Below are 84,481 nucleotides of genomic sequence, written 5' to 3' on the forward strand. Positions count from 1 at the left end.
CGCAGGGATTCCCCGCCCTTGCGAGGCGGGGGTGGCCTTCTGGCCGGGGCGGGGAGTAAAACCCATTTGCAGGGAACTTAGCTGTGCAATCTTGTCCCCCCTCTCCGCCCGTTGGGCACCTCTCCCCTCTAGGGAGAGGAATTGCCATGCGGTTTCTTTGTTGTATCGTAAATTCATCTAATTTTTAATTCTCAATTCTTAATCCCTAACTTATCCACTTCTTGCAAATTATGCGCAGCCTCTTGTACCCCCGCTACTTTGGCTTGATTCAGCATTTCGATAGCTTTATCCAGTTCGCCACGCATCATATACACTACACCTTTGTTGTTCCAGGCAGCTGGTAGTGTAGGTACTTTTTCTAATAAGCGAAGGGCGGTTGATAATTCGTTATTTTCAATTAACAAGGCAGCGGCATTGTTCAAGGCAACGGGATCGTTATCGTGATATTTAGGTATCACTTCAATAACTATTCGTTTATATTCATTACTTCCTTTTCCATACTCCATAGCCACACGGTAAAGTTCGGCTTGTGACAGGTTTTCGGGGTTGCTGTTTGCTAGTATACGGGCTTCGGCTGTAGTATAGTTACGTACAGCGTAATTTATTTGATATTCTACACGGCGTAACTCCGGAAAAACATCTTTCAACAACCGATAGTATACCGGCAGGTCTTTTAAACGGGCCTCCTTACGATCATAATCGTCGGCACTGTCGATAATGTTCAGTATCTGCTTTTTCTGAGAAAAATCACTACCATCAACCACAGCACGCAGTCCGTCCCAGTCTTCGGCTACCGAGCGCACAGTAAAAATCTTTTCAGACAACATATAACTGCTGCGGATATACTCTTTCAGGGCCATCGAACGCTCGCGGGCCAGCTTTTCGTTGCTGGCATACTTACCCTCGGGCGATGCATAACCTTCGATAAACAGTTCGGTTATCTGGCTATCCTCATCGCTCATCACTTCCAGAAGAGCATCATCAATTTTGCTTAACTCAACAGGATTGCGACGAAAATCGGGAAGTATTACCGAACTGCCCACCTGAAAATCCAGATAAGCACTACCTTGGCGGTTACGGGTTTTAAATTCTTCGGCAGGAGTAACCAAAGACACTAACGGTTGAGCTACATAAGGCTCGCGAGGTGCCAGCTTCAGCTGGTCATTGAGTTTATAGGTATACATATTTACTTGTGCACGACACCCCACAACTTCCTGACGAATGTATAGACTACCTTCGTTCATCCACGATTCGAAAGGAAGTTTAAGGGTATAAAAAAACTGGTCGTTGATATATTTGTTTGTATTTACCAATAAATAGGGAGCCTCATAATTGGCCAGCCATCCTTTACTGGTTACAGCAAACCAGCGGCGGTTGGCCTTTGAGCGGGCTGCACCGTTAACTTGAATATATGGAAGTTCAAATATTCTACCTTTTTGCCGTATTTCGGGGATAAACAAAACACTGCCACAAGAGGGAACAACATTTGATTCAATTTGTATGCTGAAACGAATCAACAGGCTATCGTTGCGCTCGCAAAAATCAAGAGATTCAACAAGGGCAGAACCGTGATATTGCTGGGCGGCAACAAAGGTCGAAAAGCTTATAAAGGTAATAAAGGCGATAAAGTAATGAGTTTTGAGTAATGAGTTTTGAGTTACGATGCCGTAGCCTCTTAGTTTATTCTTTTTCATTTTCTTTCTTTTTTTATTTTTGAGACGCGGATTAACGCTGATTAACGCGGATTAACGCTGATTATTTAAGTAGAGATTAATCTGCGTTAATCCGCGTTAATCTGCGTTTCAAAAAAACCAATAGCTTCATTTAATCACATAAATTAAACTCAATCCAACCTTTGTTGGCCCCACATAATGCCTATTGTCGCTTTTTACCAACTTACCACACTTGGGAGAGTCGTATTTATCGTAATCCAGATACGCATACCCCAAACCAACAGTGAACTCCAACGACCAGCGGGGTGACAACAACCAGTGGTAGCCCCACGAAACACCTGCTCCACCCAGCCAACCTTGGTAACGATGCTCTTTTGTGGCACGAAAAAGATTGATATTACCTACATTGTAATAAGCATAGTGGGCGTGAATGCCCAGAAAATGCCCCATGAACGATTCGCAAAGCCAATGGCGAAACTCGGGTTGAACCAACAGATGTTTCCTTTTGGAGTTATTGGCAAATTCAAAAGGGTTGTAGTTTACTGGCAGGCTGAGAGTGTGCCGACGACTCAGTTTGAACTCCAGTTCAAGATTAATACTGGCTGTTGCGTTGTAAAACAAGTTACTTTTTACTAACAAACGGGGTGAACCGTTGTATAAACGATAACTATTTACTGCTTCCTGAGCCAGACAGCTACTCCCAACTACCAGCGTGAAAACAAGGATGAATATGAATTGAATACGTATATGTTGCATAAAATTAATTGATTTGAGAATGAATGAGCCAATGATTACACAAACGGCTAAACTGAGGAAGCGTGCGCGGAAAACCAGATTTCAAATTGCGAGGGATGCGCACAGCATCAATTACACGACGTATGCAAAGAAGAAGGTCGAGCAACGCCTCATCGTCAAGATTATTCTTGATTTCGCTACGCAAATAGCTACGTATACGAACCATATCCAAATAAACTGGATTCGCTAAATCGGATTTACCACGGAAAGGGTTGCCTGCATTCAAACATAACTCATTCGCCTTGTGAAGCAGATAAATTACATAAAGAGTTTTTTTGTTAAGCATCGCGTCTATTAATTCGTTAGTCGTTAGTTGTCCCTCTCTATGTAGGAGAGAGACAAATAAGTTGTTAGACTACGAAACCGGATATAATAAACGACGCCTATTTGTTAGTATTTGATACTAAATAGCATTTATTATTGACTCAAGAGGAAGAATAAAAAGGAAAAAGACTCGTGGGTAGGGGAAATTATGGAAAATAGGAAATACAGAAGAAGCAAAATGGTTAATTGTAGTTAAATAACAAGATAAAGGAAACTTTTTATTGTACATTTTTTTGAAGACAAAATACAAAAGGCTACTATAATAATAAGCTAGGGGTATGATCTTATTACCAAAGTGATATTTACAAAAAATAAAGAGTTTAAGAAGGTTTTTTGGAGGTTTCAATGAAATCGCTTACATTTGCAACGAATTCAATGTCTCTCTCCTACATAGAGATAGACAAATAATCTGTAATCAATATTAACCGTTCGGTTTTCTGCACACCCACTTTGTTTTTCTGCTTTGTTTTCTCTTTTTCATTTCTTTTTGATGCACGTTCAGTACTGTTTGAATTACCACCTGGTTGGCATTTGAAAGTACAGACTGATCGAAAGATTGCAAATAAATATGGGTTACTTCTTCGCTTTGATGCCCCATGGCTTGACTGATTACGGGGGTAGGAACACCTTCGTTGTGGGCTATAGTGGCCCAACTGTGCCGGGCCGTATACGTAGTGACATGATCGGTAATACCCAACATCTGTACAATTTTTTCAAGACATCTGTTTTGTTTCCGAAGAGCATTTTTATACAACTGCCGTTCTTCTTTGGGGCTACCACTACGAATTATAGGTAACAGGTAGGGCGATTCCGGATCAACATTCTTGTATTTGTTGATGATTTTTCGAGCCTCGGCATCAATTACTACAGGAACTGTGCTACGGGTTTTACGCCGTTGATAAGTAAAATTTTCTCCATCAACATCGCTTTTACGCAGATGGGCAAGGTCGATATAGGCAATGCCTTGCAGGTAAAAGCTGAGTACAAACATGTCGCGACTGAACTCAAGGGCCGGGTATTTGGAAAGGTCGGCCTCGCAGAGCTGGCTGATTACTTCGGGAGACACGGCACGTTTCTGGGTTGGCACCGGTTTGGTGCACAGGTGGTCGAAAAGCCCTGCCCGGGCAGTTACATCACCACTACTAACAGCTTTGTGGTAGAGGGAGTTGATACGCGAAATGTAAAAAACAATGGAATTACTGCGAAGCCCTCGTTTCAAAAGGTTGGCGTGGTAGGCATGAAGCCAGCTGGCAGTAAAGCAATCACACAAACGAAGGTCGCCTCCATGAAAAGCAATCATACTACGGTAGGCACTCAGGTAACCTTCGGCAGTTTGATAACGGCCGCAACAATGGTAATCGGCCACTAAATGGTTAACAAAATGAGATAAGTGCATATTATTTCTAATTTTATGGTTAATCGGGTACAAGATAGGAAAACGCTGAAAACATGGTGTTTTCACATACAGGAAAAACAAGTAGTTTCATTTAGTTTTCTACCAATGAAACAACTAGTTTTCTATATAGGAAACTACTAGTTTCCTATATAGAAAACTGTTGGTTTCCTACTGTGAAACTGTTGGTTTCCTACCGTGAAACTGTTGGTTTCCTACTGTGAAACAAAAAGCATCCTACAGAGAAACAAAAAACTTTCTCGGACCCCTCCGCCCTTTGGGCACCTCCCCTTTGCAGCTTAACTATTCTTTTTTTAACCGCAGAGTACGCAGAGTTTCGCAGAGTTTAAGATTCAATGCTGCATAGAAATTAAAAACTCCGCGTTAATCTGCGAAACTCTGTGGTTAAAATATGCCGCATTGCGGCTACCTGTTCATAGCCACTACGTGGCCTTCCGCGAATCATTTTATGGAAAGATATATTACCATTTTCGAAAATTTGCGTGTGACACTTCGGTGGTACTTATTTTTCTTAAAAACACGAAGTGTCACACTGTAATTAACTGTATTATAGTTAGTTATAGTATGTGTGACACTTATGACACTTTTTTCGTCGAAAATCTTCTGAGGGGGAATAGTATAATTTATGTAATTTATGATATTTATGATTTCACCACAGAGTTCTCAGAGTTTCACAGAGTTTTTTATTGTGATGCCGCATGGAAATAAAAAACTCTGTGTAACTCTGCAAACTCTGTGGTGAAAAACAAAAAAATCACTTTTCTTTTAGCGGATTTTCTTTTGTGGTTCGTCTACTTAATATAGATTATAAAAAATGGACGAATACATACTGAAATATATGCAGGAAGAACTCACTCAAACAGAAAGAGTAGAGTTATTACGAAAATTTGATGCAGACGAATCATTAAAAAAGGAATTCATGGATTTACAAAACATGAAAGCCTTACTCAATATTGCTCCGCAAGTACAAAACAAAGAAGAAGCTAAAGAAGCCTATGCCGGATTTACCCGAAAGGTAAAACGAAGAAAAATACGAAGAATAATCCAACTGGCTTCCGGATACGCAGCAACAGTGGCACTAATTGTGTTTGCTACTTGGTGGATCACCAATCATCTTTCTGCTCCATCACCAATACCTGTTGCCAACACCAACACACTGTTTGTTCCTGCCGGACAACGGGCACAGATAACTCTACAAGATGGAACAACGGTTTGGCTCAATGCTCAATCAACACTAACGTATCCTTCACATTTCTTTACTAACGAACGAAAAGTATCTATTAGTGGGGAAGCGTATTTTGAAGTTGCCAAAGACAAAAGTAAACCCTTTATTGTTGATGCAGGAGGTAACCAGATCAAAGTACTGGGTACACAGTTTAATGTATATTGTTATCCCAATGCCGAAGTTGTTCAAACCAGTTTGCTGGAAGGATCGATTGAAATGTACCCACAAAATTCAACCGAGGGTATAACGTTAAAGCCGAACCAACAAATTACCATCAGTGATAATAAAGCTGTAGTAAGCACCATTAAGAACTTTGAAGCATTTTTGTGGAAAGAAGGCGTTTATAGCTTTGAGAACGAGCGACTGGATAATATAATTAAAAAACTGGAATTGTATTACGATGTAAATATCATCATCCGCAAACAATCATTGAAAGATATCAGATTTACCTGTAAATTCCGTCAACGCGAAGGAATCAACGAAATACTTCAGATACTGAGTAAAATACATCACTTTAAAATATCAGTAAACGAAGAAACAAACACTATAACCCTAAGCTGAAATTAGAATGAGAAGATACTTGAAAATATATGTTTAACCATTAATTATTACTGCCTATGGATACACTATAAACCTGAATTATTCATGTTCAAGAATGGAAGGAGTTAAAGGGAGTTATCAGGAGTTTTACTCCTTAGGAGTTATAGCTCTAAGATACTTCAGAGCATCTAAAGCTTTAACTCCTAGCGAAGCGATAACTCCTGCTATTCTTGAATAATGTTGTAAAAACAAAGCGGCAAATGCACCACCATCTGCCGCCAAGTAAAGCAAATACCAATAATCAACACCAGTATTTACCTAATTGTAAAGCAAAGATATGAAAAAAAGACCTTTGTTATTAAACATTATTGCTCAAAATGAACAATATAAAGTTTTTTTCAGATTTATGAAGATCACGCATTTCCTACTATTTATCACTGTATTGCCATTAATGGCGGTTAATACAGCTGCACAAAATGCAATTGTTACACTGAATAACAACAACCTGTCTGTTGGTCAATTTATTAACGAAATAGAAAAGCAAACAGAATATCTGGTTGTATTCAGCAACCAGGAAATAGACACACGCCAGGAGATTAAAGTAAAAAACAAATCGGATAAAGTTGGTAACTATCTTCGGGAAATATTTGCAGGAACAACCATTCGTTATGAGTTCCTTAAAGATTACATCTTGCTTTCTACTAAAGAAAGTTTATTAGAAAGAAACAACGCTAACCAACAAATTCCGGTTGTTAAAGGAACGGTGGTCGACGATGCTAAAGAACCCCTACCCGGAATGAGTATCAGCATTAAAGGTACAACTACGGGAACAATTACAGATATGAATGGTAATTATTCTCTTTCAGCCTCTCCCAATCAAATCTTGGTTTTTTCGTTTATTGGTTATAAAACACAAGAAATTGTTTACACTGGTCAATCAATACTTAATATAACAATGCTTCCGGACACAGAAGTGCTGGACGAGATAGTTGTTGTTGGATACGGTGCACAAAAAAAAGTGAGTATTACTGGTGCCGTAGGTAGTATTAAGAACGAAAGCATTAACCGCATGGCCAACAGTACCACTGCTGCATTACAAGGTACTACTCCGGGGCTTACCATTCTTGATAAAGGAGGAGCACCGGGACGTGCAAGCACCACCCTACGTGTACGTGGTATAACAACCATCAACAACAGTGATGCCTTGTTACTGGTAGATGGCATTGAACAACGTATTGAGGATGTTAATCCGGATGAGATTGAAAGTATTTCTATTCTAAAAGATGCATCGACTACTGCTATTTATGGTTCGCGCGCCGCAAATGGAGTTGTATTGGTAACAACTAAACGTGGAAAAGAGGGACAGGTAAAAGTAGATTTCAACAGTTACTGGGGTGTTCAGAATGTTACAGACAACCCTGAACACATGGAAACCATAACTTATATGCGTCAACAAAATTATGCATTTCAAAATGCCGGACAAAACCCGCGTTACTCCGATACATTTATTCAAGAATGGATTGATAACCATAAAAAAGACCCTATTACATACCGGGCTGCAAATCAATGGCAGGATGCTGTATATAAAAGTGCCTTACAACAAAACTACAGTTTAACCGTAAGTGGCGGTACCGAAAAAGCAAAAGGATTGTTGGGATTACGGTATTATGATCAGGATGGTATTGTTGATAACTTTAATTCGGATATAAAAGAAATTCGTGTTAATACCGATTTCAAACCTTTTGAACGACTGAAAATATCGGCCGATGCTAACTTCAGGTCGCGCTACTCAAAATCTCCGGTAGATGCTTACGACTATGATGTAAATGGTGGAGGTATATTTTATGCTATGTATCATGCCACACAATTTGTTGTACCTCAATACCAAGATGGTAGTTACGGGTTGGGTAATAAAAATGCCAATCCATTGATGCTTGCCCGGTTGGGAGGTAGCGATAAACAAACAAGAAATCTTTTTATAGGAAACATAAAAGCCGAATTGGGTATTATTGACGGACTTAAATTCACGCTACAATACGCACAACGTTATGCCTTTAATAAAACGGTTTTATTCAGAAATAAATATAGCGCAACCGATAATAACTTTCTGGATTGGGGAGCCACCGCCCGTAATGAAGCATACTCGCCCAATGTAAACCGCAAACGCACAAGGAATGTATCGCGTAATGAAATGGACGACAAACGTGAAGATTTAAATGAGTATACATTGAACATGTTGTTGAACTATGAAAAACAATTGGGCAAACATAACATTCAAGCACTGGCAGGTTTTTCACAAATAAAGAACAAGTGGTCGCACAACCAGTCCATACGTCAGGACTTTTACAATAACGATGTTCCATCTATGAATATGGGTTCCGAAAGCACATGGAAAGCTTATGGGTATAACAATGAATATGCATTGCAATCCTATTTTGGACGTTTAAATTACAATTATGCCGATCGTTATTTATTTGAAGCCAACCTACGCTACGATGGTACTTCACGCTTTACCGGCGATAACCAGTTTGGTGTATTCCCTTCATTCTCTGCCGGATGGCGTATATCTAACGAGACTTTTTGGAACGATAAACTCCGTAATATTATATCCGACCTTAAATTAAGAGGTTCGTGGGGTAAAACCGGTAACCAAACAGCAGGCTTGTATGCTTTTTACGAATCGTACACCTCAACTACCTATAATTTCAATAATGAAGTAGAGCAGGGATATATGCAAACCGCACTGGCAAATGCAAACCTGAAATGGGAAACAAGTACACAAACCGATATTGGTATTGATGCTGGTTTTCTGAACAATCGTTTAACACTAAGTGCCGATTATTATTACAAACGTACAGATGGTATTTTGGTTAGCCTGCCCATTTCCGGAACCATTGGTTTGGATGCCCCTGTTCAGAATGCTGCTACTGTTGATAATAAAGGTTTTGAATTATCACTGGGATGGAGAGATCAGGTTGGTGATTTTTCTTATGGAATAAACTTCAACATATCGAACAATTGGAACAAGGTTATCAGTTTGGGAGGAGCAAACCCAACATTGAATGGTGGAACAGCCGATGTTATTACTACTGTTAGAGAAGGCTATCCTATTAATTCGTACTGGGGATATAAAACCGATGGTTTACTTACACAGGCAGATATTGATAATGGTTATCCGGTATATGATAGCCGAATGGGCGCCGGTGATATAAAATACCTGAATCTTAATAATGACGATAAGATTGATGCCGAAGATATGACTGTTATCGGCAATGAATTCCCTGAATATCCTTTTGCATTGTCGGGCAATATGGCATGGAAAGGATTCGATTTATCATTCATGCTTCAGGGAGTTGTAAAAGCACACACACGTGTGTCGGGGGCACTTGCCGAAGGTGGAAACTTTGAAGGATTTACACTGGATATTTTCAAAGATTATTGGACACCCGAACATACAGATGCACGCTTTCCACGACCCAGAAAAAGTGTTGACTACAATGCTATGATGTCCGATTATTGGGTTATAGATGCTAATTATCTTCGTTTAAAAAACATTCAATTGGGCTATACCATCCCCAAAACTATCAGTAAGAAATGGAATCTTGAAAAAGCCCGGGTATACGTAGCCGGAAGCAATGTTCTTACTTTCTCACCATTAAAAGAATGGGGACTGGACCCGGAGTTTGTTTCAGGACGTTTCAGGTATTATCCACAAACCACAGTATATACAATTGGTGTTAATCTTACATTCTAACTGAGTAATGAGTAATGAGTAGTGAGTAATGAGTAATGAGTAGTGAGTTTTGAGTAGTGAGTAGTGAGTTACGATGCCGCATGGTTAAACTCATAACTCAATACTCATAACTCATAACTCAATACTCATAACTCATAACTCAATACTCATAACTCAAAACTCAAAACTCTAAATAAACAGTATTATGAAGAAAAATATATTATCCTTTATCCTCTTGTCGGGCATTATGTTTGGATGTACCGATGTACTGAACACTGTTCCAACCGATCGTTTATCTTCCGAAGTATATTGGCAAACCGATGAAGATGCAGAATATGCAGCCAATGCAGTATACCGTTTCCTTGAAAGCCCAATAACTATTATTGGCCGCGACGGAATGTCGGATATAGCCCGTGCTACTTTCGAAACTTCGGACGAAACCAAAGTAGAAGGAAGTATAGCCGACCCGCAAACCAATATATTCCAAAACACCTGGAACGATATGTATAAAGGTATACGCCGTTGTAATGATTATATGGCCAATATAGATAAAATAACACCTACCAACGAAGCAAAGGTTAAACAGTTCACAGCCGAAGTTCGTACACTGCGATGTTATTTCTACTCCCGGTTGGTATCATATTTTGGTGATGTACCCTTAGTAACTACACCTATCGGCATCAATGAATCGAAAACACTTACCCGTACACCCGTATCGCAAATCTATGATTTCATTTACGAGGAAATTACGGATGCAACAAAATATCTGCCGGCAACTACTGTCGAAAAAGGTCGGGTTACCAAAGGTGCCGCACAAGGTATACTGGCACGAACCATGCTATTTGCTGCAGGTAATGTAACTGGTACCGACAATCGTACCAATACATATCTACAACGTGCAAAAGATGCTGCCGATGCTGTTATTGCTCTTGATGTTTATTCGCTACTGCCAACTTACGAAGGATTGTTTTTATACGAGAACGAAAACAACCAAGAGGTTATATTCGACAAACAACACATGAAAGATGTGTTTTCTAATGCAGTAATGAACAACTTTGGTGCTGTATCATTGGGTAACAATGGTTCGGCAATATCTCCAACAGCTATATTGCTTGATGAATACGAAACCATCAACGGTAAAAGCATATCCGAAGACCCTGAATACGATCCCCAAAATCCGTATGCTAACCGTGACCCGCGCTTAAGTTATACATTGTACTATCCCGGTTCTGTACTGCCTAATGGAGCAATCTACGATTCTCGCCCAGGTTGGAGCAATTCGGGCGATGTTATAGGAGCAAGCTATCAGGTATCCAAAACCGGGCTATTACCCCGGAAGTATATCAATGCCGAAGATTTGGGACAAAGTAACCGTACTAATTGTGGTATCAACTTCGTTCTTTTGCGTTATGCTGAGATTTTATTAATTGCCGCCGAAGCCAGAATAGAATTAGATACAGAAAAGGATGTTGCATTGAAATACATTAATGAAATTAGGCAACGTGAGGATGTTATGATGCCTCAATTGAAAGAAATCACACAACAATCAGACTTGCGTACAGCCGTACGCCACGAAAGAATGGTTGAACTTGGACTGGAAGGAAACCGGTTCTTCGATGTACGTCGCTGGAAAACAGCCATAAGTGTTTGTAACATGAATCAAATAGAGGGTATGCGCTATGTAGATAAAGAAACCGGTGAATTGGTTAAAGTTGTTACCGATTATAAGAAGAAATTTACCGAAAGAGATTATCTTTGGCCAATACCATACAACGAAAGACAACTTAATACCAACTTAATCCAAAATGATGGATGGAATTAACCATGAATAATACAACTATTACTAAAACATTACCTTTTGCAGCGCTTGCCTTAACGGCAAGCGCATGCAGCAATAGCAGTGAGAAGAAAGAAGATGCACGCCCCAACATTTTGGTGATTTTAGCCGACGATCTTGGCTACTCCGATTTGGGATGTTATGGTGGCGAGATCAATACGCCAAATCTGGATAAACTGGCTCAAAACGGATTACGCTTTACCCGTTTCTACAATGCCAGCCGAAGCTGTCCCACCCGGGCATCTTTACTCACCGGACTTTATCCACATCAGGCCGGAGTAGGAAGAATGACTTTCGATGAGCACCAACCCGGCTACCGGGGCACAATGACCAAGAATGGTGTAACCATAGCCGAAGCGTTAAAAGGTGCCGGATACCAAACCGGAATGATAGGCAAATGGCATGTTGCCGAAACTCCTCTCCGCCCCGACCAACGTCAATGGCTTGCACATCAGGTACAACACGATGATTTTGCCCCAAAAGAGAATTACCCTACACACCGGGGGTTTGATGATTTTTACGGAACTATTTATGGTGTGGTTAATTACTTCGACCCTTTCAGTCTTGTTAATGGTGAAGAACCTGTAAGAACTGTTCCCGATGATTACTATAGCACAATAGCTTTATCGGACAGTGCGGTTTCGTACATCAAAAGATATGCCCAAAGTGATAACCCTTTCTTTATGTATCTGTCGTACCATGCACCGCACTGGCCGTTACATGCTTTACCCGAAGATATTAAGAAGTATGAAGATATGTACACCAAAGGTTGGGATGATATCCGCGAAAAGAGGTATAACCGAATGAAGCAACTAGGCATATTTGAGCAAAAGGGTGACTACCTAACCGAACGCCAATTTAAAGATACATGGGAAGAAAACCCGACCAAAGAATGGGATGCCCGTGCAATGGCTGTTCATGCAGCAATGATAGACCGTATGGATAAAGAAATAGGTAGAGTACTCAAATCGCTTGAAGAAACCGGGCAACTAGACAATACGTTGATTCTATTTATGTCGGACAATGGATGCAGTCCCGAGAATTGCCAGAATTTCTCGGAAGGCGAAAACGACCGTCCGGCAGAGATGCGAAATGGCGAACCAATTGTATATCCACGTAAGAAAGAAGTATTACCTGGCCCACAAAACACATACGCTTCTATTGGTCCGCGATGGGCAAATGTAGCCAATACCCCTTTCCGCTTCTGGAAAGCCAAATCGTACGAAGGAGGTGTTTGTACTCCAATGATTGCCCACTGGCCAAAAGGAATGAAACAAGGTAAAGGAACAATTACCACTGCGCAGGGACATGTTATCGACTTGTTACCAACATTCCTCGAACTGTCGGGAGCGGAATATCCTCTTGAGTATAATGGTAATAAAATTATCCCTTATGCTGGAGTCAGTCTGGTATCTGCCATTACTAATGGCGAACCAACCGTAAAACGCGATCTATGTTTCGAACACTTTAACGAGCGTGCATTGATTGACGATGAAGGTTGGAAAATTATTCGTGCAGCACGAGAAGATAAGTGGGAACTTTATAACCTGAATGAAGACCGTACAGAAATCCATAATCTGGCTACTCAATATCCGGATCGCGTAAACAAGATGGAACAAAGGTACCTGCAATGGGAAAAAACTCACATGGTAGAGCCAAGACCGTGATGAGTAATGAGTGATGAGTTTTGAGTGATGAGTTTTGAGTAATGAGTTTTGAGTTTAACCATGCGGCATCACAACTCATCACTCATAACTCATTACTCATCACTCACAACTCACAACTCATTACTCAAAACTCCCATTTGACCGGATATTATCATTCTTTTACCGAAAAGTATTACTCTAATAAGCGGTATAGCTATACTTTTGGGAAGTCAAAAATCGACAATATATTATAGATTAAAATCCATGAAAAGAAATTTATTATTAGTGCTATTCCTATGCCTTTGTGCTTGGGGAAAAGCACAAGTGATGGAGTACAATATCACATTAAAATCACCGGGCAACCCGGCAGAGACTTACAACTTAAAACTAAGTAACGGAGCGATGATTGCAAACACAAACCTACCAGTAGACATACGGCAGGAAAAAGTGAATGATTCGGGCAATACATTTCGCATACGCACCATTATCACTGCAAAAGAAACTGTTTATTACAATCTGGAAGAAATTTACAAATTAGCAGATAATCATACTGATTGTCAGTTCTATATGCCCGGTTTTTGGTACCATCGCAACATGCGTTCGCCCAAAGAAGCACCATCATTTAAAACTAGTGATAGTTGGCAGGTACGCGAAGATAGATTGAGTACACCACTTACCGGTATCTACAACGAAAAGAGTGGCGATTACTATACTGTTACCCGCATTGACGATTTTGAAGGCGAAGCATTGACCACTCACCAAACAGGCGAGGTAATCCTGAGTGGAAAAACATCTATCGGCTTCACCGGATTCCGTAACGTAAATGGTAAAACGGCTCTTGTTTTTGGATTTCCTTATGCCGAAGCACCCAAGACTTACCTTCGTAAACTAACGCTTGCTCCTGCTGTACAAGCATTCGAAAAGTTAGAAAAAGGGCAAAGCCGCGAACTTATATGGGAAATAAGCAAAGGTAATGCAACAAGTTACTCAACTTTTGTTGCCGATGTATGGAATTACTCCTATAATACTTTCAAACCCACTATTGTTCAAACTCAATGGAATACAGAAAGTTCAAAGAAAGTACTTTCTAATTACTTTACCGAGAGTTATGTTGACAAATACAAATTAAAATATTTCTCCGGAGTACATCAACGCACAGATGATTGCAAAAGCACCGGTATTGCCGAAGTAGGTTTTGTTGGCCGCGTTCTTCTGAATGCCTTCAATGCTCTTGAATACGGCGAACAGGTTAACAATACCGACCTCGTGAGGAAAGCAAATGCAATTTTCGATAGTTATCTTGAATATAGTTTTACTGCCAATGGCTTCTTTAAAGAAAAGGTAAACTATGGCAATGGAAAAGAAGAAGAAATATTCAGTATTCGTCGTCAGTCGGAAGGTGTATTTGCCATCCTTAATTACCTGGATTATGAGAAAAAACAAGGCCGCAAACATCCTGAGTGGGAAGTTAAAATGAAAACCATACTGGATAACTTCCTTAAGTTGCAAAACGAAGATGGTAGTTTTCCACGTAAGTTTAATGATTCATTCAAGGTTACTGATGCATCTGGCGGTAGTACTCCGTCGGCTACACTGCCGTTAGCAATGGCTTATTCCTATTTCAAGAACAAAGCATATTTGGAAAGTGCCCGCAAAACAGCTGTTTATCTTGAAAATGAATTAATCTCCAAATCCGATTATTTCTCTTCTACACTCGATGCTAATTGCGAGGATAAAGAAGCTTCTTTATACGCATCAACTGCTATGTATTACCTTGCCATGGCAACCAAAGGCAAAGAACGTGCACACTATGTTGACTTATGTAAAGAGGCTGCTTACTTTGCGCTATCGTGGTACTACATGTGGGATGTACCGTTTGCACAAGGACAAATGCTTGGTGATGTTGGTTTTAAATCGCGCGGTTGGGGAAATGTATCTGTTGAAAACAACCACATTGATGTTTTCATCTTTGAATTTGCTACCGTACTCGATTGGTTGGCTACAGAAAGAAACAACCCGGAGTTTGCCGAATTCTCAAACGTTATCAAAACATCTATGCTACAGCTTATGCCCATAAAAGGACACATGTTTAACATTGGTAAAGTTGGTTATTATCCCGAAGTGGTTCAACATACTAACTGGGATTATGGCAAAAATGGAAAAGGTTTTTATAATGATATATTCGCACCGGGATGGACGGTTGCTTCGTTATGGCAAATGTTGAGCCCAGACCGGGTAAGTAACTATTTTAATGTAAAAAGGAGATAAAGTAAGCCTTTACCTCACTCAACTACCATAAATACAAATACAATGAACAAACTATTACTAACCCTATCAGTTCTAACCCTACTGATATCCTGCAAAAATGCTTCATCGCCAAATAAACCAACGGATGAAGCTAAAAAATACGAGAACCCGGTTATTGCCGTAAGTCTACCCGACCCAACCATTATTCGGGCAACCGACGGTACTTTTTACTTATACGCTACAGAAAACACCCGGAACACTCCCATCTATTCTTCAACAAACCTTATAGATTGGACATTCGAAGGCACTGCCTTTACCAACGAAACCCGACCGGATTTTGAGCCCAAAGGAGGTTTATGGGCTCCTGATATTAATTACATCAACGGCAAATATGTACTGTATTACTCCATGTCGGTTTGGGGTGGCGAGTGGACTTGCGGAATAGGCGTTGCTGTAGCCGATAATCCGAAAGGTCCATTCACTGATAAAGGAAAGCTGTTCCGTAGCAACGAAATAGATGTTCAAAACTCTATCGATCAGTTTTATATTGAAGAAGATGGTAAGAAATACCTGTTCTGGGGAAGCTTTAGAGGTATTTATGCTATTGAGTTAACCGATGATGGTTTAGCATTGAAACCCGGAGCACAAAAGCAACAAATTGCGGGAACCGCTTTCGAAGGTACTTACATTTATAAAAAAGATGGTTACTATTACCTGTTTGCCTCCATTGGAAGCTGCTGCGAAGGGGTTAACAGTACCTACAAACTGGTAGTAGGCCGTTCAAAAACATTGTTCGGTCCCTATGTTGATAAAGAAGGTAAAAACATGATGGATAATGGTTATTCACTTGTTATTGGCCCTAACGAACGTTTTGTTGGCAATGGTCACTGTTCCGAAATTGTACAGGATAAAGCTGGAAACGAATGGATATTTTATCATGGAGTTGACAAGCAAGACCCACACGGACGCATACTGCTGTTAGATAAAGTACAATGGGACAAAGAGGGCTGGCCGTATGTAGAAGGCTTTAGTCCGTCGTTGAGTGCGGAAGTACCTAAATTTTAGAATTATAGAACACGGAGACACAGAGGCACAGAGTTTTAATATACTAAACACAAATACTGATCCGAATTACGAACTAATTCCAATCGTAAATTTAAAAACTCTGTGCCTCCGTGTCTCTGTGTTCAAAAAAAAACATAATAATCAAACCAAACAATCATGAAGATTACAAAATTCATTTGTATGGGAGCATTAATAGCTCTCATGGCCTGCACAGGGCAACCAAAGTCCGACATTACATTACTGGACAAATCAGCCTTCGAAACAACTGTCGATGGTAAACCGGTATCTTTGTACACACTTAATTCCGGTAACGGATTAACCATTCAGGTTACTAACTTCGGCCTACGGGTAATATCAATCTGGACACCAGATAAAAACGGTAAGTACGCTGATGTAGCTATTGGATACGAAAACATTGACCGTTACCTGAACAACAATGGCGAGCGATTTCTTGGTCCGGTTGTTGGCCGATATGCCAACCGCATTGCTAATGGCAAATTTGAAATCGACGGAGTAGAATATCAGTTACCCATAAACAACAACGGCCAAACGTTACATGGTGGATTAACAGGCCTCGACATGGTTGCCTGGAATGTTGACAAAGTAACCGATAATGCTATCCAGTTCTCTTACCTGTTGCCCGACGGAACCGACGGTTTCCCTGGTAATCTGAAACTCAATGTATCCTACACACTCAGCAAGGATAATGAGTTTATTATTGATTATAAAGCCACTACCGACAAACCTACTGTAGTAAATCTTTCGAACCATGCTTTCTTTAACCTGAAAGGTGAAGCAAACGGAACCATTACCGACCATATACTTACCATAAATGCCAGTTATACAACACCGGTAAACGAAGTTCTTATACCATCGGGCGAAATTGCCCCGGTTGGTGGTACGCCATTTGACTTCCGCAAAGCAACAGCTATTGGCGAAAGAATTAATCAGGATAACGAACAACTTAAAAATGGTTTGGGGTACGACCACAACTGGGTGCTCGACAAAAAGAATCAGGGCACTGTAGAACTGGCCGTTACCTTATACGAACCAACAAGCGGAAGAGTAATGGAGGTTTATACCGATCAACCGGGAGTACAATTCTATAGCGGTAACTTCTTCGATGGTAAAACAAACGGAAAGTATGGCCGGCCAATAGCTTTCAGAGAAGCACTGGCATTGGAAACACAAAAGTTCCCCGACAGTCCTAATCATCCTAATTTCCCATCAACACGGTTAAATCCGGGCGAAACATATACACAGACTTGTATTTATAAGTTTTCTATTAAACAATAACTAACATGAGATTAAAAACAATTGTATTAGCATTGGCATTGGCCGCAACCACGGCCTATGCACAATGGGCGCCACAAGGCGACAAGATTAAAACGAATTGGGCCGGAACCCTCGACCCAAACAATGTGTTACCCGAATATCCGCGTCCAATTATGGAACGTGCCGACTGGGTGAACCTGAATGGATTATGGGATTATGCCATTAAACCGGTTGGCGAAGCCGAACCAAACACTTTTGATGGAAAAATTCTTGTTCCCTTTGCTGTTGAATCAAGCCTATCGGGTGTACAAAAAGAGTTAGGCAAGGATAATGAGTTGTGGTACAAACACAGCTTTACTGTTCCTTCGAGCTGGAAAGGTAAATCGGTATTATTACACTTTGGTGCTGTTGACTGGAAAACAGAAATCTACCTGAACGATGTTAAAATCGGCACACATACCGGCGGATACACTCCTTTCTCATTCGACATCACTCCATTCCTGAAATCAGGAAGCCAAAAACTTGTAGTTAAGGTATGGGATCCAACTACCGATAGTTACCAACCAGTAGGTAAACAACACAAAAGACCACACGGAATATGGTACACTCCTGTGTCGGGAATCTGGCAAACAGTATGGCTTGAACCGGTTAACAAAAAGCATATTGCTGCATTGAAAGTAGTTCCTAACATCGACACTAAAAAACTAAGTGTAAAAGCTTGTACCGAAGGAACAACGTATGGCGATATGATTGAAGTTATTATTAAAGACAACAAAACCACAGTAGCTACAGGCAAAGGCGTGGTAGGCGAAACACTGGAAATAGCCATTGCTAACCCTAAACTATGGTCGCCCGATTCGCCTTTCCTTTACGATATGGAGGTGAGTTTAATTAGTCAGGGCAAAGCGCAGGATAAGGTAAAAAGCTATGCTGCCATGCGTAAGGTATCTACCAAAAGAGATGAAAACGGAATTGTACGTTTACAGTTAAACAACAAAGATTTGTTCCAGTTTGGTCCTTTGGATCAGGGCTGGTGGCCCGATGGTCTTTACACAGCACCAACCGATGAAGCTCTTTTATATGATATCCAAAAAACAAAAGACTTTGGCTTCAACATGATTCGTAAACACGTAAAGGTTGAACCTGCACGTTGGTACACTCATTGCGATCGGTTGGGTATTCTTGTTTGGCAAGATATGCCTAATGGTGACCATTCGCCACAATGGCAAAACCGCAATTACTTTAATGGCAGCGAATTGATACGCAGTGGCGAGTCGGAAGCTAACTACCGCAAAGAGTGGAAAGAAATTATTGATTATCTTTATTCTTATCCTTCTATCGTAACCTGGGTTCCTTTCAACGAGGCATGGGGACAATTCAAAACAGAAGAATTTGCCGAATGGACCAAAACATACGATCCTTCACGTTTGGTTAATCCTGCCAGTGGTGGTAATCATTATCATACAGGCGATATGCTCGACCTTCACAACTATCCAGGACCGGAACTTTATTTGTATGATGCCGAAAGAGCAACTGTACTGGGCGAATATGGTGGTATTGGTATGCCTCTTGAAGGACACTTGTGGCAACCTGACAAGAACTGGGGATACATTCAGTTTAAAACTGCCAAAGAGGTTACTGATGAATACGTGAAGTATGCCGAAATGCTGAAAAAGATGATCCGCACCGGATTCTCGGCCGCCGTATACACACAAACTACCGATGTAGAGGGTGAAGTAAACGGATTAATGACTTATGACCGTAAAGTTATTAAAGTAGAAGAAGGCAGAGTGAAGAAAGTAAATCAAGAGATTTGCAATAGCCTTAAGAAGTAATATGCTAATGTGCCAATATGCTAATATGCCAATGTGCAAATATTCTAATGTGCAAATATGCCAATGTGCCAATTTAAATGCGCAGCCAATTAGCACATTGGCATATTTGCATATTGGCACATTAGAATATTGGCACATTAGTCAAATCATCGTAATTTTATTGTATCGCCAACTCTCAGGCCATTAGTTTCGAGATGCTTTTTATTTTTCTTATATAGTTTCTTCAGTCTAATTGCGTACCGCTGCGATATATCGTGCAAAGATTCGTTATAGGTTGCAACATGTATTTTATTGCTTTTTGCCGCTTTCTTCTTTTTCTTTTCTAAATAGATGATATCATTGGGTTGAAGTATATAGTTTTTAGGCAGGTCGTTATATTTAAGAATCTTCTTTTTCTTCAAGCCAAATTCTTCCCGCAAACTTTCAAATGTATCTCCCTCACGCACAATAATGAAAAGTACATCATTAGTAGCATATCTTTGATGAGATTTAACCGGAGTTACCGGAGGAGTAACTGTTGGAGACGAGCCCTGAGCCTTATCGTATTTATCATATTTACTTAAACCATATTGTTCGATTATTGCTATTAACTTTTCCGGATATTTTTCGTCTGTTGCATATCCGGCTTCTTTTAAGCCATAAGCCCAACCTACATAATCGGTTATCTTCAGTTTAAACAAATTACTATACCAGGGACGGCCTAGAAGAAATTTGGAATGATCTTCATAAGAGGTCTTTGGATTTGAATATTTACGAAAACATTCATTCCTTTTATCATCCGTATGAGTGATAGATGGGCCAGTCCAATCACCTCCACATTTAATACCAAAATGGTTATTAGCTTCGGTTGCCAAACGGCTTTGCCCGGCTCCACTTTCCAGCAAGCCTTGTGCTAAGGTTATACTTGCTGGTATTTTATACTTCACCATCTCATCTACAGCTATATCACTATATTTCTTAACATAGTTTTCAAATAGTGTAGATGTGTTTTGACTGAAACCTTTAATAGAGGTAATAAATAGACATACCAATAAAGGCATTAAATTTCGTTTTTTCATCCTATTTTCCTTTTATTCGTGATTGGGTTGTGTTTGGATGTGGAATCCTTTGTCATCATATAACCATTTTTACATTGAATATGTTCGCAAGAAAAAATATTCGAGGACAGATTACTGGCTAATGGTTGTTTTTTATTCGTTTGTGAGTTACAAAATTCTTAAAAATTATTGGAAAAATCAACATGTTTGCTATCTTTGAAAGATAATTCAATAACATATTAACAGATATTAACCTGTAAGCATATTATGAGAGAAGAGATTGTCAACCTAATGGTAAACATATACAACTTTAATGAACTGCCCGAAGCCGACCAAGCGTTAATTGAAGCTGCGAAGAAAGCTACCCAAAGGAGCTATGCAGTGTACTCAAATTTTCATGTTGGGGCAGCAGCTCTATTAAATGATGGAACCATAGTAACCGGTACCAATCAAGAAAATGTTTCTTATCCACTAGGAATATGTGCCGAACGTACAACCTTATTCTATGCTAACTCTCAGTATCCTGACAAACCTGTTGATACATTGGCTATAGCAGCATACACCAATAACGAATTTACAGCAAAACCAATTACTCCTTGTGGGGCCTGCCGACAAGTTATGGTAGAAACCGAAAACCGATATAAACATCCCATGCGGATACTTTTATATGGAACCGATTGTGTTTACGAAATTCTAAAAGCTACCTCTCTCCTACCCTTGAGCTTTGGGAATTAAGAATTAAAAATTAGGAATTGGCGATACCGCATAATTGTAAAGAATTACCCCGTGAGGGGTATTTTTTTTATCTAATTGCCACAAACCGAAGATTTTTATTTATATTTGCCCCCGAATTCATAAATACTCCAATGAGAATGTAATTACTCACACACCTTTCTTTTTTTAAATCTATTCTTTGGGGATAGATAGTGGAAAGCATTCGCATTCCACAACTCTTCTATTATTCTATTTATTATTTTTCTAAGATATTTTTAATATCATGAGTCTTTCTATTCAAAGTCTTAGCTATATCCATTCGGATAAGGAGCCTCTTTTCCAGAATCTAAACTTTTCTCTGGATAGTAGTGCTAAAACAGCACTTGTGGGCAATAACGGAAGTGGTAAATCTACCTTGCTACGTATTATTGCCGGCGAAACCCTACCCAGTTCGGGTAGTATAATTCTACCTGCCGATGGGGTGTTTTATGTGCCTCAACATTTTGGTCAGTATAATAATCAAACAATAGCACAAGCAATGCAAATTGATGATAAGTTAACCGCATTGCATAATATTCTTAAAGGTGATGTTGAAGAAAAAAACTTCACTGTTTTAAACGAACATTGGACTATTGAGGACGATGCTATTGCTTCTCTAAATGAATGGGGACTGAATGCTTTCTCACTCACTCAGCCCATAGAACCACTAAGTGGAGGCGAGAAAACAAAGGTTTTCCTTGCCAGCATGAAACTTCATCCGTATTCTGTTTTATTGTTAGACGAGCCTACCAATCATCTGGATTATAAATCGCGTACCATGTTATATGAGTTTATTGAGTCAACACGCAATTCAATGATTGTTGTGAGCCACGACCGAATGTTACTAAATGTATTACCCACTATTGCCGAATTATCCGATAAAGGAATAATTATGTACGGTGGTAATTATGAGTTTTATAAAGAACAAAAAGAACAACAGCAAATAGCTGCCCTACAACGACTTGAAGAGAGCGAAAAGCAACTGAAACAGGCACGCAAAATTGCACGCGAAACAGCCGAGCGCCAACAAAAGCATAGTTCAAGGGGCGAAAAAGCAAATATGAAAAAAGGAGTTCCCAAAATTGTAATGGGCAACCTGAAATCGGCATCCGAATTAACATCGGCCAAACTAAAAGGAATTCACAGTGATAAGATTGATTCGCTACAAAGCGAAGTGAGAAAGAACAGGGAAACCTTGGCACCTACCACTAGCTTGCAAACAGATTTCAATTCTTCATCATTATATAAAGGTAAAATTCTGGTAACTGCAAATGATATTAACTTTGCATATGACAGCGGTAAACCTTTATGGAAAGATTCATTAAGTTTTGAAATCCGTAGTGGCAACCGGTTGTGCATAGAAGGCGGTAATGGTAGCGGAAAAACAACCTTATTGCGCATCATTACCAAGCAGTTAACCCCTACATCCGGAACGCTGATTCAGGCAGAGAACCTGAACTATGTTTATCTGGATCAGGAATATTCACTTATTCGCAATGAATTGAGCATCTTGGAGCAGGCCGAAAAGTTCAATGATATTCCTTTACCCGAGCATGAATTGAAAACAATCCTCAACCGGTTTCTTTTTCCTGCTTCTACCTGGGATAAGCCTTGCAGCAAACTTAGTGGTGGCGAGAAAATGCGACTGGCATTTTGTTGCTTAATGATCAATAATAACACGCCGGATCTGTTTATTCTGGATGAGCCAACAAATAACCTGGACATTCAAAGCATCGAAATCATTACCGATACTATTAAACGGTACGAGGGAACAGTTATTGCTATTTCGCACGACAAATATTTCCTGAAAGAGATAGGGGTGGAAAAAACAATCAACCTGCATTATTCCTTCAGTTAAAGAAGTTATCGCTTCGCTAGGAGTTAAAAGGAGTTATTGACTTTAAAGCTTTAACTCCTATAACTCCCAATTAACTCCTTCTATTCTTGAATATGAATAATGCAGGTTACATTATGGGTCAATAGATTTTACTTCAATAACCACATCAGGTTATTAATATCATCATTGCCATTAAATTGGCGCAACAATGATTCTTCCAGATTTGCGCGGTTAAATGAATATTCGCGGTTAGCGTATCTGTAACGCATCGGAATTTTGTCCGTTCCTGTAGAATTTTGACTACTTTCCGGATTTATTGGCAGTACAGGATAGCCCGTACGACGATATTCATACCAAGCTTCGTATGGATATTGCAAGAAGTTGGCTATGTATTTTTGAGTAATAACCAGTTTCAAATCACGTTCAAAATTTCCAGTTAATTGAATTATATCACTAGCCAGATAAGAAGTGATATATTCGTCGGTCATTACGCGTCCATTTACATAGCTGTCAGGAGTAACATTGCGTGTAAATTCCATGTTAGCCTTGATACCTTTCTTGTAATATGTATCTGCATCACCCGAAATCCAGCCACGAAGAGCTGCCTCGGCCAAGATAAGTTGTTGTTCGCCATATCCCAGATAAATCAGAGGTTCGCCCACACTATGATCTGTCGAAGTATATCTCTTGTTTGGTGCACAAAACATCTTTTTACCATGTTCTCCGGATACTACACTGAAAGTAGCCGACGGATCAATTCCTACATACGCATCATAGTCGCTTTTGGAGAATCCTTCTGCAAGTAAACCGTCAGCAGGCTCGGCATAATAAAACAAACGATAGTCATTGTATTTTTTCAATGTATCAACCAACACCGACGAGTGCATAGCATATTTACACTGATTGGTAGTCATATCATTAAACGGATACCTCATGTTTGTTTTGTCTTCATACACTAACTGATAGTTATCCTTATTCGAGGTCATTAATGAGCCACTACTTACTATGGAAGCAAAGCGAGTCTTTACATTCAAGTCGCTATCATCTACCCGTTTTGATAAGTTTATCAAAACTTTCAATTGCATGGCAGTTACTGTTTTTTTCCATAGGTTTTTATTACCACCAAAAACGGGATCGCCTTCAAAAGCAACATCATTGGCTGCCGAGAAAAAGCTATAAGCTTCTTCCAAATCTTTCAGAATACCAATAAGTACATCTTTTTGCGAATCGAATTTAGGTTTCAGAATTCCTTCTTCTCCCATTCCTGCTTCACTATATGGGATATCGCCCAAATCCATGGTTGTATAATAACACATGAAAGCTTTAGCAAAAGAAGCCAATCCTTGGTATCCCTTCAACGAATTTTCCGGAGCTTTCGATACCATATCGGTACAATCTACCAATGTTTGCAAACGGCTTAGTTCTTTTGTTCCAATCAGGTTGTATTGAATTCCATTTGCATTTTCGTTCCAGGTAAACTGTTTAGCCAGCAACACATCGTTAATAAAATCCTTAGAACCTCCTTTTTGAATCATCTTAAGTATAACTCCTCTGGCTAACATAGAGGCTGGAACCGTAGTTGTAGTGTCCGGATTGGTATTTAATTCATCAAAATCCGTACATCCATAAGAACACATAACTACAACCAACAAAAGTATAAGTTTATTGTATAGTTTCATAATCATTATTTTAAAAATCTAGTTTTATATTAATACCCACATAACGCATTGCCGGCGAATTCAATGTTTCGGCATTACCTTCATATATGGCATCAGGATCGGAATACTTAAATTCTTTGGCCCAGAGCAACGGGTTTTGAGCTACAAGTGATAAATGTATATTGTTCATACCTATTACCTTTGAATAATGCTTTGGCATTTTATAACCCAATGCTATTTCGCGTATTTTAAAGAATGTCAAAGATTTAATGTTCTGACTACGTTTTGATCCATTCCAACAATGATATGTTTTTGTGTAAGCTTCGTAGCCTACTTCGGTGGTATTTGGGGCAAAAACGCGAGTATCTTGCAGTATATTTCCATAAGAATCGTACTTCACTTCACCCGAAACTACTACTACTCCTTGTCCAACATAATTTTTCTGTCCGTTCACCACTTCATCATAACGCCATTGATTATCACTGTCTTTATGAGTACCCGAGTTCCACATGGCTTGTTCCAAACGGTTGTATGCTTTTCCACCTACACGTCCGTCGATAGAAATATCAAGTGTAAAATCTTTATAGCGAATATGGTTATTCCATCCCCATACCCAGCTGGCACGTTCATAACCGGCTTTTGTTGGATACTTGCTAGCCACAGGCATACCACCACTATGAATAATATTACCATCAGGATCTCTTTCCCAATCATATACTTCAAACCAATCCCAACGAGCACCTTTTTTTACCCATGGACGGTCGGTAGAATAATCCTCGTCTATTTTATTATAATAAATACGATCGCGCGACCAGTTAACGGTCGAAGTCCAGTCTACATCTTTGGTTTTAAAAATATCTCCGGCCAATGTTACTTCCCAACCTTTTTTGATATGCTCTTCTTTCGAATTAATCAACGAAGTATCGAAACCTGACCCATAACTAACCGAAGCCGATCTTTGAAGGTCATAGATAAGTTTGGTATAATAAGCAACATCCAATCGTACACGATTATTAAAGAAATGTGCAACTGTTCCAACCTCAAATTCTTTTGAGCTTTGTGGAAGTATAGCAGCATCACGAATGGTACGGGTATAGGCAGCCGACGACTGACCAGCCCATGCATTTTGGGTCAAACTATATACTTTGTTTATAGCATATACCGAAGCCGGAGTTTTGGAAACAGTCCACGAGCTTCTTGCTTTCCAGAAACTCAACCATTCGGGCATTTGCATCAGTTCTGTCAAAATAAGACTACCTGACACCGATGGATAGAAATAAGAACGTTCTCTCTCTTCCAACGTCGAAACCCAGTCGTTACGTCCTGTCACTTCCAAGAACACAGCACTTTTCCATGATACTTCGGCTTTTCCATAAAGACTGTTTGTTTGTCGGCGGGTAACACTGCTTGATGTGCCGGGCAATTCAACCGAAGCAGCCAACGAATAAAATCCGGGCACAGTTAAACCACCATTTGTTGTTGAATACTGGTATGCATAATCATAGTATGTTAATCCAGCTCCAAAGATACCTCCAACATTAAAATCTCCTAGTTTTTTATCGGCAATCAACAAAGCATCACCTGTGATACTGTAAGTTCTGTAATTGTATAAACGATAACTTCCTTTCCATGAATTACGAACATCGGCTGGTGTTTTATCCTGCGTACGATGGTTATAAAAGTCCGATCCTACCCGGGCAGTAGCTTTCAACCAATCTGTTAATTCGTAATTGGCATTGAACTGTGCATTTGCACGGCTTTGGTTAAAACTAGAGGTTACCTCGTTTGCCAACAAATACGGATTGTTATAGTCGGCATCATAATGCCAGTTTTGTTTTTCATATTCTTTGCCTTTTACCCAATAGTTTTTAAAGTCGCGAACATCAAAATCGGTACCGGTCCATACAATCATGTTGTACATATAACCCAGTCCACTATATCCGGTTCCACGTGTTTGAGGAGAAAAACTCATATTAAAGTTAATCGAAGCATCCAATGATAGTTTACCTCTTTTCATATCACCCGCCACCGTATAATTAAACCGGTTTAGCTTATTTCCCTGGAACTGTCCTTTGTCGTAAATATGGGTTATAGATGCTCTTACACTTCCTTCCTTACCTTTATAACTTACGTTTACGTTATTATTCAGGATAAAAGATGTTTCGAGGAAGTTTTTGAAGTTATTTTTCCCTTTCGATGTTAGTTCCATTTCTTTCCATTCGTAGGTATATGGATCGTATTGAACGGCGGTTCTACCAATATCCAGTTTATCTCCCCAGATATATTCACTTTTTTCTTGCAGATACTTACCACCCGATCCGCTACTGTACGATGATTGTACTTCCGGAAGTACCAAATGTCCCAGATTTAACATCGTATTACTATTCACACTTACCGTTACACCTTCTTTGGTTCCACGTTTTGTAGAGATCATCAATGCACCGGCCGAACCCTTAGCACCATATAACGCCGATGCTGTTGATCCTTTCAATACACTAATAGATTCAATATCGTCGGGAGAAAGCTGCCCTAATCCGGTGTTTTCGAAAGGTACTCCATCAATTACAATCAATGGCGATTCGCCACGAAGCAAAACAGTAGGAGATGAATTGAAATCATTTTTATTCAATATCGTTACACCCGCAATCTTACCGGTAAGTGAGGTCGCTATATTGGTACCTTTAACAGCTGTAAGTTCTTCACCACTTACTTTTTGTACCGAATATCCTAATGCTTTCTCGGATTTCTTGATACCAAGAGCTGTAACCACAACTTCTTCCAAACGTTTCGCATCTTCCTTAAGCACTATTTTAATAGTGGTCTGATTTCCAACAAGTACTTCTTGTGCAAGGTATCCGATGTATGTAATTTGCAAAACATCAGTTTCCGAAGCGTCCAAAGAAAATTTACCATTAACATCAGTTATAGTTCCTGTTGCTTTTCCTTTTACTACAACGTTGGCACCAATAACCGGTTCATCCAGTTCATCGACTATTGTTCCGGATATTTTTCTTACTGTTTGATCATAGCCCAAAGAAGCACTGGCTATAATTTTTTTAGTAGAAAGAATGATACTTTTATCAAGCACCGAATAACTTACATCAGTTCCTTCGAATAATCGATTTAGAATTTCGAACACATTTTCTTTATTTACATCCAGAGAAACCAGCCGATCGGTATCAACAAGTGTGTTACTATAGAAAAACTTCAAATCTGTTTGTTTCTCAATTTTATCAAGTACATCCTGTACAGAACTGTTAGTTACATTAAATGTAAACTGCGTTGATTGACAATAACTATTAGAGGCATAGATCAATCCGCACGTTAGTAATAACATGACAACCGAAACTTTCATACGCAGAGGGATTTTTTTTAGGAAAGTACAATGCCTACTTATTATCCTAAAATGTTGGATAATTGCATAATTAATCATAGATTTGTGTGATTTTTTAGTTTAAAAAAATAGTTAACAAAGCTTGTCGCCAAACAAGCTAACAGTTTTCATACGAGAAAGTCGCCAAACTTTCTCGTATGTTTTTGTTTAAGGAGGATAAAATCGTCTCATGTTTTTTTCATTTAAGTTTAACAACCAAAGGTCTTCAAGTGTTTATCAGAAAAGCTCTACTTGCTTTTTTTTCTTTACTCCATGTTCGTTTGATTTACAGGTAATAATCCGGTAACGAATACCTGTTGATAGTTTCAGGCCTTCTAACACATCATCCAACTGCTGCTCATCGAATGTACCTGTATATGTATTATTCTTTAAATCCTTATTCAGTATAATGAAATCAACATCAAAACGTTTGGACAATATTTTTATCATTTCTTCCAGTGGAGTTTTCCTTAACACCACTTTCATATCTTTCCATGCCACATTTACCAATACTGGTACTTCTTCCGATTCAAACAACAGATTTTTTTTATTATACATTGCTCTTTCACCAGGATGTAATATCTGGGAAGTTTCCCTGCCTTCTTGCGAGTAATACTTCACCTCAACTTTACCTGTAACCAAGGTGGTAGATATATAGTCATCATCAGGGTAAGCCTCTACATTAAACTCGGTACCCAGCACTTCTACTTTTACATCGGAGGCAGTTTCGACTACAAATTTTTGCTTTTTACTCTTTGTTACTGCAAAATAGGCCTCGCCCTCCAAATGCACTTTACGAGTATTACCGGAAAAGTTTACCGGACACTTCAGGTAAGAGGAAGAATTAAGCCATACTTCTGAGTTATCCGGCAATTTAAAAGAGGCCACCATACCCGGATTAGTACGAAATTCAAGATAATGATCTGCTTCTTTTTGAAGAAGAAAATAAAGTGTTGTACATAATAAAGGAATTGCCAATATAGCTGCTATACGCTGAAACTGATAAATGAATGATTTCTGATTCCTATTACATCCTATTTTCTTATTTACTTTCTTTAGTGCTTCTACCGGGTTTGTTTTCCGAATTTGCTGCAATGTTTGGGTTGAATAATATATATAGTAAATGTCTTCTGCTATTTTTCTGTTTTCGTCGGATTCATTGAACCAAGCTTCTACCTGTTGCTCTTGAAGCGCATCAAGTGACCTTGTGAAATATTTTAAGAGTATATTTTCGTCCATTATTCTGTTGTCTTTATTATAAGACTATCGATATTGAGAACCTCCTAAACTTAAAACTGTTTTTTTTCTGTTTAAGGCTATTTTTTTGAAATGCAGAGAACTATACACACTTCGGTTTCGTACCACGCTTGTGGTACAAAAGTACCATGCTTATGATACAAAAGTGTCTTAGGCGTGGTACTTTTGTATCACCCTGCGTGGTACTTTTGTACCAAGCTTAGAAATTTAGTGGTACTTTTGTATCAGTATTAAAAAACCAGTGGTACTGTAATTTGCTGATTATCAAAATTGTTACTTAAATGATTTGATAAAGTCCAAGTTAGTTATTTGGGCATTCAACTTAATTGCTTACTTTTGTATAGACCGTAGATTAAAAGCAAGATGACCTTATTATAATACAGATGGACCTCAAAACGGCAAACGATACGATCTTAATAGAACACTTACAAAAAGGAAATAAAAAAGCGTTTGATATTCTGTTTACGAAATATTATTCGCCGCTATGTGCATTTGCAAATCAGTATGTTGATTTTGAAGACTCTGAAGAAATCGTACAAGATATTATGGTATGGTTCTGGGAAAATAGAGAAACATTTGTATTTGAGGTTTCGCTAAAAGGCTATTTGTTTAAAATGGTGAAGAATAAATGCTTTACTTTAATAACCAGAAATGAAATAAAACAACGGGTTTTATCTACCTTACACCAAAAGATGCAGGAAAAGTTTGATAATCCTGATTTCTATGACGAAGAAGAACTATCAAATAAGATTAAAAACGCAATATCCAAACTACCTGAAGCATATCGCGAAGCATTTGTATTACACCGTTTTCACAACATGACTTATAAACAAATAGCCGAACGCTTACAAGTATCTACTAAAACAGTAGACTACCGCATTTGCCAGGCATTGAAAACACTTCGCATAGAATTGAAAGATTATATTTGGTTGCTGGCTATGTGGCTAGATTTATAAAAAAAAATATGATAATTGCAGATTTACATATCCATTCCGAGCATAGCAGTGACGGTGAAGAACTGGTTGCTTGCATCACTCACACATGTTTGCACAAAGGTATTAAGCACTTTTCCATTACCGACCATAACTCGGTAAAAGGAACAGCCCAAGCAATTTATTTTGCTGGGAACAAGGATATTCACTTTATTCCGGGAATTGAGATTGACTGCAATTATCAGGGAACAGATTTGCATGTGCTTGGTTACAACATCAACTGGCAATCGGATGATTTTGCTGTACTCGAAAAAGAGATTCATGATAAAGTAATGGATTCTTTTTCTGAAATGATAAGCAATATTCAACGTTTAGGTTTTGTTATTAATGCAGATGCTGTACGCAACAAAGCTGGCAACAAACTACCTACCGGAGAACTAATTGCCGAAGTTATGCTATCCGACGAGCAATATTATTCTCCACTATTGTTACCATATATGCAAGGTGGCGAACGAAGTGATATGCCTTATATTAACTTCTATCTCGATTACTTTGCACAAGGAAAACCTGCCTTTGTACCTGTGGAATATATGTCGTATCAAGATACTATTGCTTTGATTAAAGACAATGGAGGTACAGCAATAGTTGCTCATCCGGGATTGAATCTGAAGAACAAGGAAGTTATTGCGGAAGAATTATTAAGCAAGGGTGCCGAAGGACTAGAGGTCTTTAATAACTACCACACTTTGGAACAAATCAGTTATTTTGGTTCGCTGGTTCAACAAAAATCTGCTATTATGACGTGTGGAAGCGATTTCCATGGAAAAACCAAGCCACTAATTCAATTAGGACAGTTTAATAAAGATAATAAATTTGAGGAATATTTAGATAATTCAATTCGACGGCTTTTTACTTTTTCTGAGATATGATTATTCTCTATTTTCATTATTCATTCGGTTATCTCAGGGAATCCCTTTGGGATTCAATTTGAATAACCCCCAGTGAAGCGAAGCGAAGCGACTGGGGGTAGATAAATCACTCACTCGCATGGGAACCCGATAAGGGTTCAATTGGAGATTCAACACCTTCGGCGTTGATGAAATTGAGTCTATTCCTCCACCCCAGTCGCTTCACTGGGGGTTATTCAAATTTTACCCTAAGGGTAATTGCTTGAACTCTTTGTTTCAATTCAGCCACTAACTGAACCAGATGAGTATGAATAATGCAGGCTAGATTAATCTCAGAAATTTTCGCCTTTATCCTCCATTTTTTCGTTTTACCTCATTGATATAAAAGAAGTATTAATAATTTTGTGTTTCTTTGAGAATAAATCAGCGAACAAACAAAATAGTTTAAACACTGGGGTAGTAAAATTCAAGAGAATAGACCAAATAAAATAAAAGACTAATTATGTTACGTAAAATCAGACTGACCGCTGCTGTGGTCTTCTTTACCATTATCACCCTGTTGTTCCTCGATTTCACCGGAACAATACATGGTTGGTTTGGATGGATGGCCAAAATCCAGTTTCTCCCTGCTATACTGGCGCTGAATGTAGGGGTTGTTGTTTTCTTAGTTGTGCTTACTTTACTCTTCGGACGTATTTATTGTTCGGTAATCTGTCCGATGGGGGTATTTCAGGATATTATTGCCTGGGGCAGCAAGAAAAGAAAAAAGAAAAAGAAATCACCTTACAACTACTCGCCTGCTATTAACTGGCTGCGTTACGGAGCATTAGGGGTGTTTATTATTACGTTGGTTGCAAGCGTCGACTCTACATTTACGTTACTTGCTCCTTACAGTTCGTACGGACGTATTGCAAATAACCTGTTTGCTCCCATCTGGCAATGGGGAAACAATCTGCTGGCTTATCTGGCGGAGCGTGCCAACAGTTATGCTTTCTACGAAGTAGATGTATGGATAAAAAGTTTATCAACCTTTATAGTAGCTGCTGTTACTCTTATTGTAATTTTTATACTGGCATGGCGCTATGGACGTACTTATTGCAACACCATTTGTCCGGTAGGCACCGTACTGGGATTTCTTTCGCGTTTTTCACTTTTCCGTATAACCATAGATGCCGATAAATGCAATAAATGCAGCCTCTGCTCACGCAATTGTAAAGCATCGTGCATTGATTATAAGGAATATAAAATAGATAACAGCCGTTGTGTTACATGCATGAATTGTGTAGAAAAATGCAACAAGGGAGCTATTACCTATAAGCTACGTTACGGAAAAAACAAACCGGCAACAAACGTTGCTACACAAACTGAAACCGCAGTGCAAGAGCAAATTAATGACACCCGTCGTGGGTTTCTTTCGATAGCGGCCGTTGTAGCCACAACATCTGTATTGAAAGCACAAGAAAAAGGTGATGGAGGTTTGGCAGTGATAGCAGATAAGAAGATTCCCGACCGTGAAACACCTATTGTACCAGCCGGAGCATTAAGCCTGCGCAATATGGCACAACATTGCACCGCCTGCCAGCTATGTGTTTCGGTTTGCCCCAATCAGGTGCTTCGTCCATCAAGCAATTGGTCGACTATGATGCAGCCGGAAATATCGTACGAGCGCGGTTATTGCCGTCCTGAGTGCACTAAGTGCTCCGAAGTTTGTCCTGCGGGTGCTATACGCAAGATTACCAAAGAAGAAAAATCTTCTATCCAGGTTGGTCATGCAGTATGGATTAAACAAAACTGTGTAGTATTCAGAGATAATATGGAATGTGGCAACTGTGCACGCCATTGTCCTGCAGCAGCAATCCAGATGGTTGCTTCGGATCCGGAAAATCAGAAATCCCTTAAAATCCCTGTAGTGAATACCGAGCGCTGTATTGGTTGTGGAGCCTGTGAGAATCTGTGTCCGTCGCGTCCGTTCAGTGCTATTTATGTGGAGGGCCATTCAATGCACCGTATAATTTAATCGATTTTTGACACCTTCTTATTAAACACAAAAAATATGAATAATAAAAATATAAACCGTAGAGAGTTTTTAAAAATAGTAGGTGTAACTACTGCTACAGCATCGGCTGCTATATATGGTTGTAGCCCCAACGGTGAGGCTGCACAAAAAGCATTAGGACCTATCCCTAAAGATAAAATGACATACCGCACCTATCCGGGTATAGACGACAATGTATCTTTACTTGGCTACGGCTGTATGCGCTGGCCAACAATGCCTGCCCCCGATGGTAAAGGCGATATGATAGATCAGGATGCAGTAAACGAACTGATAGATTATGCCATAGAACATGGCGTGAATTACTTCGACACATCGCCCGTATATGTACAAGGTTGGTCGGAGAAAGCTACAGGTATTGCTTTGAAAAGGCATCCGCGCGAGAAGATTTTCATTGCTACAAAACTATCTAACTTCCGCGATCATTCGTGGGAAAGTGGTTATGCCATGTATCGCAAATCAATGGAAGATTTGCAAACGGATTATATAGACTACTATCTTCTCCACTCTTTGGGAAGCGGAGGTGCAGAGGCTTTCAACAAACGGTATGTTGACAATGGTTTGTTAGAGTTTTTGTTAAAAGAGCGCGAAGCCGGACGCATCCGTAAACTTGGCTTTTCGTTTCACGGTACAAAGGATGGATTCGATTATTTATTAACCTTACACGAACAGATTCATTGGGATTTTGTACAGATACAGCTCAACTATGTAGATTGGAAACATGCTGGTAGAGGAAATGTAAACGCCGATTACCTGTACGACGAATTAGCCAAGCGCAAAATTCCTTCTATTATTATGGAGCCGTTGCTTGGTGGTCGTTTGTCGAAGGTACCCGATCATATTGTTGCACGCCTGAAACAACGCAACCCCGAAGGCAGTGTTGCTTCGTGGGCTTTCCGCTTTGCCGGCACACCCGAATATGTGCTGACAGTACTGAGTGGTATGACGTATAAGGAACATTTACAGGATAACATCCGCACTTTTGCGCCTCTGGCACCACTCACTGATGATGATAAGGAGTTTCTGGAAGAAACAGCACAACTGATGTTGAAGTATCCAACAATTCCTTGTAACGACTGTAAATATTGTATGCCATGCCCATATGGTATTGATATTCCTGCGGTTTTGTTGCATTACAACAAGTGTGTGAACGAGGGAAATACGCCTAAAAGTCAGGGCGATGAGAATTATAAGAAGGCACGTCGTGCTTTTCTGGTTGGGTATGATCGTAGTGTACCAAAGCTTCGCCAGGCAGATCATTGTATTGGATGCGGCCAGTGTAATCCTACTTGTCCGCAGAAAATAGATATACCGAAAGAGTTACACCGAATAGACCGGTTTGTTGAACAGTTGAAGCAGGAGACGTTGTAGGAAAAGAAGGCGATGCCGCATGAAATCATGCGGCATCAGTTCCGTTCGCGCCTTCGCGCTCACTATTTATCCTGAAAATGATAATTATAAAAATTCCTTTTAAAGTGATAACGGTGTCTCGGTACAGGTAGCGGATCCTGCAAACGCAGTTCCCAAGCCATCAACTTCGTTAATAACTCATTCTGTCGGCTTGCATACTTTGCCTTTCCAAATAAATTATCCACTTCATACGGATCTTTTTTCAAATTATATAGTTCTCCATTACCATAACTATTCATTACAAGTTTCCAATCTCCCATACGTATCATGCGTAGCATACCGCTCTGTGTCCAGGTATTTAACTCATCAAAATGTGCGATTTTGTTAGGAGTAAATGAGCCTTCCTGTTCAAAGGTTAAATCATCAGTCAGCGGGAAATCTTCTCCACCAAACCCTTGCTGAACTACGATACTTGAGAATTCTTCTTTAGGATATTCTTTGCCGGTTAGCATCGGCCACAAGCTCCTTCCCTGAACACCCATAGGAATTGAATTGTCTATAGCTGTACAAAAAGTAGGAAAAAGATCAGCTAAAGATACATGAGCATCCAGTGGTTTTGATTGGTTCTTAATTCCATAACCAGCCCAAACCATCGGGATCCTAGCCAGACTTTCGGATAATCCGGCACCTTTGCGGATTAATCCGTACTCACCACAATAATCTCCATGGTCAGAAAGAATCACAAATATGGTATTTTCGTATAAGCCCTTCTCTTTAAGATCTTCTATCAAACGTTTTATCTGATCGTCTATTAAGCGAATCATTCCCATATAGTTGCCTCTTAACCGTGGCAAATCTTGCTCAAGGTTTGGACAGGAAGCATCTTCCAAAGCAGCTAATATCCGGTATTTTTCTCCTTTCATAACAGCATCCTGACGCGAGGTTTTTAAAGCAGGAAGCTTTTCCGGTGAGAACATGGAATAATAAGGTTCACAAACCTGAAACGGGTTATGTGGTTCCGGAAACGAAACCCAAACAAAGAACGGATTACCTTTCTGACTATCTATCCATTGTATTGTTTCATCCACTATTCTTGTGGGTTGCTGATCTTTCAGAGGTATGGGAGATGGGTCAAGATATTGTCCTACAGCATCATTCTTAAAGAAATTCTTTGCTATGCGGTCTCCTTCTGTTGTTGGCTTATTCTTTCCCCAGTGGCCATACTCCGACCAGAAATCCAAATCCGTGGCTTTTAGATAAGAGTGGTTTTTGCCTACTAATGCTGTTTTATAGTTATTCTCTTTTAAAACTGTTACCAGGTCTTTTTCATAATTTATATCTCGTACGTTATGATTGGTGCGTACATGTGTTGCATTGGGAAAACGACCTGTAAACATAGAACAACGGGCAGGTGTACTGGCCGGCATTACGGTATATGCCTTATCGAACCAAACATTTTCGCGGGCAAGTCCATCTACATAAGGGGTTATTTCCAGCGGAAAGCCTTCACGCCCGCAGTAATCGGCCCGCTGCTGGTCGGTCATGATTACAACAATGTTTGGTTTGTCGGTCTGGGCAAATAAGGATAAGCCAAGTCCCTGAATTGCGATGCCGGAATAAAGGATTTTTCTATAGTTCATTGTTATTTAATTTATATTGATTTGTCAATCCCATCCTGGATTTTGCACCATATTCGGATTCATCTGTATTTCTCTCGCCGGTATCGGCAAAGTCCAGTAGTGTTCACCACCCCATGAATAATTATTTGTTGTAGTACCAAATACCTGACGCATTCCATTCACTTTGCCTTCTTTATCAACATAAAACTTAAGGTCTTTCCAGGTTTTCCAACGTAATTCATCAAAGAAGATAACATCTTCGCCAATTAATTCCCAGTGACGTTCGTCCATAATACGCTGATGCATATCTTCCTTTCCCGTAACCTGCGTATGGTCATTTGTTCCTAACAATTGTGTACCTGCTCTTTTGCGCACTTCGTTGACCTTGCTTATGGCTCCGGGGAGATCGTTTAATTCATTCAAAGCCTCGGCCCAGTTCAACAGAACATCGGCATAACGGATAAAGGGCAAATCCAGTTCGGAATAGATGTTGGGCAATTCCAGTCCTTCACCCACAAACTTACGATTCAGGTAATATAGTTTTAAACTGGTATCGGTTTTTAAATCCCCGAAAGTTTGATATGAACGGAATGGGAAACGCATGATGTATTCTTTAGGAGTACCTTCAACCCCACCAATAAAGCTGGAATAAGGGGTTATTACCGACATGGCCAGTCGTGGGTCACGGTTTGCATAAGCCTTCTTTATTCTATCCTCATTACCTGTTGGATCGTATTTAGACATATCTGCTCCGGCTGCTACAGCATTCTTTCTTTCGGTTTCAGTAATGTTGTTTCTTAGGAAAAGTGCCAAACGGGAATCGTGAGACATGGCATTGTATCCCGGAATATGGTCGTCCCAGTTAAACTTGCTGCCGTCAATGTTTTCATACGTTTCTACCAGTCGCGGATTTATAATGTAGTTATTCCACCCTAAACCGTTACCCGAAGGATCAGGAGGCAGACACCTGTTTCCAAATCCTCTGTTTTTCTTGTGTGTATAATCGGGATGATCTATAGCTTGTAAAGAGAATATCATTTCGTCGCAACGTTCATTTTCCAGTTTAAATAACCGTTTGTACGATTCTGCACCTGCTTCTTCGTAAAGAGCATACCCACAGTCTTTAACTGCCTGAAAATCATCGGCGGCCTTTTTCCATTCTTTCATCCATAAGTACACTTTCCCTCTTAATGCGTAGGCTGCTCCCTTAGTTATATGTCCGTAATTGGAATCATCCGAGGTATATTTTGCCGGCAAATCAGGATTATTGATACACATAGTCAGGTCACTTACTATGTTTTTCCACATTTCATCTTGGGTAGAACGTGGCAGGTTTGCATCTTCAATATTCTTAACCGGATCCACATAGTAAGGAACTCCACCATACAGAATATTTAAACGGTAGTACCACCAGCTACGCAAAAACATACATTCGGAAACATAACGGCTTTTCTTCGATTCTTCTATTCCGTCAACGCCCGGTAGGTTTGCAATAACATCATTGGCTTTCATTATTCCTTTATAATCCCGTTGCCAGGGAAGTAAACTTCCTTTTGGGGAACTGGGAGAATTGGTGCCGAATAAGAAATGAAAGTTGGGTGCCATACCAATACCATAATCCATATTGCCCGACCATATTTCGAACCATCCATTAGCAACATCGGCATATTCTGCATATAATTGATTATACACTCCTGCCACTGTTTGTTCGGCCAGAGTAGGTGTGCTCCATACATTTCCTTCTGCGGGTTGCCCGTTGGGCGATAGGTCCATATCTACACAGCTTGTTACGGACATTCCTGTAATAGCTATTGCGGCTATCAGGATTTTTGCTTTATATCTATTTATATTGTTCATTGTGGTTTACTTTAGAAAGTTATATTTACACCAAACGCATATTGTCTCATTGGAGCATAGCCTACTCCGCTCATCATTTCAGGATCAATACCTTTAAATTTGGTTATAGTCAGTAAATTCTCACCCGATGCATATACACGAACGTTTTGCATAAATGCTTTTTGTGTCCATTTGCGTGGAATGGTGTAGCCAATGGTTAGGTTCTTCAATTTAATATAATCTCCGGTATGCAAAATATGCTGGCCTTGTACGCTTACCTGTCCTCCTTTATCCATTGTTAAACGGGGAAATTTAGATGTAGTATTTGTTCTTGGATCAGTGGGGTTTTTCGGATCGTAGAAGTAATGATCGTAAGCTATATCCTTGCCTATTCCGTAGCCAAACCAGGTCATACTGCTGTTTTCGCCTGCCTGATACCAGTTTATTTTAAATCCGGCAGCACCCGACCAGTTCATAGCGAAATCGAATCCCCTCCATGATGCATTTGCCTGAAATCCATAATAATATTTAGGTGTCTTGGAATATCCCTGAAACTCCTTATCATTCTCGTTACCATAAATACCATCTCCATTAACATCGGCAAAGATGATATCTCCATACCATATTTTACCTTTGCCTATTCCTTGTTTAGGATAAAATTTATATCCGGCGTCAGACATGGCCTGTAACCATTTCATATCATCTTCTGTGCGAATCATACCGTCTTTAGGTCCCCCCTGAGGATTTACCGTACCATCGACATTGAAATAGCTACGGTTGCCCTTGTATATATTCAACACATAGAACTCATTGATCATGTGCCCTTCCAGAACCCGTTGCAGTTCTCCGGTTGATACTTCTCCTAAATTTGTATAGTAACTTTTGCTTCCATCGGCATTCTCGCGCCATTCGCGAATAAGTTCTCCTTTGTATTTGGATACTTCGTTTTTGTTGAATGAGAAATTTCCGGATATTCCATAAACAACATTACCAATGCGATCGTTCCAACCTAAAGTAACTTCTACTCCTTTGTTGGTAACTTCTGCAATATTCTGGCGTGGAGACTCAAATCCGGCTAATGTAGGAGACAGGGTTGGCTTGTATAAAATGCCGTCTGTTACTTTGTTATAAACTTCTACAGTTCCGTTCAAACGATTCTTCAAAGCAGTAAAGTCGATACCCAAGTTGGTTACAGTAGTTGTTTCCCATTTCAGATTGTAATTTGAAAAGCTGCCCATACCGATTCCCGGTACTTCACTATTGCCAAAAGCATAATGAGGAGATGTTACATAAACCGCTTGCCATTCGTAATTACCAATAGAATTATTTCCCAGCTTACCCCATGAGGCACGTAGTTTCAGGTTATCCAACCAGCGTAAACTCTTCATAAATTGTTCTTCGGATATGCGCCATGCGGCAGAAAAAGATGGAAATGTTCCCCAGCGGTTATCCGGTGAGAAGCGGGATGAACCATCATAACGCAGATTGGCTTCGAACAAATAACGGGAATCGTATCCGTAAGTAACACGACCAAATACAGAACGTGAGGAGAATTCGGTAGTATTCCCTTTGATGTAATCGGGTTCGGTAAGTGAGTTAAAATCCGTAAGGCTGGTATCCAGCATTCCTTTTTTACTGATATCTGTTATGCGTGCCCATTTGCGGAATTCTTCATAACCTACCAACGCGCCTACATCGTGCTTACCATTAAATACTTGCCCCCAGGTTAAGGTTGTTGTATTTTTCCAACTTTGATTTCCATCAATGTAATATTTTACAGGATATTCGGCAAGTATCTCCGAAGTTGGAGGGGTGTTTGTTGTTTCCCCACGCTGGAAAGTGTATCGTTCCCGGTAATCGGAATAATGCCACAAATCTTCTCTTCTGTAATGATCATAATAGAAGTTTGATATAAAGTGGAAGTTTTTAAGGAAATCTATTTTGATATAAGGATTCACAAAGAATTTGGTTGTTTTGTAAGATCCTCCGGAGTTATTTAATGCATATACAGGATTATTTACTACAGGGTCTTCTTCCAGCGCTTCGGGCGATCCATATTTGCCATCGTAATACGGATAGCTTCCCGGTGTACTTTTCTGCATTTGCAAACCGTTCATATCGTCCACATTATTTCTTTCCTGGTCAACATGGTATCCCCATGCATTTAATCCGATAGCAAGGAAGTTGGTTACCTGCGATTCGAGATTACTGCGCATGTAATATTTCTGCATTCCCGAGTTTACCACCAGTCCCGGATTATTTACATAAGTGGCATTTATGCTATATTTTGTTTTCTTTTCTGCACCGGTTAATGTAACAGAGTGTTCCTGCATCCATTTGGGATTGTACACTTCATCGTACCAATCGGTATTTGGATAAGCTACATAATTGGGGTATCCGGATTCTGATATTCCGTTTGGATTCTTTTCTGCATTGCGCCATGCATCAATTGTAGTTTGACTGAAAACCTGTGCCTGTTCCGCATTTTCGGATGCTTCATTGATAAACTCCATGTAATCAGCATAGTTTGAAACCATTCGGTTTAAACGGGCAGGTGTATTATAAGAGAATTTTCCTGAATAGGTTACACTGATTTTGCCATCTTGTCCTTTCTTTGTTGTAAGCAAGATAACACCATTAGCACCACGGTTTCCATAAATAGCACAAGATGCTGCATCTTTCAAAATGGAGATAGATGCTATGTCATTGGGGTTAACGTTATTCAGGGACATTTCCATCCCATCAACCAGAATTAATGGTCCGGCTTCATTTAAAGTACCGGTACCCCGGATACGTAAAGTTGAGGATTCCGAATTAGGCTTACTGGATGTTTGCATCACATTTAATCCGGCTACCATCCCCGATAAGGTAGAAGCAAGTGTGGTTACCGGGCGCGATAATGTTTTATCATCGAAATTAACGGTAGCCACAGAGCCTGTGAGATTTACTTTCTTTTGGGAACCGTAACCAACAACTACCACTTCTTCAAGCATTTCGTTATCCGATACTAACTGGATATCCAAAACGGTTTGGTTATCAATAACTATAGTCTGGTTTTTGTATCCAACATAGGATATTTCCAGTGTATTCCCTTTGTCAACATTCAAGGAGAAGTTGCCGTCTACATCGGTAATTACACCAGTAGCCGATTCTTTTACCAGAATACTTACTCCGATAAGGGGTTCGTCCGTATCCTTATCAGTTACACGTCCTGAAATTGGTGAACTTGCCGCATTTGCCAATATACTGACCATACAAGCAAATAAACACATCATGAGTTTTGTTTTTACATGCATAAGATTTTAAATTTGAATTAAATACTATCTGTTACACAAATCCAAAAGTACGGGACTAAGTTTGAAACGTTATCCACAATTGTTCGCAGAGGACGTATTATTGTTCAGGGTTGTTGTATCAGTATCAGCAGGAAAAGTATTTCAAGCACTATTGTTCCGGTTGTGAGTACAAATGTTTAGTTAAACTCGTATTCTGAATCATCTGAATGAGTTTCTTCAATGATGTAACGAAAAAAGCCCTTTCCACTTGAATGAAAAGAGCTTTTTAATAAGAGAGATATTTATTTATACTCCCAAAACGATATCGGCATCAATATTTAGTTTTTTACTAATCTGTCTGGCTATGTTTAGGGTTGGCTCACCTTTTCCAGAGAGATATTCACTCACCCGGGAGGGACTTACACCAATAATCTCTGAAAGTTTTTTCTGACTAATTCTCATTTCATACATACGTAGTTTTATTACATCAGTCAAAGAAGGCTTTTCTATTTTATAATGCTCCTTTTCGTAAGCAACGACTAAATCAGTAAGAATATCAAGCTCAACATACTCCTTAGTTGTTTTAGGAGTATCATCATCTACTATTTCTACAAGCTCATCAATTCTCGACATGATGGCTTTGTACTCCAATTCATTAGTTATTGTTTTCATATTTATACTTTTGAGCAATCTTCTAGTTTATCATAATCAGCGTGAGTACCTATATATCGTGTATAAACAACTTTAGGTACAAACAAGACTAAAGCAATCAACCGGTATGAATTACCTTTAATATTAAATACATATCGTTTGCCACCTACCGAATCAACGCTATTAAACATATCTTTAATGTCCGCAAAGTTACTCCAATCTGCCTTTTCAACTTTGAAATACCAATCATCCAAAGCTACTTTTGAATCAACATGAATATCCGAAAACTCTTCAATACGTTTATAGGCAATAATTCTCATTATCTTATTATTTGAAACAAATATATGCAACAAATTTCATAAAACAAAATATTATTCTACATTTTAGATCGCCGTTTGTTTTTTAATATTTAAGATTATATTTGACTCGCTTTCCTTTTTTTATTTATTTTGTATGCGCATTTATACCACAATCTAATACGAATGAACCTACATGACCACAACAAGAATCCTATACCTTTTACTTTCCCTTCTGTTTTTTGCTCCTGTTACAGCAAAAGTAGACCGCAGTATCCGTTTCTCGCATTTTACTAACAGCAACGGGCTTCCCAGTAATACTGTTTTCTCTATTTGCCAGGATCATAAGGGCTTTATATGGATAGCCACTAAAAGCGGATTGTGTAAATACGATGGCAGGAATGTTACTACATACGAGATTGAGATTGAAAAAGGGATAAAGATCTCGGGCAATCAGGTTAGACAAGTATATGAAGATAATCAGCAAAGGCTTTGGGTACTTAGCCAAAGAGCGATTAACTTATACGACAGGGAAAAAGATACATTTATCTTAGTGGGTCCGGAAGATCTGTCCCGGTTTCGCCAGATGTTGTATCAGGCCAGTAATGATACTATTTACATAGCCGGTACAAGGCTGTTAAAATACAATGAGGAAGAAAAAGAGATTGAACTGTACAAACAGCAGAACGGCGAAATTATAGGATCGACTATCACATCTATTACTGAAGATAAACACGGGCGTTTGTGGTTAGGTAAACTTCTTACCGGTATTATGTGTATTGATACTAAAACCGGAAATATTGAAAATTATAAGAGTAATCCGCTAAATGACGGTTCTTTGATATCCGACAAAATCAAGGTACTTTATACAGATAAAGAAGGTAACGTGTGGATAGGAACCAAAGATAAAGGCATTTGCTATTATAATACGCAAACAAGCAGTTTTATGCGTATTCAGGATTTTCCGGATATTTGTGTACTTGCCTTTGCCGAAGATGTAGATGGTAATTTATGGATTGGATCCGAAGATGGTTTGTATATTTATTATCCGCAAACGGGTAAGTTTACTAACTATAAACAAAATTACAACGAGAAGTTTTCGCTGAACGATAATGCCATTTATTCTATCTTTCGCGACCGTGAAGGAAATATGCTTTTAGGAACTTATTTTGGTGGGGTTAATATTTATTCCAGTTCATACAAGCAGTTTTACTATTATGATTATGGTTATTCCGATAAATTCCTTTCGGGCAAAGCAGTGAGGCAGATTACAGGCAACGGAGATGGCAATCTGTGGATTGCCACCGAGGACGGAGGCTTGAACTATTACGATCATTCTACTGAGAAATTTACATATTTCAAGCCACAAAAGAATGAAAACAGTATTTCGTATCATAATGTACACTCGCTGTTGTTAGATTCTAAAAATAACCTTTGGGTGGGAACTTATCTGGGAGGGCTTAACAAGTATGATTTAAAGAACCGGAAGTTTACCCATTATACCACAGCAAGGTATCCGGAGCTTATTATCGATAATATATTTTCTTTACTGGAAGACAGGGACGGGGAAATATGGATTGGAACAACTGCCGGACTTGCTATTTATAATCCGGCTACAGGATTGTTCAAACGGTTTCATCAGGATATAATTACCAATAAAGCTGTTGATTATCTTTTGGAGGATTCAGATGGAGATATCTGGATAGCTACCCGCACACACGGTGTTTTTCAGTATATTAAATCTACTGAGGAACTTATTAATCATTCTTATCAGTCTTCTCCGGACAGGATTCCGGATAACTACATAAACTATATTTACGAAGATCGTAATAAAAATATATGGATAGCAACACACGAAGATGGTTTGTGCAGATACGATAAAGCGAATAACTCTTTCAGGGTCTTTACTAAAGAGGATGGTTTGCCATCAAACACCATATTTGGTATTATTGAAAGTAATTCAGGTAATTTATGGATCAGCACAAATAATGGTTTGAGCTGTATGAATGCAGAGAACAAAACTATTTCAAACTATTCGGTGAGCGAGGGTTTGCCTAACAAAGAGTTTAATTATAACTCCGTTTATAAGGATAAAAAAGGAATGTTGTATTTTGGAACCATAAACGGGATGATTTCATTTTATCCTGAGCAACTCCATTCCAACCCGGACATTGCACATGTTGAACTTATGGGATTCAGTATTCTGGGTAAACCCATGCATCCGGGCAATGAAGATTCACCGCTTTTATCAAATATACAAGAGGTTAAAAGTATTTCTCTGAATTATCAACAGTCAAAATCTTTTTCGCTGGACTTTACCGTTCCTACCATCAGCCATCCCAACAGTACGTTTTATGCTATCCGGTTCGACTCGGATAAACAATGGAGTTACCTCGGCACACAGAATCATGTTACCTATATTAATCTGCCTTCGGGCGAATACATTCTCCATATCAAGGCGGCTTTCAACAACAAATGGACAGGTGACGAACCTGTGAAGACGATTAAAATTATTATACGTCCTCCTTTCTGGAAATCAACGCTGGCATATCTGATTTATGTTTTATTCGTTGCCATACTTATTTTTCTTTTATATCTCTTCATCAAGAAACGGCAACAGGAAAAGAACCTTATTCTTGCAGAACGGATTGAGAAAGAAAAAATACAGGAAATCAATGCTTTAAAGTTGAATTTCTTCACCAAGATATCTCATGAATTGCGAACTCCGTTAAGCCTTATCCTGTTACCATTACAATCTTTATTAGATAAAAAAGCTTTTAAACCGGAGATTCAACCTAAAATAAAACTGGTTACCGAGAATGCTAGCAGAATGAATAACCTTATTGAGGAGTTAATGCTTTTCACAAAGATAGAAACCAAACAGGAGAAGATACGTGTTAAGAAAGGGCATCTTCTGGAATTTATCAGGAGCATAAGCGACAGGTTCCGGATATTGGCCGAAGATAAGGACCTGAAATATACCATTGATATTAAGAATTCGGAGAAAGAGGTGTGGTTTGCGCCGGTAAAGGTAGAGAAGATTGTATATAATCTTTTATCCAATGCATTCAAATATACCAGTCAGGGCGGCGTGAAGATAAAAGCCCAATATGAAGAAGAAAAGGGATTTACTTACTTAAAAATGATTGTTTCGGACACTGGTATGGGAATATCAGCGGAGGAAAAAGAAAACATATTTGAGAATTATTATCAGGTTAACGATTTTATTAAAAGCCAGAAAACAGGTTTTGGTATTGGCCTTACACTTGTGCGCGAATTGGTTTTACTGCACCGGGGAAGTATTGATGTAAGTAGTGAACTTAATAAGGGAAGTGATTTTATTGTTAGACTCAATATTTCTGTTGAAGCTTTTAATCCGGATGAAATTTCGGATAAGGATGCAGATGGGCAATTTATGGATGATTATAAATTCCTTTCTGTTGAGAAACTTATAAGCGATGAGGTGTACAGTGATGTTGAGAAAGAAATCTCGGATAAGCAATACAAGTTATTAATTGTGGAGGATAACGCCGAATTAGTGAATATTTACGATGAGTTATTCAGGGATACTTATTCGGTAATCAGTGCAATTAACGGTAAGGATGGATATGAGAAAGTTTTGAAACATCAACCGGATATTATTATCAGTGATGTAATGATGCCTGAGATGAATGGATTTGAACTGGTTCATAAAATAAAATCCAGAATCGAAACATCACACATTCCAGTTATTCTTCTGACTGCCAAAACGGGTAGTGCTTCTCAGTTGGAGGGCTTACAGTATGGTGCGGATTTGTATGTGGAAAAACCTTTTCACCCTACAATCCTGATAAAACAGATTTCTAATTTGATTGCAACGAAGGAGAATCTCAGGAAATTGTATGCAGCTAACAAGATTGAGTTAGCAGATATTAAAACTGATGAAAAAGACAAGAAGCTAATTGAAAGTATTGAAAGATTTATTATAAAGAATCTGGATAATGAGGCGCTTTCATTGAATGATATAATGAAAGAGATAGGAATAGGAAGAACCTTGCTGCATCTAAAACTGAAAAGTATTGTAGGATTATCGACTACGGAATTCATTAATAATGTTCGTTTAAAGGAGTCGCTTAAGTTTTTGCAGGAGGGCAAAAATGTGTCGGAAGCGGCTTATGCTTGTGGTTTCTCGTCGCCCAATTATTATTCAAGATGTTTTAAGAAATTCTTTGGGATGCCACCCAATGAGTATATACAAGGAAAAAAGGATAATCAATAAACCAAGTTATGGGCATATTTACGAATAAACATCAGTTTTACGCAGGTGGGCCAAATCGACAAAAGAGATACCTTGAAGATAAAAACTGAGCATAAACATGTCGCGAGCAAACTCAAGATTAGCGTGTTCGCTAAGATCGCCCTCACTGATTAAGGAAATCGTCTCGTGCGAAAGAGCACGCTTAGCAGTGGATACGCTACGGGTGTAAAGGTGATCAAAAAGTTCATCCTGCAACTTTACCAGCTTTGCTTTAACCGCCTTGTTGTAAACCGAACGGATACGCGAAATATAAAATACAATGGTGTTATGGGTAAGCCCCAAAGAAATCAGGTGGTAAAAAGCCACTCACTGGTAAAACAAACACGCAAACGAATGTTATCACCTTGAAAAGATAACATACTACGTAAAGTACACAAATAGGTTTCGGCTGTACGATGGCGTCCCAGACGCCGATGTTCAATAGCCATTCGAGTTACAAATTCTGATAATCTCATTCTTTTTTCGGTTTAATTAATACTATTCCAGAATGGAAGGAGTTATCGCTTCGCTTTAACTCCTCCCATTCTTAAATATAAACGTAGGCAAAAGAAAGAAGTTTGAGCTAAAGAAGAAAGAAAATTACAATAAAATAATGAGGTAAAGGAATTTATTGGACAAAGGAGGAGATTATGCTACTATCAATTGCCGTCTGCTTTAGAGACTGTGTGAAAACGTCCTCCTCCGCCCTTTGGGCACCTCCTCCAAAGGAGGATAGCTGCGCTATACAATGTATCCGCAGGGTATCCCCCTTTGGAGGGGGTAGGGGGAGGACGTTTTCACACAGTCAGCCTAAAGCTGACGGCAATTGATAGATAATATCATAACCTCTTTCATCCCGGTAGCATAAAGCCTTTCTCCCGGTAGCATAAACGGTTTATCCCGGTAGGATGAACGCTTCATCCCGGTAGGAGAAAAGCCTCATCCTACCGGGATAAAAGCACAACTCAATAACAAGTAAAACATCTTTCTATATAGAACAGCAAATCAATGCTATATAAAACAAAGGGTCGATGCTATATAGAACAATGGTGCTCAGCTATATAGACCGAGAATGCACTGCTATATAGCTTGCGCAGAAGTATGGACTATTTCAAGGAAAACTATGGACTATTATGCAGAAGAATCTAGGGTTTTCTATAGAAAAGTCCCTACTAAAGCATGGTGTGCTGGCAAATTGTAAATATAATTGCCAGCACACTTTGCCAGCACGCTTTAACACATTGTTAATCAAACACATAAATAGCCGCGTGCTGGTGTGACGGCAAATTTTCACTTTTTAAACTCTGGGAGGGGGAAATTTTGTTTCAAATCAAATCATTCACTATCTTCCATCATAACACTTGGTGGCACCATGAATCTTTTTGTAAAACACCTTGTAAAATACTTGGGATCATTAAACCCTACCTCATAAGCTATTTCGGAAATATTCATGCTTTTAGTTACTTTGTTCTTTTCAATTAGTTCGTGGGCCAGGTTTAACCGGTAGTTCCGGATAAACTGTCCGATAGACTGTCCGGTAAGGGTTTGTAACTTCTTGTTAAGCAAGCTTTTACTTACTCCCATTGCTTCAATTAAATCGCTGGTTTCGTAATATGAGTTTTTATAGTTTTCGCTCATTATCTTTAATGCCTTATCCAAAAACTTCTTGTCGCCGGATTCTGTTTCCATTTCTAACACAGATACATCCATCTTATTCATAAAGCGGTTCTGGTACCGCTTGCGGTTATCTATAATATTCGCAATGCGGGTTAACAACAACTCTTCATTAAATGGTTTCATCAGATAAGCATCCACACCAATTTTATAACTTTCAATACGTGCTTCGTGTGCGGTCTTGGCTGTAAGCATCAAGAATGGGATGTGCGATATCGCAAAGTTCTCTTTTACCCTACGAGATAGTTCAATACCATCCATTACCGGCATCATGAGATCGCTCACTATAAAATCAACATTGTTGCGGTTAAGTATATCCAATGCATTTTCTCCGTTTTCGGCTTCCAATATATTATAATATTCAATCAATATAGAACGAATAAAGCTACGCATATCCGCATTATCTTCTACAACCAGAATTGTTAAACGCCCCGGTACAAAGTGAGACGGCAGTTGGGGCTTCTCCTCGTCTACAACAAGTGGAGTTTCTGTTAATTGATTCAATGTATTCGCTTCACCCTCTCTCTCTATGGGTAATAAGATACGGAAATTGCTACCTGCTTTCATATTATTAGCAGCAGTAATAACACCACCATGCAACTGCACAATATGCTTACATAAATAAAGTCCGATACCTGTTCCGCTTTGTCCATACACCGGGTACTTGGCATGGTTCTGAGCCTGATAAAAGCGATCGAATATCTGTAACACATCATCTTCGGGGATACCTGTGCCGGTATCTCTTACACAAACATACAGTTTCTCGGTATTCTCTTTCGGATCAACAAAAGAGGTTATGTATAAAGATACCGTACCACCATCTGGAGTAAATTTAATGCCATTCGATAATAAATTGGTTATAACCTTGTGCATGGCATCCTGGTCGAAAAGAAACTCGGGCGAATTCAACCGAATGTATTTACGAAGATGTATGTTTCTATTTGCTGCAAATAGTTCAAACGGGGCAATAATGGAGGATATAAAATCGGTAAAGTTACCCATTGTTTTCACGATCTCCATCTTCCCCGACTCTACCTTCCGGAAATCCATTAACTGATTCACCAACGAAAGAAGATATTTGGAGTTACGCTCCACAAAGTTAAGCTGTTCAATTACCTGTGGGTTATAGCTTAATTTTAATGCCCGTTCAATAGGTCCTATTATTAAGGTAATAGGGGTACGGAATTCGTGGGTGATATTGGTAAAGAACGATATTTTATCCATGGTAAGTTCCTGTACCTTTTGAGACATGGCTATGATTTCTGCTTGCTGTTGGGTAATCTGCTCATTTTGCTGCACTAGCACTTCGTTCTGACGCGAAAGTTCTTCTGTTTGTTCTTCCAACAAGAGTTTCTGCTCGTTCAGTTCGTGGGTTCTTTCTTCTACTTTACGGTGCAAACGTTCTTTTTGCTTTTCAAGGGTGAAAATACGCTGCAAGTAGATATAAGCAATCAGGCAAATTGCAATTATAGCCATCAGGGATATAAACCAACTTGTTTTATAGAAAAAAGGACGCACTACAACTTGCAATGTTGTTACCGGACTGTTTTCTGTTACCACCCCATCGGGTAGGTATTTTACCTGAAACGTATATTTGCCAGCCGGAAGATTAGTATAGCTGGCAAAACGGCGGCTTACAGGTACATTTACCCATTCGTCGTCAAAGCCATCTAAACGGTAACTGTACACGGCTGTTGAGGGCGATTCATAATTCAATGCCGAGAATTCAAGCGAGAAAGATTTGTCGCTTTCGTGCAGTTTCAATGCACGAGCAATAGCGATATCCTTATCAATGTATTTTCCATCCGGAAGAATTTCCTGATTCATAACGCTTAAGCGGGTCAGTGTAACCCGGTTAGGCAAAACACGTGGAGTTATACGATTGGGATCAATCCCGGTTAACCCTTCTAATGTTCCAAAATAAAGAAGTCCGTTTTGAGAGCTACAACAGGCATTCCAATAAAAATGATTGCCTGGTAATCCGTCGTTCTGTGTATAATTAGTAAACTTAGCTGTTTCCGGATCAAAGCACGATAATCCGTTATTGGTACTAATCCACAACTGTTTCCACTTATCTTCGAGTATTCCACGAACATTATTATTTATCAAACCATGATCGGTGGTATAACTAATAAATTTACCCACTGTACCATCTTCGTTAGGAATATGTTTGTACAACCCTCCACCATTACTACCAATCCACAATGTGCCGTCCGAATCAAGATGAAAGCTGGTAATCTTCTCTCCTAACCGTGAAGTAGGATCGTCGAGTTTATATTTTAAATGAGTATACGTAAATTTATTATTCTGACGCGATTGTAAGTAGAACACATAAACCCCATCGGTACACCCCATCCATAATTGTCCATACCGGTCGACCACTGCTCCTAAAGAGCTGTTTATAGTGTTTGCCAGATCTTCATTTTCGAATGGCGAATACACAGTGTCTGTTTCATAGTCGTAATAATAAAATCCGCGGCTGGTACCAAACCACATTACTTTATTTATTGTATCGTAACACAAAGAACCCACAAAATTAATGGGCATTCCATTGTTAATCCAACTCGACAGATGTTTCTTTGCTCCTCTTTCCGGATGATCTATATCGTATATAGTAATGCCGTGTCCCCAGGTTCCAACCCATAATTGATTATGCTCATCGGCCACAAGGGCACTTACCGAATTATGACTAAGTTTTGCCGATGCCTCGGTAAAATGAGCAAATCGTTCACTGTTTTTTATTCTTTTATTTAATCCTCCCTCTACAGTTCCTACCCAAAGATCGCCTTTGGTATCTTCATAAATAGCATTCACCGGGTTAGGACTTATACTGTATTGATCTTCTTTGTTATGAAAATAATTCCTTACCGATAACTGTCTCGGAACAAATTTATTCAACCCTCCGGTTTCGGTACCTACCCAAATAATATCACCATCTACCAATACACAGTTCACAAAGTTAGAATTGAGCGACTGTTGATGGCTTCGGGTATCCTGCATAATCTGTTCAAAATCGTCGGTTACCGGGTTATATACGTTAAGTCCACGCAATGTACTTACAATGAGTTGTTTTCCGGCAGTAATTGCCAAATCACTGATATGGTTCTGGGTTAATGACCGTGGATTATTTCCATCGTACCAATACCGTTTAACAATATTCTCACTTTTGTTGTAACGGATAAGTCCGGTTTCGGCTCCTATCCAAAGTTCGTTTTCTTTCAGGCACAAAGCCAAAATCTGAATATCGGGTTCAAATGCAAGAACAGGATCAACAAGAACGGCCTCAAGTTTTCCATCGCCTACCGAATGTAATTTAAATATTTGATTCCCGGTGCCTGCCCATATCTGGCCGTCTTCGTCAACATCAAGCATGGCTACTTCCTGAATAGACGAAGAGATAGAAGAAAGAGTCTGTACTTCGGATATAACACCATTCTCGGTAAACAAAATCTTATAGAATGTATTTCTGCCATAAAGCCAGATATTGCCTTTACTGTCTTTCATTATATTAAACACAGGATGATGCAGGGTAGATGTAAAAGAACCGTGAACAAATTGTGGAATAACAATTTGCCTGCTCGGCAGATCCAGTATGTCGATACCTCCGTCGGATGCAATCCAAAGCCGTCCGAAATCGTCTTCACAACAGGCTTTTATAAAGTTACTTTTTAGCTTGGCTCCCTGGGTGTTTATATTATAGTTCACAAACTCGTAACCATCGTATCGTGATAGTCCGCCTCCTGCAGTAGAAATCCAAAGAAATCCATGGCTATCTTTATAAATATCATCAACAAAGTTATGGAGTAACCCATTCTCCATAGTTACATAACTCAAATTATATCTTGAACTAAATTGTTCTTGCGCCTTTCCACTTATAGAAAGAAACAAAAAGCATAGAAGAGTGAGCAGACAGAAATATGGTTTCATAGTAATTTTGTTCATACCAACAAAGTTATATGATTATCTGCCATTTAGCAAATCATAAAATGGTACTTTTTTTGCCATGTGAGCATTTGTCCACCTTAAATGCTCATTAGTCCACCCCGCTCGTTTGGTTCAGACCTATTTTTGCAAAAACAATTAATAGAACACAGTGTGTATCTGTGTTCAAATAGAATATCATGAAGAAAATACTATTAATCATTATTGGGTTTGGTTTGATATCTTGTGCCAAACAAGCACCCTACTCTCCTACTCCATCGCCTAATCCGTGGGAAGATAATTATCGTTCTATTTCGCAAATGGAGAATTACCGTCAATGGGGTACCTACAATGTACACGATCCGGCATGTAAGAAGTTCGGCGATTACTATTACATGTACTCTACCGATGCCATTTTTGCCGAAAACAAAAAAGAAGCTAAAGAAAAAGGCGTTCCGTTGGGATATATACAGGTACGTCGGTCAAAAGACCTGGTTAACTGGGAATTCCAGGGATGGGCTTTTAACGAAATACCCCAAGAAGCAGTAGAATGGGTAAGAAACAATGCCGACGGAAAAGGGGCAACCAATATATGGGCACCATACATTATACAGCATAATGACACATACAGGCTATATTACTGTGTATCAGCATTCGGACAGAAAACATCTTATATCGGTTTAGCCGAATCAACCTCGCCCGAAGGTCCGTGGGAGTTAAAAGGATGTGTGGTAAAAACAAACAAAGAAAGTGTGATGAACGCCATCGACCCCAGCATTATTGTGGACGAAAACGGTAAATGGTGGATGCATTACGGTTCTTATTTCGGAGGATTATTCTGTGTAGAACTTAATCCGGAAACAGGACTTGCCAAAACACAAGATGACCAAGGCCATTTGGTTGCCCGTCGGGCTAATTATAGAAAAGATAATCTTGAGGCTCCCGAAATTGTATATAATCCGGAGTTAAAGGAATATTTTCTCTTCGTTTCTTACGATCCGCTAATGACTACCTACAATGTACGTGTGGGTAGAGGTAAACAGGCAGAAGGACCTTTCTTTGATTTCAACGAACAGAATTTAAAAGATACAACCAACAACTTCCCTATTCTTACGGCTCCTTACCAATTCGACAACCATCCCGGATGGGCAGGAACTGCTCACTGCGGAGTTTTAGAAGATAACGGAAGATACTTTATGTTTCATCAGGCACGCCTATCTCCACAAAATATGTTGATGGTGTTGCATACACGCGAAGTGTTCTTCAACTCACAAGGCTGGCCTGTTGCTTCGCCCGAAAGATATGCAGCAACCCCACAACGTAAATTCGATAGTCGGGATATGGCAGGCGAATGGGAAGTTATCCGTTTAATAGAGCCGTTACATGAACGTCAACTGGAAGCAGGACAAATTCTCTGGGGCGAGGGCGAGCTGGTGGATGAAGAGTGGAACCGCTCCTTCCACATTGTTCTAACAGAGAAAGGAGAAATTACTGACAGAGGAACCTGGAAATTCTTGAACGACAAACAGATTATGCAAATTACATTAGATGATGAACCGATTGACGAACTTATTGTATTTGCCGGACAAGACTGGGAAAACGAAATGCAAACCATTCTTTTTACCGGATTGGATAAAAATGGAAGATCGGTATGGGGAAAAAGGATAAAATGATTGATTTGAACCCCTATTATGAGACATAATTGACCCGGGATTCATTAGGTAAGACTTATTTTTGCTACAATATATTAAAACGCAGATTAACGCGGATTAACGCAGATTAATCTTTTAATATAAAAATCTGCGTTAATCCGCGTTAATCTGCGTTTCAATATAAACTATTAATAATTCAATAATCATGAGAATGCACAAAGCTCTTTTTACGGCACTGGCTCTTTCTGTTGGAATAACGGTCAGTGCTCAAACAAACGAAATGGTTATCCAAACCAAAAAACTGGGTGCTCCTATACAATCTACCATGTACGGATTGTTTTTTGAAGACATTAACTATGGAGCCGATGGCGGTTTATATGCCGAACTGGTAAAAAACCGTTCTTTTGAGTTTCCACAAAACCTGATGGGTTGGAAAACATTTGGTAATGTTAGCTTGCAGGAAGATGGCCCATTTGAACGCAATCCGCATTATGTTCGTTTAGCCAATCCGGAACACGCACACAAAAGAACCGGACTGGAAAACGAGGGTTTCTTTGGTGTTGGAGTAAAACAAGGTGAAGAATATCGCTTTTCCGTTTGGGCGCGTTTGCCCGAAGGTGGAAAAGAATCTAAAATAAGAGTAGAACTGGTTAAAACAAACAGCATGGGCGAGCAGCATGGATTTGCTACACAAGATGTTGTTATCAACTCAACCGAGTGGAAAAAGTACCAGGTTATTTTAAAACCCAATATAACAGAACCCAAATCTGTTCTGCGTATATTTCTGGCTTCGAACACAACAGTTGACCTTGAGCATGTTTCATTGTTTCCTGTTGATACCTGGAAAGGACACGAAAACGGTTTGCGTAAAGATTTAGCACAGGCATTGGCCGATATTAAACCAGGAGTTTTCCGTTTCCCCGGAGGTTGCATTGTTGAAGGTACCGATCTGGAAACCCGTTACGACTGGAAAAAGAGTGTTGGTCCTGTTGAGAACCGTCCGATAAACGAAAACCGTTGGCACTATACATTCCCGCATCGATTCTATCCCGACTATTATCAAAGTTATGGTATGGGATTTTATGAATTCTTTTTGTTATCAAAGGAAATTGGAGCTGAACCGCTACCTGTGTTAAGTTGTGGTTTAGCTTGCCAATTCCAGAACAATAATATGGATGCACATGTACCCACATGCGAATTAGATAGCTACATACAAGATGCTCTCGACTTGATTGAGTTTGCTAACGGCGATGTATCTACTAAATGGGGAAAACTTCGTGCCGATATGGGACATCCCGAATCATTCAACCTGAAATTTATAGGTATTGGTAACGAGCAATGGGGACCCGAATATCCCGAACATCTTGAACCGTTTATTAAAGCAATCCGCAAAGCTTATCCTGATATTAAGATTATAGGTAGCTCTGGTCCCGACTCGGAAGGTAAGCAGTTTGATTACCTGTGGCCGGAGATGAAACGCCTGAAAGCTGATCTTGTTGACGAACACTTCTATCGTCCGGAGAAATGGTTCCTTGAGCAAGGCGCACGTTACGACAACTATGACCGCAAAGGACCGAAGGTATTTGCCGGAGAGTATGCTTGCCATGGTAAAGGAAAGAAATGGAACCACTTCAATGCCGCTTTATTGGAAGCTGCTTTCATGACAGGTTTGGAACGCAATGCCGACATTGTTCACATGGCTACTTATGCACCGTTGTTTGCTCATGTCGAAGGCTGGCAATGGCGTCCGGATATGATATGGTTCGATAACCTGAACTGTGTTCGCACTGTTAGCTATTATGTACAACAGTTGTTCGCACTGAACAAAGGTAGTCATACCCTGAATTTAACAATGAACAATAAGAATGTTACAGGAGCCGAGGGTCAGAACGGATTGTTTGCAAGCGCAGTATGGGAAGAAGCCGATCAAACTTACATTGTAAAGGTGGCTAACACTTCTAATAATTCGCAGCCCATAACATTGAACTTCAGCGGATTGAAGAAAAACAATAAACTATCGAATGGTGTATGTATTAAATTACGCTCACAGGATTTGGATAAGGATAACACAATAGAAAATCCTGATGCTATTGTTCCACAAGAAAGCAACGTGTCTATAGACGGACATATCTTTAATGCTGAATTGGAACCACATACATTTACTGTTTACAAATTTGAAAAGAGGTAAAGAAAGTCTCACTCTACCTCCTTTTTAAAAAAAAGAATGATGAAAAGAATAATAGGTAAATTAGTTTTGTTTTCAGTTGCATTGATAGCCCATTCCGGGCTATCAGCGCAAACCGATACAACATTTATTGCAAGCGGAAACCCTATCGTAAAATATAAATATACTGCCGATCCGGCTGCACTGGTACATAAAGACAAACTCTACGTGTATGCAGGCCATGATGAATGCCCACCACCCCACAATCACTATTTATTAAACGAATGGCTGGTATTCTCTACTTCGGACATGAATACATGGACCGAACACCCGGTACCCTTGCGGGCTGCGGATTTCAGTTGGGCAAAAGGCGAAGCATGGGCAAGCCAGGTAATAGAGAAAAATGGAAAGTTCTACTGGTACGTAACTGTAGAACACAAAGATATCCCTGGTAAATCAATAGGTATAGCAACCAGCGACTCACCGATAGGGCCATTTAAAGATGCTTTAGGTAAAGCACTGATAACGAATAACATGACTACCCAATACACTTCAATTGGTTGGGACGATATAGACCCTACTGTTTATATTGATGACGATGGGCAGGCATATCTTTTCTGGGGGAATACACAATGTTATTATGCCAAACTTAAAGATAACATGATTGAACTGGATAGTGCGATTATGCCAGTAAAGTTACCCCGCTTTACCGAAGCTCCATGGATTCATAAACATGGCGATTGGTATTATTTATCGTATGCTTCGGAGTTCCCCGAAAAAATATGTTATGCCATGAGCAAGAACATCAACGGACCATGGGAGTACAAAGGTATATTGAATGAAATTGCCGGAAACTCGAATACAAATCATCAGGCAATTCTTGAATTTAAAAACGAGTGGTATTTTATTTACCATAATGGTGCAATAAATACCCACGGAGGAAGTTTTCGTAGGTCTTTTTGTGTAGATCGATTATATTATAACGAAGATGGAACCATGAAACGTGTCGTGATGACTACGGAAGGTGCCCAAGGTAAATGATTAATTGGGATTAATTAGGTTAGTTAATGTGAAACAGAGGATTATTATTTATCCTCTGTTTTTTCTATTTTTGAGATAACGTCTTCTAAAGTTCTTTTTATTTTTTCATATTGTAAACAATCCTCTATATCAAAATAATCATCTTTATTAGGATAATAAATAAGAGGCACTTCTGCTAGTTTCAATAAATCAGAATCAAACAATAACCTACCTGAGTTTTCTATATCAATTGAATAGGTATCACCCCTTTGTTCAAACAATTCATAATGAGACAAGTCGCCTTTAAGAAACTGCATTAACACCTGAGGAGTTACTCGGTAAACAAGCCATCTGTTGCATTTATTATCTCTATCTACCCAATCAAAAATATATAAATGATTATACCTATCTTGGTACAGACTCAGTAAAGGACCTTCAAAATACACCAAATCACCTATTCTTAGAATGTCTTTAACATTCAGCTCATTGTTTTTGCCGCTATATGTTGACAAAGTTTCCATCTTGATCAATTATACATAAAACATCTGTAATATTGTCTTCTAATTCTACATCATGATACTCATAAAATGTAAAATGTCCCTGTTTGTTGGGTTCATTACCTATTCCATCTTTTTCTTCCAATCTTAATGTGGCAATTGAATCTCCTTTATCTTCTAAGAACATCTCCTTTTGATGGCTCCGGAACTTGTTGTACAAAGCCTTGTATCTTTTAAATGAGTTTTCAAAACTATCAAAAATTGATAGTCCGTAACCCAAACAAAGTTTATCTGTTTCATCCAGTAATCTGGCAGGAGGATCTGATATCAAGTTTAGAGGTAAAAAATTTGTTTCCTTCAATGGACTATGAACCCAACGATAGCCATTCTTGCGTATTTCTGTAAAACCCTCCCAATCAAAATCGGGATAATGTGAAAGATATTCCTGATATTTTAATTTTTTCCCTTTCATTATATAGAGCAAAGATACTTAATTAATTGATAATCTAAAATTATTCCCTATCTTTGCGCCGCTATTACGAGTTGATAGCATTATTCAAATCAATAATAATTAAAACATTTATTTAAAATGGCAACTAAAATCAGATTGCAAAGACACGGACGTAAAAGTTATGCTTTTTATTCTATCGTCGTTGCAGACAGTAGAGCACCACGTGATGGTAAATTTATTGAGAAACTCGGTACTTATAACCCAAACACCGACCCTGCTACAATAGATTTGAATTTCGAAAAAGCACTTTCATGGGTTATGAAAGGTGCACAACCAACTGACACAGCACGTAACATCCTTTCTCGCGAAGGTGTTTACATGAAGAAACACCTCCTTGGTGGTGTTGCTAAAGGTGCATTTGGTGAAGCCGAAGCTGAAGCTAAATTCGAAGCATGGAAGAAAAACAAACAAGAAGGTCTTGCTAGTTTGAAAGCCAAACAAGATGAAGCAAAGAAAGCAGAAGCTAAAGCACGTCTTGATGCTGAAAAGAAAGTAAACGAAGCTAAAGCTAAAGAACTTGCTGAGAAAAAAGCTGCTGAAGAAGCTGCTAAGAAAGCTGAAGAAGCTCCTGCAGAAGAAGCTGCACCTGCAGAACCTGCAGAAGAGGCTGCTCCTGAAGCTGCTGCCGAATAAGTACGGCAAACATTACTCATTAAGAAATGAGAAACGAATGATAAAATCCTCTCCGGGCTTCCCGAAGAGGATTTTTTTTGCTTTATGATTTATTACTTTAAAATATTTTTAAGAGACTTCATGGAGCTAATAACTACATATTTTGTAAGTTTGCAGCTTACAATCAAAACACATGTATGAAAACTAAATACATATTACTTTTTATTCTTGCTATTACGTTTGTTTCTTGTGGAGAAGACAGAAGAAAAGAGTATGCACCACGAATCAATGCAAACAAATGGATTGTAGAGGTAATGCGCGATAACTATTACTGGCACGAAGATATTCCGGAAGACAACAAACTGAACTTTTATAGTGTCCCTTCTATTTTCTTCCCAACACTATTGTCGTCGAAAGATGGGAAAAGTGGTAGCCGCTACTCCACAATGGAAGATTTATCTGAAGTTGAAACTACAACAACCCGTAGTACCGAAGAGGTTACTTATGGTATGGAACTCAGTTTTATAACAGACAAGAATAAAACCAAAACATATTTAGCACGGGTACTTTATGTTTTAGAAGATTCACCTGCAAAAGAAGCAGGCTTGAAACGGGGCGACTGGATTTTCTCGGTCGATGGAGCAGCCATTAATGCAAATAATACAAAGAAATTAATAACAGGGAGTAATATAACTGTTGAAGTAGGCACAATTGACGAAGAGATGCTTCCGGTTACCAAAGAACCTGTAGAGATTCCGGCCGCACGCAGCATGCTGAATAATCCGGTTTTTTATCATAACACCTACCAAAGAGGCAGCAAAAAAATTGGATATCTGGTTTATAACTCTTTTGTATCGGGCGAAGATAACGATACTAGATATTTAGAGGAGCTTAGTAACATATCGAACGAATTTAAAACCGAAAATGTAACAGAGGTGGTTTTAGACTTACGATATAATCTGGGGGGAGAATTAAATCGCCCTGTACCTTTATTATGCTCTATGTTTGCTCCGGAAGCAGTTATGGGCAGCCTCATGGGAACTGTAAAGTACAATGAATTTAACCAGGATAAAAACTGGACATTATCATTCTTAGAGGAGCATTTAAACGGTGGTTCAAATCTGAACTTAAGCAACATTTATATTCTAACAGGTAGCTACACTGCATCTGCATCTGAGGCTGTAATCAACTTCCTGAATCCTTATATGAAAGTGACTTTGATTGGAGCAAAAACTGTTGGTAAAAATGTAGGCTCACAAGAGTTCACAAATACCGAAGAGTTCCCTCAAATAATACTGCAACCCATTGTGTGCCAAATATTCAATTCGGAAGAGAAATCGGATTATGCATCAGGTTTTACACCTGAATACCTTATTGATGAGTCTAAACAAGACATGAAGGAGTTGGGTGATCCGGAAGAATTATTATTAGCTACCGCTTTATCAATTATCGATGGTACCTATACCGAGTCGGAAACTCCGGAAACTCGCTCGGCTTTTGATACTTACAGAAGTACATTAGAAAGGAAATCCCAGACTTTGAAAGTTGAAAATTGAAAGTTGAAAATTGAAAATTACCATGCGGCATGGTAATTTTCAACTTTCAATTATCTACATTAGCGTGTGCTCGCTATCATCATCAATAGTATCAAGCTTAAGTTTATCACTATCATCCCGCTTTTCGTAATACTGTTTTCTTAAAGGATTTTTATGTGCTTCAGCATCTCTCAAGCGGTTACGGAAAACATCAATAGCTACATATATTGCCTGACGGAAAGAATCTTCGGAAGCTTCACCTTTTCCGGCAATATCATAGGCTGTTCCATGTGCGGGTGATGTACGAACAATAGGTAATCCGGCAGTGAAATTCACTCCATCCTCCATTGCTACGGTTTTAAATGCAACCAACCCCTGGTCATGGTACATGGCCAATATTCCGTCGAAATTAGTAAAGTTGCCCGATCCCATAAAGCCATCGGCCGGATAAGGACCATAACACAGAATGTTTTGTGCAACCATTTCTTCTATTGCTGGAATAATAATTTCTTGTTCTTCCATGCCAATCACACCTTCGTCGCCAGCATGCGGATTTAGAGACAGTATAGCAATACGGGGACTGCCAATACCAAAGTCCTGACGCAATGTATTATGGAATATCTGAATTTTCTCCTGAATAAGTTCCTTGGTTACTGTAGGTGCTACATCTTTTAAAGGGATATGACCGGTAACAAGTGCCACCCTGAAATCACCTTTCATTAATATCATCAATGATTTATTGCCATCGCCTACTGCATTCTCAATATACTCGGTATGTCCTGGAAACGAAAAACTTTCCGATTGTATAGTATGTTTATTTATTGGTGCAGTTACCAGTACATCAATTAAACCGGCTCTGTAATCTTCAAGAGCTTTTTCTAATGCAGATAGGGCTGCTTTTCCGGCTTCTACATCAGGCTTTGAATATTCTACTTTTATCTCGTCGCCTGTACAATTTATAATGCTTAATTTATTATAGCTGGCTTCGGATGCAGAATTTATTATACTGAAATTGGTTGGTAAATCCAATGACTTCCTGTGGTAGGCTGCCACCTTGGGCGATCCGTAGATGATAGGTGTACATAATTCTAACATTGCATTATCGGCAAATGTTTTTAAAATTACTTCATATCCTACCCCGTTTATATCGCCCTGACTTATACCAACTCTTATTTTATTTTCTTCCATAATTTGAGTTTTGAGTTTTACCTGCAAATATACTTATTTTATTGAACACAAAGACACAGAGGCACAGAGCTTTTTAATTAACATCTCTGTGCCTCTGTGTCTCTGTGTTCTAAATGAACAAACTCAGTTTACCGTTTGCTGTATTTCAAGAGATGAAATAATCTCTCCTGGTAGTTTCAATGTGTACAAGGATGCTTCCATTAAACGCACCAGATTTCTTTTGAGTTTATCGGGCGAATAAATAAAGATTTCGGATGTTATTACCCGGTTGTTCACTTCATCTAAACGAACATGCGATACAAATGGGCCACCCATCATATCACCTTCCATACGCCACAAACCACGGGCTTCGAATGCATATTTACCATGCACGCTGATTGGTTGGGTAATTACATAACGATTCTCGGTTTTCATGTACATACCTTCTCTGGCTCCCGGCATATTGACTTTCATTACCGAATCTCTTTTGTTTATAAAATACTCTTCGGTAAATGTATCAGCATCTGTGTAAGGATAAGAATAGATCATAAAATTCATATCCGAAGTTGCTGTATTTGTTGACGCCCAGAAAAAGTCTTCACCAAATTTAGTATTACTCAACTCACCCGGTACCCAGACCTGACAATTAAACATGGATGCAACCAAACCGGTAACATTGTTTTCGTGGTTTGTTTCAAGCAATCTGATTTGCCTGTTCATTTCGGCACGGGTAAAGAAGTTCAGAATTACTTGTTTGTTCTCTTCAATAACTTTCTGTAATTCTTCTTCGTTAGGTGCCTGTATAGTCATTACCATTTGAGGAGAAGCGTATACATCACTAGAGTAATTAAGCTTGCCCTGTGTGTATTGGTCCGATACTTCAACCATAATAATGTTTCTGATCAACTTCAGGGTAGTATCAAAGTTTTTGGGCGAGGTGTACATTATTTTAAATGACCTTTCAGACTGTGGCAGCCCTGGCATATCTGTATCCAAAACAGCATGCAAAGCTCTTCCTGCAGGACGTTCCCACAAGTCAAGATCAACAACTACTATTAATTCATAGGGTCTACCGCTTGACGTTGGCTTGAAACCAACATCTTTGCAAGACGAAACCATCATTATCAGGATAAGTAACCCAATGTAGAAAACGTTCTTCATAATCTGTGTGCTTTTGATTTATTGCAAATCTACAGAAAAGAGTTGAAAATTACGATGCAGCATAGTAACTTTCAGCTTTCAACTTTCATTTTTCAACTCTTTTAACTTCTCGGTCGATAACATACCACATGCTGCAAAAATATCTTCTCCCCTTGAGGCTCTGATTGTGGTGAAAATACCATGCGAAGTAAGATAATCACGGAAGGCTGTCATCACATCCATATCAGCACCTTCCAGATTAACCCCGGGAATGGCATGAAAGCGTATCAGATTAACACGGCAATCTAGTCCACGAAGCAATTTCACCACTTCTTTTGCGTAAACAAGAGAGTCGTTGACTTTCTTAAACATGATGTATTCGAAAGATAACCTGCGCTGCTTGCTGAAATCATAATCTTGCAACAGTTCCATCATTTCCTGTGCCGGAAATGCTTTCTCGGCAGGCATCAGTTCCAAACGTTGCGAACTAATTGGCGAATGCAAACTGATAGCCAGGTGACAATCGCTCTCCTCTATAAAACGACGTAATCCTTTTTTAAGTCCAATGGTAGATAGTGTGATTCGCTTCGGGCTCCATCCATACCCATAATCGGAAGTTAGTATTTGAAGCACTTTCAATACCTCGTCCAAGTTATCCAAAGGTTCGCCCATACCCATAAACACCACATTAGTTAGTTTATCCCGCTCGGGGAGAGAGGCTATCTGATTCAATATTTCGTTAGCTGTAAGATTTGCCGAGAATCCTTGTTTACCTGTCATACAGAATTTACAGTTCATTTTACAACCCACTTGCGAAGACACACAAAGCGTTGCCCTGTCGTCATCTGGGATATAAACAGCCTCTACATAATTATTACCAGCCACCTGATAAAGATATTTTATGGTACCATCTGCCGATCGCATTGCATCTACCGGAGATTTTTTACCCACTTGGTATTCTTTACTTAACGCCTCCCGGTGTTTTAAAGATATATTCGACATTTCTTCTATTGATTCAATGTTCTTATTGTACAGCCATGAAGCTATTTGCTTTGCAGCAAAAGCAGGCATTCCTGTTTTTGCAACCACATCTTTTAATTCAGGCAGTGTAAGACCTAATAGAAAATTCATATAAGTAATAAGTTATAAGTTTTATAGAGTAAGTTGCAAAGTTACAAATAACTCGTAACTTTGTACACAGTCCATTGCTTATTACTTAACCTATATTATTCATACTATAGAATGGAAGGAGTTATCGCTTCGCTAGGAGTTAAAGAGTTAAAGCTTTAGATGCTCTGAAGTATCTTAGAGCCATTCTGGAACATGAATAATTCAGCTTAAAACTTTAAATTATGTTCAATTCATTTGGTAATATATTCCGGTTAACAAGCTTCGGCGAGTCTCATGGTAAAGGAGTTGGAGGGGTCATCGACGGATATCCTGCGGGCATCACCATCGATATGGATTTTGTTCAGGAAGAACTTAACCGCCGCCGTCCGGGACAATCAAAGATAACAACTAATCGTAAAGAGCCTGATAAAGTAGAATTCTTTTCGGGTATATTCGAAGGCAAGTCTACAGGTACTCCCATCGGATTTATGGTACTCAATGAAAATGAACGTTCCAACGATTACGATAACATGAAAGATGTTTATCGCCCGTCGCATGCTGATTTTACATATCAAAACAAATACGGTATTCGTGATCATCGGGGAGGCGGACGTTCATCTGCACGAGAAACCATTGCCCGTGTTGTTGCCGGAGCATTAGCAAAAATTGCACTTGCACAATTGGGGGTCGAAATTAAAGCATATACATCTCAGGTAGGTAATATCAAACTGGATAAAAGTTACCTGGAATACGATCTCAACACCATCGAAGATAATCCTGTACGCTGTCCGGATCAGGCAAAAGCCGAAGAGATGCAAGAACTTATCATGCAGATAAAGGAAGAGGGCAATACCATTGGCGGAATAATAACATGTGTTATTAAAGGTTGCCCTATCGGACTTGGCCAACCTGTGTTTGGTAAACTACATGCTGCTTTGGGTAGTGCTATGTTGAGTATCAATGCCGCAAAGGGCTTTGAGTATGGTGAAGGATTCAATAATATTCACCAAACTGGTGCCGAACAGAATGATATTTTTTACAATAACAACGGCAAAATTGCTGTCAGAACCAACCACTCGGGAGGTATTCAGGGAGGCATAAGTAATGGTGAAGACATTTACTTCCGGGTAGCATTTAAACCTGTTGCCACCCTCTTGATTGAGCAGCCCACTGTTGATAAGGATGGCAAGGAGGTGATATTGCAAGCCCGGGGCCGTCACGACCCATGCGTATTACCACGTGCAGTACCTATTGTTGAAGCAATGGCTGCTATGACTATATTGGATTATTATCTTGTTAGTAGATAGTAGTTAGTAGCTAGTAGTTAGTAGAATCCATGCGGCACTACTAGTTAATTACTAGCTACTAACTACTATCTACTAGCTACTAACTACTATCTACTAACTACTAAACATATGAACAAAATTCAAACCTACATTACCGAGAATGAGTCTAAAATGATGGAAGATCTTTTTAGCCTTATCAGTATTCCCAGCATTAGTGCCAAACCGGAACATAAAAATGATATGATTGCCTGCGCCCAACGCTGGAAAGAACTATTGTTAGAAGCAGGTGCAGACCTGGTTGATGTTATGCCCTCGGCCGGTAACCCAATAGTATATGGTGAAAAGATTGTTGATCCTAATGCGAAAACCATACTCGTATATGCACATTATGATGTTATGCCCGCCGAGCCGCTGGAACTCTGGAAAAGCAAACCATTTGAAGCAGAAATTCGCGATGGACACATCTGGGCACGCGGTGCCGATGATGATAAAGGACAGGCATTTATTCAGGTTAAAGCTTTTGAATATCTACTAAAGAATAACTTATTAAAGAATAATGTAAAATTCATCTTCGAAGGCGAAGAAGAGATAGGTTCGCCAAGCTTGGAGGAATTCTGTATTAAACATAAAGAACTATTAAAGGCCGATGTTATATTGGTTAGCGATACCAGCATGCTGGGTGCCGATTTACCCTCATTAACTACCGGACTTCGCGGACTAGCTTATTGGCAGATTGAAGTAACAGGCCCTAATCGCGATTTGCATTCCGGCCATTTTGGTGGTGCTGTAGCCAATCCTATTAATGTGCTTTGCGGAATGATTGATAAAGTTATTGATGCCGACGGACGAATTACTGTTCCCGGTTTCTATGATTATGTTGAAGAGGTTTCGCAAGCAGAACGTGATATGATAGCCAGCATTCCTTTTGATGAAAAAAAATACAAGGAAGCTATTGGAGTGAAAGAGCTGGCTGGCGAAAAAGGATATTCTACACTTGAGCGCAACAGTTGTCGCCCATCATTTGATGTTTGTGGAATATGGGGAGGTTACACCGGAGAGGGTTCTAAAACGGTACTTCCTTCAAAAGCTTTTGCTAAAGTTTCGTGCCGACTTGTACCTCATCAGGACCACAATAAGATATCAAAACTATTTGCCAATTACATAATGAGCATTGCTCCGGATACCGTAACGGTAGAAGTAAAACCTATGCATGGTGGCGACGGCTATGTGTGTCCAATTACACTACCTGCTTATAAGGCTGCCGAAAAAGGATTTGAAATAGCGTTTGGTAAGAAACCCCTTGCTGTTAGACGTGGAGGAAGTATTCCTATTATTTCGACCTTCGAAAAAGTATTAGGTATTAAAACCGTATTAATGGGATTTGGTTTGGAATCGGATGCAATCCATTCGCCCAACGAGAACTTCAGTCTGGATATCTTCCGCAAAGGGATTGAGGCTGTGGTTGAGTTTCATGTGGCTTATTTGTAGAGAAGGTAAAGGAGGTAGAGTGAGGTAAAGGAGGTGATGCCGCAGGAGAACTTTACCTCCTCAACTTCTTTACCTCCTTTACCTCCTTCTATTAATATCTTCTTGGACGGTTAAATCCACCACCGCCACGGTTTCCACCGCCGCGATTATTTGAAGGTCTTTCCTCTCTTGGGCGGGCAATGCTTACCGAGATAACTTTACCATCGTACTCCACACCGTTCAATTCTTCAATAGCCTTCTCGCCTTCGGCATCGTTTGGCATTTCTACAAAACCAAAGCCTCTTGATCTCCCTGTTTCTCTGTCATTAATAACCTTAGCAGAAGAAACTTCTCCATACTCTTTAAAAAGATCTTCTAAATCAATATCCTTGATATTGAAATTTAATCCTGCAACGTAAATGTTCATTAAAAAATAAATTAAATATAAATATTAAAGTTTTAATTGAGGAGAAGATTAAGGAGAGGCTACTTAAAATTGTTCGTTAAAGAGGAACCACACTATTAATTCATTCCCAATTGCATGCAAAGATATAAGAATTATTAAATATGCATACTAATAAGCAAAAAAAAATCATACCTTTGTGCCGCAAGTTTATACAAACAATATACACCCTTAATTAAAAGGGTACTGCAATGCTCAATAAAATGTAATCCATAGAAAAAGATTAAGGGATACTTACCTACCCGGTAAGTAAATGGAAAAGTTATATCTATCCCTATCCTCACTCTCACTTTATTATTCTTTTATTTATTATTTAAACCGTATAACTTATGGATTCAAGAAAGTACGGCCGTACATATCATTATCCCTTTTCGCCTGGGACAACGAACGACGACCGCATCAATCTCAATTATTGGGAAAATATCAGCAAGATTAATACCCTTATACACACCGAAAAACTTGATGGAGAAAACAACTGCCTTAGTCGTTATGGCGTTTTTGCCCGTTCGCACGCAGCACCTACCACTTCGCCGTGGACCAGCCGGCTTCGCGAACAATGGTCGTTAATAAAAAACGATTTGGACGATATAGAGTTGTTTGGTGAAAACCTTTATGCAATTCATTCTATTAAGTACAAACAACTGGAATCATACTATTATGTTTTTGCCGCTCGTTGTATGGATAAATGGTTGTCATGGGAAGAGGTTAAGTTTTATGCTGCACTGTTCGATTTTCCAACTGTGCCGGAAATTAAAACAGAAGCTGTTACCAATATTACAACAGAGTTACTAAAAGAGGAAATAATCTGTTGGTCGCAAGAACCATCGTTCTTTGGGTCAATTGATACACAAACAAACGAAGATTGCAGCCGCGAAGGCGTGGTAACCCGAAACATCGAAGAGTTTCCTGTAAACTGTTTCGCACAGAATGTATTCAAATATGTGCGTAAAGGACATGTAAAAACCAATGAGCACTGGACACGCAATTGGAAACGCGCACGATTGAGTTATGAGTTTTGAATTATGAGTTGTTAAACTATGATTTGGAAATTTACATCAGATAAAAATTGGGCTACCCTTGAAGAGAGATTCTCTTGGGTAGCCGATATGCACCATGTGCCTCAACATAAACTTTATCATGCCGAGGGAAGTGTGGCTACACATACCCGTATGGTTCTCGAAGCACTCACTACCCTACCCTATTATCAATCTGCCTCTGAGCAGGAACAAGAAATTTTGTGGACTGCTGCTTTGCTGCATGATGTAGAAAAGCGCTCAACATCTGTTGACGAAGGCAACGGAATTATTACTTCACATAATCATGCCCGTTGGGGTGAATACACTGCCCGCACCATATTATATAGAGATGTACCTGCACCTTTTTATATCCGTGAGCAGATTGCTTCGCTGGTACGTTATCATGGGTTACCTATTTGGTTAATGGATAAGCCAAACCCAGCAAAAAAGATACATGAAGTATCGCAACTGGTAAATACAGCTCAGTTATGCACTTTGGCTAAAGCCGATGCTCTTGGCCGTATTTGTAATGATTTGAATGAGCTACTGGAATCTATTGAACTATTTGAACTATTTTGCAAGGAACAGGATTGTTGGGGAAAACCTCGTTTGTTTAGTACGCCACATGCACGTTTTCACTATTTCAACACCGAAAATAGCTATGCCGATTATATTCCTTTTGAGGATTTTAAATGTAAAGTTACGCTACTCTCCGGACTTCCCGGTATGGGTAAGGATCATTATATCCAATCACTTGGCAAAGATATTCCGGTTGTTAGTTTGGATGATATCCGCCGCAAGCATAAAATATCGCCAACAGATAAATCTGCAAATGGATGGGTAGTACAAACTGCACGCGAAGAAGCCAAAAAACACCTGCGCAAGGGAGAAGATTTTATTTGGAATGCAACAAACATTACCCGGCAAATGCGATCACAACTTATCGACTTATTTGTTAGTTATGGCGCATGGGTACAAATTGTATATATTGAAAAGCCTTATAATGTATGGAGAAGTCAGAACAGAAACAGAGAATATCCGCTACCGGAAACTGTACTTGATAAGATGCTAAGTAAGTTGGAAGTACCCCAGATAACGGAAGCGGATGAAGTAAAACTATCCTGAATGGGTTAAACCCCTTAGTATTTCACCACAGAGTTACACAGAGTTTTAAACTTCCATGCGGCATCGTATTTAAAACTCTGTGTAACTCTGTGAACTCTGTGGTGAAATCGTACAATTATCAAGGGTAATTACACGTATGTTTCTAACAATTTTACGGTCCCTACAGGTTCAATAGTTAACTCCTGAGTTGTTGCAGGAATCAAAACAGTTTCGCCAGCTTGTAGGGATACTTCGTTTTTCTGATCATCAATTAATTTGCATGAGCCTTCTATACAGATAAAAATAACAAATGAATCCAGTTCGGAGTAATCACAGGTTATTTCCTCTGTCATATCGTATATAGAGGTAGTAAAATAAGGGCAAGCTACCAACTCTACCGGCTCATTTTCTACAGGTTCGTAGGATGTACGATAATCATCGAGTACTTCATAATTAATGGCTTCTTTAGCCAGTTCGGTATGAAGTTCACGAGTTTTACCTTGCGCATCCTTTCTGTTGAAGTCGTAAATACGATAAGTTACATTAGATGTTTGCTGAATTTCGGCAATAAAAGCCCCTGCACCTATGCTGTGAACGCGTCCGGCCGGAAGAAAGAACACATCGCCCGGATGTATTTCGTATTCTTGCAACACATCGGTAATGGTGTTATTATGAATTCTTTCTTTATATTCTTTTGGGGAAATCTGTTCGGAAAAGCCGGAACGTAATTTTGCACCTTTATCAGCATCAATAACGTACCACATTTCTGTTTTCCCAAATGAGTTATGGCGTTTCTTTGCCAGCGTATCATCCGGATGTACCTGAATAGACAAGTCTTGTTTGGCATCAATAAACTTTATCAGCAATGGAAACTTGTTTCCAAACCGACGATAATTTTCCTCGCCCACCAGTTCTTCGCGGTATCTGCGTACTACTTCAGTAAGAGTAAGTCCTTTATCAACCCCATTGGCAACTACAGATTCGTCACCATCTACATCGGATATCTCCCAGCTTTCTCCTACTCCCGTTAATTCAGACTCTAAATGTTTAAAGGGAACAATTTTTTCTCCTCCCCACAGCGTTTGCTTTAAAATGGGTTCAAATTTTAACGGATACATTGTTTTGTTTGAATGGTTTTTAAACTTTAATTATTAGTTGTAAACTGGGAGCAAATATAAGAAAAGTTAAGAGAGTTAATAATGGTTATAAAGTTAATAATGGTTTATAAGGATGAATCATTTAACCTACATTATTCATACTCGTTTAGTTCGAGGCTTTTTGAACTAAAATAAAAACACAGAGTCACAGAAACACGCTTTATTTTGAGCTTTGACAGTCCATACTTCTACGCAAGCTATATAGCATTGGTGTTCCGGTCTATATAGATGAGTGCCTTCGATCTATATAGCATTGACCCCTCGATCTATATAGAAAGATATTTGAACAGCACTTTTATCCCGGTAGGATAAAGCTTTTCTCCTACCGGGATAAAGCGTTCATCCTACCGGGAGAAACCGTTTATCCTACCGGGAGAAAGGCTTCATGCTACCGGGATGAAAGAGTTTAATACTGCGATTCAAAGTATGGACAACACAGGTTAAACAGAGTACGAACTAATTGTTATCATATTGAATTTTTATAACTACCTGATCTTTAGCGACTAACAAAAATATCTTAGTGATAGCAGTGGTAGATATGTTTTACTATCACTACATCTATCACTAAATTAATTAACTGTTTATCAGATTGTTACAACTGCTAGTGAAAGCAGTGATAGCAAAATGACCAAAAAACATTTTCTGAGGAATAGTTGGGTATATACAACACTATGTTTTATACACAATGCTTGGTAGTCCAACCACCCCGGCCTAAAGGCCACCCCTCCTTAGCCAAGGAGGGGAATTCCATGCGGCATCTACTTTCAAAACAAACCGGATAAACTATTTTATGAAATAGAATGGCTTAATAATTCCAAGGGGAATTGTTCTTAATACAACGAACGGTATATGTAGTCGCAAATTTACCATATACCCCTGTACATGCTAATTTTTTGGCTGAGGGATCTTCTCCAATAGTATATGTCCCACCAATAGAAGTACTGCGAACTGACGCTGTTAAATAATTTATATCGGCGGAAACTAACTCACCCAAGGTATTGCGGTAGCCACCACGTGGGAAAAACACCTCATAACCTTCGTAACCCAGTAAGTAACCTGCATAGATTTTTTTTAAGCCTTTATTATTGGTTGCATTCTCAACTTTTGGATCAACTATCTTTTCCTGATATTCGCCAGCCAGTTTCATAACTTCATTATATGTTGGTAATCGCCAACCACTACCTAGTTTTTTGCAAATATCTCCTATGTCTCTTTTGTCTATATATCCATTAGTACCGAATTGCGCTTTGTCAAAGCGGTATCTTTTTGTAGAGTTAGATTTCAATTCGTCAAGTGTACCTGATGGGATTGCACCTCCATTTTTAGCATCCGTCGTGTAAAAATCCCATGTTGGGTTACTAACATTAGAATAATTGTACTTATTTCCTGATGCGCTCCATAAAGCTACAGTTTTTAGAAAAGTGGCGTTTTTATTATTGTCCCCTGGTAGTATTGGGTCTGTAGCTACCAATGATAACAACCGAAAGAACACTCCTTGATGTTCTTTTACATTCATGATTGCAAGGTTACTACCATTAAGCACTATATTAGATTTGGCAAACCTTGGGGCGATTGTCCAACGTTGTTTAATAGGCATCGCACCGGCTGGCTTCCATTCTTTTTTATATGGATCCCAATATTCGAATACTATATTTCTATTTCCATCGTGTTCTATGATATTGTCATACTCGCTTTCTTTCCATCTTTCTCCAGTATTAACCGGGAGGATAACATCGTTAAATACAATTTCACTGTTTATCACCTGTTGGTTGGTTGGGTATTTTTTTTCAGCATAAATATCATTAGTATCAGCATCTCTAATTCGTACTTTTATATCACCTGAATTAAAAGTACCCGATATTGTAAATCTTATATTGCTGTAAGTATGCGGGTTCAACATCTGCCTCGGAAACGTATTCGCTTTCTTAGAGAGGTTAGTAACTCTATATCTACCGTCAATTATGTTTCCGCGATACAATTCTAAGTTATACACTACCTTCTTCCCCATTCCCCATGCTCCATATCCCTTTAGCGGGATATCCTCGATTTTACCATCGGTAAATGTAACCCGTATTTTTGCTGCATCGGTTAATGTTTGGGGTATCATCATCAGATGTCCATTAGATTGGGTAGTTACAGAGGTAGTTCCAGTAATATTAATGGGATAATATGTAGTAGTTGTAGCACTACCCAAGCTCCATGCGTGTGTATTCAAATTTAATGTACCGGTTACCTTAACACCGGTAAGCGCTATAGTCTTTATTGCTACATCCGAGCTCACTTTGACACTTACCGCTGTTAGTGCATGCTTCATTACAAAATCTACTTCAGTATTACTTTGAGATGGTATTAGGTCTTTTCTTGGTGTAGCCACCATCAAATCGGGCTGGTTGGCAACAGTGGTTGGTACAGTATATGTAACAGTTGGAATGGTATTCGTCGTACTGGCTGTTAGCCCATTTCCAGTGGCTGCATAAGGCGAATATGCAAAAAATGTATGTTTATTGTTAGCTGTTATTCCATTGCTGTGATTCCATACTTGTTGGGTGCTAAAACTCCAATTATTATTACTGGAACCCACAGTGGTGTTCGTACTTCTTTGGTTTATAAAATGATAGCTGGTTTGTGTAGTCCAGTTAGTGGTTCCTGTGTATATACAATACACTCCTAAAGTAGGTATCCTATTTGCATTTTCAATAAGAGTACCTCTTGTTTTTGCGTCTTCATCCCAGCTTGCCGTAATGTTGATATATTGGTTTGTTGGCAATGCCGGTTCTTCGCGATTACAACCAGTTAGTAAAACTGTAATTAATATGTATATTATACGTTTCATTTCTTGTTTTTTAGGGGTTAAGGTTTAACAATTATAGGCGGAATAGTAACAGAGGTACTACCCCAGGCTGCTAAAGTTACAGTATCTACTTTTAGCAACAGTTTTTGGGCATCAAAAATCATGTTATACACATAATATTGTCCCATTTTCCATGCGTTTACCGAGGTGGTAGGCAATTGTATGTTGCTGTATACCAACTCTTTGTTTCCTTGGGCTGTTGCCATTCTTATTTTTACGGTTAAACGTACATTAACAACATTAGTTATAGGCATTAACAAGAAAGCATCATTGTTATCATTAGTGAAAATACTTGCCTGAGCTGCATTTATACCCGTTCTGGCAGTGTAATCTGTTCCACCTGTATATGTAGTGGTTCCGGTAGTGGTTGATGTCCACTGCGGATTGCTCGAAGCAGGCACAGTTAAATTTCCTTTGGTGTTTACATTGTTAAAGCTAACACTTGTTATGGTAATACCAGTTGTAATGTTACCTGTATTATTGATCACTTGGCAATTCAATCCTACACGACTCAAAGCATGATTGAATTCCAGAGGTACATCAGCACGATAAACAGGCGAGGTATTACGAGCATACAGCAAGTCGGGCGTTGCATTACCTACCGAATAATTTTGCAGTTCTATGGACGATGCAGTAGTTGATTGAGCAAATGTTACCCCCGCTGTATACGGACAAAAAGCATAAGCATGTATACTGTTTGTGCTACTAAAAGGCCAGTAATAATTACCGGAATAAGTAATATTACTGCTAGCCCCTACAGTACCTTTAACATTGTTCATTTGTGGGGCTATTGTTCCGTTTTTCACAGTATAAGTAAACAAATGTACACTGGTACCAGCTGCCAGTGTAGGGCTGGTATGTGGTGTTTGCTTCCTGGTGGAAGTTTCATCATACCCGCCTATTTCTTCCACCAACAATCGAACAGGCACTTCTTCCTCTACCGGGTCAATCTCCGGCCCGTCTGTTTTCGAACAAGATACGAGCAACATAATTGTCAACATTGGTATGATTGTATATATCTGTTTCATCATTTTGAGTGGTTTTAATTAATAGCAACGTTGCCGGCAGGTGTAGATGCAGGCCAAGGATTAACTGTTATTCCTGCAAATACAATTTTATCAGGAGCAACCTTAACCACGTAATTGATCCATTGCCCCATTCCCCATGCGGTGGTTGTGGGCACTGATGCCTTTTTCAGAACATTACCTTCCAACCTAACTTCCAGTTCAACCGAAGCTAACTCGGCAGTTGTATGCGGAAGCAAGAAAAAATTATCGTTAGTTCCAATATGTTCAGGCACAGGCGTATCACCGTCAAGCGATATCGCAGAAGTGTAAGTCAATGTTGGGTTGTTCATATTACTTGTTTTTGTCCAAACTAACTTGCTCTCCATCTCTGCAGTAGTGTCGGTTAAGCCCGTTGTGCCCGATGCAGATGTAGCTGTAGCTTCACATTTTACCCCTTTAAGGGTAACGCCCTCTACCTTTGTATCTTTATACCCCATAAATTGGAAAGTTATACGGGTAAGCACATGATGAAACACCATACTAAGTTTGGGTGGGTTTTCACGATCTACAGGTCCATTCACTATCAAAGAGGCATATAACAGGTCGTGTTGATTATCGGCATCTACAGTAAGCGTGGGCATAGTGAACTGCAAATTACTTATATTAAGAAGCGATGGGGTTACAGGCCACCAATGCTCTCCGGTTGTTCCATTATGAAATGCCACAAACCGGAAGTCTGCAGCCGATGGCCATGTATAGGGTGTTTTCAGAATGGACGATGAAATTGTAGCCTCATATCCATCAATAAATGGAGTTGAGCCACCTTTATACATTCCATATAGCCCCATGTTGCCTATAAAAACCTCATCGTTTGTATCAACCCAATTCGATGATGATCGTGTTTGTTCGCTTCTCAAGGCGAATTTTAATCCTCCGAATTCGATATAGTTTGGAGCATCTATATTTTTCTCACACGAACTAAAGCAAAACGCTACTGTTATAAAAAATCCGTATATATATCTTATTCGTTTCATATTAAAAAATTCTTAGTGTACCTCCAAGGGCACATTTACCTTATTCCATCCTTTTACTTTCACAGCTTCTACTTCAATGTAGTTGGGGTTGATGGTAAATCTGTAGTTTACCCACTTACCCGACTCCCAACTTTCTTTGTCTTTCAGGGGTTGTTTCCATTCTATGTCTTCACCGTTACTAGCAGTGGCATAAGTTTGCCCTACTCTGAATTTAATATACAATACGGAATTATTACTTTCAAACTCTGTAGTTGAATGCGGAAGCATAAACAAGCTGTTGTTTTTGTTTTGCGTTATCGTTTGATGCGCTCCCTCTGTTGTAAAGTACTCATCTGTGTCGAAATTTGTTTTAGTGATTTCAACCCCGGTTGTGGGTTGTACTGTATAGTTACTGGGGCTTGTACGGGTACTCCATTCGAAAATTTTTGAATTGTTTGTTTTTCCGGTAGCGGTACCAAATACTTGTCTGATACCAATCTCTGTCACATATACTTTGTCATTATTCAAAAAACCGGTTTCCGCTTTTCTTACCTCAAAAGTTACACGCGACAATAAGTGTTCAAAGGTAAAACTAACTTTTCCTTTATTAAAATTACCAGCTACGGTGGTTCGGCTCCCTGTGCCAATATAAGCAAAGAGCAAATCTTTTTGATTGGTGACATCAGGCAGTGTATAAGTACCAAAATTATATTCCGCGTTTGCATTAAACGTTGGTACCGTAGTTATACCTGTAAAAACACCCTCGAAAGCACTTGGCGGTGCATAAGCATGTAGAATTAAACTACCATCATTCACCGGCCATCGTTTATCATAATGAGTGCCGCTATCTGCATAGACAGCTCTTCCACCAGCAGTTTCTACTTTTAGTAACGGTGTATCGTAATAACTGGTCGGTGTTGTTCCGGTATTGGTTTCTACAGCTAGCAATCTGAAGTTTCCTACATAATCGATGTCTGTGGTTGTTTGATTTTCAGGCTCCCCTCTTGTTACTTCTGCCCCTGTTATACTTGGAATCAGTTGAATGGTACCCGGGTCTACATTCTTTTCCTGTACTTCCTCGTTATCATCCGAGCAAGCTATAAAAGCGACAGTTAACAAGAGAGCAAATACTAAATTCAGTTGTTTCATAACTCTTATTATTTTATTGTTTTTAATCTTCTAGTTCCACATCTTTTTTATTATACCATCCGCTCACTTTAATGGAATTAAGTATTATATTGAACTCCTTAATTATTCCAGTAAGTTCTAAACGTGTATTGTGTGGAAGAGTATAGTTATAAGGTTCACCTGGTAAAGGTTTTTGAGGTGGATCGTAATATTCGGTATATGTTGTATTAGGAGTGTTGATACCTAAACTAATACCTTCTTCAGTAAAAATAGGATCGGTGTAGGTCACCCGTAAATCAATTGCTTTTGCTTCGTCCGACTTATCGGAAAATATTATCGATGGAATAATAATATGTGTTTGTTTCCATGTCCAAACATTTTTACCCTCATCACTTATACTAACATTCCATACTTCAGTATTATCGCTAAAATCGACTATGGTTCTTGGCGGTATTCTGGTATCGGTGTAATTTATGTCCGATCCATTATTTGCTTTTTCAAATAGGGGAACATGTTTTGGCAAGTTGCATACATTCAGATATTTCAGAAAGTTTTTTTTCTCTTCTATTTCTGTTTGAAGCGTTAAATCAAGTCGTACCCCAAGTCTTTCTAATGTTGCCTGTATTGGCCCCGAAATGAGCGCTCCCTGATTAATAGAATGTGCAGCTGTGGCTGTTATTCGTACATTTTTTATCATAGTTGTCATTGGGATGGGTTTATCTTTATGAAATGCATCAGCCGAAAAACTCATATCATCCAACTCGCTCATCGTATTCGACTCCGTTAACGCAGCAAGCCTATCTAATCGTGTTTGATCCGGATCACTCTTTTCGTTGGCTATAAACACAAAATGATATATTGTATCAAGTTTCATTCTGAAAGCCACTTTAGCTACCAGTTTTTTAGAACCATTTTCAGTAAGGATACTATCCTGAAATGCTATTCTGAAAAGTTTGTTGTACACACATTTCTCTGTTGGCGGATCGAAAGCCAGTATACGTACCCATTTTATAGTATCATCAGGATTAATTTTAATATCGTTACTTCGGCTTTCAATATTGAACAAAATTTCCTGTTCTTCGTTTGTCCTGTTTTCTTTTTCGTAGTGCTCGCAAGCAGAAAGAAAAAAGAGAATTGGCAGTATATATATAAATATTGATTTCATTGCGGAAAGAATTAATTAGGGTCGTACTTCCAGATTGGCTTCCACTCGTATCAGATACCAGTTATCAACAATAATTTCAACATGACACCAGGTATCGAAGCGGTCTTTCTCAAACACAAATTGCAATTTGTAGTCGCAAAACCGTTCAAGCATAAAGTCGTTATAGTATTTGGGGTTCTGCATAATGAGTGGGGTAAGCGGTTCACTGATCAATACTTTATCATTCTTTCCCGGCTCTTTCAACACAATAGTTAATTCAAGCTCATCGGCTTCCCATATACGTTGTGTTTGCAAAAACGAGCTAAATGTGTGATAATACAGATTTTCGTGTACTCCACGAATTTCGGTAGATTCGTCTGAATTGTATTGATGATAGGTATACACGGGCTGCTCATTTGGGCACCGGTTAAAGAAACTTGAAATGCCGTTTTTACCCGATATGTAGGTTTCCACTTTCGACCCTTCGGGAAGTTGACGGTCAAAAAAGGCGTCTACCTGTATGTTGTTGGTGTTTTTTGCAAAATTCAAATAGTATTTTTCACGAGGTGGATTGGCACCAATGGTTATTGTTAATGGTTTGTTTCCATGCTCGGTATCTGATTTCCGATCTTCATAAGCATAATACAATGCTGATTGTATTTTTTTTTGTATTTCTTGTTCACCGTTGCAAATTATACGGTTGGCGGCCGAAGGAAAATTGTTTATTTCTTCGTTAACATATTCAGGGCTTGCATTCATCCAAGCCACGAAAGTATAGGTACCCGCATCCAGAATAAGGTTGTATTCGTAATCCGTTTGCCGCAGGTCGTCGGCATAGAGACGTTCCATACGAAAACATTCGTCCGTGTTTTTATAGATATATAAGTCGATACTGTCAACTACTTCTGCTATAAGATCTTGGTGATCGGCATTTATGTTGTATAAGAATTTAAGGGTAAGTTGTTGCTTGCCTGCTGGAACTTCATCACAGTTCAAATTGCCTTCGCCCAAGCAACTGCTTAGCAAAATAGAAAATAATAATAGAAAGGTATGGTTAAAAACTGTGCGTGTCATAATGCTTTGTTTTTTTAAGTTTTTAGTTAAGAATTCTGAGTTAAGAGTTCCGGGTTTAAATAACCCAAAACTCAAAACTCAAAATTTCAAACTAATTAGCGTGGTTCAAGTGGTCCTCCTTGTCTAACACGTGTCCAGTCTTTTACAACCAAATTCACGTGCAAATATGTGTCTTTTTTCGGATCAAGTGGATCTGGCTCTTCTGTATCAATATCACCACCCGGGCTAGAATATCCACAAGCCAATACTTTATTGATAGTTAACTCATAGTAATGGTTACGAACAATATCATAGCGCTCTGTGATTTCTTTCAGCTCATCATAAAGCGGAATAATGTAATAACAATAACAATTTTTATATTCCTCTATTACATATTCGCCGTCCAGTAAGCCAAGTTCATTTTTTGCTACATCATCTGCATCATTAGCATCCAAGAAAAATCTATTATCATAATAATCTTCTCTTAGTTTATTGTTACGGATACGATAGAAATCGTATGTGCCAACAGCAGCAGCATTATCACTTTCAGTAGTAGCACCGGAAAGCACAACCTTATCCGGATTAAATTGAGCTTTCACAGATACAATAGTTGCATTTCCATAAGTAGGTTCTGCATTTGTATTTTCCACCGCGTAAGAATATTCACCGCCTTTAGCTGAAATTATACTACCACCTTTTTTAGTAAATGGAGTTTTATAAGTTAAAGCAGTAGCATCGTGCAGGTCGGGCCAGTAATTGGTTGGTTGTGTTTCATCTACAGGATATGCGGTATGATAAGGAGATTGAAATAAGTTTGCTCCTCCAAAATTAGGAAAGAAGTGCATTGCATTTGGGTTGTTGGTTACAACATATTCAATACTTTCTGGTTTTATCAAACCTTTTGCATCAACATGTAAAAGAGTTCCATCATCTTGCAAACCAACAGATGTATCAACTTTAGCAACACCACGGCCAATACGAATTGTAACATAATTGAGTTTAGGATTAGATAATTTCCCATCTGCTACAATCTGATCGTAAGTGGCTAGTTTCAACTCTTTTGTAGTATATTCTATCTGCTTATAGTCCTGATTAAGATCCATTTCAACACCACTTGTCATGAAGAAATTACCTTTTTTACCAGCTTTGTTTACTGATGCCTGATCAACAAATTCCCCAAATGAAGATGCATTTATTCCATTGATAACCTGATTCAAATTATCAAGATGTTTGCCTATCAAATCGGTAAGAGCAAATGTTGCAGCCGATGGTACATTGGCTACAGCAATAAAATAATATGTACCCGTTGTAGCTTTGTAAATGTTTTGTTTTTTAGTTGTACCATCTGCCTCATAAGGTTCGAAGGTAAACACTTTAGTAATAACCTTGTTAGAGTTCAACATAAAAACAGCTGCGCTGTTTATTGTTGTTTCTACATCTTCTGCTGGTGCTTCAGGATACAGGGCACGAGTAGAAGAGTTATCCTGTAGCAGATCAAACTGTACATAGGTTTCTTCACCTACTTCTTCCGGCAAATTTACATTGCCTTCATTGTCTGAACAACTTGCAAATCCTAAAGAAATTGCAGCTGCCATCATTGCATACTTAAAATTCATTTTCATTTTTTTTGTTTATTGGTTAATAAATAATATTGGGTTTCCCCGATTGTTAATTCAATTTGTTTTAGACACGGATTGCGCGGATTACACGGATTTAAATACACGGATTTATTTTTTAAAACCGGTATTTAATCCGTGTTTAAAATCCGTGTAATCTGCGTCATCCGTGTCTAAAATTTTATTCATAATTTATCTAAGTGTTCACGTAAATTATAATCCCGGATCATCTTACTTATCTCCGGATCGCGTTCCGCACGGTTTATCTTGCCTGGATCCAGGCGACAAGCTTCCATTAAGTGATCAACTGCGGCCTGCATTTCCTTCAATCGGCTACACAAGATAGCGGCCAGGTAGTGTGTATTTGCTGTTTGCGGCAGGGTGGCAAGCATATTGTAAGCCCGCCCGTTATAACCCAAACAGGTTAGTGTTACAGCAGTATTGTAATCATCATAGTCACTCAGTATATTCAGGGCACGCTGATATTCGCGATTCCTCAACAGTTTCAGGGCGTGCATGTATTCAGTACGCTGATCGGTAGTGAATTCCGGGTTACCCAGCAAGCTACCGTCGGCCAACTCGTCCATCGAAGATATTACGTAGCTCAGTGTATCTACATACTGTATTTTATAATAACTGCGGTCTACTGCGGTGATGTTACCTCCAAGGGTTAGTTTCAGGTTTTTCATACCTGCTGTTACCGGGTAGGTACGTGTGTAACGGTAGCTGTAATTTTTACCAGGAATAATTGTTGTACTAAAATGAGCATCCGGTCGATAAGGCGCGGGAACCATGTACTTAAATACTTCTTGCTGACGCGAACCTCTTGCTTCGTTGGCGGCTATTTTATCGTGCAACAGATACTCATTTGCCAATGCAATAGAGTCTTTGTCGCGTGGTAGCAATGGACTCAGATCTTCGGGAGTGATATTTTTAAAATAGAATTCACGATATTGTATAGGAACAGCATCCAGTGTTATCTGGCGTTTAACAGGTGACGATTCGATAATTTTCTTGCGCTCTGAGCGATATTTACGACCCAATTCGGTGGTATCGGCCCGCATAGCTATCCGCCGGTTAAATAGTGCCCGGTATTTTTGTTCATGTTTTATTAACTTCTTCCGTAATTCTTCACCATGTTTTACATTATATGTATCGTATTTGGCTTGTTGGGTGTTGCGCCAATCGCGATATTCCTGCATCAGCGACCATTTGTTGTAATAAGAACCGAGTTCTGTTTGTCGGCGACGGCCCAGTTCGCGGTTCACTCCATGCCGATCTACAAATGCAGAATCGTAAGCAGTGGGGTCAATTATACCATCCAGATACTTTTGATAGCGCTCGTAATCCTGCTGCTGTAGTTCAATAAAGTTCTTACCACGAAGTACAACATCTTCTAACGCCACTACCGAATCGTTATGCAACAGATTGGGGGTAATTGTTAGTTGAAAGTCGTCCGACAAATAAGCTTCGGGTACGTGAATAATAAAATCAATATTCACCAAACCTTCGCGTACTGGGGCAAAACGTGCTCGTGAAGTGACAGTTACCTGCGACAATGCATATACCTTATTGGTATCTAACCGGGCTTCGTCCTGATGGTTATCGGTTATAGAAGCATCAAGAGGCTCCTGACTATAGTTTACCTGCTCATTCAGTACCATAGCGCCCCGACCACCATCGCCCTGACCTGAACGATCGCCTGGATGAGTGATTGTAATTTGTGAACGCTCAAGAAACAATTGTTCAGTTAAATGGCGTTTACGGGTACTATTATTGGTACATGATGCTAACATTAACAGGATGCCAATAAGGTATAGGTATGTGTATGTTCTCTCTCTCATAAAATTTAATGTCCAATAGGATAATGTGCCAATATGCCAATATACTAATGTGTCAATTTACCAATGTGCCAATGTGCAAATAGGATAATGTGCTAATAGATCAATTATGCGCAGCCAATTAACATATTGGCATATTAGCACATTGGCATATTATCATTTCCGTTTCAATTCGTCTTCTTTCTTCTTTGCCAGTTCTTGCAAGTTGTGAGCAGCTTCAGTTACACCGCCAACAGATGCTTGGTTCAACAGGTCGGCGGCTTTGTCTAATTCGCCACGCATCATGTAAATAACACCCAGGTTGTTCCAGGCCTCGGGTAAAGCAGGGGCTTTTTCAAGTAAACGAAGGGCGGTGTTTTCTTCGCCATTCTCTATCAACAGGGCGGCGGCATTGTTCATGGCAACCGGGTCGCTGTCGAAGTATTTGGGAATAATTTCCATGAGAATGCGTTTGTATTCCGGACTATCCTTGCCGTATTCGAGCGCTACGCTGTAAAGTTCCAACTGCGACAGATTTTCGGGGTTCGTGTTCATCAGCTGACGAGCTTCGGTGGTGCTGTAGTTACGTACCGAGTAATCGATCTGGTATTCTACGCGGCGAAGCTCGGGGAATATGTCGCGAAGCAAAGTATTGTAAACAGAAAGGCCTTTCAGTTGGGCTTCTTTGGCATCGTATTCTGAACTGCCATCGATAATAGCCAGTACACGGTCTTTCTGGGCAATGTTGCTTTCTTCTACTTTTTGTTTCAAACCAGCCCAGTCTTCGGCGGTTGAGCGAACGCTGAAAAGGTTTTCGGCTAGCATATAACGGTTCTTGATATAGTCTTTCAATGCGATGGCACGTTCGCGAGCCAGTTTGTCGTTACTGGTGTATCTGCCTTCGGGTGAGGCATAGCCTTCGATAAACAATCCGGTGATTTGTGCATCTTGATCGCCCATTACTTCAAGGAAAGCATCGTTGATTTTGCCTAACTCAACCGGGTTACGACGGAAGTCGGGAAGAATTACTGAGCGGCCAGCCTGAAAATCAAGGAATGCACTACCCTGGCGGTTACGGGTCTTCACTTCGGCTTTAGGAGCTACTAAAGCAACCAACGATTGTACTTCGTAAGGGGCACGAGGAGCCATCTTTACTCGGTCGCTTAGCTTGTAGGTGTAAAGATTTACTTCACTGCGGCAACCAATCAGTTCCTGACGGAGGTACAAATGAGCATTGTCCATCCAACTTTCGTAAGGCAATGCGGTTTGATAGGTCATATTTTCGTCGGTGAATTTATTGGCATTCACAATCATTTGGGGGGCATCGTAAAGAGACAACCATTCGTCGCTGGCAACCATAAACCAACGGCTGTTGATCTTTGAACGGGTTTTACCATTTAACTGAACGTAAGGTAAATCCATGGTTTGCTTGCCGTTACGGAGCTCGGGTGTAAAATACATGCTCGAACAATTGGGAACGGCATTGGCTTCTACTTTAATGTTGAAGCAAACTATTAAACTGTCGTTACGTTCGGAGAAATCGGTCGATTCTACGTAAACGGAGCCTTTGTAGTTTTGGGCGTTGATGGTGCCACAGATAGTTAAGAAGAGTATAAAGGCGGTTAAGTAACCTTTTTGTTTATTTTTATTTTTCATCTTTTTGTTATTTTTGGTTCGAAACGCAGATTAACGCGGATTATTTAATTAGAGATTAATCCGCGTTAATCCGCGTTAATCTGCGTTTCTAAAATCAGTAGCTTCATTTTCATTTCAAAAAATAAATCAAACTCAACCCAATCTTTGTTGGCCCAACATAGTGCGTAGTGCCTTCGTCGAGTTTCAAACCGCATTTAGGTGCTTCAAACTTTTCGTAATCAATGTATGCGTAGCCAAAGCCAATGGTGGCCTCCATGGACCAGCGGGGAGAGAGCAGCCAATGATAACCCCACGAAACACCTCCACCGGCCAGCCAACCGCGATAGCGGTGATCTTTTAAACCACTGATAAAACCTATGTTACCTACATTGAAGTTAGAGTAGTGACCATGAACACCGAAGAAGTGACCTACAAAACTTTCGCAAAGCCAGTAGCGAACTTCGGGTTGAACAGTCAGGTTCTTCCACTTGGTATTATCCTTGAAAGTGAAAGGGTTGTACATTACTGGCACATCAAGGGTTAAACGTTTACTCAGCTTTAGCTCAACGCCAAGATTCAAGCCCAGACTTACATCGTAAAGTAAATTACTTTTCACTGCAAGACGTGGAACAGGATCGTAAAGGCGGTAAGATGTAGCTTCTTGTGAACGAAGAACCCCTGAGACCAGCGCGAAAACAAGGATGAATATGAATTGAATACGTATATGTCGCATAACATTAATTTGTTTTAGTGTTAGTAAGCCAACTATTGAAAGAACGGTTAAATTGTAAAAGACAGCGGGGAAACTCGCCTTTGAACTCGGCTGGGATAAAAGGAGAATCAACCACTTTGCGCAAACAAAGAAGTAAGTCAACTAAAGTTTTTTTGTCCAGATTACTTTTAGTGCCTTCAAGATAACTACGCAAACGAACACGTTCTAAAACAGCATTGCGTCTCTTCTCTGTACTAAACATGGACAAATCGGTATCTGCGCATAA

Annotated in this window: 59 protein-coding genes (1 of these 59 cut by a window edge); 24 read left to right on the forward strand and 35 right to left on the reverse strand. The window is 39.4% G+C overall.

Going from position 1 to position 84,481, the window contains the following annotated elements:
• The 5 genes from D0T85_RS09155 to D0T85_RS09175 all read right to left on the reverse strand — a co-directional run.
• A protein-coding gene (locus tag D0T85_RS09155; protein ID WP_163212463.1) for a hypothetical protein crosses the window boundary here: on the reverse strand, positions 1 to 177 show its start. It extends 1,617 nt beyond the left edge of the window; only the first 177 of its 1,794 coding nucleotides appear in the window; it begins with the start codon at positions 175 to 177; the stop codon falls past the left edge of the window.
• Positions 178 to 191: 14 nt separating this feature from the next.
• Positions 192 to 1,694, reverse strand: coding sequence for a DUF3868 domain-containing protein (locus D0T85_RS09160; protein WP_163212465.1), 1,503 nt, complete (start codon positions 1,692 to 1,694; stop codon positions 192 to 194).
• A 126-nt stretch (positions 1,695 to 1,820) separates the two neighbouring features.
• Complete coding sequence (locus tag D0T85_RS09165) at positions 1,821 to 2,429, reverse strand: DUF3575 domain-containing protein (RefSeq protein WP_163212467.1); 609 nt, start codon at positions 2,427 to 2,429, stop codon at positions 1,821 to 1,823.
• A gap of 4 nt (positions 2,430 to 2,433) precedes the next feature.
• Positions 2,434 to 2,754 carry a hypothetical protein gene (locus tag D0T85_RS09170; RefSeq protein ID WP_163212469.1) on the reverse strand — a complete coding sequence of 107 codons (321 nt, stop codon included), beginning with the start codon at positions 2,752 to 2,754 and terminating at the stop codon, positions 2,434 to 2,436.
• Positions 2,755 to 3,213: 459 nt separating this feature from the next.
• Positions 3,214 to 4,188, reverse strand: coding sequence for a site-specific integrase (locus D0T85_RS09175; protein ID WP_163212471.1), 975 nt, complete (start codon positions 4,186 to 4,188; stop codon positions 3,214 to 3,216).
• An 832-nt stretch (positions 4,189 to 5,020) separates the two neighbouring features.
• Between D0T85_RS09175 and D0T85_RS09180 the strand changes: the two genes are divergently transcribed.
• The 8 genes from D0T85_RS09180 (at position 5,021) to D0T85_RS09215 (ending at position 19,609) form a co-directional block, all read left to right on the forward strand.
• Positions 5,021 to 5,992 carry a FecR family protein gene (locus D0T85_RS09180; protein WP_163212473.1) on the forward strand — a complete coding sequence of 324 codons (972 nt, stop codon included), beginning with the start codon at positions 5,021 to 5,023 and terminating at the stop codon, positions 5,990 to 5,992.
• A gap of 385 nt (positions 5,993 to 6,377) precedes the next feature.
• Positions 6,378 to 9,725, forward strand: coding sequence for a TonB-dependent receptor (locus tag D0T85_RS09185; RefSeq protein ID WP_203558443.1), 3,348 nt, complete (start codon positions 6,378 to 6,380; stop codon positions 9,723 to 9,725).
• A 184-nt stretch (positions 9,726 to 9,909) separates the two neighbouring features.
• The gene (locus tag D0T85_RS09190) at positions 9,910 to 11,526 is read left to right on the forward strand and encodes a RagB/SusD family nutrient uptake outer membrane protein (protein ID WP_163212491.1); all 1,617 of its coding nucleotides are present in this window, start codon (positions 9,910 to 9,912) and stop codon (positions 11,524 to 11,526) included.
• A 2-nt stretch (positions 11,527 to 11,528) separates the two neighbouring features.
• Positions 11,529 to 13,208, forward strand: a complete 1,680-nt coding sequence (locus D0T85_RS09195; RefSeq protein WP_163212493.1) for an arylsulfatase — start codon at positions 11,529 to 11,531, stop codon at positions 13,206 to 13,208.
• 243 nt (positions 13,209 to 13,451) lie between these two features.
• On the forward strand, positions 13,452 to 15,455 hold the full coding sequence (locus D0T85_RS09200; RefSeq protein ID WP_163212495.1) for a hypothetical protein: 2,004 nt from the start codon (positions 13,452 to 13,454) through the stop codon (positions 15,453 to 15,455).
• A gap of 42 nt (positions 15,456 to 15,497) precedes the next feature.
• Positions 15,498 to 16,499, forward strand: coding sequence for a family 43 glycosylhydrolase (locus tag D0T85_RS09205; RefSeq protein ID WP_163212497.1), 1,002 nt, complete (start codon positions 15,498 to 15,500; stop codon positions 16,497 to 16,499).
• A 156-nt stretch (positions 16,500 to 16,655) separates the two neighbouring features.
• Positions 16,656 to 17,795 carry an aldose epimerase family protein gene (locus D0T85_RS09210; protein ID WP_163212499.1) on the forward strand — a complete coding sequence of 380 codons (1,140 nt, stop codon included), beginning with the start codon at positions 16,656 to 16,658 and terminating at the stop codon, positions 17,793 to 17,795.
• A 5-nt stretch (positions 17,796 to 17,800) separates the two neighbouring features.
• A complete protein-coding gene (locus D0T85_RS09215) occupies positions 17,801 to 19,609 on the forward strand; it encodes a glycoside hydrolase family 2 protein (protein WP_163212502.1) in 1,809 nt (602 codons plus the stop codon).
• Positions 19,610 to 19,755: 146 nt separating this feature from the next.
• Here the strand turns inward: D0T85_RS09215 and D0T85_RS09220 are convergent, their stop codons facing one another.
• Positions 19,756 to 20,667, reverse strand: coding sequence for a glycoside hydrolase family 73 protein (locus D0T85_RS09220; protein ID WP_163212504.1), 912 nt, complete (start codon positions 20,665 to 20,667; stop codon positions 19,756 to 19,758).
• A 246-nt stretch (positions 20,668 to 20,913) separates the two neighbouring features.
• Between D0T85_RS09220 and D0T85_RS09225 the strand changes: the two genes are divergently transcribed.
• Entirely contained in the window at positions 20,914 to 21,381 is a 468-nt protein-coding gene (locus tag D0T85_RS09225; RefSeq protein ID WP_163212506.1) for a cytidine deaminase, read from the forward strand.
• A 262-nt stretch (positions 21,382 to 21,643) separates the two neighbouring features.
• The gene (locus D0T85_RS09230; RefSeq protein WP_163212508.1) at positions 21,644 to 23,257 is read left to right on the forward strand and encodes an ABC-F family ATP-binding cassette domain-containing protein; all 1,614 of its coding nucleotides are present in this window, start codon (positions 21,644 to 21,646) and stop codon (positions 23,255 to 23,257) included.
• 128 nt (positions 23,258 to 23,385) lie between these two features.
• On the opposite strand, the gene D0T85_RS09235 is transcribed toward D0T85_RS09230, so the two are convergent.
• The 3 genes from D0T85_RS09235 to D0T85_RS09245 form a co-directional block, all read right to left on the reverse strand.
• A complete protein-coding gene (locus tag D0T85_RS09235; protein WP_163212510.1) occupies positions 23,386 to 24,915 on the reverse strand; it encodes a SusD/RagB family nutrient-binding outer membrane lipoprotein in 1,530 nt (509 codons plus the stop codon).
• Between the two features lie 10 nt (positions 24,916 to 24,925).
• The gene (locus tag D0T85_RS09240) at positions 24,926 to 28,249 is read right to left on the reverse strand and encodes a SusC/RagA family TonB-linked outer membrane protein (RefSeq protein ID WP_163212512.1); all 3,324 of its coding nucleotides are present in this window, start codon (positions 28,247 to 28,249) and stop codon (positions 24,926 to 24,928) included.
• A gap of 255 nt (positions 28,250 to 28,504) precedes the next feature.
• A complete protein-coding gene (locus tag D0T85_RS09245; RefSeq protein WP_163212514.1) occupies positions 28,505 to 29,506 on the reverse strand; it encodes a FecR family protein in 1,002 nt (333 codons plus the stop codon).
• Positions 29,507 to 29,907: 401 nt separating this feature from the next.
• Here D0T85_RS09245 and D0T85_RS09250 point away from each other — a divergent pair, with 401 nt between their 5' ends.
• The 4 genes from D0T85_RS09250 (at position 29,908) to D0T85_RS09265 (ending at position 34,788) form a co-directional block, all read left to right on the forward strand.
• Positions 29,908 to 30,480 carry an RNA polymerase sigma-70 factor gene (locus D0T85_RS09250; protein WP_163212516.1) on the forward strand — a complete coding sequence of 191 codons (573 nt, stop codon included), beginning with the start codon at positions 29,908 to 29,910 and terminating at the stop codon, positions 30,478 to 30,480.
• A gap of 8 nt (positions 30,481 to 30,488) precedes the next feature.
• Entirely contained in the window at positions 30,489 to 31,385 is an 897-nt protein-coding gene (locus D0T85_RS09255; RefSeq protein ID WP_163212518.1) for a PHP domain-containing protein, read from the forward strand.
• Positions 31,386 to 31,866: 481 nt separating this feature from the next.
• Positions 31,867 to 33,381 carry a 4Fe-4S binding protein gene (locus tag D0T85_RS09260; RefSeq protein WP_163212520.1) on the forward strand — a complete coding sequence of 505 codons (1,515 nt, stop codon included), beginning with the start codon at positions 31,867 to 31,869 and terminating at the stop codon, positions 33,379 to 33,381.
• Positions 33,382 to 33,417: 36 nt separating this feature from the next.
• A complete protein-coding gene (locus D0T85_RS09265; protein WP_163212522.1) occupies positions 33,418 to 34,788 on the forward strand; it encodes an aldo/keto reductase in 1,371 nt (456 codons plus the stop codon).
• Between the two features lie 62 nt (positions 34,789 to 34,850).
• Here D0T85_RS09265 and D0T85_RS09270 read toward each other — a convergent pair whose 3' ends face one another.
• From D0T85_RS09270 to D0T85_RS09290, 5 genes are all read right to left on the reverse strand, one after another.
• Positions 34,851 to 36,407: a sulfatase gene (locus D0T85_RS09270; protein ID WP_163212524.1), complete on the reverse strand. Its 1,557-nt coding sequence runs from the start codon at positions 36,405 to 36,407 to the stop codon at positions 34,851 to 34,853.
• A 24-nt stretch (positions 36,408 to 36,431) separates the two neighbouring features.
• A complete protein-coding gene (locus D0T85_RS09275) occupies positions 36,432 to 38,243 on the reverse strand; it encodes a RagB/SusD family nutrient uptake outer membrane protein (RefSeq protein WP_163212526.1) in 1,812 nt (603 codons plus the stop codon).
• A gap of 11 nt (positions 38,244 to 38,254) precedes the next feature.
• Positions 38,255 to 41,518 (reverse strand): TonB-dependent receptor, encoded by a 3,264-nt coding sequence (locus D0T85_RS09280; protein WP_163212528.1) that lies wholly within the window; start codon positions 41,516 to 41,518, stop codon positions 38,255 to 38,257.
• A gap of 285 nt (positions 41,519 to 41,803) precedes the next feature.
• Complete coding sequence (locus tag D0T85_RS09285) at positions 41,804 to 42,169, reverse strand: type II toxin-antitoxin system HigA family antitoxin (RefSeq protein WP_163212530.1); 366 nt, start codon at positions 42,167 to 42,169, stop codon at positions 41,804 to 41,806.
• 2 nt (positions 42,170 to 42,171) lie between these two features.
• Positions 42,172 to 42,468, reverse strand: a complete 297-nt coding sequence (locus D0T85_RS09290; RefSeq protein WP_163212533.1) for a type II toxin-antitoxin system HigB family toxin — start codon at positions 42,466 to 42,468, stop codon at positions 42,172 to 42,174.
• Between the two features lie 172 nt (positions 42,469 to 42,640).
• On the opposite strand from D0T85_RS09290, the gene D0T85_RS09295 reads away from it, so the two are divergent.
• Positions 42,641 to 46,702 carry a hybrid sensor histidine kinase/response regulator transcription factor gene (locus D0T85_RS09295; protein ID WP_163212535.1) on the forward strand — a complete coding sequence of 1,354 codons (4,062 nt, stop codon included), beginning with the start codon at positions 42,641 to 42,643 and terminating at the stop codon, positions 46,700 to 46,702.
• A gap of 18 nt (positions 46,703 to 46,720) precedes the next feature.
• Here the strand turns inward: D0T85_RS09295 and D0T85_RS09300 are convergent, their stop codons facing one another.
• The 3 genes from D0T85_RS09300 to D0T85_RS09310 all read right to left on the reverse strand — a co-directional run bounded on the left by D0T85_RS09300 (position 46,721) and on the right by D0T85_RS09310 (position 52,321).
• A complete protein-coding gene (locus D0T85_RS09300; RefSeq protein ID WP_163212537.1) occupies positions 46,721 to 47,047 on the reverse strand; it encodes a phage integrase SAM-like domain-containing protein in 327 nt (108 codons plus the stop codon).
• Positions 47,029 to 47,196 carry a hypothetical protein gene (locus tag D0T85_RS09305; protein ID WP_163212539.1) on the reverse strand — a complete coding sequence of 56 codons (168 nt, stop codon included), beginning with the start codon at positions 47,194 to 47,196 and terminating at the stop codon, positions 47,029 to 47,031. Before D0T85_RS09305 ends, D0T85_RS09300 begins: the two co-directional genes overlap by 19 nt.
• 859 nt (positions 47,197 to 48,055) lie before the next feature.
• On the reverse strand, positions 48,056 to 52,321 hold the full coding sequence (locus D0T85_RS09310; protein WP_163212651.1) for a hybrid sensor histidine kinase/response regulator transcription factor: 4,266 nt from the start codon (positions 52,319 to 52,321) through the stop codon (positions 48,056 to 48,058).
• A gap of 194 nt (positions 52,322 to 52,515) precedes the next feature.
• Between D0T85_RS09310 and D0T85_RS09315 the strand changes: the two genes are divergently transcribed.
• The 3 genes from D0T85_RS09315 to D0T85_RS09325 all read left to right on the forward strand — a co-directional run bounded on the left by D0T85_RS09315 (position 52,516) and on the right by D0T85_RS09325 (position 57,172).
• Positions 52,516 to 53,988, forward strand: a complete 1,473-nt coding sequence (locus D0T85_RS09315) for an arabinan endo-1,5-alpha-L-arabinosidase (RefSeq protein WP_163212541.1) — start codon at positions 52,516 to 52,518, stop codon at positions 53,986 to 53,988.
• A 184-nt stretch (positions 53,989 to 54,172) separates the two neighbouring features.
• Positions 54,173 to 56,155 (forward strand): alpha-L-arabinofuranosidase C-terminal domain-containing protein, encoded by a 1,983-nt coding sequence (locus D0T85_RS09320; RefSeq protein ID WP_163212543.1) that lies wholly within the window; start codon positions 54,173 to 54,175, stop codon positions 56,153 to 56,155.
• A 39-nt stretch (positions 56,156 to 56,194) separates the two neighbouring features.
• On the forward strand, positions 56,195 to 57,172 hold the full coding sequence (locus D0T85_RS09325) for a glycoside hydrolase family 43 protein (RefSeq protein ID WP_163212653.1): 978 nt from the start codon (positions 56,195 to 56,197) through the stop codon (positions 57,170 to 57,172).
• 44 nt (positions 57,173 to 57,216) lie between these two features.
• On the opposite strand, the gene D0T85_RS09330 is transcribed toward D0T85_RS09325, so the two are convergent.
• On the reverse strand, positions 57,217 to 57,672 hold the full coding sequence (locus tag D0T85_RS09330) for a hypothetical protein (protein WP_163212545.1): 456 nt from the start codon (positions 57,670 to 57,672) through the stop codon (positions 57,217 to 57,219).
• Positions 57,650 to 58,120, reverse strand: coding sequence for a hypothetical protein (locus D0T85_RS09335; protein WP_163212547.1), 471 nt, complete (start codon positions 58,118 to 58,120; stop codon positions 57,650 to 57,652). The genes D0T85_RS09330 and D0T85_RS09335 overlap by 23 nt, the downstream gene beginning before the upstream one ends.
• Before the next feature lie 117 nt (positions 58,121 to 58,237).
• On the opposite strand from D0T85_RS09335, the gene D0T85_RS09340 reads away from it, so the two are divergent.
• Complete coding sequence (locus tag D0T85_RS09340) at positions 58,238 to 58,792, forward strand: 30S ribosomal protein S16 (RefSeq protein ID WP_163212549.1); 555 nt, start codon at positions 58,238 to 58,240, stop codon at positions 58,790 to 58,792.
• Between the two features lie 176 nt (positions 58,793 to 58,968).
• A complete protein-coding gene (locus D0T85_RS09345; protein ID WP_163212551.1) occupies positions 58,969 to 60,327 on the forward strand; it encodes a S41 family peptidase in 1,359 nt (452 codons plus the stop codon).
• 54 nt (positions 60,328 to 60,381) lie between these two features.
• Here the strand turns inward: D0T85_RS09345 and pdxA are convergent, their stop codons facing one another.
• From pdxA to rlmN, 3 genes are all read right to left on the reverse strand, one after another.
• On the reverse strand, positions 60,382 to 61,494 hold the full coding sequence (gene pdxA, locus D0T85_RS09350; protein WP_163212553.1) for a 4-hydroxythreonine-4-phosphate dehydrogenase PdxA: 1,113 nt from the start codon (positions 61,492 to 61,494) through the stop codon (positions 60,382 to 60,384).
• A 123-nt stretch (positions 61,495 to 61,617) separates the two neighbouring features.
• Complete coding sequence (locus tag D0T85_RS09355; protein WP_163212655.1) at positions 61,618 to 62,637, reverse strand: DUF4837 family protein; 1,020 nt, start codon at positions 62,635 to 62,637, stop codon at positions 61,618 to 61,620.
• 75 nt (positions 62,638 to 62,712) lie between these two features.
• Positions 62,713 to 63,744 carry a 23S rRNA (adenine(2503)-C(2))-methyltransferase RlmN gene (gene rlmN, locus D0T85_RS09360; RefSeq protein ID WP_163212555.1) on the reverse strand — a complete coding sequence of 344 codons (1,032 nt, stop codon included), beginning with the start codon at positions 63,742 to 63,744 and terminating at the stop codon, positions 62,713 to 62,715.
• A gap of 221 nt (positions 63,745 to 63,965) precedes the next feature.
• Between rlmN and aroC the strand changes: the two genes are divergently transcribed.
• Both aroC and D0T85_RS09370 read left to right on the forward strand, forming a co-directional pair.
• Positions 63,966 to 65,030 carry a chorismate synthase gene (gene aroC / locus D0T85_RS09365; protein ID WP_163212557.1) on the forward strand — a complete coding sequence of 355 codons (1,065 nt, stop codon included), beginning with the start codon at positions 63,966 to 63,968 and terminating at the stop codon, positions 65,028 to 65,030.
• Between the two features lie 108 nt (positions 65,031 to 65,138).
• The gene (locus D0T85_RS09370; RefSeq protein ID WP_163212559.1) at positions 65,139 to 66,497 is read left to right on the forward strand and encodes a dipeptidase; all 1,359 of its coding nucleotides are present in this window, start codon (positions 65,139 to 65,141) and stop codon (positions 66,495 to 66,497) included.
• 91 nt (positions 66,498 to 66,588) lie between these two features.
• Here D0T85_RS09370 and D0T85_RS09375 read toward each other — a convergent pair whose 3' ends face one another.
• A complete protein-coding gene (locus tag D0T85_RS09375; RefSeq protein ID WP_163212561.1) occupies positions 66,589 to 66,903 on the reverse strand; it encodes an RNA-binding protein in 315 nt (104 codons plus the stop codon).
• Positions 66,904 to 67,268: 365 nt separating this feature from the next.
• Between D0T85_RS09375 and D0T85_RS09380 the strand changes: the two genes are divergently transcribed.
• Positions 67,269 to 67,958, forward strand: a complete 690-nt coding sequence (locus D0T85_RS09380; RefSeq protein WP_163212563.1) for an RNA ligase family protein — start codon at positions 67,269 to 67,271, stop codon at positions 67,956 to 67,958.
• Between the two features lie 18 nt (positions 67,959 to 67,976).
• The gene (locus tag D0T85_RS09385; RefSeq protein ID WP_163212565.1) at positions 67,977 to 69,080 is read left to right on the forward strand and encodes an AAA family ATPase; all 1,104 of its coding nucleotides are present in this window, start codon (positions 67,977 to 67,979) and stop codon (positions 69,078 to 69,080) included.
• 128 nt (positions 69,081 to 69,208) lie between these two features.
• Here D0T85_RS09385 and D0T85_RS09390 read toward each other — a convergent pair whose 3' ends face one another.
• The 12 genes from D0T85_RS09390 to D0T85_RS09445 all read right to left on the reverse strand — a co-directional run.
• Entirely contained in the window at positions 69,209 to 70,177 is a 969-nt protein-coding gene (locus tag D0T85_RS09390; protein WP_163212567.1) for a type I phosphomannose isomerase catalytic subunit, read from the reverse strand.
• Between the two features lie 844 nt (positions 70,178 to 71,021).
• Complete coding sequence (locus tag D0T85_RS09395; protein ID WP_163212569.1) at positions 71,022 to 73,049, reverse strand: fimbrillin family protein; 2,028 nt, start codon at positions 73,047 to 73,049, stop codon at positions 71,022 to 71,024.
• A 17-nt stretch (positions 73,050 to 73,066) separates the two neighbouring features.
• Positions 73,067 to 74,098, reverse strand: coding sequence for a fimbrillin family protein (locus D0T85_RS09400; RefSeq protein ID WP_163212571.1), 1,032 nt, complete (start codon positions 74,096 to 74,098; stop codon positions 73,067 to 73,069).
• Between the two features lie 11 nt (positions 74,099 to 74,109).
• Positions 74,110 to 75,108, reverse strand: a complete 999-nt coding sequence (locus tag D0T85_RS09405; protein WP_163212573.1) for a fimbrillin family protein — start codon at positions 75,106 to 75,108, stop codon at positions 74,110 to 74,112.
• Positions 75,109 to 75,120: 12 nt separating this feature from the next.
• Positions 75,121 to 76,236 (reverse strand): fimbrillin family protein, encoded by a 1,116-nt coding sequence (locus D0T85_RS09410; RefSeq protein WP_163212575.1) that lies wholly within the window; start codon positions 76,234 to 76,236, stop codon positions 75,121 to 75,123.
• 22 nt (positions 76,237 to 76,258) lie between these two features.
• A complete protein-coding gene (locus D0T85_RS09415) occupies positions 76,259 to 77,380 on the reverse strand; it encodes a hypothetical protein (RefSeq protein ID WP_163212577.1) in 1,122 nt (373 codons plus the stop codon).
• 15 nt (positions 77,381 to 77,395) lie between these two features.
• On the reverse strand, positions 77,396 to 78,433 hold the full coding sequence (locus D0T85_RS09420; RefSeq protein ID WP_163212579.1) for a FimB/Mfa2 family fimbrial subunit: 1,038 nt from the start codon (positions 78,431 to 78,433) through the stop codon (positions 77,396 to 77,398).
• Positions 78,434 to 78,528: 95 nt separating this feature from the next.
• A complete protein-coding gene (locus tag D0T85_RS09425) occupies positions 78,529 to 80,034 on the reverse strand; it encodes an Mfa1 family fimbria major subunit (protein ID WP_163212581.1) in 1,506 nt (501 codons plus the stop codon).
• A 179-nt stretch (positions 80,035 to 80,213) separates the two neighbouring features.
• The gene (locus tag D0T85_RS09430; protein ID WP_163212583.1) at positions 80,214 to 81,872 is read right to left on the reverse strand and encodes a hypothetical protein; all 1,659 of its coding nucleotides are present in this window, start codon (positions 81,870 to 81,872) and stop codon (positions 80,214 to 80,216) included.
• A 153-nt stretch (positions 81,873 to 82,025) separates the two neighbouring features.
• Positions 82,026 to 83,504, reverse strand: a complete 1,479-nt coding sequence (locus tag D0T85_RS09435) for a DUF3868 domain-containing protein (protein ID WP_163212585.1) — start codon at positions 83,502 to 83,504, stop codon at positions 82,026 to 82,028.
• 109 nt (positions 83,505 to 83,613) lie between these two features.
• A complete protein-coding gene (locus D0T85_RS09440) occupies positions 83,614 to 84,216 on the reverse strand; it encodes a DUF3575 domain-containing protein (RefSeq protein WP_163212587.1) in 603 nt (200 codons plus the stop codon).
• Positions 84,217 to 84,220: 4 nt separating this feature from the next.
• A partial coding sequence (locus D0T85_RS09445) for a hypothetical protein (RefSeq protein ID WP_163212589.1) occupies positions 84,221 to 84,481 on the reverse strand: 261 nt, incomplete at its 5' end.

Source organism: Bacteroides sp. 519 (assembly GCF_010500955.1).
GTDB lineage: Bacteria > Bacteroidota > Bacteroidia > Bacteroidales > Bacteroidaceae > Bacteroides.

Coding starts and splice junctions, on each gene's coding strand:
- D0T85_RS09240 (WP_163212512.1), bottom strand. CDS start 28,249: ATGAAAGTTTCGGTTGTCATGTTATTACTAACGTGCGGATTGATCTAT.
- D0T85_RS09380 (WP_163212563.1), top strand. CDS start 67,269: ATGGATTCAAGAAAGTACGGCCGTACATATCATTATCCCTTTTCGCCT.
- D0T85_RS09250 (WP_163212516.1), top strand. CDS start 29,908: ATGGACCTCAAAACGGCAAACGATACGATCTTAATAGAACACTTACAA.
- D0T85_RS09420 (WP_163212579.1), bottom strand. CDS start 78,433: ATGACACGCACAGTTTTTAACCATACCTTTCTATTATTATTTTCTATT.
- D0T85_RS09315 (WP_163212541.1), top strand. CDS start 52,516: ATGAAGAAAATACTATTAATCATTATTGGGTTTGGTTTGATATCTTGT.
- D0T85_RS09175 (WP_163212471.1), bottom strand. CDS start 4,188: ATGCACTTATCTCATTTTGTTAACCATTTAGTGGCCGATTACCATTGT.
- D0T85_RS09160 (WP_163212465.1), bottom strand. CDS start 1,694: ATGAAAAAGAATAAACTAAGAGGCTACGGCATCGTAACTCAAAACTCA.
- D0T85_RS09330 (WP_163212545.1), bottom strand. CDS start 57,672: ATGGAAACTTTGTCAACATATAGCGGCAAAAACAATGAGCTGAATGTT.
- D0T85_RS09410 (WP_163212575.1), bottom strand. CDS start 76,236: ATGAAACAACTGAATTTAGTATTTGCTCTCTTGTTAACTGTCGCTTTT.
- D0T85_RS09270 (WP_163212524.1), bottom strand. CDS start 36,407: ATGAACTATAGAAAAATCCTTTATTCCGGCATCGCAATTCAGGGACTT.
- D0T85_RS09245 (WP_163212514.1), bottom strand. CDS start 29,506: ATGGACGAAAATATACTCTTAAAATATTTCACAAGGTCACTTGATGCG.
- D0T85_RS09430 (WP_163212583.1), bottom strand. CDS start 81,872: ATGAGAGAGAGAACATACACATACCTATACCTTATTGGCATCCTGTTA.
- D0T85_RS09285 (WP_163212530.1), bottom strand. CDS start 42,169: ATGAAAACAATAACTAATGAATTGGAGTACAAAGCCATCATGTCGAGA.
- D0T85_RS09400 (WP_163212571.1), bottom strand. CDS start 74,098: ATGATGAAACAGATATATACAATCATACCAATGTTGACAATTATGTTG.
- D0T85_RS09255 (WP_163212518.1), top strand. CDS start 30,489: ATGATAATTGCAGATTTACATATCCATTCCGAGCATAGCAGTGACGGT.
- D0T85_RS09265 (WP_163212522.1), top strand. CDS start 33,418: ATGAATAATAAAAATATAAACCGTAGAGAGTTTTTAAAAATAGTAGGT.
- D0T85_RS09185 (WP_203558443.1), top strand. CDS start 6,378: ATGAAGATCACGCATTTCCTACTATTTATCACTGTATTGCCATTAATG.
- D0T85_RS09345 (WP_163212551.1), top strand. CDS start 58,969: ATGAAAACTAAATACATATTACTTTTTATTCTTGCTATTACGTTTGTT.
- D0T85_RS09440 (WP_163212587.1), bottom strand. CDS start 84,216: ATGCGACATATACGTATTCAATTCATATTCATCCTTGTTTTCGCGCTG.
- D0T85_RS09375 (WP_163212561.1), bottom strand. CDS start 66,903: ATGAACATTTACGTTGCAGGATTAAATTTCAATATCAAGGATATTGAT.
- D0T85_RS09340 (WP_163212549.1), top strand. CDS start 58,238: ATGGCAACTAAAATCAGATTGCAAAGACACGGACGTAAAAGTTATGCT.
- D0T85_RS09225 (WP_163212506.1), top strand. CDS start 20,914: ATGAGAGAAGAGATTGTCAACCTAATGGTAAACATATACAACTTTAAT.
- D0T85_RS09435 (WP_163212585.1), bottom strand. CDS start 83,504: ATGAAAAATAAAAATAAACAAAAAGGTTACTTAACCGCCTTTATACTC.
- D0T85_RS09205 (WP_163212497.1), top strand. CDS start 15,498: ATGAACAAACTATTACTAACCCTATCAGTTCTAACCCTACTGATATCC.
- D0T85_RS09370 (WP_163212559.1), top strand. CDS start 65,139: ATGAACAAAATTCAAACCTACATTACCGAGAATGAGTCTAAAATGATG.
- D0T85_RS09335 (WP_163212547.1), bottom strand. CDS start 58,120: ATGAAAGGGAAAAAATTAAAATATCAGGAATATCTTTCACATTATCCC.
- D0T85_RS09415 (WP_163212577.1), bottom strand. CDS start 77,380: ATGAAATCAATATTTATATATATACTGCCAATTCTCTTTTTTCTTTCT.
- D0T85_RS09320 (WP_163212543.1), top strand. CDS start 54,173: ATGAGAATGCACAAAGCTCTTTTTACGGCACTGGCTCTTTCTGTTGGA.
- D0T85_RS09180 (WP_163212473.1), top strand. CDS start 5,021: ATGGACGAATACATACTGAAATATATGCAGGAAGAACTCACTCAAACA.
- D0T85_RS09425 (WP_163212581.1), bottom strand. CDS start 80,034: ATGAAAATGAATTTTAAGTATGCAATGATGGCAGCTGCAATTTCTTTA.
- D0T85_RS09220 (WP_163212504.1), bottom strand. CDS start 20,667: ATGAAAAAACGAAATTTAATGCCTTTATTGGTATGTCTATTTATTACC.
- D0T85_RS09310 (WP_163212651.1), bottom strand. CDS start 52,321: ATGAAACCATATTTCTGTCTGCTCACTCTTCTATGCTTTTTGTTTCTT.
- D0T85_RS09390 (WP_163212567.1), bottom strand. CDS start 70,177: ATGTATCCGTTAAAATTTGAACCCATTTTAAAGCAAACGCTGTGGGGA.
- D0T85_RS09325 (WP_163212653.1), top strand. CDS start 56,195: ATGAAAAGAATAATAGGTAAATTAGTTTTGTTTTCAGTTGCATTGATA.
- D0T85_RS09405 (WP_163212573.1), bottom strand. CDS start 75,108: ATGAAACGAATAAGATATATATACGGATTTTTTATAACAGTAGCGTTT.
- pdxA (WP_163212553.1), bottom strand. CDS start 61,494: ATGGAAGAAAATAAAATAAGAGTTGGTATAAGTCAGGGCGATATAAAC.
- D0T85_RS09280 (WP_163212528.1), bottom strand. CDS start 41,518: ATGCATGTAAAAACAAAACTCATGATGTGTTTATTTGCTTGTATGGTC.
- D0T85_RS09210 (WP_163212499.1), top strand. CDS start 16,656: ATGAAGATTACAAAATTCATTTGTATGGGAGCATTAATAGCTCTCATG.
- D0T85_RS09385 (WP_163212565.1), top strand. CDS start 67,977: ATGATTTGGAAATTTACATCAGATAAAAATTGGGCTACCCTTGAAGAG.
- D0T85_RS09395 (WP_163212569.1), bottom strand. CDS start 73,049: ATGAAACGTATAATATACATATTAATTACAGTTTTACTAACTGGTTGT.
- D0T85_RS09190 (WP_163212491.1), top strand. CDS start 9,910: ATGAAGAAAAATATATTATCCTTTATCCTCTTGTCGGGCATTATGTTT.
- D0T85_RS09195 (WP_163212493.1), top strand. CDS start 11,529: ATGAATAATACAACTATTACTAAAACATTACCTTTTGCAGCGCTTGCC.
- D0T85_RS09235 (WP_163212510.1), bottom strand. CDS start 24,915: ATGAAACTATACAATAAACTTATACTTTTGTTGGTTGTAGTTATGTGT.
- D0T85_RS09165 (WP_163212467.1), bottom strand. CDS start 2,429: ATGCAACATATACGTATTCAATTCATATTCATCCTTGTTTTCACGCTG.
- D0T85_RS09170 (WP_163212469.1), bottom strand. CDS start 2,754: ATGCTTAACAAAAAAACTCTTTATGTAATTTATCTGCTTCACAAGGCG.
- D0T85_RS09295 (WP_163212535.1), top strand. CDS start 42,641: ATGACCACAACAAGAATCCTATACCTTTTACTTTCCCTTCTGTTTTTT.
- D0T85_RS09305 (WP_163212539.1), bottom strand. CDS start 47,196: ATGAGATTATCAGAATTTGTAACTCGAATGGCTATTGAACATCGGCGT.
- rlmN (WP_163212555.1), bottom strand. CDS start 63,744: ATGAATTTTCTATTAGGTCTTACACTGCCTGAATTAAAAGATGTGGTT.
- D0T85_RS09200 (WP_163212495.1), top strand. CDS start 13,452: ATGAAAAGAAATTTATTATTAGTGCTATTCCTATGCCTTTGTGCTTGG.
- aroC (WP_163212557.1), top strand. CDS start 63,966: ATGTTCAATTCATTTGGTAATATATTCCGGTTAACAAGCTTCGGCGAG.
- D0T85_RS09230 (WP_163212508.1), top strand. CDS start 21,644: ATGAGTCTTTCTATTCAAAGTCTTAGCTATATCCATTCGGATAAGGAG.
- D0T85_RS09260 (WP_163212520.1), top strand. CDS start 31,867: ATGTTACGTAAAATCAGACTGACCGCTGCTGTGGTCTTCTTTACCATT.
- D0T85_RS09215 (WP_163212502.1), top strand. CDS start 17,801: ATGAGATTAAAAACAATTGTATTAGCATTGGCATTGGCCGCAACCACG.
- D0T85_RS09290 (WP_163212533.1), bottom strand. CDS start 42,468: ATGAGAATTATTGCCTATAAACGTATTGAAGAGTTTTCGGATATTCAT.
- D0T85_RS09275 (WP_163212526.1), bottom strand. CDS start 38,243: ATGAACAATATAAATAGATATAAAGCAAAAATCCTGATAGCCGCAATA.